Source organism: Methanocellales archaeon (assembly GCA_028715985.1).
Lineage (GTDB): Archaea > Halobacteriota > UBA148 > UBA148 > UBA148 > UBA148.
The window spans coordinates 1-113,140 of the sequence record JAQUQR010000002.1 but is presented as its reverse complement, the minus strand read 5'-3'; the positions used below and the strand labels follow the sequence as shown (position 1 = coordinate 113,140).

Sequence of the window (113,140 nt, the reverse complement as noted above, 5' to 3'; positions counted from 1 at the left end):
CTTCAGGTCCCACAGGCGGCCATCTCGACAGACCCTCTGATAAGAAGACTACGAATAGCATCGCCTTCATCCAGTGCGTCGGCTCGAGAGATGTGAAGAACAATCCCTATTGCTCCTCGGTATGTTGCATGCACGCCACAAAGGAGGCAATACTGGCGAAGGAACATTATCCGGACATGGAGACTTATATTTTTTATACAGATATGAGGGCTTTTGGAAAAGGGTTCCAAGAATACGTAGACAGAGCTAAAAATGAGTATGAAGTACGCTACATCAGGAGCAAGCCGGGAGAGATAACAGAGGATAAGGAGACGAAGAATCCTGTGATATGGTACGACGACACGGTAACAAGGCAGGTAAAAAGGCTTGAAGTAGGTTTGGTCGTGCTTTGTACAGCTTTGGTGCCAAGTAAAGGGGTAAAAGAGCTTGCATCCATCTTAGGAGTTGAGCTAGACAAAAACAGATTTTTCAAGATTGCAGATCCACTATATGCTCCACTGGATTCTAGCAGGGAGGGAATTCTAGTGTGTGGATACTGCCAGGGACCAAAGGATATTCCAGAAGCCGTTACACAGGCGAAAGGGGCAGCTGCTAGGGCTGCTGAGGTTTTGGCGTGCTTGGGGGCGTAGCGTAGTTATGAGAGAGAAAGAAATAAGAATAGGCGTTTTCGTCTGTCATTGTGGCACAAATATTGGCGGCTCAGTAGACGTTCCAGCAGTTGTTGAATATGCCAAACATCTTCCTAACGTCGTCCATGCGGAAAGAAACCTGTATACCTGTGCAGATGATGGGCTGACGGCCATAAAAAATGCCATAAAAGAGCATAAGCTCAACAGGGTTATCGTAGCATCCTGCACTCCTAGGACCCACGAGCCCCTGTTCAGGTCTACCTGCGAGGAAGCGGGGCTGAACAAATACCTGTTTGAGTTCGTTAACATAAGGGAGCACTGCTCTTGGGTTCACATGAAGGACCCAGAAGGAGCAACTGAAAAAACAAAAGAACTCGTAAGAATGGGGGTTGCAAGGGCCACTCTCTTGGAGCCCCAAGAAGAGATGAGGATAGATGTTGAACCGTCTGCCATGGTAATCGGAGGCGGCATAGCAGGGATGACCGCAGCCAAAACTCTTGCCAATCAGGGCTTCGATGTATATCTCGTTGAAAAAGAGGCAGTTCTGGGAGGTATGCTGAGAAATCTCTATAGGTTGTTCCCCACAGGAGAAGATTCTCTTGAAAGTCTCCAACCCAGCATAGCGGCTGTGGAGGAACACAAGAAAATTAAGATATTCTCCTCCTGCGAACTGAAAGAGGTGAAGGGCTACATAGGTAACTTTGATGTAACTCTGCTCAGAGAGGGTGAGGAGGTCAGTTTTAAGGTAGGTACCATAATAGTTGCCACAGGTGCCATGGAATTTGAGCCGAAGGGCTATTATGGCTATGGAACATATGATCACGTGATAACTCAGATGCAGTTGGAGAAATTATTGAAAGAGGGGCAACTCAAAAAATCTGATAGCGTAGTCATGATTCAGTGCGTGGGTGCAAAAGGTGAGGGAGTATCCTATTGCTCCAGAATCTGCTGTATGGTGGCCATTAAGAATGCGATGCTGATTAAAGAGATTAATCCAGATGTAAATATCCAGATCCTCCACAACGATATTCAGGCCTATGGGGCTGAATATGAGGAATTATACAGCAAGGCAAGAGAAATGGGCGTAAGATTCATAAAGTACACGCCTGAGAGCCCACCCAGTGTCACGATGGAAGGAGACAAACTAAAAGTTGAAGTCTATAATGAATTATTTGGAGAACAGCTCATGTTGGGTGCTGATCTGGTGGTCTTGTCTACTCCACTGGTGCAACATCAGGGCGGAGTAGGGGTCTCAAAGCTGCTACGCGTTCCGCTGGGTAAGGATAAGTTCTTCTTTGAGGCACACGTGAAACTTCGACCCGTAGATTTTGCGACTGATGGCATATTTCTCTGCGGAACAGCGCACGGACCTGCCGAAGTGGCTGAAAGCGTTTCACAAGCTTTGGCAGCTGCATCCGGAGCGGGCATCCCCTTGTCCAGAGGGTTTGTGCAAATTGAGGCAATATCAGTCAAGGTCGACCCAGAGGCGTGTGTTGGATGCGGCTTCTGCGTGGAGATGTGCCCCTATCAGGCGTTGAGTATGGTGAATGGCAAGTTAGAGGTAATAGAGGCGCTATGTAAGGGATGCGGTACCTGTGTAGCTACCTGCCCCACCGGGGCATTGGAGCAAAGACATTACCAGAGCAATCAGATCATCTCTCAAATAAAAAGCATATTTCATCCGGTGGTAGAATGAAAGAATTCGATCCAAAAATCGTGGCTTTTTGCTGCAACTGGTGCTCCTATGCAGGTGCAGATCTGGCTGGTGTTTCCCGCATGCAATATCCGCCCAATGTGCGTATCATCAAGGTCATGTGCTCTGGCCGCATAGACCCCCTGTTCGTGCTGATGAGTTTCCTGGAGGGTGCAGATGCAGTTCTGATAACAGGATGCCACATAGGCGATTGTCATTACATCGATGCAAACCATAAGACGAAAAACAGATTTGAGTTCCTGAAAGAGATGATGGCAGAGCTTGGCATAGAAAAAGAAAGGCTACGCTTGGAGTGGATTTCTGCTACAGAGGGTGAAAAATTTGCTGACATGGTCAAGGAGACGGTCGAGACGATCAAAAAGATGGGGCCATCCCCGTTACGCCCAAAGGTGATGCAATGAAAGGCTGCTTTATAGCATGGGCGACCGACGATGCTACGAGAAAGAGAGGTAGCTCAGGTGGATTTGTTTCCGCCGCACTAGCGGCCGCCCTTGACAGCAAACTGGTCGACAACGTCCTCGTCTTGAAAAAAACAAGTCCTTACAAGGCCACCCAAATTGTGACAAATGATCCAAAGGAGGTCTTAGAATGCGCTGGCACTCTCCATTTTGTCTCAGTTAATCTGGCCAAATACGTGCCTCCAGGAAGAGTTGCCCTTCCAGCGAAGCCATGTGATGCCATGGGGATCATAGAGCGGGCTAAGAGAGGTCAGCTCGATCTTGACGATGTTTATATGCTGGGTCTGAATTGTGGTGGAAGCCTGCATCCAAAAAAGGCGAAGAAAATGGTGGAGGAGATGTACGATCTCGATCCGGATGCTGTGATAGGTGAAGAAATTCTGAAAGGAGAGCTGATCCTAAAGACTGCGTCTGGTGAAAAAGCCCTCAAAATCGATGATTTAGAGGAAAAAGGATATGGCAGGAGGGAAAGCTGTAGGTATTGCGAGACTAACATTCCAAGGATGGCAGACCTTGCCTGCGGAAACTGGGGGCTCCCTGCCGATAAGTTAGGCAAGGCGACGTTTGTGGAAGTGATCACAGATAAGGGAGAGGAAATATTCCAAAACGCAGTCGACACAGGCTATGTCGCATTCGAGCCTGCATCTGATAAAGCAATCGAGCTTAGAGATAAGATAGACAAGGTGATGAAAGGTCTCGCTGAGAAATGGCATAAAAGGCTATTCGAGCCGATTGAGAAGCTTTCTGATTCAGAGAGGTTGGCTTTTTATGTAGACGCTCTCAGCCATTGCATCGGTTGTGGGGCATGCAGGAAGGCATGCCCGGTCTGTACCTGTGGAGATAGTGCAAAGTGTCTCACAGAAGGCGATTCAAACTACAAAATCCCACTTTTCCTTATGGTGAGGTTACTTCACCTCATGGACTCCTGCATTGGATGCGGCCGATGCGAGGACGTCTGTCCCGCTGGTATACCGCTAACTTTAATTCACAGGAAATTTGCAGAGAGAATGCAAAAGAAGTTGGGATATGTGCCTGGCATAAATTTAGATAAGCCGCCCTACTTTGAAGGTGGGAGGATTCATGAAAAAAATTGATGTGAAGCTAACCTCAGGAAGGAGTATTGAACAAGGAATCCATATAGACAACAAGATGTCTAGCGGATATTGCGACGTAGCAGCCGTCTGCGAGCTGAATGAAGTGGATATGTCTAAATTAGGCATAAGGGATGGTGCCAACGTCATGATAAAGTCAAAATTTGGGCAGGTCGTCGTCCGCGTCAGGACCAACAATAGGAATCCTCCCGGCATAGCTTTCGTTCCCATGGGACCCTGGGCGAATGCCATTATGGACCCCAGTACTGGCGGATGTGGGACTCCACAATTTAAAGGCATTGAAGTTGAAATAACGCTTACATTCGATTCAATATCGCCGATAAAGGAGTTGGTGGGGTTTAGATGATCATAACAGACGTTCTATGCCCATTCTGCGGCGATTTATGTGATGACATCATCGTCGAGGTAGAGGGCAATAAGATTATCGAGGTGAAAGAGGCATGCGAAACAGGCGTGAGCAAGATGATGGGGCACGAGAGAATCGCTTCGCCCATGATCCGAGAGGATGGCAAGCTGAGGAAAACTACTTATGAAGAGGCTATTGATAAGACGGCAGAGATTCTTACAAACTCGCTACGACCCTTAATGTATGGTTGGGGCTCCACGACCTGTGAAGCAGATGAAAAAGGAATTGAACTTGCCGAGGAACTTGGTGCAATCATCGATAACACTACCTCTGTGTGCCACGCTCCATCCATTTTAGCCCTCCAAAACGTCGGGCTACCCTCCTGTACACTTGGTCAGATAAAGAACAGAGCAGACCTGATCATCTACTGGGGCTCGAATCAGGCAGAAGCCCACCCCAGACATATGAGTAAGTACACAAGCTTTCCAAAGGGATTTTTTACCCAAGAAGGCAGAAAAGGAAAGCACGTGATGGTTTTTGATGTCCGCAAAACGACGACAGCAGAAGTAGCAGATGACTTTGTCCAGATACTCCCTGGGGAGGATTACCGCGTGCTATCTGCCCTTAGGGCGATCCTGGCTGGAGCAGTGGATGTCGTACCCTCTTCCGTCGGTGGCGTTCCAAAGGAGAAGCTGGTCGAAATCGTGAATAGGATGAAAAATAGTAAATTTGGCGTCCTCTTTTTTGGTATGGGATTGACGCAATCTAAGGGGAAACCCTACAATGTCGCCAATGCAATCTCCTTAGTAAGAGACCTTAATGCTCATACGAAATTTGCTGTGATGCCCATGAGGGGTCACTACAATGTCACAGGCATCACCCAAGTATGTACATGGTTGACTGGTTTTGCTTTTGCGGTCGACTTTGCTAGGGGGCGACCCTGGTATAATCCCGGTGAAACATCCACAGTTGACGTTCTGAACAGAGGAGAATGTGACTCAGCCCTAATAGTTGCCTCTGATCCGGCCGCTCACTTTCCGAGAAAATCTGTGGAGCATCTGGCAAAAATACCCCTCATTCAAATAGATCCCTACCCAAATCTTACTACTGAGCTAGCGGATGTAGTCCTACCGGCTGCCATAGCCGGAATAGAGGTGGAAGGAACGGCATATAGGATGGACGGAGTGCCGTTAAGGCTGAGAAAGCTCATAGAGCCGACTCACTTGTCAGATGAAGAAATTTTGAGCCGAATACTGGGCAAAGTCAGGGAGATAAGAGGCGATTAACATGGGGCTTTTGATCACGAATGGTATCGTATACGATCCTATCAACCAGATAAGTGGGGAAAAAGTGGATATCTCCGTCAAGGATGGTAAGATAGTATCGGGAGTGAAAAACCCGAAGACGATCGATGCAGGTGGCAGGATAGTCATGCCCGGCGGCGTTGACATGCATACGCATATTGCAGGCGGCAAGATGAATGTTGGGCGAATGCTGAGACCAGAAGACGGTAGGAGAGGTATCGAATCCAGGAAAAAACTCACTCGAGCGTGTACAGGCTATTCCGTGCCAAACACTTTTGCTACAGGCTATAGGTATGCAAAAATGGGATACACGACAACCTTTGAGCCTGCAATGCCACCCTTGCTAGCAAGACACACTCATGAAGAGTTCCGGGATATACCCATCGTTGATAAGGGTGCCATTCCTTTGCTTGATAACCACTGGTTAATCATGGAATACGTTAAATCCGGCGATATGGATAAGTTAGCGGCATATATTGCATGGATGATGAATGCCACTAAGGGCTACGGGATTAAAATTGTTAACGCAGGAGGTGGCGAGGCATGGGGATGGGGCAAAAATGTGAGGAATTTAGACGATATAGTGCCTAATTTTGACATAACACCGGCTGACATCATTCATGGGCTTGCAGAGGCAAACGAACGATTGAACTTACCCCATTCGATTCACATACATTGTAATAATCTCGGGCATCCTGGTAACTATGATACCACGTTAGCAACGTTCGATCTGGTCAAGGACATCCCCTCTAAAAAGAGGCAGGTCATGCATGCAACGCATGTACAGTTTCATTCATATGGCGGATCGACATGGGTAGATATGGGGTCAAAGGCAGATGCTATCGCCAGCTATGTCAACTCTCACGATCATGTGACGATCGATCCTGGACAGGTGATGTTCGGGGATACGACAACCATGACCGCAGACGGTCCAATGGAGTATGAGTTGCATAGGATGTCCAGGAGAAAATGGACCAATAAAGATGTAGAGCTTGAGACAGGCTCAGGAATCATACCAGTCTCTTACTCGCGAAAAGTCTCGGTCAACTCGATTCAATGGGCGATTGGGTTGGAGCTAGTTTTGCTCATAAAAAACCCGTGGAAGACTGCCATTACAACGGATCATCCTAACGGCGCTCCCTTCACGCGCTATCCAGAAATCATATCCCTGTTGATGAGTAAAAAGAGGCGAGAAGAAGCTTTAAAAGGGGTACACGATGCGATTAACAAGAGGGCGATCATATCGTCCATTGACAGGGAGCTAAATTGGGCAGATATAGCAATAATGACGAGAGCATCGCCAGCAAAGCTTTTAGGTCTTGACAAACACGGAAAAGGTCACCTTGGCATAGGTGCTGATGCTGACATTGCGATATATGATGTCTCGCCGGAAGAAGACGATCCCAGGAAAATCCAGTCGGCTCTTTCACATGCCAAGTACACGATAAAAGGGGGAGAGATCGTCGTAAAGGATGGAGAGATCGTTGCAGTTCCGGAAGGAAGGACTTATTGGGTCAACCCAGAATTTGATGGAGAGGCTACAAAGGCCATGCTCGAAGATCTGGCAGTGAAGTTTAAGGAGTACTACTCGGTAAATATGGCGAACTATCCCGTGCAGGATGCCTATGTTCCGCATCCGATAGAAATCAAAACCAAGGTGTAAAAATGCTGGTTAAACTAACCCCTAAAAAGGCTTTCAATATACCTGTAGAGGCTGATGCAATCCAGCCAGGCAACTTTGCTGGAAAAGGCAAAAGCGAAATAGAATCGATCGCCGTCTGGCATGGAAATAAAGAGGTAATGTTAGGCTCCCTTTTTGATGTCGAGGTTGAAGGTGTTGATGATAAAGATAAGGAAAAAATTAAGATACTAATCGAAGGTGACGCATCCAGAATAAAGAGAATAGGGGAGAGGATGACCTCGGGCGAGATAACCATAAACGGTAGCGTTGACATGCATTGTGGTGCCCTGATGTCAGGTGGAAAAATAATTGTTAATGGCGATGCGGACGCTTGGGCTGGTAGGGAGATGAGGGGCGGCGAACTGGTGGTGGAAGGTAATGCCAGCAACTACCTCGGAGCCGGATACTGGGGGGCAGAAAAAGGCATGAGAGGTGGACTAATTCGTGTGAAAGGAAGCGCTGGAAACTATGTTGGTGAGCATATGAGGGGCGGAGAGATAATAATAGGGGGCAGCGTGGGTTTATTGCCCGGTTTGAATATGTCGGGAGGCAAAATAACGATCGAGGGCGATGCCGTGCTACCCGGCGGTGAAATGAAGAGTGGAACGCTAGTGGTGAAAGGAAAAGCTCTGGAGATGTTACCCTCGTTCAGGTTTGAGGGAAAGGAAGTCCTCGATTCCATCGAGCTAAAAAAATTTACCGGCGATCTGGCCAGAGGTGGGTCAGGTGCACTTTACGTTAATTCAATAGCCGAGGAATCACGATGATGGCAAAGCCTGATGTCATAGATGAAAGTAACTTGGATCCAAATCTTAAATATGAAATATCCAATCAATTAGGTGGAGAGAACATCAAGCGTTGTTTCCAGTGTGGCACCTGTGTGGCAAGTTGTCCTATCTGGGAAATTGATGAGCGGTTCAATCCCAGGAAAATCATCAGAATGGCGCTGTTGGGCATGAGGGAAGAGGTATTGTCCAGCGAGTTCATCTGGCTTTGCTCCAAATGTTATGCATGTTATGAGCGATGCCCACAGGATGTGAGGATAACAGAGTTAATGGGCGCTATAGCGAGCATAGCTGAAAGAGAGGGAGGCAATATAGCGATAAAAAGCACTAAACCGATCTTCGATAAGGCATTCGTCAATTCCATAAGAAAATATGGTAGAAACTTTGAGATGGCGACGATCATCAACGGCGTGCTCGCCACCAAAGGCATAAAGGGCTTATTATCCTACGTGTCTGACGGATTCACCATGCTAAAAAAAGGAAAACTCGGTTTGAGGCCTGAGAAGGTGAAAGAAATGAGCCAGATAGAGGGGATATTCAAGGCTTTAGAGGAAAAATGAATTTTGCATATTATCCTGGTTGCTACCTTCATGCAAGTGCCAGAGAGTACGATATGTCCACGCTGGCAGTCTGCAAGGCATTGGGCATTGGGCTGAGCGAGCTGGAAGACTGGAACTGCTGTGGAGCAATGGAAGCGAGCAACCCTCTTACCCTTTCACTTTCAGCGAGAAATCTGATGATAGCTAAGAAAGAAGGTTTGGACGTCTTGGTGCCTTGCAGCATCTGTTTCAATAACCTCTCCCGTGCGAACAGTGCGATTAGAGAGGATGGAATAGCCAAGACTGTGATAAACGAAGCCCTAGGTGAATCTTACCAGGGAGAAGTGGAAGTACGGCATCTCTTGGACGTCATCGTAAATGACATTGGTTTGGATAAGCTATCAAAGGAGGTGAAAGTTCCATTGGACGGCTTAAGATCTGTGCCATACTATGGATGTTTGACCATTCGACCCTCAGCAATCAGCAAGTTTGACGATCCAGACATCCCTCGATCGTTGGACGACCTGATCAAAGCCTTGGGGGCCGATTGCCTACCCTTTAAACATAAGACAGATTGCTGTGGCGGCAATTTGTTGCTGAGTTCAGAGGAATTTTCACTAAAAATGACAGGGAATATTCTGAGAGAGGCGAAAGAGCTTGGCGCAGACTGTGTAACTGTGGCATGTCCTTTATGTCATGCGATGCTGGATTATCAGCAGTCAAAGATCGAATCCAAGTACGATATCGTCATCGATCTACCAATATTGTACTTCACCCAGTTGATTGGACTTGCGTTTGGACTGGGGGAAAAAGAATTGGGATTGGATAAGAACTTCGTATCTACGGTAAAATTGAGAAAAAAATAGGTGGATGAATCATGCAAATGGGAGAAGTGGAGATTGAGGATACGTTTGCCGAGGCTTTTGAAATGTACGCTGCAAGAGCTTTGATAACCGCTAAGGATGAGAGATATGCTCTAATATCCGCAGTGTCAATGACTGGCTTTGCAACCTCAGTGATCATGTGTGGATGTGAAGCTGGGATAGAAAATGAAGTCTCTACAGAAGAAACACCAGACGGCAGACCTGGTATCAACATCTTGATTTTTGCTATGTCAAAAAAGGATTTAGAGGCGCAATTGTTTAAAAGGGTATCCCAATGCGTACTGACCTCAGTCACAACAGCTTGCTTCAATAATTTGAATGGCGAGGAAAAGATAAGCATCGGAGGCAAACTAAAATACTTCGGCGATGGACACCAGGTGAGCAGGTTTATCGGAGATAGGAGAATGTGGGTCATCCCTGTGATGGAAGGAGAGTTTGCTGTTGAAGAAGAATTTGGCATCTTGAAGGGGGTAGGCGGAGGTAATTTTCTAATTCTGGGGAGGGACATCGACTGCGTTCTTGAAGCCTCTGAAAAGGCGGTTGAGGCGATAAAAAAGGTGAAGGGTGTCATTGCACCCTTCCCGGGCGGAATAGTGCGAAGTGGCAGCAAGATAGGTTCGCGGTATGAGTTCTTGAACGTGTCGACGAACACGGCTTATTGTCCCACGTTGAAGTCACTGGCTGAGAGCAAACTGCCAAAAGAAGTCAACTCAGTATTGGAGATCGTTTTGGATGGCCTGGATGCCGACGGAGTATACAAAGCCATGAGAGAGGGCATAAAGGCCGCATGCACCGTGGAAGGAATCCTGAAGATAACTGCCGGGAACTATGGTGGGAAGTTAGGCAAGCATTTGATACATTTGCGTGAAGTGATGGCGGAATGAAACCAAGCCAAGGTCTAAGCGTAAACGAGATCGCCGTGGGGATCGCAGAGGAAATGATCCGGAACAGGGAAGAGCTGGGAATTGGTGTCTCAGTTTTGGAGAACGGGGCCACGATAATAGATGCTGGGGCTAAATCGCCGGGCGGAATAAGGGCAGGAGTTTATTTTGCCAAGGTATGCTTGGGCGGTCTTTGCGATATTTCACTTGGAACGAACGGGCGATTCAACATATATGTATTCGTTGATAACCCAAAGGTTGCTTGCATGGCTTGCCAGTTTGCTGGTTGGAGCATTTCTGTAGACAAATACTTCGCAATGGCATCTGGACCAGCCAGAGCACTGTCACGGGTCGAAAAGAAATTGTACGATGCCATTTGCTGCCAAGACGCTTTCGATAAGGCAGTTATAGCCCTGGAAACCAGGAAGGCTCCCGATGAGAAAGTATCGACTTTTATAGCGGAAAAATGTTGCATAGAGCCAAAAAACCTGTATGTCCTGGTCGCTCCAACGGCGAGCATCGTCGGCAGCGTACAGATATCTGCAAGAGTAGTCGAGACGGGAGTCCACAAACTCCATGAGCTTGGCTTTGACCTGGACAAAATCGTCTCTGGGTTTGGAACAGCACCAATAGCACCAGTCGCGAAAAATGATCTGGAAGCCATGGGAAAAACGAACGACTGCGTTCTCTATGGAGGAGTAACAAGATACTTCGTGGATTGCGAGGATGCTGATGTCGATGCAATAATTGAAAAGGTCCCCTCCTGCTCCTCAAAGGACTATGGAATGCCGTTTCTGGAGACCTTTGAGAAATACGATAGGAACTTTTACGATATTGATCCTCACCTTTTTTCACCTGCAGAGATATACATGAACAACATAAGGACTGGTAATACATTCCATGCTGGAAAGGTGAATGACGAGATTCTGGATAGGTCTCTGGGGAAATGGTAGATATCTTTTATTCTTTTCTGTACCTAAAGAGCTATGTGCAGTTGACTTAGCCTTGTTGTTTCCTGTTGGTACCATTGCTTATTATTGATAATATTGCTAACAGTTAACTATATGTAAATAGGATTTCACATTTTTTTGTAACCAGCTCATGACTTCATCGTGCGGCGATGTGGGCGAGAGTGGATGACGATGTGGCGTATAGGAAAAAAATAAAGAAATGTTCTACTTTAAAAAGGAGACATGAAAAATGGTCGGAGATAAAAAAAGATGCAAAAAAATGGTCAATGTCGAACCACCAACCGAAAGCTTTGATGGAAAGGATCTTACACGAGAAATTACGTCACCAGCAGTTGGCGGAGAGGGTGGCGGGGGGTTTGATGTGTACGTTCTCGGGCAACGGGTATCGAAAATAATTGCATACGTCCAACCCGATGCGGATCCTAAATTTCAGCGGGGGGGAAACATAACAATAATCAGGGGACTTGAAATCCTACTAACTAATGGACAACTACACCGTTTCGGATTGCCTCACCCACCAGAGTACCCACAGACGGTGGTGGAAGACTTTGAGTTCAAAAGCGATGAGTGGTGTAAATATATTTATCTTTCAAAGGTCCGCCTACAAGGCTGGACAGAAGATCTGCTAGGGGGAATCCGCTTCAGGACAAACTTAGGAGGGGACTTCAACGTTGGGGAGCAAGAGAGGAGAACAGAAGTTTATGTTGGGCTTGGATATATAAATGGCATACATGGTCGTTGTGGAGCCGCCATTGATAAACTGGGCTTTCATTTAGCAGACATGCCAGTCCGCTCAAACGTGACCGACTTTAAATATTTCATTGATCAAGGGAGAAAGCTGGATAAAGGACAAACCGTTCTGACGAATTTGAACTATGAAAACAAACTAGATATCCCCCAGTCAATTACATTCAGTGGATCTAAAGAGTCCACAGAAACAAATACATGGAACAACACCGTCGGCATAACAGCAAAAGCTGAAACGACTTTTGTGACAGGCATTCCACGTATAGCTGAAGGGAAGATCACCGTGGGGTTAGAAGCGTCGTACCAGCATGAATGGGGCGGCTCAGTTGAAACTAAGTCGACATTTTCATGGGAGTGCCCTATTCAAGTGCCAGCAAAAACAAAGGTGCGAGCTGAGGCATTGGTTATTAATTCTGTAATCAATGTTCCGTACCGCGCTATATGCGAAGTGGAATACGAAAACGGTGATATAAAAAGAGGCTGGATGACTGGCACATTTATTGGAACAGCTGCCCATGACCTCGACATTGATGTCGAAGGCGGGGCAATAAAGACACTTCAAGTAAGGGTCACATACACGTAATCACTAAAAACTGGCAAAACTTTCACAAGAACCGATGCCTCGCCCAAGTGCAGGCAAACCCATTGATGATAACCCAACTGATGGCAACAGTCCCCTCAGCCGTAGGGACTGTTGCCGCGGTAATTCGCTCATAGCTTCCCCAGTAGTCTACCTCTTCATTCCCAGTGCGATTACGAGAAGAAGCCTCGCAAAAGCCACAGGAGGTTCAGGGGAGAACATATGCTTACGCGAAGTTTGCTCTGACAAGGCGAGGCGCCAAAGAGGGGCGCTTGAGAAATACCCAAAAAGGTAAGAGGTGATAAAAAATGACGAAAAAGAAACTGACGTTGGCGATAAGTATGGTAGTGATACTGGTGTTGGCTATGGGGGTAGGGAGTTCGAAGGTCAACTCTACCCCTATTGAGGATGCAGTTAGCATAGATGAAGTTATTGTCCAAGATTCTGCTATATTAACTGAAGAAGCGATGATAAATGAGGTACTACGAGATGAACAAATAACAGCTGAAGAACTGAAAAAACTTTATGACAGAGGGGTGAAAATAATTGCAGTAGAAACTACTGAAGATCCTGAAGTTATAAACCATGTCAAAACCCAGATGAAAGATTATAGCTTGATTATTCCGGGGTGCCTAGCTGCTGAATTGGATAGATTAATCGCTATGGACTATGAGAAGGCCCACGGATACCTTCCGGAAGAAACAGGAATTACGCCAGATAGCATTACGGAAGAGGAGCTGAAGAAGCTGATAGAAGAGGGGAAAGTAGAAATGGGAGACGCACCTGCTGTTCAAACCAAATCATTAAAATCTCCAGGGAATCCAGATGTTCCACCATATCAGTATAATGGGAATATATATGTGGACTTATATCCTGCAGAGGATGAGGATCATGCTCCAGCAGGAGGTGCCAATTGGAATGACGTAGCGGCAGCATTATCTCCTTTTGAGGATGAGTTCGGCGTAAACATGATCCAAAATGCCTATTATAATGAGTGGGATGCAAGTGATGTCGGCGACAGTGTTTACGATTTGCTCGATGATCTGGAGGATGATATTCCTAATTCAGCAGCGAATATGGTCACTATGGGCTGGGTGGATAACGCTGATCACAATGGCGTGGCACAATTAAGTGGATATTATTCTGTTTGTGCGGAAAGCCCTGTTTACTGGAGAGCAAATTGGCCCGATGACAGTGTTGCACAGCACGAACTCTCTCATAACTTTGATGCAGAAGACCAAGCTGATTCAGGAGGAGAGTGTACTGACTCGTGCATCATGGACCATGGACTACTGGGATGCGTACTGGGGAACAGACGAATGGTGTGATTACCATTGGGACATCGTAGATGCAGGTGTTTGGGGGCCCTAGCAGAGGAACACAAAACTGATGCAAAACTTTTTAACTCTTTTTATTTTTTGTACGTACTATGAAGACAAAAACTAAAGTGCTCATTGGCGTGGGTATCATAGCGGTAATTGCTCTGGTAGGTTTTCTCATCTTCCTCAGAAGTCTTTCACCTGGTGGCGTCTTTGGCCACATAGACCCACTCAGGTTCTCCCTATCCAATAAGGACGGAATAACACATGAAGTAACAGTTGAGATATTTGATTCGAGTAACAGAACTATTTTCAATAAAATGTATACAATAGAACCGAGAGAGAGGGTACAGTCTCCTGAAATTACCAAGGATAAAGGGGAGTACATGTATAAAGTCACGGTAGATAATACTGCGACAGAGTGGCAAACCGCATATGTGGGTGGAAGCAATTGTGGTGTTATGATAGATATATACTCTAGCAGGGAGGTTAACATAATTCTTTTGGTGGTGTGATTAAGCAAAGCGAGTAAAAATTGCAACATTGCCCTGAAAGCAGGCAAAGATGCAGGAATGAGGGGGAATAATAAGAGTAGCTAACTCATGGTGCAACCCCATGACGGGCGAAGGAGGCGAGGTGCCAAAGAGGGGCGCTTGAGATGTACTCAAAAAAGATAAGGGGCGATATGGGAAGATGAGGAAAATATTGGCGATGAGCATAGTGGTTATACTGCTATGTCTTGTCGGGCTGGCTATAGCCCAAGATCAGAGCAAAGACTTAGTGAACAGTGCTTTACTCAACCAAGAAGAATATCGCGAGATAGTGCATGATTTATTGACGGGAAAAATCGATAAACCTCCAGGGGCAAAAGACTATGTGCCACCAGCAAATGATGAACTCCTACCAAGACCTACTCCGCCTGTTGAACAGGACCGATTAATTATTGATCAAAAGACTCTTGCAAAAAATAATGAGTCAGAGGGCACCAGTGGAATACCTGAAGCAGGAATATCAGAAATGGAGCTTAATAATTTAATAGAGGCAGCAAAGGCGGATAATTTTATGGATCCAGTAACAAAAGAAATCGATGTTACCAAGCTCCAGGACTTTAAAACTCCGGTAGAGGAAATCGTAGAAAAACTGAAAGGCAATGGATTTACCGACAGTGAAATCATAGAAATTTTAAAAAAGTATGATATGGGCTATTATCCAGAGACTGGAGCGACATGGATGGGCGGGCAGCCAACCCTACCAGCTGATAACTCAACATTAAAGTTTGTAACGGTGGAGATGCCTGGTTATGGTCGTGTAACTGTGCGGGAGGACATGGTTGTGATGGACGGCGATGAGATAAAAATTGTGGCGAACAAGGACTTCCAAGAGAGAGGACTCATCACACCAATAATTGAAAGACTACCGGATATAACCTATGTGACAGTAGAGACGCCTTACGGACCACTACAGGTGCCAGAAGACACTCTTGAGAGAGAAGGAAAAGAAAAAATTACAGAGACACACGTAGAGTTTATGAAGCAGTTAGAGGAATTAAAGGAGATGGAAAAACAGAGGGGGGAGTCAGATACAAATAGAACTTCAAATGTACTAGCAATGCAGAGCACATCCACATCTGAATATCAGTCTATGTGCCCTCCAGAGTCTTACAAGAAGATCACGGAATTGTATGAGGAGGGATGGAGCGAGGAAGAGATAGCGGAAGAACTAGCATTTCCTTTAGACATTGTGACCAAATATCTCAAGGGCGAATATGTACCGTCTGTATATCAGGAACCTAGTCAGGAGCAGAGTGAAAACGTAGCTCCAAAAAAGCCCGATACAGAAGAACCTGTGGAACAGCTCACAGAAGAAGAAAAGGCTAAGGTGATCAGCATAGCACTCGATGATCCAAGAGTGAGGGAGGAAATCGGAGATAAAGAATACGAACTGGGTGATGTAGTTCTGTACTGGCACGAGCAGGTGTATAAAGAAGAGAAAACTTCATGGGTGTATCCGTGTCTTCACATCTATACCGGCGGGAAAGAGCAACCCGGGGTCACTTTAGTAGTATTGGTAGACTTGGAAGAGGAACGAGTGATTTCCATAGGCCATAACTATCGTAGAGTACCACTACCAACGCCGTAACTCATGGAACTTTTATTTTTGGGAGGCAAAATGAAAAGGATCATAAAAGCAGGGATTGCATCTGCGTTGTTATTAATTGTTATGGTCGTGTACTTCTTTTTAGCAATCTATACTCCCGGAGGTGGGCTTTATATACGGGCAGAAAAAGTAACTAATATACCGGAATATTATGTTGAAGTAGACAAGGCAGAGCTTGAAAGATACCCTTACATTGCACAGGCAGTGTTGAATCCCGGTAAAGAAATCAGAGTTCCCTTTGATGACGAGAGCACATTCGAATTTTTAAAAGTATTTCCGAATGCTCACCGAACACGTTATATTAAATTTGAAGGAGATTACTACAGGCTAAGTGCAATTTCTGCTGATTAGGGCTTAATCTTTCGTGAGCACCGAGGGAGGGGCGCTTGAGATGTACTCAAAAAAGTTAGGAGGTGTTATGGAAAATGATGCAAAAGACGCTTATCTCGACAATCGTTGTAGCAGTATTAGTCATTTCAATAGTCGCAACAACAGCTACGGTTCTTGCAGATGACAACAAAAAGATGGTGCCCTCAGAGTTTAGGGAAGAGATCGTGAAAATTAAGAAACCAAGCATGGACGAACTCTTAGAAGTCAACGAAGGGCATTTCAACTTCCTTCGAAAGAATTTGGGAGAAAAGGGCGAAGAATTGGTGAATCAAGCGATTACAAATTGAGCTGAGAATCTAGAAGAGGCTCCAGATGAAATTGAAGTCAAGTTGACACTAGTCAAAGTCGGCGAGAAATGCATAAATTTCTGGGCTTATCGAGATGTTCAATTCCTCAATGATAACCCACTTACGGTTGAGGAAGATGATCCAATAAATTTGATATTTTATAATACGGGCAGCGCTTGGGATATCCAATATGACATGCAGAATTGGATCGATAATACATGGGATGGTGCTACTGGTTGGTCAGCGCGGACGTACATCGACGACACGGCGAATGGTGGCACAGCCTATTGGAAATGGCAAGACTATCAACTTGAAAACGGTGATTACTTTGGGTACAGGTATCACATACGGATTTTCGGCAGTGAATATTCAGATCCTCACTGGGCTGATGAATGGAGTGACGCCAACGTGCACTATGAGCGTTGGACAGGAACGGGACACCAAGTAATCAGCTATGAAGACGCAGAAGATTTTGTAAAGGATGACTTTGCAGATGAAGGGTTCGTTGGAGATATTTGGTATACCGACTTAGGCAATGACAACTTGGGGGATAACGACGGGTTAGCACCAGTTATCGAGTTAACCGCATAAGGCATGAAAATATAGAAGGAGATTAACCGCATGAAGTATGAACATATAAAATGGGGGACCGGGGTACTAACTTTGTTCGTATTTTTTGTGGTCCTCCTCTGGCCTTTTTTCCCCGTAATATTGCAAATATCTTCAAGATATGGGCCGCTTTACGCGCTAATCGGACGAATCGCATTACCACTCTTAGTTGGAATGTATGGCTGGTGGTCTCGTAAAATACCATTGGTGCTAGTGGTTAGCTTTCTCCCATTTTTGCTTCTTTTTATGTATGATATTATTATATTTGGGATAATGTTAAGGTTTTGGATATACTCAGGTATTTGTCTCAGTCTTATAGGAATGGGGGCTATATTGATAAATAGTAATAAAAAACTTGGTTTTTTTCTTGTCATTGTAGGTGTTATTTTGTGGATAATGCTAGTTGGGCAGGCCGAACTTTAGAATATCAAACAAAGGGCGAACGGGCGCAGAAGAAGTGAGGCGCCGCATCGGACGACATGACGTTGAGGAAAAATGGATGATCATGCAGGACCCGCGCCACCTCCAAAAGTAGCTCGCATCCCCTGAGGTTCCTCGGCTTCATATCCCCCCCAAGAGCTTATTTGAGGCGGATGAGGTTCTCCCGCCCCTTTCTGATCTTCTGTATCCGACCGTTCTCTTTGAGCGATTTGATGATGGCGCTTACCTTGGACTTTGAGAACCCGGTTTGTTTCACGATCTCAGACTGATAAAGCTCCCGGCCCGCCTCCTCAAGGAGGTGCAGGACCGTATCTTCATCGGACTCTGTTCTGTCGGACTCCTTATCAGGCTCGCGATATGACTTATGCATATAGTAGCATGCGCCCGCCACCGCCAACCCACCTAGGATGAGGATTAGTACCTGGAATGACAGGCCACTGTTAGCCTTTAACTCGATGTGTGGCTCTTCCGGCGAGAACGCCCTCATACCATACCAGATTAATGAATAACTGTTGCGCTGGTCAGGCTCTGGCGAGACCTTGACGACCTTATATTCCGAGGGATAATTTATGATAAGCGTGTAGTCTTGTGATAGGAACAGCCCGTCAGGAAGCGCGTCTCCCACCATGATACTGTTTCCAGAGGTGTTAGCGAATCCCTCCCAATCGAACCGATAGACCACGACACCATAGACCCCGGTGGGGGTGTGCTCCGTCTTGATATAGACCGTATAGGCCGAGCCTCTCATCGGCCTACCCGAGGCAGAGGATGCTGCCTTCAGAGTGGCCTCCATCTCCCCCTTGAATTCCGTGATATAGTCGGAGCGGTTATCTTGGAACTCGAGCACATAGTCCTCGAAAATGCTGATTTCCTCTTGGCTCTCAAGCTGATATCTTTGCTCGATGGTCCAACTAGCAGAACCGCCCTCCTGCAAGTCCACGCTATACGTGGTCCCCACCTCTGGTAAGTCCTGCGCCGAGGCGGCTGTCACAAGCAAAATACCGATAAATAGTATGGCTGCACCACGATTCATCAATCAAAAATGCCCCTATGAAATATAAAAATTATCGGGTGGAGCAGGAGGACCGTTGTCTCCACCCGATACGTTCTTTTTGGCGTGTCAGAAGCCTCCATCGCAATAATTGTATTAGCGTGTTATTTTCGATGTCCCCGTATTCATCCGATTTCGGCCGCCTCTATGTGTGTTCTCGTCTTCATTGGGTAACTCGACCCAGACCGGAGTTCCGCTGGTCAGAATTGCCATCACCGCATCCTCATCATCCGGATCACACAGCTCCGCCCAAACACTCGTGCCATTGTATGTGACCTGGAGCATGTCTTCATCGGTTTCATTGTCTTCAGATAACTTGACCCATACAGGCGTATCATTTACCACAACGGCTTTCACCGCATCCTCATCATCCGGATCACACAGCTCCGCCCAAACACTCGTGCCGTTAATCGTGACAAGGATCATATTTTCGTTGTCCTCATCATTGTCATCAGCCCACTCCGGGCGGTTGTCATCAGCCCACTCTGGGCGGCCATAATCTGCTTCATGCCTATGTTCAAACTGCTCTCTATGCTGGATGCTATTGTTTAGTGCTCGCTCGATGCCCTTTCGGGCCTGTTCGGGCATTGTCCCATTGTCGATGCGTTCAAGGAGACCTTGTAAGACTTTCTCGTGTTTTTGGGTCATATTCATAACATGCTCCATATGCTCTTCACTAACATTCCCTTCACATACTGTCTCATTGATCTGGCCTAGCTTGACCTCGTAGCGCTCGATGGCACGCTCCATGGCCCTAGTTCTGTTCTGATCGCCCATAGCCTGAGCCTCGGCTAGGCGCGCCTCAGCGTGGGCGAGCTGCTTCTCAAGGCGCGCCTCCTTACCAAAGGAGAACGCCTCGTTGGCATTCTCAAGGGCAATCTTCAGTCCATATAACGGACTTTCTGGGTCAGCCCAATTAGGGCCGTCTGCGGCCGCAGCTGGCTGTGCGGTCAAGATCAGAAAGGCGATTAGGGCTATTGGTACAATTCTCATCACTATGCTTTTCATCTAAATATACCTCCAAATAACCCTTTATCTGATATTATTTAACTTATTTGAGCGTTTTATGAGTTTTTAACGTTCATAATCGTCCAATTTCAGTATTAAGTTAATTTTAAAGCTCAAATAGCTCCTTTAATCTATATTATAACTTAATAACCTAATTAAATAGATTTCCAGACTTTTTTTATAAATAATCGGTTGCAGTCGACGGTGACCATATAATAAATAATTATCTATTCACCCAGCTCGCCTATAATGCACAGTATTCTATCTCACCAGAATAAGGTACCAAGGAGATGGATGACGTTGGGAGATGGTTACTAAGCCTAGGTCTCATCATCGGCTGTGGATCAGCCTCCTCTTTCGGTCGTGGCTTCCTGCAGAACATCGATTAAATCTATCCCATTGCCTTCACTATCAACCCAAATGATTTTAGTAAACTTGGTTTCGTCAAAATCAATTTTTTCACCACCGCTGATGGGTAATCCATGTCCCCATACTTAGATATGATGTTCAGTATCTTTGGATCGTTGATCATTCCGATCAGCTCATTTATGTCCGAATCGCTTAATCTACCCAAGACTTCGTTAATCTTCATGCCTACGTTGAGCTCTCGTCCTATTGCAGCTCGCCATCGATTTTCATACTCCGTCAGGCGCTCAGCCGATGTATTCCCCTCTTTTATCACTTTTGCAGCTACTTCTCCGGCGATCTTTGCGCAGATTGCACCAGTGTAGATGCCTCCACCAGAGACGGGTTTGACTTGTCCTGCTGCATCGCCAACGATCATTATGCCCTTGCTTATGGTTCGTTCTAGGGGTCCAAGTGGAATGGCACCCATCATGAGATCAAGATAAGACCCTTTATATCTTTTTGAAACTACTTTGTGATATTTTAGCATGGATGTGAGGTGTTGAAATGGTCTCGAGGTGCACAATCCTATGCGAGCGGTATCTTCTATGGGGATCGCCCAGGCAAAGAATCCCGGTGCGACTGATCCGGTAAATATCTCTACAAAAGAAGGATCGTTTGCGTCATATAGTCCCAGGATTTGTATACCTGGTAATATTTTTTTCACTTTTCCAAGGTCTGACCACTTTGCAATATCGCTTTTAACGCCATCAGCACCTATTATGATCTTTGCACTTATCTCCAAAAGCTCTCCTTGGCTTGTGACCTCTAGGATATTTTCCCCTTTTCTTAGACCTGTTGCCTTTGCAGGGATCAAGACGTCTGCACCAGCTTTTGCCGCCCGCTTTGCAAGCTCTTGATCGAACATCTTTCGATCTATTGCATATGCTTTTACTTCTCCTCCTTCGATCTGGATTTCCTGGCCATCAGGCGAACATATGAAAGCCCCCCTTATCTCATTGTTTATCCACTTACCTAAACCAATTTCACATTCATCCAGGGCTTTCACACTGATCAACCCAGCACAACTCACCGGATGCCCTATGGCTGGATGCTCCTCAATGAGAAGGGTTTCAGCCCCACTCATAGCAGAATACTTGGCTGCCAATGATCCTGCCGGGCCAGCACCTACGACGACTACGTCATATTTCATTTTTTTCAACACCATATTTATTATTTGTGAGCTAGCATATTAGCTGTATCCTGGTGTGATAAAATGCCGGTCAAAAGCAAAATACTTAAGTTTTTTAGGAAATCAGAGGAACATGAAAACGGCTCATCTGACTATCTGTGCAAGTTCGTTCAGCTCGATGGCGAAAAGATAGGTGAAAGCATAGCTGTTTATGATAAGTACTTGTTAGTCAAGCATGGGTCAGACATCCTTGGTATCCCGCTGGACTGCGTAATTGCCGTATCAGAAGAGATAGTCGTCGGTAAGTTCAACAAAAAAGAAGCCAGAAAAATTGGCAAAGAGTGGAAAGATAAAAGTACAGTTGAGATTAAGGATGATAAAATGGTGACCCAGTGAAATTTGAATATAAGCAGTGCATAGTCGTAAGACTGGACCTGCATTTATCGAAGGGTAAACTGGCTGCACAAGCAGCGCATGCCGCGATATCCGCATGTGAAAAGGCGAAACCGTCGATAAGACGTGCATGGAAGGCAGAGGGGCAGAAAAAAGTCATCTTGGCCGTCGATGATCTAAATGAATTATTTGAATTAGAGGCAGAAGCCAAGAGATTCGGTCTTCCCAGTGCTATGATCGAGGATGCTGGTTTGACCGAAGTGCCACCCGGAACGATCACTGCGTTGGGCATCGGTCCAGCCAAAAATGAAGAATTGGATAAGCTTACGGGAAATCTGAAACTATTGTGATTGCGATGGTCAAGATAGGATTTGTGGGGGCGGGAAGGATTGGCTCGACATCAGCCTATGCAGTATTACATAGAGTTGACTGTGACGAAATAGTCTTAGTCGACATCATCGAAGATATAGCTATCGGTGAGTCATTGGACCTAAGCACAGCCGCAATTGCTATGGGCAAGGATACGATCGTCAAGGGAGGGAGGGATTATTCATCCTTGCGAAATTCGGATGTCATCGTGATCTCGGCAGGTCTTGCAAGAAAGCCCGGGATGACTCGATTGGATCTCACGAAGGCAAATGCAGCTATTCTCTCAAATGTCATGGAGCAGTTGAATCTTTTCGCAGGTGCAATTCTCGTTTTAGCCACAAACCCAGTCGATTTGATGACGTACATGGCATTTAAACTCTCTCAAAAACCACGCAGTGAGGTCATTGGCATGGGATCTTCCCATGACACCGCCCGCTTAAGGGAACAAATGCTGGGCTATGGCGTGAGATCGAATGCGATGATGATCGGTGAACATGGGGATAGCATGACTCTTCTGAAAAAAGGAGATACAGGCGGAATCGATTGGGATAACTTCATTAAATCAACGAAAGAAAGGGCCATGGAAGTCATAAAACGAAAGGGTGCCACTTATTATGCGCCTGCTTCCTGTGTGGCAGAGATCGTAAAGGCCATCATCAATGATGAACATGCCCTCATACCCATAAGCGTCTTTTTGGAAGGCGAGTATGGGCTGCACGACGTCGCAATAGGCGTTCCAGCGATTATCGGTAAGCATGGGGCAGAAGTCGTGGAATATGATTTGGACGAGGAAGAGTTGATAAAACTGAGAGATTCTGCCAGTATCCTCAAAAAAATGTTAAAGGACATAGGCGATTGAAGTATTTTAGCTAAGTTTTATGGATAACAATCTAGTACCTCAGCTTGAGCGAAATATCGGAATGGAACTCTATGTGACGAAATCCCCCGGCGTTGGTGGTAAAATCCGCCAGTTGATCGACGACTTTTATGTAGAGGAGATCTCAAGCAGAGTTGAGGGCAAAGAAGGGCCATATTTGATAGTGGAGCTGACCAAACTGGATTGGGATACGCATCATGTCATTAGGGATCTGTCTCGTTCGTTGGGCATCAGCCAAAAGAGGTTTGGTTGGGCAGGAACCAAGGACAAAAGAGCGATCACAAAGCAGAAAATAAGCATTTGGGACATATCGGAGGAGGAACTCGGGAATGTCAGTCTGCCAAGAGTTGAGCTTCATGCCATAGGGCGCTCAAATAAGAAAATTGAGCTAGGAGACCTTTTGGGTAACAGCTTTCGGATAACCATCAGGGGCGTGGACCTGTCTCCTGAGGAAACAGGGAAAAGAATCCAATCGATATCGGATGAAATTGCTCAGTTTGGTGGCTTACCGAATTTCTTTGGGGTTCAACGTTTTGGCACATTACGCTCTGTAACGCATTTGGTGGGAGATGCGATCATGAAGGGTGATTTTGAGAGAGCAGCAATGATCTACATAGCAAAACCATTTCCTAGCGAGCCTGAAGAGATTCGAAGTGCAAGAGAATATGTCTGGGGGACTCATGACTTCAAAGGCGGATTGAGGCTCTTTCCGAGGCATCTCCGCTATGAGCGTGCGATGATGAATCACTTGGTGTCCAATGAAAGCGATTATATGGGGGCATTCAAGATTTTATCGCCAGGTCTCAAAAAGATGTTCTTACATGCGCATCAATCCTATATATTCAACAAGATCCTCAGCAGAAGGTTGCAAAAGGGATTGCCGATAAATATTGCTATGGATGGGGACATCGTCTGCTTTGTGAACAAATCGGGCTTTCCGGATATCTCCAGAATACAGTTTGTAAACAATGGCAATGTGGATGGGATAAATAATTTGATCCGTAGAAAACGGGCATTTATAACAGCTCCTCTGGTTGGCTATGGATCCCAGCTTGCAAAAGGGGAACCCGGGGAGATCGAACGTTCAGTCATAGATGAAATGGGAATCGATCTAAATGATTTTGCCGTTCCACAAATGCCAGAGCTTGCCTCTTGCGGAATAAGGCGAGAGGTTCTGCTGTCAGTTCAGCCAATCCATGAGATTGATGCTGATCTCAACGGCACGAAAATCGTCTTGAGGTTTTCGTTACCCAAGGGATGCTATGCAACTGTTGTGCTACGGGAGTATATGAAGACCGTGTTAGGATAACAACTTTCCATATCGATTTTCTTCCAGGTATCTAAGATAATGTTGGGCATCATATTCGCCTCCAACACCAAACCATAGATTTGATAGCGACGGCTCATTCATGTATTTTACTTGGGGCGTTCCTTTTATTCCACCGAGTTTTGCGGCGGTATCTATTGCATCGTGCAGGTTGCCAAGTTCATCGATTAATCCAAGGTCCTTTGCACTGGCTCCCAGATAGATTCTACCGTCTGCTAATCCCCTAACCTCGTTGGTTGGCATATTTCGGCCTTGAGCAACCTCCTTTACAAATCGCTCGTATGAATCCGTTATTACCTGCTCTGCGTATTCTCTCTCCTCTTCGGTCAAGCCTCTCCAATCTGCGCCCATGTCCTTGAGCTCACCTGATTTTACAGCCTCAAAATCGATTCCCTCCTCCTCATAATACCCTGATCTGTTTGTGAAGACCCAGATCACGCCAATGCTTCCAGTCATCGTGTCTGGATTCGCAACAATTCTCTCTGCTGGCGCCGAGATATAGTATGCTCCAGAGGTTGCTATCTCCCCCATTGATATCACTACTGGTTTTCCTTTTTCTTGTGCATTCTTGATTTCAGTTATTATCTCTTGTGCTGCAGCAGGCGTCCCACCGGGAGAGTTGACTCGTAATACCATCGCTTTTACCGATAATTCATCAGTGGCATCTCGGATATTTTTGCAGATGTTCTCTGAGGTGGCATATCCTATCTCATTTGGTACATTCCCAGTAACCATCTCTCCTTGGACATAGATCACAGCTATCTCCTCTTTGACAATTCCCATCTCTCTTATCGTTTCTGTAGCAATCAATAGCACCAAAACGAGTGCAACTCCGAGCATGAAGGCTATCGCCAAGTGTTTTACCTTGATGTTTCCAGAATCCTTTTCCATTTTCTCACTCCCTTTTTATGGTGAAAAGTAAATGGGCCCGATGCGATTCGAACGCATGACCTTCGCCGTGTGAAGGCGACGTCATAACCAACTAGACCACGGGCCCTGAAAGGATACTGCATCTTATTTTGTATCAAACCTTTTTTAAAGGTTTGCTTCAGATTAATCGCTTCTTTTCACTTGAGGGAAAAAGATCAGTCAACGACTACCTACTCATGGGCTTTAGTGTGTGGATGTTGTAGCTTCGTTGTGTTTATTGATGGAAATCTCGATTATTTGGAGCAAAGAGGATATGTCATAAAATGAAGATGAAATTTCAGTTTTTGGGAAATTTTTATGGTAGAAGTAGCACATCGATCTAAATAAACAAAATCATGATCATTCTATCTGGTGGAACCGGAACTCCCAAATTGTTGTCAGGCTTAAAGAGCATAATACCAGAAGAGAGCCTAGCTGTGGTTGTGAACACCGCAGAAGACATGTGGGTTTCAGGCAACCTGGTTTGTCCAGACATCGATACGGTTTTATATACGTTCACAGACCTGATCGACGAGGACAAGTGGTGGGGAATAAAAGGTGATACCTTTTATACACACGAATCTCTGAAGAAGTTGGGCTTTCATGAGCTTATGAAGCTAGGAGACCAAGATAGGGCGGTGCACATCCTCCGTTCTGAGCTTCTTAGAGACGGTTTCACACTGACTCAGTCCATAGATGAACTCAGACGCTCATTTAGAATTGATGCAAGGATATTGCCGATGAGCGATGACCCTGTGGCTACTATGATTCTTACACCGGAAGGAGAGATGCATTTCCAAGATTTCTGGATAAAACGCCAAGGAAAACCAAAAGTGTTGGGTGTCAGATTTGACGGCCTTGATAAAGCAGAGCCGACACCAGAGGTGATGAACGCGCTAAGGTGTGAGGATTCTGTGATCATCGGTCCATCCAATCCAATCACAAGTATCGGACCAATCTTGGGATTGAAAGGCATAAAATCAATTCTGCAAAAAAAGAAGGTCATCGCCATATCCCCCATCATTGAGGGTAAACCAGTGAGCGGTCCTGCTGCAAAGCTAATGAATGCGATGGGCTATGAGATATCATCTGTTGGCATTGCACAATGCTATGCTGATTTCCTGGATGTGCTGGTGGTTGACAGGAAGGAGGATTGCATGCTGCCTGGTGTTAGTGTGTTGAAGACTGACATAATGATGGGATCTTTAGAGAGAAGCATAGAACTGGCAAGGTTTATCGTTGATTTAGTCTGATAAAGTAATGAGTAAGTATGTAAATGAAGCGTACTGGAATCGTTAATCTACCTTTGCATGGGGGAAAAGCCCCCCGATGGTTGTTCGACAGAATGGTGAAATTGGCTGGTAGTATTACCGAAATTCTCATCTACGAATATGGTCAGGAGGAATTTTTAAGAAGAGTTTCTGAGCCCTATTGGTTCCAAGCATTTTCTTGCGTTCTGGGATTTGACTGGCATTCCTCAGGTACTACGACCACAGTATGCGGTGCTCTGAAGGTTGCGATAGATCCTGAAGAATACGGTCTGAAGGTTGCTGGCGGAAAGGGCCGAACATCGAGGAAGACGCTTGCTGAGATCGAGGAGGCGGCAGATTTGTTTGCTTTATCTACAAGCGAGGTCGAAAAGCTAAAGTACTCTAGCAGGATGTCTGCCAAGGTCGACAATAACTGTATCCAGGATGGGTACCAACTCTATCACCATTGCTTTATTTTTACGGAGAGGGGAGAGTGGGTGGTAATACAACAGGGTATGAACGAGCGGTATGCAAGGCGATATCACTGGCTTTCCGACTCAGTTGAGAGCTTTGTGGAAGAGCCCCATGTTGGGATTTGTAGTGACAGGCGGGAGGAGTCTGTACTGGATCTGACATCCAGAGATAGTAAAAATACGAGGGAAGTAAGCCTTGATTTGATCAGAGATGATCCTGAGAACTTGATGAAATACCTACAGCCGGCAAAGCAGAAACAGCTAAAAGAATTTGCAGAGCTATCCATGCCAGCCCATCATCCCATACTTGCCATAGATCTTAGCAAAAGGGAAATGGAGGTGCTCAAGAAAGCATACGAGATACAGCCAGAAAACTATGAGGAACTAGTTTATCTGAAAGGAATGGGGCCAAAGAAAATAAGGGCTCTGGCTCTGATCTCTGATATTATCTATGGCACAAATCCGAGCTGGAAAGACCCGGTCAAATATAGCTTCGCACATGGAGGCAAAGATGGTTTTCCCTATCCAGTCAATAGAGAGGTCTACGATACTTCAATCAAGACGCTGGAAGATGCGATAGAAGGTGCTAAATTGGACAATAAAGATAGGTACCATGCCATTAAGAGGCTCAGAGATTTTTGCGTGGTCTGATAAAAAACCCTAAATTATGAAGATTAACCACAGAAATCATAAATATTAATTCCCATTTTTAACACCCTATATAACCAAACCTTTAATCTTTATTTAAACAATTATTAAAACATGAAAGACAGAAAAATCCTAAAAGTCGGATCAAGTTATATGGTTACTCTGCCCATGGACATTGTGAGAGGCTTCGGATGGGACGAGAACACAAGGATAAAGGTAAAGATAACGGGGAGAAAGACGTTGGAGATAGAGGAGGCGTGAAAATATTGGTGTGGTAACCTATGGGAATAAGACCTCTCATCCACCACCTTTTTAGCAGAACCAGAAGGGGGTAACATATATTTAGAGGGTTGAATTAATAGGCGTAACATGGACTATCAAAAATGAAAGGAGATGCTAAAGAAATGACAAAACACCTCGGACCTGTTATGATAGGTAGTTTAGTAACGATTGTTCTCAGCATCTTTATAACGCCTTTCCTCTCAATTATTATCGGCGGTTTGATTGCAGGTATCATGTGCAAGGGGGGTGCTAGTGGCGGTGCTAAAGTTGGCTTTCTATTGGGCATCATTTTAGCGATACCATCCTTTTTCATAATGGTGTGTGTACTCGCACTTATTATTCCCTTTGTAGGTACAATAGTAGGTGCAATAATAGGTGAACTTGGTGTAGTTTTAATGGTGATTATCGGAGTGCTTTTAATGGTGATTAGTGGAGTGCTCGGTCTCATTGGCGGCGTTATTGGTGGATCAATAGGCGGAGAGAATAGATATAATATAGAAAATCGGTTTGAGGCAGAGAAACCGTTCATCATCGAACCGTTCATCGTATTGGTGGCTGTTTTAGCCCCAATCCTATTCTTCCTGGGCGTCGCCTATTCTCACTTTATCATGCTCCCTATCCTTCTCAGCTTTCTGAACGCACTTGCAATGAGTGGTGGGGCAACAAGCACTTGGTCTTTAGAGTCATGGACCATTTTCGCCACAATGATGACCGTAGTCTTTGGCTTGACCTTTGAATTGCCCATAGTACTTCCTCTACTGGTGCGATTTGGTGTGGTCAGCTATCAAAACCTTCGAGAGCATCGAAAACACGGAATAGTAATCGTGTTCATAGTAGCGGCGATCATAACACCACCAGACGTGCTTTCTCAGATGATGATCGCACTTCCGATGCTTCTGTTCTATGAAGTTGGCTTACTTACCGCCAGAAGTGCAATCAAATAGTAGGTGTTAAGCACTTGATTAAGCTTATATTTAAGGGTTTGAGGGTGACAGACGAATATCGGTATGCAAGACTCTGAATTATCATCAAAGACCATCAAAAATCTCTTCTCGCCTATGCCCGCAAAAGATTGGTAAGTGAACTTTGGGGTTAGAGGAAATAGTAGAGTCAACCTTAAAGTAAAAGTTTTTACGATTGACTTACTTAGTATCTATGTGAACTCAGAAAAAAGAGATTAATTACGAAGGTTGAATGGGGAGACAAATATGGCAATTTACAACGTAACAGTGTATGAAACGATTGGTATTACAGCGAAAGCGAATGCAGAGGTAATATTATCTCCTTTTATTGTTTTCATGTTTTTCATTTTTACAACATCTTATGGAATTCTTCTTATGATTTCTTACGATTTGTTAAAACATGCATTGGAAATTGGTAAAGTCGTTTTTCCAAAAAGATTACTTATTATTTGGATTTTATCTTTGATCTTCACTATAGTTAGCGCTTTTATATGTTATCACAAGTTTGGAAGGGCTTTTTTTGTTGAAATTTAAACGATCTATGTTTATCAGGAGCTTTAATATTGGAATAACTCTTTTCAAATTTACGCTCTCTTGTATTTCTCTTGATAGGAAGGTATTTTGATATCTTGGCTTAGATTAGATTCATTTATGCAATATCCACTCCTCTAATACTTCTCTCTCACTTATAACTTAATCGGCTTTCTTTTTTTGAGCCAAAAACCGATTGCAATGATCTTATTCGCTGAAATTATGCATGCTAGACCTGCAAATAGCAGGATTTTTCTGCCAAGAGGCATCGGGTGCCACAAGCATTCGGCCCATCTCTCCAAAATTTCTTCATAGGGGTGCGGTCGACCCATCTCATACTTTTCTTCAAACGCCCCTATTTGCTTTCCCTCATAGTCGACCCAGAAGTGAATGGGTGAAAAATGAATTTCGTAATCAATACCTTTTTCTTCCAAAATGCTGGCGAAGAGAATCGATCTGCCCTTACAGTCCCCTTCGCCTTTTTCCCATACTTCTGCAGGAGTTGGAAAGTACCAAGGTACGCTGTAAACTTTCCAATCATAATCATATTTGAGTTCGCTGCTGATGAATTCATCCACCAAAATTGCATTGTTTGGTAGTTGTTTGCTAATATCTCTTACAGCTATTGGATCCAAAGGTGGATTCCACACTCTATAAACATTTAGTGGTACTAAAGCAGGATTTGGGTAGAGAACTACCAATATCCAAATGCAACAAAGCAGTGTTAGAACCCTTTTTCCAATCTTCATTGAAGTTCTATTTGGTTCCTAGCAATAAAAAATCATTCTCCGACTGGAACTTTCGCTAGGGCTGTGGTACCCTATCTTCTGCCAGACGCCATCAAAAGGTGGAGCTATGCGAAATCTTTTAGACTTGATGCCCACTTATATTCACATTCTTGGCATATGATTTCTATTTTTTTCCTGCCGATCAGGCCCCCCAATAACCCCACGGGCCCCAGCAGGATTCCTCCTGCAGCAGCCTTGCCAAGGCTAAATCCTTTTTGACCAATCGAGATGCTCATAGAGCCACAAATCGGACACTTTATATGTAGCCCTGGTAAGCTCTCTCCGCAGTGAGGGCACAAGGGAGCTGTTTTGGATACTTCCTTTCCACACGTTTTGCATTTTTTAAGCTCTGCCATTGTCCTTACCCTCCCTTTAATTATGAAGGGTTTATGACTATTCATATGCAAGTTACCCTATAAAAGATTCTTACTAGATTTTGTGGGATTTGATCTTTGGGATTACTGATTATTAGTGTCGCTATTTAGTTAAATTCAATGCAAGAAGATGGGTTATTCTTTTACTGTCATTACTTTGCTTTTGTAATAGTTTTGCACAAACGCATGGTAAAACCAATGAGGTATGTAATTGAGAGCAAAAATGTGAAAACACCCGGTATATAAAGGATTTGCATATCCACAGGGTCATCTACACAGAGATCCCAAAGAACAAGTGCATTTATACAAATTGTAATTAAAACTAAACACGATAAAAAATAAAAAAAGTTTAACTGAGGCTTTGGATATCCTCTTCCCCAACTCTTGTCCTCTTTGTATAAATAAAACATAGACGGCGACGAATATCGCATACATCGCACCTACAGTTTGCATTGCAGCCGAAGGAAACCATGCTGGATCTGCTACCATTGGAATTACCAATTATATATCTTCTTATTATTGAGTAATAAATCAATAGCTCATCAAATATAGTTCCTATATAATCAAATTTCTGGGCTTTCTTTAAAATAGGCTAATTATCACTTGCCAATAGGTCTCTTAATCCACATATCTCTTCCAACTCGGCATGAAGTCGCTTCACTCTTTCAATGGCTGGATGATCTTTTCCTAATTTGCGCTGCAAAACTGAGATAGCCTCATCGATCGTGATTTGTGTTGTATGTTGAATCAGATTGTCTGCATGTGCAACAATCTTTTCCTCAAGCCTTTTTGGCATATAATCTTTTTTGGGTAAGCCCAGTGCATCTGCTTCATCACTTGGTATTCCTGCCCCAATGTGGCGTTCAATTATGTCTACGATGCGGCCATCAAGACTCAACTCCCTTGCGATCTCAGCGCCAACCAATGCATGCTTGATGCCATTCGATCTGGCGTATCCAATGTCATGAAGTAAAGCACCAATGAGTACGATCTCTTTATCTGCATCGCAATGTTCCGCCATCTTGCTCGCAAGTTCCGCGACTGCGATACAGTGATCAATCACGCTTTGGGGGCAGTTTACCTCCCTCAACAGATCAATTGTGCTTTTTGTATTCATCCGTGTCATCCTAAAACAGCCTGTATTTTCCCAATCCTTTCCTCAAGAGCATTTATGAGTTCACCATTGTCTTGATATCTGAGAACTTTTCCACAATTTAGGCACCTAAAATTTTCCTCAGTTGCCGAATCAAACAAAGCCCTATGTCCCTCGTCACAAATATAAAAAACGTTATTTCTTTCAAACTCCAAGCGTTTTTGGAGATTGACGTATAATTTTCTCATTTCGACTTCTAGGACCACATCGATTTCATGTAAATCTACTTTCCATAAATAGGTTAGCCATCCGCTCTCCTTATTTCTCTCTCTTCTGTATATGGCCAAGCGAGATTCATACAAGATGTATAATGTTCGCCGAACGATCTGTATCTCCACTCCTGTAATCTCTGCGATCTTCTCGTCGGTTACCTCACCTTCGGGGAGATTTGTGATAACCCTAATGCCTTCTTCCCCTATCAGTTGGTTTAAAAATCCAATAATGACATTGTTTGGTGTTAGCAAATTTATCATAACATATTTGTTTTACAGAGTCTTTAAATTTTTGATTCCCTTGACCTCTTTGCCCACTCTTCTTGCTACGATTTGGAGCCTTCCGCCTTTAAACTCTTTTCTGAGCTCTTCCCCTTTCTGCAGGTGATCCATGAAAATCGCCAAGGCAGCCACCTCCGAGTGTGGTTGATTGGTTATTGCGATATTCCAGTCTGCCATGTTAAAAACCTCGGCTGGAACTTTCTCCGCCCCAACGATAACCATGAGATTTTCTGCATCGCGAATGGCATCGATCTCCTCCCCTAAGTTAATACCATACATGGTCAAGTGACAAACCTTCCCACCGCCTTCTTTCCATTTTTTGATTTCTGTTCTCCATTTTACGTCACTTTGAACATAGAACTCTCCTCCCCATCGCTTGGTTACATCGCTTATTTTTTGCTCTATTGATTTGTCGCTGGAAGCGAGCAGCATTCCATCAGCGCCAAGCGCTCTTGCAGTTAGGGCAACATGTGTGGTCATCCGTTGGTCTCGATTTATTCTGTGCCCTAGTCGGAGGATCACTATTTTTTTCATGGTGGCATGGTATGGGCACTGCCCTTAGTTAACTTTATGTGTATTCCCATGGATTATAGAAGCGATGTATCGAACATATGAGGATATGCCCAAGATAAAACTGCCATTGGGTCAAGAGATTAAGGTCTCTGACAGCACGCTAAGGGATGGGGCCCAGATGCCTGGTATCGTGCTTAAAAAGTCCCATAAATTGTGTATATACGATTACTTGCATGATATCGGGATAGAGAAGGTGGAGGTATTCCTGTACAATGAGCGTGACAGAAGTGCAGTAAGGGATATGCTGGACAGGGGGTATGATCTCCCGGAGGTTACCGGATGGGCAAGGGCGGTTCCAAAAGATATAGACCTGATTATAAGCATGGAGGGCATAGAAGAGACAGGTATATTGATGTCAGTCTCTGATGTACACATATTTGACAAGATGGGTCTTAACAGCAGAGAGGAAGCTGAGAAAAAGTATCTTAACGCTTTGCAATATGCGATTGATCATGGTTTGAGAGTGAGATGTCATCTTGAGGATATAACCAGAGCGGATTTCGATGGATTTGTCACTCCATTTGTTAAGAAGATATTGGAGATAGCACCAGATGCGCTTATAAGGGTTTGTGACACGTTGAATTATGGGCTGCCTTTTCCTGAAGTAGACCTCCCCTACGGCATCCCAAAAATGATCAAACTGCTTAAGGACCTAGGCGCCAAAGACATAGAGACCCATGTTCACGATGATTTCGGGCTTGGATTGACCAATACTTTGGCAGGGTATTGGTATGGCGCTAATTGGTCGAACTTGACTTTTCTGGGAATTGGCGAGAGGGCTGGCAACACTGAGATTGAGAAGCTGTTGATTTTTTTGATATGCAGGGTGGGGGGTTTTCAAAAATATAACCCTGCGAGCCTTGTCAAATTTGCAGAGTACATGGAAAATGAAATAGGGATAAGGGTGCCAAGGAACAAAGCCATCGTTGGAAAAAACGTATTCGCCCATGAGAGTGGGATTCACACCGCAGGGATCATCAAAAATCCATTTACATATGAGCCATTTCCTCCAGAACTCGTCGGCGGGAAACGGCAGCTGATGATAGGGGATTCCTCCGGGAATGAAGTAATACGCTACAAGGTAGAGGAGACGTTGAGGGAATTAATGCATCTGGATTTGTCCATAGATAAAAACGATCCTCGCATACAAAGCATCAAAAGCGACATTCAAAAATTATATGATGATGAAAGCAGGGTTTCATGCATCTCAGATGAGGAGTTGAGGGCTTATGCTGAGAAGTACTTCCTACTGGAGAGCATCGTCGAAAAAGACATCTCCAAAAAAGAAGAGTAGTGAGGGGTATGACACTTGAGGTAACGACAGAAACGCCCTTTAAGGGCTTGATAGAGTTTTATAACGCGATAGAGAGGTTTGAGAGATACTGTTCCATGTGCCAGAACTCTACGGATCGAGACAAAAAAGTCTTCTACAGCAGAGATGCTTTAGAGAGCTTAGACCTTGCGTATTCTGCGTATCTGGAGAACTTTCCTTTGATATTTCCTACGAGGGAGGGAATAAAACCGATATTTGTCTCTCTTGAAACCAAGACAGAAGAACTTAAAGAGTCATTTGAAGCACAGTTGAGGTCCTTGGATAGAGACGAAGTCAATAAATATCTAGCTTTGTTAAACAAAATCAAACATCATTGTAAGGTTGAAAGCGCTTGTAACTATAAGAAACTGGCAGAAGATATTGACGAAATAAGGGACTTGGCGAGGGATGTAAAGAAGGCCACAGAAAAGTTATACCTCGAAGATTTTCTAGACCTGACAAAAAAGCGACTAAAAGAGGCGGCAGAAGACCCAGAAAAGTTCAAGAGCCTGTTCCCCTTGCCACCGAAGCCACTGGAGATTGAATACAGGGGCTAGCATAACATAATTAAAACGCTTTTTTTTGGAAGCTTCTTCAATATGGGGGTGTTAGGAAGCAGGAGAGTTCTCTTTAAATTTTTAAAGTTTCAGGGAAAACAATTGTTTTAGGGAGCGGTTTTCCTGTCATTTCCTTGACTAGTAATTCCCTTACCAGAGATGAAAGCAGGACTTCTGCAGTTGCTACGTGCTTTTGAGCATCTTCTGAAACTGGGTCATAATTGCCGTGGAACAGATTATTTCTGATAGCGTAAATGACCAATGCCGTTTTCTTGACAACCTCTATGTAATTTGGCGAGTTAGCTTCAAGCAAAGCATCCAAGCATTTTGTAACTTCAATCTCCTGGCTTCTCCTTCGCAGTAGTATTGGTAATTTTTCTGTTGGCAACTGAGATAGAGTTTCAAGGTTATTTCTATTGGATTTGGCATAATGCTGTGCCATTTCTGAATCCATATTGGTGCATATATACTTCTCAATAGATCTCTGTTCACCACTCCTAATCTCACGGTTTGCATAAAGGGCATTGAATGATATCCAGAAAGCCACCAGTCGGTCAGAACTATTAAGCTCATCGCTTCCCTTCTTAAACCAGCGTAACGACAGAGCAAGGCGCCTGCCTACGTCGTTTGATTTTTGGCGGTAACTGGAGATGACATTCTCCAGAAGTCCCCAGAAATCTCTGGGTGGTGATATTGAAAGTCCACTTGGTGTAAATCTACCCCGATTGAACATATCAGCAAGGTTATACAAATTCGGTCTATATTGCTGTATTTCAGGCTCCACAGCAACGCCGTCCAACTTTGCTTTGTAGCTAATTAGATGTGATGGAAATCTTAACAGTAGCGACATAGATTGTGTAAATAAGTCTACAGCTCTTGGAATTTCCCTGTTGATATACTGTTGCTCATTGACAGAAGGGTCAGCTTTTATGCTGTCTTTGTAGTTAATTTGAACACAATTCGGCATTGACTTCCCCGAGGAGGTAACCTCACATTTCTTGACGGCAAATAGTTGACCTTTGTATACCTCTTCAAGTTTGATTCCATGAACAATCAACCGAATTTCAACTGAACGTCCCAATACCATCTACAAACACCAACTAATCCCCCTCTCCTCCACCGCCTCCTTGTATCAGTCCATTTATCTCTGCCACTAACTCAAGCTGGCCCGACCTATTATAAGCATTTCGCCACCTAGGTTAGTCACCAATGCATCTCTGGAAGCGGCAGGCTTGAGTAGGATACTTATTGTTCTCTCTCTTTTTACCTTTTCTGCCAAATTAACTACATCAAAACTTCGATTTTAGTCCTTCCTTTTATTTTATCTCAATCTACTTTTTTAAATTTTTGTTTATCACGTTCTATCTGGCATTATCTAAACCCTATTAATATCTAGTTTTTTCTTTCTAATTTACTCTTTGTTTTATTTCTCTCAACAAACGAAAACGAAGAAATAGTCGGGTATAAAACCAATTTGAAGAGATATGCAGCTTATATTCATGTATAAGGAGTTAAACTCAATTGCTAGTCCTCATCTGCTAATTAAATTTAATAATATAAAGTAACTTAAGCATTGCAAGTGTTATGACGATCCCAATAATAGTTTTAGCTGTTGTTTTTATGCTCATTGCCATTAGGCAAGTGGGCAATATTAAATTAAAGATATGGCAAATAATGCTTTTTGGGGCTATAGCTGTCTTAATAACGGGCCAAATTTCCCCGACTGATGCTTTAAAATCAATAAACGTAGATGTAATGCTTTTCTTGTTTAGTATGTTTGTCATAGGTGTTGCACTTGAAGAGAGCGGTTATCTTTCTCACTTATCCTATGAAATATTTAAAAGGGCCAAAAATATGAACCAGATGCTATTACTCATTTTATTTGGAATGGGATTTGTTTCAGCACTTCTAATGAACGATACTTTGGCCATTATAGGAACGCCAATGGTTTTACATCTCGCAAAAAAGCATGATATGAATCCAAAAGCTCTTTTGATCGTGTTAGCATTTGCGATAACAATTGGTAGTGTTATGAGCCCAATTGGGAACCCGCAGAATTTTCTCATAGCTACCCAAGGTAATATCAACAATCCTTTTCTGACATTCTTGCGACATCTATTGGTGCCAACAATCCTCAATCTTTTGGCCGCTTTCTTCCTAATAAAAATTGTTTACAAAGGGCAATTTAACAATGATTCTTTGAACCACTCCAAAGAGCCTATAAAGGACCCTAAACTCGCCATTTTATCCAAAATATCCCTTGTTTTGTTGCTGATCCTAATATTTATCAAAATTGCGATTGCATTTTTGAATATCCAGATGGACCTTAAATTAGTTTATATCACGCTGATATCAGCACTGCCCATTTTAGCATTTGGCAGAAAAAGAATTTCTATAATCAAAAAAGTTGATTGGCAAACATTGGTATTTTTTGCTGCGATGTTTGTATTAACGGAAAGTGTCTGGAACACAGGATTTTTCCAGTCAGCAATAACCACTTTGAATGTAAACATCCTTTCCATTCCGATGATATTTGCTGTAGGCGTTTTACTAAGCCAGTTAATATCAAACGTGCCTTTGGTGGCACTATATCTGCCAATGCTCTCTCATGCAGGCGCAACAACAAAAGAGATGATAGCATTAGCTGCAGGCAGCACAATAGCTGGCAATTTCCTCATACTTGGTGCTGCTAGTAATGTTATAATAATTCAAAATGCAGAAAAGAGATCCGGAGAAACGATAACTTTTCTAGAATTCGCAAAGATTGGTATCCCAATGACAGTGGTGAACACTCTGATTTACATGTTGTTTTTTGTTTTGTTTTAATCTAACATATGGGGCTGCCAAAAAAACTACGGCCTGTTGCAATTCGGCATTTTCCCTCGGCATAGTTGCACCACAGCTTACTCCTTCGGGAAATATGACAAAGATCATGAGGTTCAGATGGGTTGCACCCTCCTCATAAGCGCTAAGCACGACTTCTTTAAATCGCGATGTTATGCCCAAATCCAAAGAAGAGTTTGATAATAGCACTTACCTCTGGGTTATAACCTTTTTTTATTTTATACTCCCTCATAGACTGCAGTTTCGATTATTTAGCTGTGGAAATAAACTATCAACGGTAGAAACACCAATGATACAACTGACATGAGTTTTATTAGAATATTGAGAGCTGGGCCCGAGGTATCTTTACATGGGTCCCCTACTGTATCTCCTATAACTGCGGCCTTATGCGCTAGTGATCCCTTACCCCCAAGGTTTCCCGCCTCTATGTATTTCTTTGCATTGTCCCAAGCACCGCCGGCATTTGCTAAGAATATAGCGAGAAGGAACCCTGTGGCAATCGACCCGAGGAGTAACCCAGCAAGCCCTGCCGGCCCAAAGACCATCCCCACAATGATAGGAACGCTAACCGCCATTAATCCAGGGAGAATCATTGCTTGTAACGCTCGTTTTGTACTGATACTGACGCAGCGGGTATAATCGGGTTTTGCTTTTGGATCAGTTAATAGGTGAAATTCTTTGAACTGGTAGCGTACTTCTTCTACCATTTTATGGGCAGCTTTACCTACTGCACCCATCGTTAACGCGACAAATACGAAAGGTAGTAACGCCCCGATGAATACGCCTGATACAAGATATGGACTGTATTTGCCACCTAAGGAAAGCAATTCTTCGATTTCAGGTCCAGTGTAGTAAAGCTTTAAGGAGACGATGAAGGTAGCAATTAGTGCTAATGCCGTGATAGCTGCTGAACCTATTGCAAAACCTTTACCCATGGCAGCAGTCGTGTTACCTACGGCATCTAAGGTTTCAGCTCGCTCTCTCACATCCTGCCCCATTCCAGACATCTCGGCAATACCTGCTGCATTATCAGCAACTGGCCCATAACAATCTGTTGCAAGCGACATACCAAGGATGCTAAGCATACCAACTGCTGAAATAGCTACGCCATAAAACTCGGCGAAGTAGTATGCAATAACCATCGCAGCAACAACTGATACCACGGGAACAATTGTACTCGTCATACCAGTAACTAGGCCTTGAATAACGACGGTTGCTGGACCTGTTTTAGATGCTTCAGCAATTTGCCTGACAGGTTTCTGTTTCTCTGAAGCAAAATACTCAGTATTTAATCCTATGATAATTCCTGCTATCAATCCTGCTAGCATGGCGTAGTACGGTTTCAGCTCACCATCAAGCAAATACCATGTCGCCATTCCGCCTAAAACTGTAACTAAAATGGCACTGGCAAATAACCCATTTCTCATAGCAGAGTAAACATTTGATTCTTTACCCGTTCGAACAAAAAATATCCCAATAATCGATGCAAAAATACCTAAGGCAGCTATAATCAATGGTAATATTATCGCATTTGATCCATAAGTTGTAATGGCAAATCCTCCGGCTATTGCAGCTAAAGCCATTGGAGCAATTATCGATTCAACATAAGATTCGTACAGATCCGCACCCATACCGGCTACATCACCAACGTTGTCACCAACTAGATCAGCGATAACAGCTGGATTTCTTGGGTCATCCTCAGGTATGTTTTCTTCGACTTTTCCAACAAGATCTGCCCCCACATCAGCAGATTTTGTATATATCCCGCCGCCCACTCTGGCAAACAGTGCTACTGATGAAGCACCAAAACTGAAGCCAAACAGTATGGTGGTAGCCTGTCCCGGATTACATGTATATGGGGCTGGTATTAGGTTAGTAAACAGCATATACATCCCCCATACACCAAGCACGCCAAGTCCAACAACGGTAATGCCCATTACAGCTCCGCTGGAGAAAGCAACAGACAATCCTTTGTTTATACTTTCTTTTGATCCCTCAGCTGTTTTAGCATTGGCAAGCGTTGCTATACGCATCCCTATGTTTCCGGAAAGGATGGACAGGATGGCACCGATAATAAACGCAACTGTAGTACCCCAATGCATATTACTACCAGAAACAAGCGAAAGTGCATAGAGAAGCGTTGAGACTCCTGTAATAAATACAACAAGTATCTTGTTTTCACTATTCAGAAAAGCCATAGCTCCTTCTCTTATAGCGTTACTTATTTCCTGCATTTTTTTATTACCTGAGCTTTGACGACTTATTTTAAAAACTAGGTATGCTGCAAACACCAGCGATATCAATCCGCTTATTGGTACGATTATAGATAGATCCACCTTAACCTCACCTTTTAGGGTAATATCCACGTCTTTTATTTAACAGTTATGCTTTTGTAAAACACAGATATATATTATATTTAAACAAAGGTCTGTAAAGCATTTTTTGAAATTAGGTGTCTTGTATCAGCAATATACCCAATAACCCCCCATCACCAGTGGGCAAATAGAATATGTTGACGAATGGTCAGCAGATGGGCTCAAAAATATTTTTTGATTGAACATTAAAAGTCCAGAAACTGCAATCAGAAGTTGATACTGCTGGAGCAGCACACGGTGCTCTTAGCGCTGGTTCTTTTTGTTCAACTTATGCCGCATCACACAAGGATTACTACTTATAATGCCAAACATGTACAAAATCTCAATTTTTGGTGACCTGTTATGGCTGTGCGATCCGCAGGTTTTGCAATGCTAGTTAGTATCAGGCTTCCTAGAAGGAGAGGGGATAATGGGTCTAATACTAGTATCTAACCTAGCAACTATGCGCACTAGTATCTTATTCCTTCATTTTTTCGATGGACTCCGTAGTTCACATGAGATGCAAAAATCGAGCTGATCGACTATGAGGATATTAAAAAAATTGTTGATGGGATTACAGAAATAGGACAATCCATCCCACCTATTTTTTTGGATGGATATTGAATTAACAACATCCCCCCAATTTCGATTATCTAGATCAGATTTGTACGTTGCGCCCGCACCCAATATTACACCATCGCAGCATGCACTAATAACCAGCTCAGGCCATAATAGATCTTATCTGATCTCTTGCTGTGCTACTTATCGCATCTTTTAATTTTGTTGCTTTACACATATCTTTAAAATTGTATATATACCAAGTCTAATAAGTAAAATATAGACAAAATGGTAAAAGGGACAGAAGAATACTGGAAAAAGAAGCTTGACCCTGAGAGTTACCACATCCTCAGGGAAAAAGGAACAGAGCCGCCTTTTAGTGGAGAATATGTTAAATTTGACGAAAAGGGCAGATATGTTTGCGCTGCATGTGGGAATGAGCTGTTTTCGTCAGACACCAAATTTGAATCCAGCTGCGGATGGCCAAGCTTCTATGATTCCAAGGAAGGTGCAGTTGCGCTCAGGCGGGATGACAGTCATGGCATGCACAGAATTGAAGTTATTTGCAAAAAATGTGAAAGCCACCTTGGGCATATTTTTGATGACGGCCCTGAACCCACAGGAAAAAGATATTGTATAAACTCCTTGGCATTGGATTTTATCTTTTTGTGACCCGGGTCCCAACATTAACGTCACCTAAAAAGTTGGGCGATTAAATCCTCAAAAATTCAATTCTACACCACATTGACATCTACTATTCAGATCAATATATCAAAAAGGCCTAAAAGTTACCATCCCCAGATTTTTAGGGTAAATTCTCTGGGAGTTGGATTACTAGAACTTAAACTGTAAAAATATCAAATCTGTTGCAGAATTCTACGTGTGCTTTCCGGTCGATTCATAGTATAAAAATGTATTCCTGGTGCGCCCTCTTTTATCAGGGTTTTACAAAGGTCTACTGTATGTTCTGTACAGATTTTTTGCACGGCATGCTTATCGGATTTGTTCTTTTCGAGTTTTTCCATGAAAGCTCTGGGTATGCTTATTTTCATTTTTTGTAACATACATATAATCTGAGAATACTCTTCTAGGGGCATTACGCCTGGAATTATGGGCACATCTATGCCGATGCCTTCCGCACTTTTCACGAATTTCAGGTAATGGTTCACATCAAAAAACATTTGGGTTATTATGTAGTCTGCACCTTTGTCAACTTTTATTTTTAAATGCTCCAAATCCTTTTTCTTGTCCGAGCACTCCGGGTGACCTTCCGGATAACCAGCCACACTTATGCAAAAATTTGTGGGCAAGCCTTGCCTATATGCGCCTTCAACCTCCGTCAGATATTTTCCTTTGTTCATCAAACTGATCTGTTCTACAAATCCCGAGGCATATGTGTGCCCCTTTTCATGGGGCTTGAACGTCTCCTCTCCTTGATGGGGGTCACCCCTTAGGGCGAGTATATTTTCGATCCCTTCATATTTCACATCCATCAACAAATTCTCTATGTCTTGTTTTGATTTGTCTGAGCATGTAAGATGGACCACGCTTTCTATTCCATATTCTCTCTTGATTTTTGCTGCTATTGGTACCGTCCCACCACGCGGAGTCCCGCTCGCACCACAAGTTACGCTGATGTACGCTGGTTTAAATTCCTTTAAAGGCTCTATTGTGCCAAATACCCTATCGATAGGCTCCCCATTTCTCGGCGGGAAGACTTCAAGTGAGTAAATGGGTGAGTTTCCATAGAGGTCTATAACTTTCATATTGTAACCCTCTAATCCAATTTGAACACTTTTTTTATAATTTCATAGCCCGTCAACCTAGATTTAGCTGGCTCAAATAAGCCCCCAACTCTTTGAGGCTCATAAGCACTATTTATCTATCTACCTATCTTTCATCTCAACGTTTCGCGATATTTATCACATCGCTCAATATGGAGCTCGACGTTTCGATGGCGCCAGCACCCTTGCCAGTTATGGTGATCTCTCCTGCCAGGTCTGTATTTAGAGACATTACATTGAGGGTTCCTCTGACAGCCAGAGGATGATCTTTTGGGACTAAACGTGGTGCAACTCTTAATTTTTCCGCCTCTACTTCACCGATCAGCTTTATGGTATACCCTTTGTCAGATGCCAGTTTTAGCGACTCTATGGTGATCCCCGTTATACCCTCTATTTCGACGTCCTTGTAAGTGCTGTCCATGCCGAGGATCTCATTTGCGAGAATTACGAGCTTGCATGCAGTATCCATTCCTTCGACATCATAGCTTGGATTCGTCTCTGCAATCCCCAGTTCTTGAGCCTCAGATAGGGCGTGCTCGTATGACATTCCTTCAGTGGACATCCTTGTTAGTATATAATTGCACGTTCCGTTCAAGATGCCCTTGATGCTGAGTACCTTATTTGCTTGAAGGCATTCTCGTACAAGATTGAATACCGGCATAGCTCCGCCCACCGAAGCCTCAAATCTAAACTGAACATCATTTTCCTCAGCAGCTTTTATTAGTTCTTTGTATGCTACGGCTAATGGTCCTTTATTGGATGTGACTACATGCCTTTTATTTTTAAAAGCAGTCATCATATGGCTCAGACCGGGCTCCCCAGAATCGATGTTCGTTGGAGTTGTCTCTATTACGATGTCTGCATTCACTTCTTTAATGACGTTAATACCGATCATCCCCTCTTTCCAGCAGGGGTGCTTTTCCATTTCTTTTGTTTTCGCCAAATTATAGGCTTCCGTGGGATCGACACCCTCTTCACAAGCAATGCCTCCATTACGTTCGCCAATTCCCACTAGCTCAAGATCGATTCCATGTCTGTGCTTTATGTAATCTCTTTTTTTCGAAATGACCTTTGCAACACCACTTCCTATAACTCCAAATCCGATTATTGAGAGGCGTATTTTTTTCATCAGAGACCCCCTAAATGGGCTCGATTAATAGCAAATCTTTTTCGCGCGCGATGTTCCTGAGCAATTCCACCGCATATTCCATTTCCCTTTTCCCAGTGGCATTTATCACCAGTCTTGCAGATGATCTTTGATCTATTCCAGGCATGGACATTGCGAGATCCACTACCTCTGCATATCCTGTGGCATCGATCTGGTCTATGGTATCCCTAATATCCGAGTGAACGATGTGCCCGATTAATATTCCCACTCTACTCTCGCGCAGTCTTTCCTCATCAACCCGTGCGACTATGATACCGATGCTCTTTAATTTGTTGATAAGGCCACTCACTTTTTCCCCTTCGATATCAAAGGCTACTTGTACGGGAATCATGCCCCGCGGGGTTTTCTTGTCTCTATGGTGCACAACAGAGACGATGTTGCCCTCAAAGTCAGAGATGGGCTGGAGAGCTAACACTAGTTGGCCAGGCGTATCTTTTAACTCTAGGTCCATTGTAATTCTCATATCGATCTACGCCATATAAACCTGTTAACCCTTAAAGATTTATGGCCAAAGTATAAGAGATAGCTAAAAAAGGTGATGTTTATGGAGGACTGTATGGAAGCAATAGAAAATCGAAGATCGATACGCAAGTTCAAGGGGGAGAAAGTAAGCAAATCAGATATTAAAATGTTACTGCATTCTGCGCAAATGGCGCCCTCAGCAGGAAATCTACAGGCGAGAGAATTCATCGTCGTGTCCTCGGAGGAGGAGAGGGAAAAGTTGGCAAGGGCGGCGCTGAAACAAGAATTTCTAAGGGAGGCACCGATCACGATCGTCGTGTGTGCCAATCTGGAGCGTTCAGAAATGAGGTATAAGGCTAGAAGTGCTCTTTATGCCATCCAGGACGCAACTGCATCGGTGATGAACATCCTTCTTGCTGCGTACTCTCTTGGCCTGGGAACCTGTTGGGTGGGGGCTTTTGATGAGCGGGAAGTATCCTCTTTGTTAAGTTTGCCAGAGCATGTGCGACCTATTGCGCTAGTATTGGTAGGGTACCCTGATGAGGCGCCGATGGCACCCCCAAGATTGGGTGAGAAGATAGAACATTGGGAAAAATGGATGGGCCAGAGTATTGATGATTGAAGACGTTAAATCTGCATGCAGGGAATTAGTGGAGATGATATTGGCCGAGGATATCACTTCTTCTGATGAACTAAACAATGCCAAGAAGGCGGTTGTGCAAAGGTACAACTTGTCCAAGATACCGAAGAACTCAGACATACTGGCAGTTTCCACTGATGATGAGCAGGGCCTCGTCAGAAGATTGGCTCAAATTAAACCGATTCGGACGATATCAGGCGTTGCTGTCATAGCTGTGATGTCCTCGCCCCATAAATGCCCCCATGGATCATGTGTTCCATGTCCTGGGGGGCCTACGTCCTCATTTCGTTCCCCGCAAAGTTATACCGGCTATGAGCCCGCTGCTTTACGAGCAATCCAGCAAGACTACGATCCCTATCGCCAAGCGACGGCTCGTCTCACTCAACTGAAACAGATCGGCCACCCTCTCGATAAAGCAGAGTTGATCGTCATGGGCGGCACGTTCACCGCCAGATCACTCCGCTATCAGGAGTGGTTCGTCCGCCGTTGTTTAGAGGCGATGAACGACTTTGCAAATGAAAATAAAAATAAAAATAAACGAAAGGCTTCAATTCCGCTCAAAGAGGTGCAAAAGGCCAACGAGAATGCCGGTGTAAGGAACGTAGGGATCACCTTTGAGACGCGTCCAGATTGGTCGAAAAAGGAGCACATCGATCTAATGTTGAAGCTTGGTGGAACAAAGGTCGAATTAGGCATTCAAAGCACCCATGATTTTGTGCTGAGAAGAATACAAAGGGGTCATACAGTTGAGGATGCCATCCTGGCTAATGCCCTGCTAAGGGATAGTGGGCTCAAAGTGGGCTTTCACATGATGCCTGGTTTGCCCGGCTCTTCTCTTGATGACGATTTAAAGATGTTTCGCCGCGTATTCACTGACTCTGAATTTAAGCCAGACTACCTGAAGATATATCCCACGCTGATCGTGAATGGAACGCGATTGCACGATATGTGGAAAAATGGCGAATACGTGCCACTTACGAATGAAGATGCAGTGGAGCTGCTCGCCGAGGTGAAATCCTTTTTACCCAGATGGGTAAGGCTGCAGAGAATCCAGCGGGATATTCCAGTACAACATATACTGGCAGGAGTGACCAAGAGCAATATCAGGCAGTTAGCGGCAGACAGGCTGAGACAATCGGGCAAAAAGTGCCAGTGCATACGTTGCAGGGAAGTTGGACATGCACTGCTTAAGGGGACCGAGCCAGACGTGGAGAACATAACATCGTTGACAGAAAGATATGATGCATGCGGTGGTGTTGAGCATTTCATATCAATCGAGGATGTTAAAAAGGACATATTGATAGGTTTCCTGAGACTCAGGTTCCCTGATAATCCTCATAGACCCGAGTTAAGCCATGCAGCACTTGTAAGGGAATTACACGTCTATGGTCCCATGGTTCCCATTGGCTCAAGAAAGGATGGATGGCAGCACCGGGGGTATGGCAAGGAGCTGCTGAGTGAGGCAGAGAATATAACAAAGGATAATGGGTTTGATAAAATTGCCATCACCAGTGGCGTTGGGGTGCGCGATTACTATCGAAAGTTAGGATATGAGCTTGATGGGCCCTATATGGTCAAAGGTTTGAGATGAAAGGACGTGGGTTTCAGTTGGGAAGAGAACACAGGATAAAGGCAAGGATAACAGGAAGAAAAACGCTGGAGATACCAGATTCGTGAAAACTTTATATGATATGTTGGACAATATGTAATGGGAACTATGAAGATGGGAAGGCGCGAGTTCCTCAAGTCCCTCGCACTTGCAGGAGCTATGGCAACTATGGGCTTTTCAGGATGTGTATCACCTGGAGAGCCCGCTCCAGCTCCAACGCCTACAACTAGGCCTACACCTACTCCTACACCAACCCCAACACCTACACCAAGACCAGTAGCAGAGCCAACGCCGCCATCAAAAACTACAACTAAAAACTTTACAGAATCTAAAATATGTCCACCATGTGGTTACAACATGTATCTCCGAGATGTCAATGGTGTACTGTGGTGGGTCTGTGAAGATGAGGAACATTGTGGGTATAAGGAGAAAGTAACAGAGCCAGACATTTTGAAAAAGTATGGGTATACGGAACAACTCAAATCACTTTAATAATAAAAGGAAAGCAATATCCTACCCATTTAAAGGATAGAATTAATAGGCGATAACATAAACTATCCACAATTAAAGAGGTGATAAAATGCCCAAATACTTCGGACCTGCCATAATAGGCATTTTGCTAACGATTATTCTCGGCATCTTCTTAACGCCTTTCATCTCAGTGTTTATCGGTGGTATGATTGCAGGCATCATGTGCAAGGGTGGTGCTAGCGGCGGTGCTGGGGTTGGCTTTCTCTTGGGCGTCATTTCAGCCATGCCCTTTTTCATAATGGCAGCTGTACTTGCATCTATTATCCCCTTTGCAGGTGCGATAATGGGCGGACTTGGTGTAGCTTTAATGGTGATTATCGGAGCAATCGGTCTCGTTGGGGGCGTGATCGGTGGATTACTGGGCTGAGAGTCTTGAGTTTGTATCCCAAGTCCAAGAAGTAGGACGTGGTCTGGGAGTTCAATGAGAGGATTAGTAATTGGATAGTCAGTTTGGGAAAATAGTATGGCAAAGGACATCCTTTTTGAAGATGATATATCCTATGGTTAAAGCTTTTTATCTTCGTTAATTCTAAAATTAGTTAAGCTTAAGGTTCGGTATGAGTTAAAATTATTGAGTTACTTATATGTTAAAGGATAAAACACCAACAAAAAAGGTTGTATGGGCCAAAAGGTTTGTATGGGCTATCATTCTAATTGTGATAACAAATATTTTCACTGAAGTAACTGATATCGTAATTGTTCAGCCAATAACAGACCCTATTAAAAATTTTTTCAATCCACCTAAGGTGAGTTTGAAAATAGACCCACTACCATACCCTATGTCTGCACCAAATGGAAATTATATAATTAGAGTGAACGTGAAAAATAATGGTACAAAAACTCTAGAAAATATAATGATAGACTATAAGATGGAGGGTATAATCAATGAGACTAAGAGAACTCATTTACAACACAAAACATTCTTGGATCCGGGTGATGAAGATTATTTTGAGTTTGAAGTAACTGGTCTTAATCCAAATTGTTCTATAAGAGCAGATGCATTTACACTAGAATTTTATAAGGATAAAACGGGACAAAGGTATGTAAAAATAATTAATTTCTCGAGTGATATCTGCATGTATCGTAATTTGCAAATTAACATAACTGCCAAAGATTTCAGCTTGCCTTATACTTATCCGTATCCATATTCTGAAGGAAATATCAAAGCAATTATAAGCGGGATTGGGGGAGATATTCGACTATATGAAGAAGCCCAAGATAAAAGTGAACTAGTTTGTTTTTATCGTGGGACTGGGTTCTTACTTGATATCGAAACCGCTTGCCTAAGGGGGGATTTAGATCCAGAATTGTGCCAAGAATATCTGGAGAGGTAGTTCACTCAAAGTTCTAGTCATGGTATCTAAACAATAAAACCACCACTCACCCAAAATCGTTTAAAAAAGTTTTATCCCCTCAAATTTCTTAGAATAACTTCTTTCATATCAGCGCCTCTCTTTTTTATCGGTGGTTATGTACAGTTTGAATCCTCCCTAACTATCACTCCCCCATAATCTGTACGATGATCCTGCGCGATCTGGGCCTTACGTCCAGGTCTATGAAAACGATTTGCTGCCATGTGCCTATCAGCAATTTTTTGTTCGAGAAGGGAACGGTCAAACTTGGCCCCATCATGGACGCTCTCACGTGAGAGTGCCCGTTGCCATCTCCCCACCTGAGATTGTGCTTGTATTCTATGCCCTGGGGCATCATTCGTTCCAGTGCATTTTTCATATCTTCCAGAACTCCTGGTTCATACTCTACCGTTGTTATGGCGCCAGTAGAGCCAGGCACGAAGGCCGTTAAAATTCCGTCATTCAGCTGGGACTCCCTGAGGGATTCGGCAACTTTATCGGTGAGATCGATGATGTCGACGTTCCCCTTCGTCTGAAAGCTTATTTCCCTCGTTAATACGGTCATTTTCATCACCCAATACATAGTTTCGTCATGGAAATATCTTATTTTATCTTCTTAAGAAACCCCGAAGTACGACCAATCTTTCAAAGAAGTGCTTTTCGCTCATGATTTCATCGACCACTAAGCCAAGTGACTCCATTCTCGCTGTGATCTGCTCGATGCCTGTCAGTGAAGATGCCAGCAGCAATATTCGCCCGTCTTCTGCCAGATAATCCTTCACTCGGTCCAAAAAACGGTTGATGGTCGTCCGACCGCTGCCCCCTCCGTCCCATAAAACATCCATGTCGGTCTTTTGCTCTTCGGAAGGCAGGTAGGGTGGATTGAACACTATCAAGTCGAATTTTGCCCTGAAGTTGATCCCGTCAAACAAATCTGTCCTTATGACGTCTATGCCGTTCAATTTGGCGCATTTCACGGCTTGTGGACCGATATCAGTGGCAATCACCTGTGCAATGTCTTTAACGAACATCGAGATGATTCCAGAACCGGTTCCGATCTCTAAAACCCTGTCTGATTTTTGCACCTCTCTCAAGACCGCTTCTACCATCAGGAACGAGTCCTCAGCAGGTTCATAAACCTTTGGCAGTATTAGGATCTCTTTGTCCCTATACAGGATATTCATAGCGCGCACCATAGATCAAATTGGATAAAGCAGCCAGTTCTTCCGGATACAATTTTTCCGGTCGTTTAGACATCAGGTCCCGGGGCAGCATATCGATGAGTTTTCTCGCGTCCCCCAGGTTCAGCATGTGGGCCGCATTGAGGATTGCATTTTTCATCTGCTTTCTTCGCTGCGTAAACATCGCAGCCACAAAGTCAAGGAAAAAATCCCTATCTAGGTTTTGAGTTCGCGGCACCAGTCTTACTATGGCAGATTTCACCTCTGCCTGCGGATAGAACGCTGTCTTTGGCACGATTTCCAGAATTTGGGTCTCGGCCAAATACTGTGTTACGACGGATAAGCGGCCATAATTTTCCGTGTCGGTGGTTGCCATCATTCTTTTTGCGAATTCATGTTGATACATCAAGATGCCGAGCGTGAAGTCATGTTTGAGGAGCTTGAAGGTGATATCGGAGGAGATGGAATAAGGCAGATTTGACACGACTTTGTCAAACTTTGGAAATACCACTTGAAGGGCATCGCCGTGAATCATCTTGACGTTTGTGAGTGAAAGATCGTCCAGCACCTCTACCAGGCGATGGTCCGATTCGATTGCGATTACATTTGCAGCGTTTTTTGCTAAGTTTTTCGTCAGGTTACCTGTGCCAGCTCCGATCTCTAGAACGGTCTCCTTGCCATCTAACTCAGCATATCTGATGATTCGATCTATCACTTTCTCATCGATTAAAAAGTGTTGATCCCCCAATATTACCTCACGAAAATTCGATATTTTGTATGCTCATCCCTTAGCTCTTCCTCGATTCTGTTGACGATGAGCTTATCTGGACGGTGAAGGCCTTGGACCCTTTTTGTTAGATCCTCAAAGCTTTTAAAATCGCCTTTTTTCCGCTCGTTAATGATGCCCCACATCAATTTTTTCCCTATGCCGGGCAGCAACTCCAGTTGGTGCAATCTTGTTGTCAACGGCTCTGCATCATTGAAAAAGTCGATAAATCTGCCCTCGTCCAGCTTGACTATCTCCTCAAGGACATAGGGGAGCTCTATCTTAGCGCCATGGGTCAACTCGTCATATTTTAAGCGACGCTTCACATGGTCGATTTCATCTCTGTCGCCCTCTCCTATGTAGACTCTTTTATGGACCTCTGGCACTACTCCCTCTTTCGGGATCAATTCCAGCAGCACGAAACGAATCTCACCCACGCCATGGACTATGGGCTTTTTCTGATATACGGGCCGAGGATCATCTGGATGACCATATTGTAAATAGTCTAGAATCCATATGTAATCCTCCTTACCCTCCTTCTGCATCATCGCCCACCTCCTAGGCGTGATCGTTAACAAGACTCAATATCGTCTCTAGCTCTTTTTCTACAAGCGTATATCGTTCCTTTGCGTATATCGACCTAAGCTCATCTTTTGTCTTTGGCATTATATCGGTAATATGGATGGCGATTTCTGGTTTCATTTTCTCTAGTTTGAGGAGAGCCTTTGCCAAAGCACGGGATGACTCTGCGCTGGTCTTTGCAAACTTATTGGCGTGCTCAATTGCCCGCCTTTGCTCATATCTCAGCTCTTCCCCATTTTTTAGCCTTTCATCCCGAATTTTATTTAGGATGTCCTTTACCTCAGCAAGAGTTAATAGCTCCTCGCTTACAACTTCTTTTATGATCATGGGCTCACCTTTGGGGCTTGAGATGAGAAGGACGAATGATCAGCTCTTTGAGCCTATTTCCATCCATCACTTCCACTAGGTATGCTCTACCCCTTCGTCCTGTCACCTCAGCGGTTTTACCATGAAATGAAGGGTGAGGGGCACCCCTATGAATGCTAGGGTCTATGGTGATGTGAACTTTTTGCCCTATCTCAAATTTCTGAATAGCCCTAGTTATGGGCGACATCCCCCTCTCTTTTATATCTTTTTTAAGCTTATATCTCGTTTTTCTTCTTGAGCCTGGCATGTTTAACCCCAATGACGTCTAATTCCTTAACCCATACTTTAGTTCCGAGAAGTTCGGAAAGGTTCGGATTTGTCCTTTCATCATCACCAGAAATCAGTTCCTTGACGTACAACCCGGATTCACACCTGATGCAAATAGTCGCGCCCTCTGTATCCAAATCCATGAGTTTGGCGAAATGCACAGTTCTTGCTCTGACTTTGTCAGATCGCCGATGTGCTACCCTACTGGGCGTTCTTTGTTTGATTTTAGTACATAATCTATCCAGTGAAGCTTTTAGTTCCTCCTCCGAAACTGCTTCACTAAATGTGAGTCTGAGCCTATAAACTTTATCTGCATCGGCAGTTTTGACCTCCGCCACCATTTTCTTTTCAACGAATCCCAGCCCCTTTATCTCAATCCTATTCTCCGCCGATCTATTGATGCTGTTCTCTAGGTCTGTCAGATCGAAATGCCGATAGAGTGGCTCTTTTACCTCCAACACGAAAGGTCTTCCCGTTCCGAGCATGAGTGCATCTATATCTTCGCGTCCAGCGCCGTGAAGTATGACATCCGTTCCCCCACTGAATTCCATTACGGGATCTTTCATCAGTCCCTCCACGGATGTTGTGTAAAGTGTCCCTTTGTAATCACAGTCTTCGCATCCTTCACCTTGACACAGTGGGCAAGACCACCTCGTTTGTGGTATTCCCCTGGCAAGTTTCTTGTATCGACCATATATGAACAAGGAACTGCTTTGCAATTCGACTTTGTCCTCGGCTAGATTAAGCAGGACGAAGATGTCGGGTCGATCAAAATCAACCTCTTTATCGGTCTCTTCTTGAATCAACTTTCCGATCTCTCGATTCAATTCTGATTTGAGCGGTTCAGCCCATATTGTGCTGGATGTTGCCGCCCATAGTATCTCCTCGTTCTCGGCAAGCAGTCCTGATACCTTTGTGCAGACGAGAAAGGTATCATATTGGTATTTTTTAAGCAACGTCAGTGACCGCTGAACCCAAACATCCAAGCTCTGGAACAGATCGTTGCAAAGCCAGCACTTCTCGTCAGTCCCATCAATGTTCAAAATGGATCTAGCCTGCTTTGTGCACGGTGCAAGTCTTTTGAGGAGGGAGGAGTCGCCTTCCTTAAACTTTTGATGACCAAGCATAGCTAAGGCGGTCTTTAATGCACCGCCCCTTTCCTCATTTGTCAGCCCAGTAGATAGCTTTGCAAACTGTCTTCCTAAACAATGGTCGCATATTGGCCCCTCCTCCAAAATCCTAATTGCAATATCAAGTAGGTTCATGAGCGTAAGTCAATGGTCTGGGATATATTGGGGCCAGTTGAGAGTATCGTGATTGGTACTCCGACATCCTGTTCTGCATTACTCACGAACTCTTTTATGGTATCGCTAAGGCTATCATAGTCTGTAACGCCATGACAAGATGGATCGAGTTTGTCTAAACCCGTTAGAGCGACTTGTGTCGCCCCATTGACCCTAGCTGAATATTTTGCCATATGGCCGTCCCACATACCTATGCGTCTTTGTCTGCCAGTCACGGTGCCGTATTCCACAATGCCCATACGCTTAGCCTCCTCTGGACTCACCTCAGTTGGAAAAGGTCCTTCACCAACCCGCGTTGGAAATGCCTTAAAAACGATTATTACATCATCTACCCGGGTTGGGCCTATCCCGACATCAGCTGCGATCTGGGATGCCGTTGTATCCTTTGATGTTACGTAGGGATATGTACCATAGAATAGCGATATACCAAATCCTTGCGTTCCTTCTATAATTACCCTTTGGCCTGCATCAAGGGCATCGTTGATCTCCAGTGGAACATCCGTAATATAGGCCTTTAACTCCTCGACTTCTTTTGCTTGCCGTGCGCATCTCATAACCCTATCCTTATTGGCTGGCCCACATCCAGTGCCTGTGCTTCCTATCTCACTTGCCAACCGTTTATTTTGCCTATCTTCTAGGATGTGCTTTTCCTCGATGAGAGTGCACCTACTATCGATGCCAATTCTATCCTGAACTCTAAACTCTTTTATTTCGCGCTCTAAGACATGGGAGTCGATCAAAACACCAGCTCCAATTAGAAGCCTAGCATCTCCATAGATAAATCCCGAGGGCACCATTCTAATGCCATGCTTTTGCTTGCCTTCTTCGACGGTATGCCCAGCATTGGGGCCGACGCCACCTCTTGCTATTATGGATGGCTTATCTTTTAGGGCAAGATGTGCCACGATCTTACCTTTCCCCTCATCACCAAAAAATCCGCCGACTATTATAGTAGACCCCATTATAACATCTCCTTATCTAGCAACAGCATCTTTAAGATTCCCTACTACATCAAGTTTTTCTTATTTCGGAGGAAAACATTAATAATGAGGATACTAAAACTAATAACCAACATCAATAGTAACCTAGGAGGTCAAAGATGTCAGAAACAAAGAGGTCAGAAGATAACGTGATATATGTCGGAAACAAACCTATCATGAACTACGTATTGGCAGCGGTTACGCAGTTCAACGATGGTGCAAACGAAGTTGCCATCAAGGCCAGAGGTAGGGCCATCAGCAGAGCAGTGGATACCGCCGAGGTAGTAAAAAACCGATTTATGGCAGATGTCCAAGTAAAGGATATTAAAATCGGGACTGAGAAGTTAGAGGGGGAAAAAGGCGAGAATATCAACGTTTCCTCTATCGAAATCTTCCTAAATAGGCCTTCCTAACCGGCTTTTTTAAATGAGTTGATACGAACCCTGCGGTCCAGTCAGTTGGGGGTATGGTTGGGTGAAAACCGAAATGTAAGCAGCCAATGTATACGGTACGGGCCGAAAGGGATTTGAACCCTTGGCCGACGGGTCTCTCTCTAAGGAAAAACTGCTTCTACGAGGGAGCCTCCATGTCTCTCCTTTGGATCTCATGCCCTAAGGAGCATATTTTATTTTATATCTTGAGTTCGCTCCCTTTGGTTAAGAGCCCGTTGCTCTACCTGACTAAGCTACCGGCCCTGAAACATACTTAGGGTCATTGTATTTAAATATTGACCGAAAGACGGATAAGGGCATCTGATGTTAGCATTCATTATCATGCAAAAGACACAGAAAAAAGAGGGAATGTTAACTAAAAAAGCGCCTAAATATGCCATTCTAGGTTGTGGCAGTGTCGGCTTTGCAGTTGCCAACGAGCTTAGGGCACAAGGTAAAGAGTTCATCGTCATCGATAAAGATCCTCAACGAGTTGAATCTCTTAGAGATCAAAAACTTGAAGCAATACAAGGCAACATCAGTGATCCCAAGGCATTGAGGCGGGCTAATCTAGAAAGGTTCGGGGCTGTGCTAATACTCAGTTCAAACGTTCAGGCAAATCAAAGTGCGCTCAAGATCGTCCAAGAGATATCCCCTGTTATCAATACAGTGGTAAGGGCAATAGACCCGGTGACCAAGGAGAAATTAGAAGATGCTGGCGCAGATATGGTCCTTCTCCCGTCCTCGATCATAGCAACTACTGCCGTACAATATCTCGAGCGCGTCGAAGCCGTTCGACATGGGAGGGAGTTGCTCAAACTCTTGAAGGGAGTTGGGAGGGGCGGCAAGCTGGGGGTTGTCATCCATGATAATCCGGATCCAGACGCAATCGCAAGTGGTTTGGCATTGAAATATATGGCAGAGCATATTGGCATAGGTGCAGAGGTACTCTATCAAGGCGATATTGGTCACCAAGAGAATCGGGCATTCATAAACCTACTTAAGATCCAATTAAAACGAATCAACGAATCGAATTTGAGTGAATTCAACAAAATCGCGCTTGTAGATACGGCTCTTCCAGGCGCCAATAACTCACTGCCAGAAGGTGTGAAGGTCGACATAGTGGTAGACCACCACCCAGTCGAGATCGAAAAAGTCGGCGCAACTTATTATGATATCCGACCTAACATGGGTGCAACAGCTACTATAATGACTGAGTATCTCCAAGAGTTGGGCATCTCGATTACTAAAGAACTTGCAACTGCACTGCTTTATGGCATAAGAACCGATACGCATGAGTTCAAGATGGAGACAGACCCCGCAGATTTGACGGCAGCGGCGTTTTTGTATCCTCTAGCAGATCACGACCTGCTCGGAAAGGTTGAGATGCCGTCGATGTCCACTGAAACGCTGGATATCTTGGGCGAAGCTATCCAAAGCAGGCGCATTAAAGGAAGCTATTTGATTTCGAATGTAGGTCTGATAAGAGATAGGGATGCAATCCCTCAGGCTGCGGATTATCTCCTAAATCTTGAGGGAATAACGACTGTTATCGTGTTCGGACTTGGTGGTGAAAACATCTATATTTCCGGAAGGAGCAAAGACATCAGACTGAACATCGGAAATGCGATGAGGGCGGCTTTTGGGGATATTGGCTCTGCTGGTGGGCATTCTACAGCTGCTGCTGCACAGATTCCCTTGGGGGTTTTCAGTGGAGTGAAGGACAAACAAACGATCATGCGTTTGTCCGAAGAGGCGGTGATGAAAAGGTTCTTGGCAGCAGTTGGTGAGAAAGAGGGCGAATAAATAATTACCTCTCGGTCAGCAACTCATCAATGAGCTTCCTTCCCTCCTCCGTACTGAATAGCGGTATTTCCCAATCTTGAATGACTTTGCTTCTCCTGGAGAGCACTCTTAGATGCTTTTTAGGGTCATATCCGGGCTTTTGGTACATTTCTTTACATATTAGGATACCGCGCCTCTGCCATGTGGGGGTCTTAGCCAAGTTGATGCCTCTTTCAAACAACATGTCATGTATCTCCTTCGAATTCATACCTTTCATGTTAAGCGCTGCAGCCCGTTTGGATAAGCCATCCTCTAGTAGCGCATAGTACCCATATGAGTTGACATGATTTCTCCATGCTTCCGCTTGGCGTAGTTCCAGATATTTGTGAACGTCCCGCTTAGAAAGAGGTATAACCTTAGCATCAAAAGAAATCGTTGTTTTTAGTGTTAAAGATAATGCGCTTGCTAAGAAAGAAGGGATGATCGAATCCAATTTTTCAATTCTTCCCTGGAAAGGGATTTTTAGGAAGAATATATTAATCTCATCTGAAAATATATATGCAAACCTTGGATTCAACCCACTCTCTCTCATGAGAGTTTCAGTGGCATCTGCCATTGCAGCTATAAACTTTTTATCATAGGGTTTTTTGAAGTTTTTGAGCAACTTCTTGAAGTTTCTTCCATCTACACGGATGGCGATTGGAGGCACAGCTCTAATATTTGAATAAATCTCTCTATCTTCCATTTTTTAGGAGTTTACTCTTGTTTTGCTTCTTGCTTAATGCGGCCAGTTGTTTGCTTTATAACGACGACGTCTCCAACCGAGAGCACCCATCTGTACGGGATGATGATGCCCCTACTCTGAACATCAAATAAATCTGGGTTAACATCAGAAACCGCCAACCCAGTTACCCTCCTGTCATCTGCATCAAGCACCACGTCGTTGACTTTTCCAACGCGTTTCCCCTGATCCGTGTAAACGTCTAAGCCAAATAGAGACGTTATTTCTGCTCTCATATCTATCCTATCCTCTCCTCTCCTATCTCCACCTACCATGGGAACTATGAAGATATATAGTTTATTAGACTATTACCTATATAACTTATTAGACTATTACTGTGAAGAAATGAAAACATCAATACAATTGGGAAAGATAATCGGGATACCTATAAGGTTGCATATCAGCTTCCTTTTGATATTGCCTCTGTTCGCATATGCATTTGCGACGACAAATACGCCCTCTGGGGAATGGATGCAGTCGCATACATTGGGCCTATTAAATACCCCCATCGGCTTTGGTGGCATGGGGAATTCGCTGATAAGATATGTTTCCGGCACGATTGTAACCCTCACATTATTCTCTTGCGTCCTGCTGCATGAACTGGGACATTCCTATATGGCAAAGAGGCATGGAATAGGGATAAAAAGCATAACCTTGATAATATTCGGTGGAATCTCTTCCATGGAGGAGATCCCCCCTGATCCTAGGATAGAGTCAAAGGTCGCCGTAGCAGGTCCAAGCGTTAGCTTGGCGATGGGGCTTAGTTTTTATTTTATGTATAGCTTGCTAGAATTCGTTTCACTCGGTATTGTGAGGACCTCTGTTGGAATGCTTGCCTTCTACAACCTCATATTATGTGGATTTAATCTTCTGCCTGCGTTCCCGATGGATGGGGGGCGCCTGCTACGCTCTTGGTTAGCCAAGAGAATGTCCTACTTAGATGCAACGAATAAAGCGGTATCTGTCGGAAAAACCTTCGCACTTATCATGGGCACGTTCGGTCTTTTTTATGGTGGCTTTTGGTTTATTTTAATAGCCTTCTTCGTCTATATCGGTGCCTCAGAGGAGAAGAAAGCTACAGAGGTTACAGTGGCATTAAGAGGAGTCAAAGTTCGGGATATAATGACCTCAGACGTAAAAGCAGTCAAACCAGACATGTTGGTCAGCGAGCTTGTTGATTTGATGTTCAAGGAAAAACATATGGGATACCCTGTCGTAGATGATAACGTAATCGGGATCGTTACATTTAACGACATTCGGCAAATTCCGTCAGACAAACGAGACTCTATATATGTGGCCAATATAATGACTCGTGAAGTAATTTCTGTCCAACCAGACGATGATGCGATCACGGCTCTAAAACTGCTATCAAAACATGACATTGGTAGGTTGATAGTTATGGAAGAAGGTGCTATGGTCGGGATCGTGTCTAGGGCTGACTTGGTGAGGTCCTTGGAACTCTTGGGTCAAATGAGACTATGAATCCAGATATCATCATCATCGGAACTGCGCATGTCTCTGATAAAAGCATCGAGGAAGTGCGATCAACCATCGATCGAGAAAAACCAAATGTTGTTGCTGTGGAATTATGTCCTAGGAGATATAAAGCGCTTAAAGGCGAAATACAAACGGAGCCGTCGATAAAAGATATTTTGCATGGAGGATACCTCCTGCTAGTCCAATGGCTTCTTGCATGGATACAAAATAAGATCGCCTCTGAGAAAGGTGTGGAGCCAGGTGCAGAGATGATATCCGCGATAGAGGCCGCGGAGAAAACTGGCGCAAGCCTAGCTCTCATAGATCGGGATATAGGCATAACGCTACGACGATTTTGGAGCAGAATGACATTTTTTGAGAGAATACGGATGTTTTTTGCCCTGATAAGCGCATCTCTTGGGGAAAGAGAAGAGATCGATATGGAAACGATCACAGAGGAAGACGTAGTTGCTCAGCTAGTATCCGAGCTACGATCGTTCTCGCCTAGTGCGGCGAAGGTTCTCGTAGACGAGAGGGATGCATATATCGCTGGAAATCTTTTAAATGCGGCTAGGGGCGGTAAAGTAGTTGCAGTCATTGGTGCGGGTCATAGAAAAGGCGTAGAAAAATTTCTTACACATCCGGAGCTAATACCTCCGTCTGAAGAGCTGGTGCACATCCCCAAAAAACTAAACGTGATGAAATTCCTTGGTGTACTGGTGATGCTGACCATCCTAATGACGTTTGTGCTTTTGGTCATGTCAGTTCCATTAGAAAAATTGCTCGTCGTTCTGGGATATTGGTTTATAATAAACGGCACACTTAGCGGATTGGGAGCTCTTCTTGCGGGAGCTCATCCCCTATCCATAGCAACTGCATTTGGAATAGCGTGGCTGACATCACTACATCCTTTCTTGGCTGCCGGTTGGTTTGCTGGACTGGCTGAGGCATATGTGAGAAAGCCCACAGGTAATGATTTTAAGAGGATGATGGATGCTGAAACCCTTGATGATTTACGAAAAAATCGATTGTTTAGGGTTATACTGGTTGCAGCTTTCGCGAACATAGGGAGTACAATCGGAACTTTCGTGGGCATATACGTTGTTTTACATATGACAGGCATTGACCCAAGGCTTATCCTCGAACATGCACTTTCAATGATAATGGGATGATAAAAATAGAATACTAGCCATCGATATGGACATAAAATAAGATTCATCTCAATTATAATTTTCATTGGCTATTTTATTTGTGCGCAGAAGGATATGATGAGGAATTTCTATCCCAACTTTATAAAATTAGCTAGCTCTTCTCTACTTTTGTTGCGTATGAGACCAGCTTGCTGTATGGTGGGTATTAACTCACGAGTAGACAGAATATAAGGATTATGATTAAGGGATTGCTATCATGGGATTTATTGGGTGATTGGGGCTTATGGTATCGCCACGCCGTGTTTAACATTTTCTAAGCTGTAATCCTTTACATCCTTTGTAATATTGGGGATATTTGCAACCCTTAGTATACCTCTACCACCATCAGAACTATTTATATTGTCGTTTAACACGTATTACATACAAGTGATTGATCAATGAGAATTGTCATGAAATTTGGGGGGACATCCGTCGCTGATGGCTCCAAGATAAAAAATGTGGCATCGCTGATCAAGCGGTTTTACGATGAAAAAAATGAGATCATTATCGTAGTTTCAGCACTATCTGGCGTTACCGACCAATTGGAGAAAGCTGCCAGAAAAGCCGCGGAAGATGGCGGAATAGCTGACGTGAAAGCTTTCATCGAGCATCTTAGGGGGCGTCACTATGCGGTTGCGCAGGAAGCGGTTGCAGAAGGGGAAATAAAAGTTGTAATCGAGGAGTTGGATGCGAGATTGAAAGATCTGGAGAACGCCTTGATCAGCATCTGCCATCTGAGAGAGCTCACGGCTAGGTCACACGATTACCTGTCATCGTTCGGAGAGCGGCTGTCTGCCCCAATTCTCTCAGCTTCGCTGAAATCGATGAATTTGCGCTCAATAGCGCTCACGGGCGGAGATGCCGGTATTGTGACTGATAGCAATTTCAAATGTGCGAGACCTTTATTGGATATGACCTATGTCAAAGTCAAAGAGCGAATTTATCCACTGCTCGAGAAAAAGATCATTCCAGTTATAACTGGATTTGTGGCAGCTGACGCCAAAGGTATCATCACGACGTTAAGTCGGGGTGGCTCTGATTATACTGCATCCATCATAGGGGCTGCAATAGATGCCGATGAGATTTGGATATGGACCGATGTTGACGGAATCATGACTGCAGACCCGAGGATAATTTCTGAGGCAAGAACGCTGCCTATAATCTCTTACTTGGAAGCAATGGAGCTCTCCTACTTCGGAGCAAAGGTACTCCATCCGAAAACCATAGAGCCAGCCATTCAAAAAGGAATCACAGTACGCGTTAGGAACACATTCAATCCCGATCATCCCGGAACCCTCATCATAAAAGCACATGAACATATCAAAGATATTGTAAAGGCAGTGACATTGATACAAAACATCGCACTGATTAATATTAGTGGCTCTGGCATGGCTGGCACTCCTGGCGTAGCAGGTCGTGTCTTCTCTGCATTGGGCAGAATTGGAGCGAATATCATGATGATCTCTCAAGGCTCTTCAGAGGCCAACATATCTCTGGTGATAGACAAAACACAACTAGATATCTCTCTCCATGCGCTTCAGACGGAATTTACCGAAAATATAATAAAAGATATATCTTATGATGAAAACGTCTGTGTTATTGCGGTTGTAGGTGATGGTATGGCTGGCACTCCTGGCGTAGCAGGCCGTGTCTTCTCTGCATTGGGCAGAATTGGAGCGAATATCATGATGATCTCTCAAGGCTCTTCAGAGGCCAATATATCTTTTGTTGTAAACAGATCAGATGCACAGAAGGCTTTAAGGGCATTGCATGACGAGTTCAAGCTGGGTGTCGAAAGATGAGTATGACGTATTCCAGATCTGGCGTTGACATCTTCAAAGAAAACAAGGCTATCGAAGCGTTAGTAAAGCATCTAACGTTTAAACGAAGGGGTTTGGGCGCCCCTTTAATTGACATAGGGCATTATGCGGGTTTGATCGAGTTAGGGGACTTCGCTCTGGCGATCACCACGGATGGTATCGGCTCTAAGGCAATCATCGCAAGTGCTATAAAAAAATGGGATACGGTTGGCATCGACTGCATAGCGATGAACGTTAATGACATTCTTTCCATAGGGGCAGAGCCATTGGCATTCGTGGATTATCTTGCCATGAATACTCCGAACGAATACATCTCAGAACAGATCGGAGTTGGGCTGCAAAGGGGGGCAGAACTCTCAAATATATCCATTGTGGGAGGTGAGTTTGCTACGCTGCCAGAAATAATCAACGGATTTGATTTGGCTGGCACCTGTGTTGGTTTGGTTTCAAAAGAACGGATGATCACGGGGGAGCAAATCAAGATAGGCGATTTGCTTCTCGGCTTGCCAAGCTCGGGTATACATAGCAATGGGCTGACACTTGCAAGAAAAGTCATTAAGAGCTGTTCTTACTCCTATGAAGATATATTTCCGTTAAATCCCAGAAAAAGCATAGGTGAGGAGTTGTTAACTCCAACACGTATTTATATGGAAGTATTGGACCTGATAAAAGAGTGCGATGTACATGGATTAGCGCACATTACTGGTAGTGGGTTGCTAAAATTGAACCGCTTCACTAACGGATTTAAGTTTGACAACCCATTAGAGCCCAATGATATTTTTAAATTTCTGCAAAAAGAAGGCAATATAAGTGATATCGAGATGTATAGGACTTTTAATATGGGGATGGGGTTCTTGGTAATCCTTTCGGAAAAGGATGCAGAAAAGGCTTTAGAGATCACGGATGGCAAAATAGTTGGAGAGGTTGTCGAGAAAGGGATTGCAGTTAGGGATATTGTCGTCAAATAGGTTGTCATCAAATAGGGGAGAATGCATCATGTGTGTGAGTATTTTTGTCAGGGGGAGTCACAAGTAAATTTTTTCGAGGATTACGTGGGGGCCCAAAACGTTTGGTCAAAGGGCAAAGATAGCAGGAACGACTTGCTTGTGTGCCACTTGGCGGCCTGATTCAGCCAACTTTTTACGTCTCCTAAATCTCTTACCAGATGCCTCAATTTGCCTAGTTGACATCTCAACGGACTTCTTTGCTTAGGCTTAATTAATGATGAACAAAACTATGTCTTATCTAGCTAGCTAGGCAAAGCAAGAAAATATGCGTAAAGAAATATCGATGGGTATCTAAGTTCCAAGCGGTAATGTTCGTGTCCAATTTTTGAATTAATTTATTTTCTTTTCTTTTATTTTATTTAATACTTGCCAACGATCTTTGTTCTATCGATCCTGATACCTGTCGGGGTAACTATTATCTGGTTCTCTCCTATGCCAGCAATGTCCCCATGAACATCTGCAGCTACTTGTTTGAGATCTCTCACAGCTCTCTCAGATGTCGCCTTATCATTTTTGATGTGGGATATGTCTATTATCAAGATGTTTCCGTCATATACTTCCTTCTTTAATTCTGGGAGTTCATTTGGGGTTGCCATCTGCGCAATCCTGACATACATCTCAGCAGGCACGTCTTCTAAGATCTCTTCGTATTGCCCTATATCTAACTCATCGTACTCCGTTACTTCCGGTTTTTTTGCTCCAATCAATTTATCTATAAAACTTGGCAAAGTAATCACCTCTTATCGATATGAATGGGTTAGGTATTTAAATTTGTTTCCAAGGCCCCAAATTTCCATATTTTGTCGCCAACGTAGTGAACGGATTTAATTGCTTTTCCCTTGCTGCCCATCATCTCTTCTCCTGAGATCAATGCGATTCCTATCGCTATGGGCTTTCCATGAACTTCATCTGAAACAATGACTGTATCCCCTTTTTGTATCTCTGTGTCTGCATTTATAATACCCGGGCACATTATGTCAGCGCCATTAGACACGAATTTAACAGCACCCATATCAACGATGACTCGCTTTTTCTTCAGCTTAAATCTCATTGCACCTCTTAGGGTAGGATACAGTCTTTCACCGAGCATGAAAAACATAGGATCACCATCTACAAGTATGAAATCATATTCATCCGTCTCAGCGATCTCCAACTTTTTTTCAACAAAAAATTGCTCGACATCGGGCCCGAACATGGATTTTAATCTATCCAATACTTTTTCTTTAAAGTCACTTCTTAAGTGGTATCTAGCTTTTAATTTCATCCTGACACCTAAAAAGCATATTATGGTTTTACGTTTTCTGTACTGATAAAATAATTCTCATCATTCTTATACACTTATTCTTATATGCTATGTGCTCAATGTTTTTTTATTGTGTTGTATTATGTTGTATTGTAATATGATACAATGTTAGGGTATTAAAGTTTTGCTTTCCCTGCGGGAATAAAAATAATTTCATCTGATATATGGCCCTGTCTATTTGAAGTTCAACCGATGGGCTGAATTTAGGTGAAGAACTGGGATCGGAACCCTTTATACGTGAGTATGAGCACCGCAACAGGTTAATTTGTGTTATACGAATCGGCCCCTACCAAGTGGCTTAGGTATTATGTAAAGTAAATAAAGACAAAAGATTTTTATTTGTTATTACGTACATTTCTAACTTTGGGAATAGGCACCAGTTCTTAAAAAGATTAAATTCATCAGTAAACGAAGGATTATAATTGATGATGTACTAAAAGAACTGGGAGATGCTTAATGAGTGTGCTGCAAACAGGTCGGATATGTATTAAAGAGCGCAAAATCCCATGTGCGAGGTAAAACGATGGCAGAAGATATTCGCAAAAAGCTAAGGGAAAAGTACGAAGAAACAGCTGTGGAAGATATCTCTCCGATAAGAGATCCGTTGGATGATGTGATAAGAGGAAAAAAGAAACTAAAAGACGCCATATATGAAGGTAAGGGAGAAAGTTGATGGCGCTGTGTTGGGAGCGGCACTCATTAATTAATCCAGTTCCGGGATGCACCATTTATGAAAACTATGAACTTTATCCCCTATCAGACATTTAACCAACTTTTTCATTAGGCCCATTATATTTTTTGGCCTCGTTGAATTTCACATTGCTATTTTATCTAGTGTTCAGTAATACTCCCTAAGGTCTTGGATTTCTTTATTGATTCATATTTCCTAAATATCTGTCACTTTTGGCATCATCTCTGGAATGTCGAAATTTATCATTTCAACGCTTCTCAAAGCCACAAAAAACGAAAGTTTTATATAGTAAAGTATACTTTACGTATAGTAGACTTTACAAATGCCATTAACAAAGAACAAGTTGAGGGAATTCAGAAACAAGGCCAGATTAAGCCAAGAAAAACTGGCTGAAAAAGTTAGCGTGACAAGACAAACGATAATATCCATAGAAAATGGAAAATACACTCCCTCCCTGGAACTTGCATTGAAATTTGCTGAGCAATTCAAATGCACAGTTGAAGACTTGTTTGGCATTTAGGAGGTAATAACATGCAAATGAAAAATAAAACGAGAGTAACTATAATGTATTCAATTGCATTAGCTTGTATCGCGCTCGGACTATTGCTTAATCACTTTAATCTGGGAAGTTCTGATTTCCAGATATATGATTCTGTAGGTACATGGCTTATATATGTGGGTTTTATTGGCATCATCATTGCAACGGTAAGATTGTTGGTGCACAAAAAAGAAAGGGTAATTGACGAAAGAATGGAGTTTGTTGCCGCGAAATCATTACGGTTTGTATTCCTGTGCTTTTTTATTTTAGCATTTGCGATTATGATCGCTGACGGAATAAGGCCAATTACAACGCCCTATCACCTGTTTATGAGCTATCTGGTGTGTATAATGTTGGTGATCTATATGGCAACCTACAAAACATTATTAAGATTCTATTAATTTTTGTTTTTGCTGTTGTAGGAGTCGAAATTTAACTATACTTCCCTCTGCTAATTGCAATAATACAATCGCAGTGAGGACAAATATACATTGAATCTTGCCTTAAGAAACCCCTACCTTTTTGATTCATCTTCAAATTGTCAAAAGTGACTTCCAGTTTGCAATGGGGACATTTTGCCATATGGAGCTGTAGGACTCTCCAATATAAAAAATTTTGTGGATTATTGAACACGGCGAAAAAAAAATTCTAAGCTAAGTAAGTTTGGGTTCCGTCAATTCAAGGAAAGGCACAGGAGTTAAGTGGCTTCAGTGTCCTCAGTCTTTGCAGTTTCTTCCGTCTTTGCAGTCAATTTATGGGTAGCTATGCAAATACAGAGTGCGGTGAAAGGAACCGTAAGCAATACACCAATGCGCGTGAGACATCCAAAAGCGCTTATCACTGACAACAAAATCCAGATAACTAATGAAAAAGCGAAATTCTCTTTTCCTATTGCATAACTTCTCTTGAGCGAATTAATCGCACCCTGATCCTCAAGTATCGCTAAAGGAATGGCGTATTGGAAAAGCACCGCCAAAAGTATTCCAGGAATCACCAACAAGGCCAAGCCGGCAACTACTGCCAGAGAAGCGACAAGTATCAACCCCCAGCTTGTGAAAAAATAATTGAAGCCTTTGAAAACATCAGAAATCTCCACCTTCTCTCCTTTTATTATCTGTAGGCACATGTAATAAATCCCGAAAATTAGCGGAGGAATTGTGATGATTAAGACCATTCCAACAAGTGCAACCAAGGTGCCAATGATCAGAGCCACATAGTTATTCTTGAAGATATTGAAACTCTTTCTTACGGTATCATTAATTTGTTCTTCAATACTCATGGTGCCACCATTAATTAGTTACTATTACGAGGGGGTATTTATGTGTGCCTATCTATTTCTGTCTCTATCAAAAATGCCCGCATAAGTATTATATTGTTAAATGAATACATACGGAATGTGGATAATAAAAAACTAAAAATCTTGATAGAAGATTGTCTCGAAGAGATAGGTAAAATTAGTTATGTAGGTTTGATAGCTTCCAAAGAGAGTCTTGTATCTAAGTATCTTGATATATTGATTAATGCAAAAAAACTACTCCCAGATCATGCTGTTTACTTAGAGCGATTAATTTCAAATCACCAACATAACCTTAAAATAGGCCTTTTCTATCAAAATGAGGTAGAAAATTCTTTAAACCACATTTTAAAGTTGTTATCTATAAATTTTCCAGAAATAGTTGAGACCAAAAAAATACTGGAAAACGCTGAAGATAAATTAAAAGAAGCGGGAATCTCTTTCGAAAATGAAGATTTTTCATCTGTAATAAGTAAACTCAATACTGGTGTTGAATTAGCTTTGAAAGATGAGCTTGATATTCCAATGACTATCAGAAAGATTAATACGAGAAAAATTCTTGATATTTGTGTTGCACATGGTATCGGACCTAAAGAGTATCTCCAAGAACTAATTAAACATGTTGTAGAGGTTGATAATAAAATAAAGCACCAAGGATATAATCCAAACAAAACGGAAGCAATAAACGCAATTTCTGCATTTGAAGGATTTATAAAGAGTGCAAAGAAATATCCTTTTGAAGTAACGAATGAAATAAGGGATAAGATTTTCTCAGGCATATAGGATGACAAAATTAAGTTGAATTTAGTTTTTAATTTGGTTTTCCTTGAGGGGAATTGTAAAAAGTGCAATTTTCAAAGCCAAGCTGATTCAATCAGAATAGTTTTTTTTGAAAATACAAAAAAACTATTTTGCTTTTTCAGCAGCTTTTCCTATTTGGATTGTTGCGAATACTGCTAGGAGGGTTACAATAGTTGAATAGGCCAACATTGCACTAATGGTTTCTGCCGTTCCAAAGACATGTTGAAAAATTGCCTTAATCGTATCATTCCAAGCAAGGGCTGCCACCAATCCAAAGGCAGCAGTTATCAAAGCTGCTAATTTATCAATCACCTCTGCTTTCATACATGTCACTTCCTTGTGAACTATTAATATTAAACTTTTATTTAAAAATTTTTGTCATATATTAAATAAATGCATTTTCAAAAGTTGAAAAACGCTTTCACTCTTTTTATTTTAGCCATCTTTTTAAGACTTAAAATTTATTAATTACCCTAGAAACCACACTTCTATCTACGGAAGAAATATCAAGGATAGTTAATTAAAATCATTAAATAGGATAAAATATGGGCGAAAACATGCAGACAGAAATCATCAAAGAGGGCACGACTCAAATCATGGTTCCAGTATTGGATAGAGAGAAATATCACCCATCCAAGACGCCTGTGTTCTACAATCCCAAAATGGAGCTTTCAAGAGACATCAGCACAGCATGCATTGCCGCATTTGCAGGCGATCGGGACTCCTATGTAGATGCACTTGGTGCGACTGGCATTAGGGGGGTGCGAGTGGCAAACGAACTCCACTTGGACACCACCATCAATGACTGGAACTTCAAGGCTTATGAGCTGATAGTAAAAAACATTGGGTTGAATAAGCTGGATGCCAAGGCAGAGAGAAAAAATGCGAACGTACTGCTTTCTGAGTCACATTTCGATATTGTCGATATTGATCCGTTTGGTTCACCAGCGCCTTTCTTGGACTCTGCCTGTAGATCAGCGGACAAGATGCTTTGCGTAACGGCCACTGATACAGCGCCCCTCTGTGGCGCTCACAAAGCCTCTGGCATTAGAAAGTATGGCGCCTTCCCCTTGAAAACAGAATATCACGCAGAGATGGGCATACGTATTCTGCTTGGAGCCATAGCTAGGAACCTAGCTAAATATGACAAATCCATGAACTCTTTGCTGGCGCATGCCACCGATCACTATTACAGAGCGTATGTATCCCTAAAAAAAGGTGCTTCCAATGCAAATAATATGCTAAAACAAATGGGCTTCATATATCATTGTCTCTCTTGTGGTCAAAGAGGTTGGAATTCTGGCTTGGCAGTTCATATGGTCAAGGATTGCCCCCATTGTAGCTCGTCCACAAGTTTGGCAGGTCCTCTTTGGTTGGGTAGTTTGCATGACAAGAAATTCTGCAAAGTTGTTTTATCTGAACTCAGGAATAGGGAGTTTGGAACAAAGGAGCAGGCACTAAAGATCGTGCGCCTTTGCGGGGATGAACTGGATATCCCCACTCATTATGATCAACATAAGTTCTGTAAGGCTTTGAGAATTACGCCGCCTACCTTAGACAGAACTATCTTCCAACTACAAGAGGCAGGTTTTCAAGCATCTAGAACACACTTTTTTGGAACATCCTTTAAGACAGATGCTCCACTGGAGGAGATCAAAAGAATCCTTTGCCAATGACATAGATTTCAGCGCTCTCCTTCCTGGAAGCCTTGGGACCATATGCCTTAGCGAAGCTGAAATGTTTTTTGACCGCGGCAAGAAAATCAGAGAACATATCACCTTGAAACACTTTCACAACGAAATTTCCACCTGGTTTTAGTATCTTTATGGCAATGTTTAAAGCCGAATTACACAGGTCGACGGACCTCGCATGGTCTAAACTCCAGTTGCCAGATAGGTTAGGGGATGCATCGCATATGACGACATCAGCGCCACCCGTCTTCTTGATTATGCCCTGTATTTTCTGTAGAGTATTGGGAGAGGTTATATCTCCTATCAGGGTTTCCACGCCTTCTATGGGTTCAATTTCTTGTATGTCAACTCCAATGACAAAACCGCCTGAAATTTCTTTGGCTACTTGAAGCCATCCTCCAGGAGCTGCACCGAGGTCAACTACGATATTGCCGGGTCGTATCACGTTGTACTTGGCATTGATCTGCTGAAGCTTATATGATGCTCTGGACCTATACCCCTCCATCTTTGCCTTCCGATAAAAATAGTCTTCTCTTTTGCGTGGCATGATTGAAAGATGTTTGCCTATGTTTTTAAGCTTTCCAGCTTTTGACTCAACGCTCTTAATTCTGCCTTTATCGTGGTGAGATCAGTGGTCAGCCAGAACTCAAAGTCATAGCATAACCCCATAAGGCGCTGATATTCATTTTTCAATTCTATTATCTGCTTTTTGGAAGCCTCTCTTTCCATCTGGGCATCTATCCTTTTAGAAAAAGTCTCGACCTCGCTTTTCAGCTCTGCTATTTTTGCAGACGCATCCCATTCGATCTTCCTATTAACATCTATCTCAAGGATATCTATTACCTCGCTCAGATCATCAGGCACTTCTGGAAATGCACAGGGGCCAACTATCAGTTCTGATCCATGAACAGCTTCAATCCAGTGCTCTTTTATGGCGCGCCCAATTACTTCCTTTACCTTTTTGCGGGAAGGGATCCTACCTTCTCTGGAGAATATCAATTCTTTGAAAATGGCATACAATTCCTCCTCGTTTGTGATGCCCAGCACCTCAACGACTCCTGCCAGTTCCTCGAGGGATATCATATATCCTCTTATGGGGGTAATCTTAATATATAGTTATTATATGTGATAGGTGATTGACACTCAACCAGAGAGGTAGACAAAAAATGCGAATCATTTGGCTTAGGGTGAGGATGGCTCTATGTATAGTTTTTATGTGCGCTGCTCTCTTTGCTCTATTGAGTGCTATCGGTTATCTCGCAGGGGCAGGCACACCCATTTTCTATGCACTGTTTGCTTTTATCCTCGTTGGATTTCAATTCATTATTGGTCCGAAAATGGTCGAACGATTTATGGGAGTTAAATATGTTTCCCCTTCTGAAAATCCGCGCCTCCATGCCATAGTGGATGAGTTATCCTATGAATCAAGAATGAAAAAGCCAAAAGGGGTATCTTCGGTTCCAATTCCCAACGCATTCGCCTTTGGTAGGACGAAAAGAGATGTCAGGGTGTGCGTGACAAAGGACCTTTTGAACAGGTTGAATGATGGCTAACTCAAGGCAGTTTTAGGACACGAACTATCCCATATCCAGCATAGGGATGTCGTGGTTATCACAGCGTTGAGCGTGATACCTATGATCTGTTATTTCGTCTTCTATAGTTTCTTGTTCTCAGGCATGAAGAGGAGAAGGGATGCCTCAGCAGCCATGATAATTGCACTGGTGGCCTTTTTCGCGTATCTTCTAACTAATCTGATCGTCCTCTATGCCAGCAGGATAAGAGAGTATTATGCTGATCAAGGAAGCGCTGAGTTGACTGGAAAGCCATACACTTTGGCGTCAACCCTCTACAAGATAGTTTCCAGTACTAGAATTGACAAGGACAGTCTAAAAAGCATCGAAGGCATGAAAGCCTTCTTTGCCACAGACCCTTCCAGGGCATTGCATTAAAAGAAGTTTCTGACCTAAGAAAGGCAGATATGAATATGGATGGACATTTGGATGCTTATGAAGTACAATTATTTGCAAAAGAGGCAAAGATAAGCACTATCGATAGAATTCTGGAAATCTTCTCAACCCATCCAAACGTTGTGAAGTGAATTTCTCGATTATCCTCTTAGGATGCTCCGGCCGGGATTCGAACCCGGGTCTTCGGCTGTCTTTGCCCTTTTAGCTGCAAAAGGTTGCTCGAAAGGCCGGAATGATTGGCCGGACTACACTACCGGAGCTTGCGATGTTGCTTATGGGCCCGCTGAGATTCGAACTCAGGACCTCCGCCATGTCAAGGCGACGTCATAACCAACTAGACCACGAGCCCAAGCGTATCTTGAGTGGTACACGAGGAATCATAAAACTTTGGGTATTATATGTGCTTTGCTCTTCACATCTATTTCGATTTCACCTTCATATTCTGCGACTATGCCATATATGCGAACCAAATCTCCCTTTTCTATCATCTTGGCAACTTCTGCGGCACCGACATCATGGGAGATGAACACCTTAGTTCTCTCTGGGCCTATCCAAAGTATTAAGTGATCCCCATCTGTGACTCGCTTGTCAAATACAATTCCTTCTGTGTACACCTCCGTTCCCAGCGTGGACTCTCTTGAAAAGAGCGTGGCACGATCTGCGATATCTTCAGGTCCTGGTAAGATGAGATATAATATTCCAAGCGACAACAGCACCATCATTAGCAAAATTACAACTACTTTTTCCTCTCTCTGCATCTCATGGACCGGTCGGGATTTGAACCCGAGGCCTCTACCATGCCAAGGTAGCGATCTACCACTGATCTACCGGCCCCAGTGTATTTTGACCAGAGACATGAGATAAACCTATCGGTGCAAGGAAACCTTTAAGACGGAGATTATCACATTTTATTGGCATTAGGGTATTGGGGCCCGTAGCTTAGCCTGGTTGGATCTTCTCAAAGAAGCAATGTGCGCACGGCTGATAACCGTGAGGTCGGGCGTTCGAATCGCCCCGGGCCCATAAATTCTTGTGCTCAGAAATAAAATAAAAGAAAATAAAAAAAGAAAAAAAAGAGAGGTTATATAACCTAACTTAAAACCTGAAGATATCCGGTGAATTCCTTGATAGCTCGTTGTATTTCAGGTGTCTGACTCCGACCTTCTTGACATTGGGCTTCCATACCATGCCGGGCAACCAACTTGGTTTTCTGGCCGGGGCTGTAACCTTCTCTCTCGAGCCTGTGAACAGATGAAGCCTTTTAGTACCCTTCTCCCTGAGAACTATCTTTGTCTTCCCTCTTGATGCGCACTTCAAAGCAGCATCTCGTGGTTGATGTCCACTGAATGTGCCAACTTCTTCCCCATTCTCTATCAAACCAAAATTATTTCTTACTCTTTCTGCCATGTTTTGCCTCCTAAAATCCCCTTGAAGGTACGTAATGTCTCCTTCCTATTTATGGTTTTGCGCTGTTTACGATTAATCGGATTAATTTGGGGGCCATCTACCATGTAAACCAACCGAAAAAGTATAAGATCAATGGAAATAGTAGCACGCCCATTGCATGGGTTTTTTTGACCCTTAAATAAGAAGGAAGTAATCCGATCAGTGTGGCAACCGCGAAAATTATCATTCCAACTAATCCGGTAAATAAAATCGTCATAACACCCAGACCGATTAGCACCATCGCACAGAGCTTTGAGTAATTCAAGTGAGCTAAAGCCATAGAAGCATAATCCCCTATAAAAATAGTCACGAAATAAGAGGCGATTGAAACGCCCACAATCACAATTAAAAAGAGCACTACCAACGATAAATTCCATCCACTAGGGATGATGCTATTGACTGCAACCATGGCCCCACTCCGTGCACGTTGGATTACATATAGTGCTATGAGGCTGAAGATCGCATTGGATGTATTAACTCCACTGACTGCAACGATGAACTCTCGCGCAGAGTCTTCTTCATGATCTTCACGAATCATCAGGCGTGCCACCACCGTTGCAACTGCCGATGATACGCCTGGTAGCCATGACACGAGTGAGCCAGCCAAACTTCCGGTGAAAATACCTCTTGCAATCTTTTCTTTAGGCAGCTTGAACCCTGTCCTTATTTGAGCTGGAACTTCCGTTTTGGTGAGCAGGCTGATCAGAAGCATGCTCGCTCCAAACAGTCCTGAGAGCAATGGGAGCAATATGGATGGTTCGCCGAACTTTATAATCGGTGCCATCAAAAAACCTCTTGTGAACGAGAAGATGCCCAGCCATCCGGATATAAGGAAGACTACTATTGCAAATACCTTATACCTTAAATGCTCAAATGGGCCTTTAGTCCCATCTCCACATTCCGTCCCTATCATGATTATCACTATGAAAAGCAGGATCCAGCCCATATACTGGCTGATTGCATCATATGTATTTTTGAACAAGATGGCAAGAGGGAGTACTAGCAATAGTGATACTACAACAGAGCCAGCGCTACCTAATGCGGATAATCTGATCGCCTCCATGCCGTGCCCCTCTAGCAACAACCTATGTCCAGGAAGCACAGCAAGCGCGGTATCTGCCTCAGGTGCACCCAGAAATGTCGATGGAACAAAGTCCAAGAAGGTATGTGTCACTGCATTCGCGACGATGATGATCGCAATGTAAAGGGGCGTAAACCCAAATTTAAGCAAAAAAGATGAAAATGCTACAAGTAGCAATGCGATATTGTTGACATGAAGTCCTGGAGTTAAACCAGTGATAATGCCCAGCAAAAAGCCAAAAAGCACTGATGCCAACACAAGATGGATCGATATACCGGGCATGTTAGGTTAGTTTACATTTGGATACATGAAGATGGCGATATCGAACTTAATTTGATTTGAAATATCGAGTCCAAAATCCTCCTCTGCAAAAAATGAAGTTTAACTGCTATGGATTGCGCTCTCCTTGAGTAGATACTTGAAATTTCCAGTCTGTGCTCAAATTTGTATCCTTTCCGTTGGGAAATCTCCCCCAACTGTACTTATCATCTTTGTCATCGCTTCCCGTTAATGTTCTGTCCATCTCATTTCCATCTAGATCTATTAACACGATGGATTCATCTTTGTTGTCCAACCATTGTTTGCTATGAGTGTAGACCCAGTATCCATTTGCAGGTATTATAGTATCTGGGGGTATCGTGATATTTGATGTTGTTCCATGGGTTGTGGATAATGTCCATCCGCTTATATTTAAGTTGATTGTGGCAGGGTTGTAAAGCTCAACCCATTCATTTCCAGAGTCATTTCCATCAGGATTTTGCTCAAATTCGTTGATCACTATTTTAGGCATCTCTTTTGGTGTTGGACTTGCAGTTGGTGTGGGCTCTGGAGTTGGTTTTGGTGCGGGAGATAATGTAGGAGATAATGTAGGTGTAGGCGTAGAAGTTACGGGTGTAGGCGCTGGTGTGGGTGTTGGGGTTGATATAGGAGTCGATGTTGGCGTATTTGTTGTTGTAGGTATTGGTGTAGGTGTTGTTTTAGGAGTGGGTGCAGTTTTTGGTTTTAATGTTGGTGTAACTGTCGGTGTAGGTATGGGTGTGGGTTTTAATGTAGGTGTTGGAGTTTTTGGAATTGGCGTGGAAATATGTGTTGTAGCCCCCCATATTCCCACTTGACTTTCTATGGCTTCTTGTTCGGCTTCTGCGATCAAATTTGAGTATTTGGTGGTAGGCTCATACTGGATCGCGATAGCCCAACCAGCTCTGACTATTTCTGCATTGATCAAATCATCGTTAAGCCAAACATATCTTAAAGAGCGTCCATACATGTCTTTATCAGGGGTATCCCCCTCCAATCCAACCTCTTTATATAATACCCTACTCTCTAGAAACTCCTTTCCCTCTGTATAATACTCCTCATTTGATTCGGGTGCATCAATTCCTATCAAGCGCACTCTTGTTCCGCCCGTAACGATGATGGTATCTCCATCTACAACCTTAGTAACCAACGCTCTTTGTATGGGGGTTGGTGTTACTTCAGGTGGTATGACATCTCTTTCAGTGCACCCCGAAATCGACATGAGCAGCATGCTCAGCACCAAAATAAAGACAGCGATCTTCACATTTTTGTATCAAGTGTCTCTAAACATACAAAACCTTTTTCACTGAATAGGGTCAGAGTAGAGTTAAGCGTAGGAAGGGGAGACATGAAAGATATTCTGCGAAGTCGCCTAACGTCTAAAATGGATGAAAAGGTAGCTAAATTTACATCCTCTTTAGAAGTGGATCAATGGATTTTTAAAACAGACCTACTCGTGGATAAAGCCCATGTCATAATGCTGTATGAACAAGGCATAATCCAAAAGGATGATTGCTATGCCATATTAAAGGCGCTGGATACCATTGAGAAAAGTGGCGTTGCATACGTAAACATATCTGAGCACGAGGACGTCCATATTGCAATCGAGTCAAAGCTCATCGAGTTGGTTGGTGAGGTTGGTGGGAGAATGCACTCCGGAAGGTCGCGCAACGATGAGATTGCTACGTGTATCAGGATTGCCATAAGGGATGAGCTATTGGGGCTAATGGGCGATATCATTGGGTTGAGAAAAACTCTGCTCAACCTCGCAGGGAAACATACCAAGACGATAATGCCAGGATTTACTCACCTTCAGCATGCTCAACCCACCACGTTTGCGCATCACCTGATCGCCCATGCAGATGCTTTTGGAAGAGATTTTGATCGACTCATGGATGCATATGTGCGCGTGAACCTATGTCCACTTGGTGCAGCCGCACTGGCCTCAACCGGATTTCCGATTAACCGAGAAAGAACTGCGCAGTTACTGGGCTTTGATGACCTGATTGAGAATTCAATGGATGCAGTCAGTACAAGAGACTTTGCCATAGAGTGCATGTCTGCCTTTGCAAACACAATGGTTGATTTGAGCCGCCTTGCGGAAGAGCTCATTCTATGGAGTACCTCTGAGTTCGACTTTATCGAATTAGATGACAGGTATGCGTCTACGAGCAGCATAATGCCCCAGAAAAAGAACCCAGATGTGCTTGAGCTGATCCGGGCAAAAACGGGCTCTGTATACGGTGAGCTCATGTCAGCACTTGCGATATGTAAGGCATCGCCATACAGCTATAACATTGATTTGCAGGAAGTTTCCCCACACCTGCTAAAGGCAGTCAAAATCACCAAGAATTCAGTGTGCGTCATGGCGGGCGTGGTTGATACTATGCAAATCAAAAGTGATGTGATGACTGCCGCCGCTGCAGTCGGATTCATTACGGCAACTGAGCTATCTGACACAATGGTCCGAGTAACTGGCATCCCATTTAGGACGGCCCACCGAATTGTCGGAGCATTGGCCAGGGATGAAGAGAAGCCTGTTTTAGAGCAAATAGATGCTATAGCAAAGAAGATAATCGGAAAAAGATTAAGCGATATGGGGCTTACCCAAGAGATCATCGATAAGGCGCTTGACATAGAGCAGAACGTCAGAGTTCGAAGCATAAGAGGCGGGCCTTCCCCTGATGAATGCGAGCGTATGATCAAAGAGAGGAAAAAGAGCATTGCAAGTGATGCAGATCTCTTGCAGCAAAAAACCAATAAAATAAACGTTGCATTGGAGCAGTTAAACGCCCTCGTCAGATCAGGGGTATAAAAATGATGGCAGGGGATAAAATCACAGTTCAACGGGGTAATATCACTTATAAAGGAATCCTGATGCCCAGTAGGGATGATTCTATCGTTCTAAAACTGGACAATGGCTACAACATTGGTATAAAGAAAGATGCCAAAACTTTCGTCAAGTTAATTGAAAAGGGGAAGAAGAGTGCGCCCCAAAAAACGCCTGCACCTCCAATTAACCTATGCCTTCCGACAGTAAGTATTCTGACCACCGGGGGCACGATCGCCAGCAAGGTTGACTATAGGACCGGAGCGGTGACAAGTCAGTTCGATGTGGAGGATATCCTTCGTGCAATACCCGAATTGAGCGAGATTGCGAATTTTAAGGGAAAAGTCATCTACAGCATATTAAGCGAGAACATGAGGTCCGAATATTGGCAAACGCTGGCAAGAGCGATCGCTGCAGAGATCGAAGGCGGTGCTGAAGGTGTGATGATCACTCATGGAACTGACACCATGGGATATACAGCCGCTGCACTCTCGTTCATGTTGGTAACGCCTGTTCCGATAGTCCTCGTTGGCTCACAACGAAGTGCTGATAGGCCGAGCAGTGATAACGCCATGAATGCGGTATGCGCAGCAAAGGTGGCGACCAGCGATATAGCGGAGGTATCCGTTGTGATGCACGCAACTATGTCTGACGATTATTGCCTGATACATAGGGGCACTAGGGTGCGGAAGATGCACACCTCTAGAAGAGATGCATTTCATTCGATCAACGCTTCGCCTCTGGGGAAAGTGGACTATTCCACTCGAGAGATTGAGACGTTTGCGGCATACAAAAAAAGGGATGAACATGAGTTGATGGTGAGGGACCATATTGAGCCAAAATGCTCTTTGTTGAAGTTTTATCCTGGCGCTGATCCTGAAATAGTTGATCACTATGCCTCCTTATACCGGGGTCTGGTGATTGAAGGTACTGGATTGGGGCATGTTTCCACAGAGTGGATTCCGCATATCAAAAAAGCGGTGGAAAAGGGGATATCTATAGTCATGACTTCCCAATGCTTTAGTGGCAGAATTTGCGACCTAGTGTACGACACAGGCCGAGACCTGCTCAAGGCAGGCATCATTGAAGGGGGGGATATGTTACCTGAAACTGCGCTCGTCAAACTGATGTGGGTTTTGGGAGGTACTAACGACCCGGATGAAGTAAGGACTTTAATGAGAAAAAACATAGCTGGTGAAATCAGTGGATTATGAGGGTTTGGGTCTTAAGGCAGGATTGGAGATTCATCAACAGCTGGATACCAAGAGAAAGTTATTTTGTAATTGTCCCACCGAGTTGAGAAGAGCAAGCGATTCAACCTATGAGATATACCGCCATCTCCAAGTATCAGAGAGTGAACTCGGCGAGATCGATAGGGCTGCATTAGAAGAGGCGCAAGTTAACCGTCGCTTCATCTACAAGGGATACGATACGACATGTTTGGTCGAGAATGATGAAGAGCCACCGGGTCCTTTGAATCCAGATGCAATTGACATAGCGCTTGAGATTGCACTGCTATTGGGTATGACGCCGGTAGACGAAATCCATACGATGAGAAAAATTGTCATCGATGGATCTAATACGAGCGGATTTCAGCGGACAGCCTTTGTTGCCTCAGACGGTAAAATATCCCTGGGGGATAACATAATCCACATCGATACGGTTTGTCTGGAGGAGGAGGCTGCACAAAAAATATCTGAGGATGTCGATGGCGTGGTGTATTCTCTCGACAGACTCGGAATTCCACTAGTAGAGATCACAACCTCTCCCGAAGCCAAGACACCTGAGCAAGTATGCTCTCTTGCAAAGTGGATCGGAATGATATTGCGTTCAACAGGGAAAGTGAAAAGAGGCATAGGGACGATCCGACAGGACATCAACGTTTCTATTGCAAAAGGAGCACGCATAGAAATAAAGGGAGTGCAGACCCTCGACATGATTGAGACGATCGTTGATAGAGAGGTGATTCGCCAGGTAAATTTGCTTAAGGTCAAGGATGAACTAAGACAACGCGGCGCTAAAAAGGTAAGAGAAGTTTTGGTAGACGTTAGTGAGGTTTTTGACAACCCTCAAGGCATCGGAAAGTCACTTAAAAATAATGTCGTCCTGGCGGTTAAACTCCCCTCCTTTGGTGGACTGGCTGGGCGGGAGATACAACCCGATCGACGATTTTTCGATGAATTATCCGATAGGTTGAAGCGGTTTTCTAGGGGGGCTTTTTATACCGATGAGCTGCCAAATGAGATCGGCGCTGATCAAATCGCTGGGATTCGCAAAAAGATTGGTGCGGGCCCGGAGGATTGCGTAGTGCTGGTGGTAGACGAAGAGTCGCGGGCGCGCTCTGCACTGAATGCAGTGATTCAAAGGGCAAACGAGGCTTTGGAAGGCATACCGGAGGAGACCAGAAGGGCGTTACAAAACGGCAACTCGGCATACATGAGACCCCTTCCGGGAGCAGCACGCATGTATCCTGAGACTGATGTGTTGCCGGTGCCGATATCCAGGGAAATGCTGAAAAAGATCAACTCCCCTCTCCCCGAATTGATATGTGAAAGACAAGGGCGATACTTACGCGAGTACAATTTGAGCGACGAGCTTGCTGAACTTATCGCGTGTTCTGAACAATCGGCTCTCTTTGAGCGGATAATGAGTTTGGATGCCCCTCCGACATTGGTGGCAAGAACGCTTACTGCTACATTATCAGAACTTAGGAGGGAAGGCATTCCGGTTCAGCATCTCCTGGATGGTCACTTCATAGAAATATTTGAAATGATACGTGCCAATAGAATGGTTAAAGAAGGAATACCGGAAGTGCTAAGGGTACTGGCAAATACACCAAGTAAAACCGCTTCTATTGTATCATCTGAGCTGGGTCTTGAAATGCTGGACAAAGGGGACATAGAAAAGCTTATCATGCAAGTTATCGAATCCAAGAGGGATTTAATTAAGGAACGTGGCACAGATGCGGTTAAACCATTGATGGGATTGATCATGGAACGCGTTAGAGGTAAAGCAGATGGAAAGCTCGTTAGCAACCTTCTCAAAGAAAAGATCAAAGGATTTATGGAGGAATAATTGAATGGGGAAGACAGGAAGCGTGGAATGGGTCAAAGTGAAAGGCAGAAAAGGTCAAATCAGGCTTGTTCCCAGAAAAAATGCCAATACAAAGCGACCAGGTCCTGCGCAAAGATATGATTCTTCTGGTAAGGTTAGGAGAAAGCTTAAAAGGTCTGAAAATGCGATAGCTAAGAGCAGTTGAATAGGCTCTTGTTGCCTCTGACGTTGCGTTGATGTGATGCCATAGCATTGGTTTTAGCGCTTACTTATTTTTGTGTAATTGTGCCTCAGGGCTTTTAAGAGCTTGAGATTCCTAGACACACTGATTTTGTTGGAGGCTGACTAGGTAGATATTTTGATCTCCCTGTATGAATAGCTGAATATCAAAGATGAGCAAGCTTTCAGTTCAAAAATACGAAGTCTTAAATGAAGCAATGGACTTGGAGAAGCGATAGCGGGCCGCAGAGCCAGTGTTATACGCCAGCATCCGCAGAGGCGCATGTTTCTGCTGTGCTTTTAAAATGTAACAACTTTATCGCTACTCTTTATTACTTCATATAAATTCTTGATTGCTGACAATTGACACCTCTCTGAACCCACAGATCGGCGAATTTTGAGGCACATACCACAGGCAAATATTTCTCCATCATAATCAACTCTTCATAGCTCTCTTTCATAAAAATGATCGGTTTAAAAAGTAGCAGTTTTAAATCCGCTTGATTGACCTGTTAGGAGTTTTAATGTGTCCATTCAATTATTTCTATTTCTGGACCAATCTTTTTGATGATTGCATCTCTCATATTTGCATAATAAGGGCAGGGATAGCCAATGGGATTTCCTTTAGATATGCAAGAAACTAAAACAATTGCTTCAGCTCCGCGATCAACCATCATTTTTGCGCGAGTAACAGCTCTTTTCCCCGGACAGCCACCACATGAAACGAATCCGATAACTTCAACGGGACCCATTTCCTCGAAAGCAAGCTTCCCCTCTTTTGCGACTTTGAAATCAGTATTGCCAGGGCACATATCTTCTGTTTGTTGACAACGAATCATTCCAACTTTTTTCATCTCTTCATTCTCCTTTCATATTCCCCTTCTAACAATGCAAAATTTCCAAACCGAAAGGCATTCCATACAGTTTCCGAATCATTCAAATAGATTACGATTCCTATCTTCATAGTTTCCCCCTTAATTCCCTCCTATTCCTATCTAACTTTTTAGATGGCTAAAAAGCTGTGACTAAACTTTATGATGGCCCCTCATTGCGATCTACCTTTCAAGAGATGACATTTCCGCTGTTTGCTGCTTAACTCTCTTTGCTAGTGCTAGCAATAATCTGCCACAAAAAATATAAGTAAAAGCTGGGAAAATAACACTACACAATGTCCACTATTAGGGGAATGTTGGTAGAAAAGGTCATTGTTATTGTCTTAGTATTGGGCATGCTAACTGTAACGTTTTCAGGATGTGTTGCAGGCGAGGCGATGGTTGATGGGCACACGCTTACCGCTTCAGCAGAAAAGAAAGAGGGGCAAATAACAGTTTCTGGAAAAACAAATCTGCCGGATGGTTGCGTTTTGGGAGTGTTTATCGAAAGACCCCATTGGCAGAGGGGAGATGACACCACTTATACGGGACACATGGCTTTCGGAGAGGCAACGGTTGAAAAGGGAAGCTATGAGGTCAGCTTAACGCCCGATGACGTGGGATGGTACGACAATGCCATAATGCTCATCGAGCTGGGCCTGTGGACGGATTTTGAAAGAATATCTGATGATTTGGCAATATCGGTGATTTTTACGCCCAAAAGGGATCAGCCCGACTCAGTTTACGCCCTTCTGGGCAACAATGCTGAAAATATGGCGGGCGAACAGGTCGAATTCTCCGGTCATTCCAACGTTTTAAAAGCGGAAACGACGTTGAAGGTGCATTTCCTTCCTCCTAGCGCCCATAGGACTACTTCAGCGGAGAAACAAACCCCGACACCAGCACAAGAGACATCTCAGCCAGAACAAATAAAACTCTCAGGACATGGATCAACTGTCACATCAATATTTCCACTCGAAAGTGGCACATCAATATTTAGGATGATGAATGATGGTCAATCTAATTTTACAGTTTTGCTCATAAATTATATGGCGATCGGGTCACCTGGCATTTATCACTACATAGACGCTGTCCTTGTCGATACAATTGGTCCTTTTGAAGGAGTGAAAACTGTGGGAATAGTGGATTCTGGGCATTATATCTTATATATATCTGGAGAAGGTCAGTGGTCGATAATCATTGAAAAGTCCTGATTTACCGCTAACACCTACGGCGCAAGAGACATTTACATACAAAATAAGATATCAACAAGTATCAGAAATTTTTCTACTTAAATCAAGGTCCAGTTTGTACAATAGAATTTTCGGTTGTTAGTTTCAACAAGACCGCCAACCATATATGGCTAAAGCCTTTCATCCACATCATTTTTAACAGAAAAAAATCGAGGAGTTTGTGGTTAATGGATTGGGGTATGGACATCAAAAATGAAAAAGATGGTCTCTATCTTATTTTTGTTGATTATGTGTATTTTCAGGGTACTAAAAAGGATTCTCTATTGGCTACTGCCCTGACTTTAACATATCCACTGGTTAAAGCTGATATTCTAATCCAATCACCTCCCTAGTTAGAGGTGAAAAGATGGTTAAAGAAGGTTATTGGGCGGTCTAAAATTGGATCAACTCAGCAGTTTTTCTGTTGGTTGGTAATTGGATGTAGGTATCTTAGGCATAAAAATAGTTATATGCTATTGATAATATCTATGCTAGTGGTGGATAAAATATCCTGTTGTAGGTGATCAAAATGAATAAAAATATCAACGATGTAGAATGGGAAAAAATTATAAGGAATGCCCGAGTCCTTCTGTCAGGGATCACCATATTTTTATGGGTCCATATAGCCTTAGGGATAGGTGATATCTTATCTCAGCTTCCTCTATCTAATTGGTTTTTACCAATTTGGTTCACAGGAGCAGTGCAGATTCTGATAGTGATCGTTGGGGTTCTTTTCACTGTTGGGAAAGTTGAATTATGACTTGTGGATTTTGATGGGTTATAAGTACGGACTTTTCAATGAGAGACTCACAAAATAAGGATTGAAAAGATCGCTTTTTAGAGCCTTCAGGTCAAGTAAGGAAAGACCATTAAATGTTTTTTGAATAACGCCATTTAGAATCACCTTTTTGTAAATATACACACCTATTCGAGAGTTTTTTCAGAGCGACATTAACCTCAAACAGATTAAAGCTAGTTATATCCTGCTTAAGTAAACTATCCATATCTCACCGCCTCGACAGGACTCATTTTTGCCGCCCTTCTGGCCGGATACAAACCAGATATGATTCCCACCAGGATCGCAACGGACAAACTCCCGATCGCTACTTCTGGGGTAACGATTGCGGGCATTTCCATTCCGATATAAAAACTAACGCCAATGCTTACCAATTTGGAAGCGATCGTCCCTAACACACATCCCAATACGCCTCCGATAAGACTGATCGTTCCAGCTTCGGTCAAAAATAGCAAAATGATGTTCGAATTGGTGGCTCCGATTGCTTTCATAATCCCTATCTCATGGGTCCTTTCCATCACAGACATGAGCATGGAGTTCATGATGCCTATGGAGCCCACTATCAGTGCAATGGACGCAATTCCAACGAGGACCGCTTGGAGTAGCAAGAAGACCGATTCTATCTGCTCTATCATCGACTCCATCGTCATAACCCGGGCAAAATCTTCCATATTGTGGTTTTCGTCTATTCTTTCCCCAATCTGCTCGGCGATGTCATCAGCCCTATCGATATCACGAACTTGTAGCATTATCATTGATATGTCATTCTTTCCCAAAACATCTTGAGCAGAACTCTTCGTGAGAAATATATTGGGGTCTATATCTGCAGAAGCCATCATGCCGGCTTTTTCAAAGACTCCGACCACCACGAACTTTTTTCCGTTAATCGTTATGCGATCGTTAAGACCCAAGTCTTCATCGAAATATTCATAGGCAACACTATATCCTATCACACATCCCCTATAGTCATTCTCACGTAGCCATCGTCCTTCTTTGAATTCAACGTCATCTCCAAATATTTTTTCCATCACCCGTGGGTTACCCCCCATTATACCTATTGGCATAAGCTCACCTCTGTATTCGACTTGAGCGGTGTCCATCATCCAGGCCCCTACATTATCGACACCATCAATGCGTTCTATATCTTCAACATCCCTGTCCGTCAAAGCTCCCGTTTCGACGTAGCCTCTTCCAGGGACCATCTGTCCGGGCATTACCATTATGATATCTGCCATTCCCACAAGCTCCTCTGTTATCGAGTATTGCATGCCATAGCCTACCGCTATCAAAGCTATAATCGCAGCTATCCCCACTGCGATGCCCAAGAGGGTTAAAAATGAACGGAACTTGCGCTCCTTTATATTCCTATATGCCAAGAGAAAGCTATCGTAGAACACTTTAATCCTGCCCTATAAACGCTTAATTGATCTCCAGATTATGTAAACTCAAAACCTAAGTTCACTCTTACTATCTTCGTTTTCCCATGATGATCGTACTAGTACTTTTTGCAACTATTTATATTATTACATTTACATAAAGGACTCTTGATATACCTAAAGTTGAACTTGTCTTACTCCCAGGTCATCGATTTTTTGATTTGTCTTTTTAAACATTTATAAGACTTTCTGAAGTCGGTCCAAGCCCTCTGAAATGCGAGCTTGAGAAATGGCATATGAAATCCTTATATAATCCTCTCCAGATGGTCCAAATGCGATGCCTGGCGTTACTGCAACATATGCATCCCTCAGCAAACGCTCTGCCACATCCTCACCGCTTCCAAACTGACCGACGTTTGCAAAAACATAGAAGGTGCCATCAGGTTTTTTGCATTTCATGCCCAAGTCGGTAAGCCCCTCTACAACGAGGTCTCTACGTGCTTTGAACTCGTTTACCATCTCTGTAATGCACTCTTGTGGTCCTTCTAGTGCCGCTATGCCCCCATATTGAGCGAATGAAGTGGCACAGCTGGCGGAATGTTGTTGTAGTTTGAGCATGTCCCCTATAACTTCCTTTGGTGCGGTGGCATATCCCAAGCGCCAGCCGGTCATCGCATATGTTTTGGAAAATCCATTGATGGTGATCGTTCTGTCTTGCATGCCATCCAACCGGCCGATGCTGATGTGTTCGCCATTGTAGAGAATCTTTTCATAAATCTCATCAGATAGCACGAGTAAATCATGATCCATTGCGATATCAGCGATCATTTTGAGGTTACTAAGGTCAAAGACAGCTCCGGTCGGATTGCACGGAGAGTTCACGATTATCATTTTGGTCTTTTTGGTGACAAACTCTTCGAAGCCCTCTGGCTTAAAATTCTCCCCGCTCACAGGAACGCCTACGGGTTTCGCTCCTGCAAGTTTTATGCATGGGCCATATGAGACCCAAGCAGGCTCAAACAAGATTGCCTCGTCGCCTTCGTTGAGTACGGCTAGAATAGCCTCAAATATGGTTTGTTTTGCACCAGGTGTAACGATAATGTCATTTGGAGTTACCTCCAAGCCGTTTTCTTTGAACTTGTTGGCGATGCTCTCTCTTAGCTCCAATATTCCAGCAGAGGGCGTGTAGTGCGTTTTTCCTTCATCCAATGCCTTTTTGGCTGACTCTCTGATGTGTGAGGGTGTATCAAAATCCGGCTCGCCAAGGCTAAAGCTGATAACGTCTTTTCCGGCTCTATTCAGCCTGTTTGCAAGATCGGCAACTCTGAAGGTTGCGGATTCTTCGATCCCATCCAACCTTTTTGACATCATTCCCGCATTCTTTTAATCATTTTCACTGCTGACTCAACGGCTCTCTTTGCATAATCGATGCGTTCATGCGCCTCCAATCTGGTCATTCCCGGACCGGAAATGCCAAGTGCTACTGGCTTGTCAAAGTCCACGGATATGTCTAAGATTTTGCGGACGGCATGCTGCATGATAACTTCATCGTGCTCTGTGGCACCCTCTATCACACTTCCCAGGGTGACTATTGCCTCTATGTTTTCATTCTTAGCCAATTTCTTGATGGCCAAAGGCATGTCATAAACGCCCGGCACATATATCGTTTTTTCTACAGATGCCCCAAGAAACTCTGCATGCTCCTTTCCGAGCAATTCCATTTGATGGGTTATGTCCCTGTTAAATTCTGATACCACAAATCCAAGTTTAATTTTGTTCATTTCATCACCTTCATAACCTTAGTGGTCCTGCATCTGGGCCACCTTGCCTTTCTCCCATTCCTGCTCTCTTTACGAGCAGTTTTGGTTTGAGGAGTAATTTGATGACGTTCAAGGCATGCTCTCTGGTGCGCTTATCAACCAACTCTGCCAGCATCTTATCGTTCTCCGCTTCATCTTCATGGACGAAAACCTCGATGATGTGTTTGTTGGTCATCAGTTGAACGGATATCAATCCCAAAGAAGCCTCATGAGCGCAAGTCTTATCTACTGGCATTCCCCCAACCATGCCCAGTGCCATCACGATGTCACAGCCCTGCTCTTCTATCAGTTTCTTTGCTGCCACCGGCAAATCCTTGATTCCAGGCACTGTGTATCTCTCTGTGCGAAGGGATGCGTTTTTTTTGAGCTCCTCTATGGCGATGGCACCCATGTTAACTCTAGCAAATGTCGTGTCTGCAATACCCACCTTCATAGCTTCATCCAAGGGACTATGATTCTCGCTTATATCATTTAAGAGTTTCTTTCCAAAAATGAGATGGATTGCTGGTTCGTTCCAACCTTCCAATGATTTTTCTGATGAGACTGTGTCTTCACGGTTTATCTTTTAAGATTTTAAACCAAGAGGAGAGAAATGATTTAGGGTTTCATTGTTATGGCATTAGTGTTTTTAATACTAGGTAAAACAGGCTTTTTACTCCAACCTAATCGCAGGAATCCAGTCGTTATAGGTGACACCATTTGCATCGGTGAACGGTGTGCAGGTGATCGTTCCACCTGTCACTGCCTTACTGGTTGCATGTATTATCTGCGGATAAGAGCCTGTTATGATCGTGTAATTGTATGCCCCCCTGCTCTTAATATGAAAGATTCGTCAAAGGTTATGTTGTGATAGTCTCCGCTGTAATCATTCCAGGTTGCAGTTGCATTCCACGTCGAATTCCATATTTTAACGGATTCTGCATGTCCTCCAGTTCCTGCACACGGATAAGTGTGCATATGGGAGACATTGACATGGGACGACATTACGATCATGCCGCTGTGCGTTCCTGAGATGCTCGGTGATGTACCGGTACCTGTGTCAAAGACAGAAGGTGGTTCTACAACTGGCAAATAATCCTTGTTTGTGCCACCTGAAATGTCGTAATATATATCTCCAAGTCCATCCCCATCCATATCAACGCCTGTGTAATCGCTCCAGTAGTTTTCCTCCGAGATAATATCCATCGATTATGTTTGTTCCTAAAGTTTTACTGATATTCCAGATATTGTTTCCATTATCGAAGGGATTGTTCGTGTTGTCGAGATAGTTGTTGTAGATGGTGTTGCTGCTAGAAGACCAGAGGATGATCCCATGATAGTTGTTTGAGGCGTTGTTGTTTGATAGGGTGTTGCTGCTGGAATAATAGAGTTCGATTCCATTATCGTCGTTATCCGAGGCGTTGTTGTTTGATATGGTGTTGTTGCTGGAATAATAGAGTTCGATTCCATTATCGTCGTTATCCGAGGCGTTGTTGTTTGATATGGTGTTGTTGCTGGAATAATATAAGGAGATGCCATATCCTTGTACGTTATCCACCACTTTATTGTCTTTGATATTACAGTGGTCTGTGTCACTTCCGAGATATATCCCACTAGAATAACTTGCTCCACTAACCGTGAATCCGCTTATGTTTACGTAATCTGCGGTTACATTAAAGACATAACGATATGACATTTGAGCATAAACATATGTAAAATCCGCACCATTCTCAGATCGTATTGTTAAACTCTTGTTTACATCTATGTTTTCAACATAGATGCCGTCACTCACGATTATGGTGTCTCCGTCACTTGCATTATCGATAGCGGCTTGAATCGTTAGGTAGTTATCAGGGACGTAGAGTCTAGCTGATGAAGATATCGCGAAATTGGGTTTGGGATCCTTCAAAGAGTTCCTTCTGGTACATCAACCGTTTGTATTGCTGGGCTATTCGCTGCGATCGTCATACCGTTAAGTGAACTGAACCCAACTGCAAAAATTATAAACAAAACCAAAAGCTTTGAGATTTTGTTTTTCATCTGCCTCACCCTTTGAAGGGAATTATATTTTTTTGGTCTTGTAGATACCTTTATATAACAAAAAATAAACCTTCCCCTAATCTTTTCTTTTGAAAATACGGTAGTGGAAATACATTAATCCCATAGTATCAACAGTCTTATTGAAACTATCAACCGAAAATTTTACAGTACAAAAAAATCATTTTCTTCTTCTCTTTTACCCGAAATCTCACCAATTTTTCTAAAACTGAAGAACTTCTAAAAATGACTCAATAGAATCTTAAGTCTTCTAGGACCTTTTTCTCAGTTCTCTCTATATTGCTATAAATCTCCTATGTACATCATGCTCTTGTCCATTTGAGTTTGAAGGCTTTCACAGATTCTGACCTACAAATTAACATCGATCTTCTTGCCCGCAATATCCTCCAGAGCTTTTAATAATAACCTTACTTCACCATCGAGGCTCTTTTCCAACGAATCTATATGCTTTTTAGAGCGATCCGTCTCTTCTTGTAATCGAGCGAGTTGCCCCTTGGCTGAAATGATCGATCGTTCGATCTCCCTTCTATCTTTTAATATCGTTAGTCCTGAAAGTTGATCTTTGGTCTTTCCTATATTTGACTGCAGAATATTGCGCCTCTCCCTGAGAGATAATATCTCAGCATTTAACAGATGGTCTATCCATCGCAATGTCTTATCTCGCCTTCGCCCTTTTAGAGGGAGGACATCTCCTTCGATGATGTGCCGTAGAGTGTGAAGAAAATCGCCAACGTTCTCATCTAGCGCATGAATCGGCGATGATAATATCAAGGATAGCACCCTTCTATCTTCAAGAGCAAGTGTATGCCGACCAGTTTCATCCTGTTTCTTCAAGAGTTTGAGCGCCTTGTCAATCGGGGAGAGAAGCCTGGTCAAATCCGCTTCGAACCCGTTCAACTCTTTTTCTAACGAGGATAATTCGTTTCCAAGCTCTTGTAAACGCATCCACTCTTCCCCTTCTTCAAGTATCCTTATTCTTTCCTCCTCCGCTTCGATTCTCTTTTCGAGCGCGGTTATCTCCTCTTCTCGATCGCTGACCATTTCTTTTTGTTTCTCTATTGTGGATCTGATATCCTTTACACTTCGTACTATCTCTGGCACCTTATCCAGACTCACTATCTTACTTTCCTTTTTTAATAGAGGCACAATGAGTTTGTTAAAAATGGTTTTCAGTCGATCGAGATTTGAGACGATCTTCTCAACCTCATCAGGAAATAGTGACCTAATATAATAGATGTTCTTCTGTGGAATTGCCAGTGCAAATTCCATGTTTGAGGTCATCATCCTATGGAAAGATAAAATCGTTTTATAATCGGTTTGAGTCGGGATCGACATCTTTTCTACCAGGTAATTAAGACGTTTCACCATCTTATCGCGAGCGTTCAATCCCGATTTTGTGATAGGACTGGGTATATTCTCAGCTGGCTCGGCATCCTGAATCTTGGAGATATTTTGCCTAAGTCTATCTCGTACATCCTCTATCTCCCCATATACTCTGCTGGCAGTTGTGCTCAAGCTAGGAAACAGTGCTCCCGAAGCTGTTTCAAGCCAAGCATCTATATCATCGAAGGCGGTTGTAGTTGGTATCTTCTCTCTGCCAAAGATTTTGTTAAGCCACTTCACCTGTTTAAGTTGGATGTTAATGGGTTTAATATTTTTTTGCAAAAACCTCGTCATCAGAAAAACATTATAATGTGAAAAAACCATTTATAAGCGATGAAAGTCGTTAAGGACCCGGTCCATGGTTACATACTATTGGATGGGCTTGCACTGGAACTTATCGACACACCAGAGGTACAACGCCTAAGGCGCATTCGGCAACTCGGTCTATCAAATTTTGTATATCCTGGCGCTAATCACACCAGATTCGAGCACTCACTTGGAACACTGCATTTGGTGGATATGCTCTTAAAGACATTGAGCATCGATGACAAAGAGCGGGATGAAGTTCGGGCAGCTGCATTGTTGCATGATATTGGGCACGGGCCGTTTTCACATTCTACAGAAGGCATCTTGGAGAGATATACCGGCAAAAATCACGATGATGTGGGCGAGATTATTATGATGGGTGAAATTGCAGATATCTTGGAATCTCGGTCAATCGACCCCTCTCACGTCTCAAAACTCATTCTGGGTGAGACGCCGCTTGGACAGTTGATAAACAGCGAACTCGATGCGGACAGAATGGATTATCTGGTAAGGGATGCATATTATACAGGTGTCGCATACGGAGTCATCGACTATGTGCGCTTGATATATGAGATGGAGTTCAGGGACGAATTGTTGGTGGTAAGGGAAGGCGGGTTGCAGGCCGCAGAATCCCTGCTCATATCCCGCTTTCTGATGCACCCAACTGTCTATTTCCATCATGTGAGCAGGATCGGTGAGGCAATGCTTTCACATGCCACTGAGGCGTTGATAGAAGCCGGGCTGGAGCCAAGCATGTTAAAAAGGATGGACGACTCTGAGCTGATGGCGACGCTAAGAAGCGCAAAAGGGTATCCACATGATATCGCAGAGCGAATGGACCGCCGCAGGTTGTTCAAACGAGCGATTTACATGGGAAAGGACTCAGTGGACATCGAGAGAGTGTTGGAGTTCCAGAATCAATCTAAAAAAATTGAGAGCGAAATGGCCAGGGAAGCCGGGCTTCCGGAGGGCTATGTTTTGTTGGATATTCCCAAGCTACTGGAGATCGCCGAGGGCAGGTCGAAAATAGTGATCAAAGATGAAATGAAGCATTTGGATGAAGTTTCTCAGCTCGTGCGTACCTTGGTGAACGCGCAATGGGATAACTGGAAGCTGGGCGTGTACACGCCAGAGGAACATAGGGCTAAAGTAGAGAAAGTCGCGAGGGATTATCTTGTTGAATGAGATAGTTGTTGGGATAAGCGGTGCCTCCGGAGTGCAATATGGTGTCAGGTTGCTCGAGGTATTGCGAGATAGGGCTGAAACCCACCTCATCATATCGGAGAACGCTAAATTGATCTTGAAAATTGAAACTGAGTATGAACTGGAGGATGTCACACGGCTTGCATCGCATGCATATGCACCGGATGATTTGACCGCTGCGATCGCCAGCGGCTCCTATCGGTTTGATGCAGCGGTCATCGTGCCGTGCAGCATGAGAACCCTGGGGTCCATCGCCAATGGCATCTCTTCCACACTGATAACGCGAATAGGGGATATCTGTCTGAAAGAAGGCAGAAAATTGATTTTGGTGCCGAGGGAGACCCCCCTCAGTTTAGTCCATATGGAGAACATGGTAAAAATAAAACGAGCAGGAGCTATGGTCATGCCTGCCTGCCCGAGCTTTTACTCCAAGCCCAAGACCACTTCCGACATAATAGACATCCTAGTGGGGCGCATTCTGGACCTCTTGGGAATGGAGAATGACCTATCCGAGAGGTGGAGTCCTTGAGTTTTAGGGATTTCATAGACCGGATCGCTGGAGAGGGTGGGCTGGTTGAAGTTCATAAGCGGGTGTCATCCAACCTGGAGGCAGTTGCCATTGCCAAGAAAAGCGGCACCACCCTTTTCCATGATGTTGACGGGTCGAAAGTCGTGATGAACCTCCTGGGATCGCGTGATTTACTCTCTAAAGCGTTAAACATTCCCAAAGAAGAGATTGCGATGCGCCTCTCAAAGATTAAATGCGGCAAGGCGATCGTTACGGAAGACGATCTGCTTTTGGATGAAATAAGTAAGCCAGATCTTTCCAAGCTCCCGATACTGACCCATTTTAAAGGAGAGCGTCCGTATATAACCGCTGGCGTTGTGGTCTCGAGATTGGATGATGTTCAGAATGCATCCATCCACAGACTGATGGTTCTGAACAAGACCGAATTGGCGGCGAGATTGGTACCACCGCGCCACACGTACACCCTGCATCAAAAGGCAGCCCAGAGGGGTGAACCACTGCCGGTGGCGATAGTTATCGGCATGGACCCCATCACGTTATTCGCTTCTTGCACGAGGGTTCCTGTGGGAGAGGAATTTAATTATGCTTCTGCATTAAGAGGTGAGCCCGTTAAGCTCATGAGATGCGAAAATGGAGTCGCAGTGCCAGATGCCGAAATAGTGCTTGAGGGATATATGCATCCAACGAAGAGGGCAAAGGAAGGTCCATTTGTGGACATAACAGGCACCTATGACATCGTTCGCGAGGAGCCTGTGATCGAGCTGACTCGGATGATACGTCGCTCTGATCCGATCTATCACGGCATAATACCTTCTGGAGGTGAGCATCGCCTGCTTATGGGAGTACCATATGAGCCCAGTATTTACAGGGCGGTAGGAAGCGTAACTAAGGTGAAAAATGTCGTGCTGACGGAGGGCGGATGTTGCTATCTCCATGCCGTCGTTCAGATAGAGAAGCAGACCGAGAGCGATGGGAAAAAGGCTATCATGATGGCTTTTGCCGCTCACACCAGCCTGAAGCACGTGTTAATCGTGGATGAGGACATAGATATATCCGATCCAAGGGAATTGGAATATGCGGTGGCAACCCGGGTGAGAGGGGATCGAGACATCCTGATACTTCCTCACGTTCGGGGATCCTCTCTGGATCCGTGTTGTACGTCAGATGGGGTTTCCACCAAGGTGGGGGTCGATGCCACCAAGACACTTGAAAACCCCGAGAGATTCAAGAGGGTGTTCTGAGGCCAAGGCGAGGTTAGGTTAGCATGCATCTAACAAAAGAGGAGGAAGCGATCTACAAAGGCGAATTGGGTGCCACCAAGCAAAAAGCCATGGAGATTCTGGTCTCTCTAGGTGATATTTACGGTGCCAACTCTTTGATTCCGATTGACAGTGCCCAGATATCCGGGGTTTCCTATAAGACCCTTGGTGATGCCGGTCTGGAGTGGATTTCCGACCTAGATGCTAGGGTCGAAGTTCCATCGACGCTGAACCCGGCGGGCATGGATCGAGAGAACTGGAAGGCTATGGGCATACCCGCGAAATTTGCCGAGAAGCAAGAAGAAATATTGCGGGCATATGAACGATTGGGCATAAATCTGGGGTGCACATGTACGCCCTACTATATCGATCCCCCAAAATTTGGAGGGCATCTCGCATGGGCAGAATCCTCAGCGGTAGCCTACGCCAATTCCGTCCTAGGTGTCAGAACCAACAGGGAGGGGGGTCCGAGTGCCTTGGCAGCTGCAATCATCGGAAAAACGCCTTGCTACGGGCTTCACTTGGATGAGAATAGAGCTCCAGATGTTTTGATAAGAGTGATTGGCAAGCTGCATGATTCAGATTACGGTGCACTTGGATACGAGGTGGGCGAGATACTGAGAGATAATATCCCATTGTTCCAGTTGGATTCGCTGCCAACCCCTGACGAATTGAAGTCACTTGGAGCTGCAATGGCAGCATCGGGAGCTGTGGCATTATATCACGTGGAGGGAATTACACCGGAGTCTAAGAGTTTTGATCGCCCAAGAGAGCGGCTATCGCTGGACTTAAAAGATATCAAGGCAATATATGAAAAAAGGTCCAGACCAGACATCATCGCCCTGGGATGCCCGCACTGTTCGACAGACGAATTGAGGCGCATATCAAGACTGCTCTCCGGGAAGAAGGTTACTACTGATCTTTGGATTTGCACATCTCGTTGGGTGAAGGAGCAGAATCCCGATCTGGTGAGGGAGATCGAAATGAGTGGCGCCAAAATAATATGCGATACATGTATGGTTGTTTCGCCGGCAAGTGAGCGTTTTGAGAGGATGATGGTGAACTCGGGCAAAGCGCTGAAATATGTGCCGAGTTTGTGTGGTGTTGATGCCGTACTTGCTACCACAGAGGATTGCATAAGAACCGCTTGTGATTAAATGAAAATTAAAGGACGAGCCATCTCCAGAGGCGTTGCAAGTGGAAGGGCCTTGGTAACGTCTGAGTCCATATCCTTTTTGGGCGGCGTAGACCCCCTTAGTGGAAGAATCATCGAAGAAGGCAGTGAGCTTTTTTCAGAGATAATTGCCAATCGCGTTTTGGTCTTTCCGCAAGGAAAAGGATCGACGGTGGGCTCATACGTTTTGTATCAGCTCATGAAGAACGGAGTTGCACCCTGTGCGATGATTAATGTCGTATCCGAAGCGATAGTTGCAGTCGGTGCCATAATATCCGGCATTCCCTTGGTGGATTGCCTGCAGATCAATCCTCTGGACATAATCCATGATGGTGACATGGTACTGGTAAATGGAACAGAGGGCTATGTTGAGGTTATTCGAGACGATGGATAAATAAGAATGGATAGAATGTGGGCAAATACTGCATAACTCTCGAGAAATTTTTCAGGGGGTTATGTGCCGGCAATTAATGCTTCCCGCCTTTTCCACTCTCTATAATCCTTGGCTCATAGTCCTTCAGAAGTTCGACCAGTTCGCTCCGGGAATATGTCCACGAAATCCTCAAAATGACCGTCACCCCTGTTATATCGAATCTTGTAGTTATCATAGTTATTCATCGAAATAGTCCCTCTTGCCATTTTTCACCTCCCCACTCATTTACTCTCGAAATCACCAAAATTTTCTGATAAGATTATACATGCCTCCAACGAACCCCAGAAGAATACCCATGCTCAATCCGATAGCAGCCCACTTTTCCCCGAATATTTTTCCGATTAAGTAACCTAAGAACCCTCCTCCAAGCACAGAGAATGCCACTTCGGTCCCTACCGAGATCGCCTTAAAAGCCTGAGGTATCCTGGTATCGGGCATGACTTTTACCTTATTTATAATAATAAATCAAACTCTAAGAGCTAAATACCTATATGCCTTTATTTATGTGTGATCTGATAAGCTAACTATCATTAATTACGGTACCACAATAATTATCTATTGTATATTACTAATTATTCTTTCAGTAATATCCATTTTAAATTTTGAAAAAATAAAATTGTAACAAGGATGGCAATATGATGGGAAATTTGATTAGCTTGATGATTCTATTCTTTGTCATTTATGATCCTTTGCTTAGCATTCCCTTTTTTTTAAATGCCACGAAAAATATGGATGAAGAAGAGCGTTTTAAAACCGCAACATTGGCCATTTTAGTGGCAAGCGTAATATCGATAGCAGTTCTATTTTCAGGCATAAGGTTACTGCATTTGTTTAACACGAATATTAATGATTTTAAGGTGGCTGGGGGGATTATCCTTGGATTACTCGGAGTCAAAATGGTACTTGGCATACCGATTACAGAGATAGAAGAAAATGGTAACACCTCCATCAGTGGGGTCGCTGTGATTATCGGCACTCCATTGTTGTCAGGACCTGCTGCGATAACAACGATAATCATATCGGTTAGCGATTATGGCCTTCTTACCACAGGCATTGCCGTTACACTGGTGCTTGCCTTAACTGGGATTCTGCTATATAGTGCGGCAAAACTACTCCGTTTTCTCGGAGAGACCACAATACAGGTCAGCACGACAATGATGGGCTTGATCACTCTTGCATGGGGAGTTATGTTTGTGAGGGGCGGGCTGGGGATATGATTTGAGTGGGAATTATGGTACAAAAATATTAATATCGCTGAGATTTATAATCATTTAATTAAAAAACTTAGCAAGATAAAATAATTCTCTGTGCTTAAAGGCTGTAAAATATGACGAACTCTTGCTTGGTGGGTAGGGGGTCTAAGAAACGTCTCCGAAAGACATGTCTCCAAAAGATGTAACAAGTCTTCAGAAAGGCATATCTGGGGGCAAAGAGACCGAAACAAGCTCCATCTCTACTTTGGTTGAGGAGGGAGAAATACCTTGTATTATCATATATTCTGACCAGAAACATGTCAAATACATTAATAATATTGTGAACCCTCTACGAGAGCTTTTAGTTCAAAAAGGATTTAAACCAAAATTATTATCTGATGAAGCTCTACCCGATGAGCATCTAGGGGAAAGATTTGAAAAACTGGTGGATGAATGTGTATTAGGTATTGTAATCTTAGATGGTCATAGACCCAATGTTATATTTGAATACGGCTTTCTGAGAGGTAAAAACAGGCATATTATACCGATTCAAGGTAGGAATGCTTGTGTGGCTATAAAGAGTTTCTATAGTATAGGGAACGGTACTGATCAAGAGGTTAAATCTGCCACAGGTATGACCCAAGATCGATTTAACCAACTTAAAAATCCGCCTATTTGTTATTTCGATCATCTTTCAAATCGCAAGGGTATAAAGGCAATAGAGGTTGATCAAAACGCTCCGCTGGATTCTCCTGATCATCCTAAAAATAAGGTAGGAAAGGAATTAGATAAAATAATGCCTGAATTAACCAAGGAGTATCATGACTCAAGTTTGAACTCTATTCGTAAGGCTGTGCCCCTTTACTCAGATAGATTTGACGAATTATCCCTAAAAGTATCAGGATATTACAGCGATAGGGAGAAGCTTGGTGTCGGGAAATTAGAGAAGGCTATCGAAGAAACTATTGAAAAAATAAAAAATTTAGAGAGGGATTCAGGCACCCATATTTCTTCTCAAATATATGGCACTATCTCATCTCTTTATAGTTTTTTGGCTGAGAAAGCAGAATGGAAAGATACCCCTAAAATCATTGACAATTACAATAGGGCCCTTGGAATATGTGAGAGAATATTAGAATTTGAGCCTGATCCCGTTCAGATAAGTGAAATACAGATAAAAAGGGGGAGCATCTATTGGGCGCTTTCCAAATACCAAGACAGAAAGGAGAACTGCAAGAAGGCAATCAAAGCCTACGATGAAGCCCTTAAAGTCTACACCCTTGAACGCTTCCCGATTCAATACGCAACGACCCAGAACAATCTCGGGGCTGCGTACGACACGCTTGCCGAGGTAGAGTCAAAGGCAGAGAACTGCAAGAAGGCAATCAAAGCCTACGATGAAGCCCTTAAAGTTTGCACTCTTGAACGCTTCCCGATGGATTATGCAATGACCCAAAACAATCTGGGGGTTGCATATCACACGCTTGCCGAGGTAGAGTCAAAGGCAGAGAACTGCAAGAAGGCAATCAAAGCCTGCGAGGAAGCCCTTAAAGTCTACACTCTTGAACGCTTTCCGATTCAATACGCAATGACCCAAAACAATCTGGGGGTTGCATATCACACGCTTGCCGAGGTAGAGTCAAAGGCAGAGAACTGCAAAAAGGCAATCAAAGCCTGCGAGGAAGCCCTTAAAGTCAGAACTCTTGAACGCTTCCCGATGGATTATGCGATGACCCAGAACAACCTCGGGATTGCATACAGAACGCTTGCCGAGGTGGAGTCAAAGGCAGAGAACTGCAAGAAGGCAATCAAAGCCTACGGGGAAGCCCTTAAAGTGTTTACCGAGGAAGATTTTCCAGAAATTTATCCAGTGGTCGAACGCAATCTTAGAAACTTAATTAATTTCTGTGAAGGTAAATAAATATTGAAATCACCGAACTGGACTACCATCGTGGCTTAACCTTTGGGCAGCCTGATATAGTTTATACTGCTCAATCTTTCACCCATGGATGGATTTTCTATCCACTCAAACCTTTTACACCCTAAACTTCTTCGCCGCTGATTTTGATAACCCTCTTAGCTATCGGAATGCTTTTGTCTGCGTCCTTCACTGCTTTTTCAACAGCAGCGTATAATCCGTTACAGCACGGGACCTCCATCACGGCAACCGTTGCACTTTTTATCTTGTTGTTCCTGAATATCTCGGTCAATTTTTCTTGGTAGGCTTCAATATCATCGAGTTTGGGGCATCCAACCACCAACGATTTTCCGTTCAATAGCTTTGAATGAAAGTTTGCATTGGCAAAAGGGACGCAGTCCGCGGCAACTAATAAATGGGAGTTTTCAAAGAACGGGGCTTGGGTTGGTACTAAGCGTAGCTGAACAGGCCATTGCCTCAGAGCAGAGGTTTGTTCTGCCTTTTTTGATACATCTGCCTTTATCTCTCTCGGTGCCGCTCCTGGACATATATGCGGCGTATCTTTAACTTTGTTTATCTCTCTGATGGGTACTTCAATTCCCTTTTCCTTTAAAACCTCGAGAGCTTCATTAAGATATTTAGTTTCACCGTGATCTTTTAGGTGCTTTAGGTGTGCAATAATCGTGTTCTTACCAGCCTTTACGATATTTTCCATAACTCTCTTTTCATCATAGGGCTTTGCTTCTCTTTCTTCTGTGGTGATGGCACCCTGTGGACAAGTCCCGATGCATGCACCGAGACCGTCGCAGAATAGATCACTAACTAAACGAGCTTTACCATCTATTATCTGTAATGCACCCTCCGGGCAATTAGGAATACACAGGCCGCATCCATTGCACTTTTTTTCGTCAATCTTGATTATTTTTCTTTTCATTCTTGTGTCCTTAGCCTGCTGTAACTATATAAAGGAAATACCTATATAATTCGATTATGGTCTCTCAAACTGTACTGTGATGGATACTGTAAAATATACAAAATTATATGGTTCATCAGGAAGACATATAGTGTAGACATCATTGCTACTTTGAGGATCGTATAAATAAAATAACGATGAACATAAATAGAAGAGCCACTTAAAATAAAAAAGAATAAAACCATAGCGCAGGTGTAGATATGGTCAAAATTAGAAAAGAAGAAATAAAGAAAGTCGTAAGAGACGGCTATGCCAATATTGCGAAGCAGAATAGTTCATGTTGTACTCCTGCGAATTCGTGCTGTTGTAACGCTGATTTAGCCCACGATATGAGCAATAGGATAGGATATACCGATGAAGAACTTAAAGCGGTTCCCGAAAATTCAAATTTGGGCCTTGGTTGCGGGAATCCCGTTGCTATTGCTTCTTTACAAGAAGGCGAAACCGTTCTTGATCTTGGCTCAGGTGCAGGGTTCGACTGTTTTCTTGCTGCCAACAAAGTTGGTACAAACGGAAGAGTTATTGGCGTGGACATGACTCCAGAGATGGTCGAAAAGGCAAGAGAGAACGCTAGGAAAGATAACTATGAAAATGTGGAGTTCAGGCTTGGGGAGATTGAAAATCTGCCTGTTGCTGATAACTCTGTCGATGTGGTCATCTCCAACTGCGTGATCAACCTCTCGCCTGATAAAGAACGGGTCTTCAGGGAAGCTTTCAGGGTGCTAAAGCCAGATGGAAGGCTGATGATATCGGACATGGTTTTGTTAAAGGAGCTTCCAGATTTTATAAAGAACTCAGTCGAGGCGTATATCGGCTGTCTTTCTGGAGCAGTGATGAGGGATGACTATATAGAAGACATAAAAAGGGCAGGATTTCAAGACATCAGGATAATTGATGAAAAATCGTCCCCTCTCGATTACATATTTAATGACGCGAATTCAATCATCGAGATGGGAATACCGCCTGAAAAAATGAAGGAAGTTTCAAGTTCGGTTATAAGCATAAAGGTTTCTGGGATCAAGCCGAATGCAAAATATTGAAAAATGGATTCCTACATCACTTTCATTAAAATTCATTTCAGCTAAGCTTGGAAAGTTACAGCGATACTTTTGATAAAAACATCAGAATGCAAAGTAGAAAATCCTCCTCTATGTAACGTTTAACCTTCAAAAGATATATCTTAGCCAAGGAGAAATGGGATGACATGAGACTACTGGCCGTAGCAGACATACATGGAAACCTCTCGAGGATCGAGTCAATTTTGAGTAGGGCAGGAGAAGTGGATGCAATCCTCGTAGCAGGAGACATAACCAATTTCGGTCCTGACGAAAAAGCCAAGGAGATTTTAGATACTTTAGTTGCAGGCTGTAAAAATGTGATGGCAGTTCCAGGAAATTGTGATCCCCTAAGTGTGCAGAATGTCATACAAAATTCCAGCGTGAAGAACCTCCACGATTCCACCCTCACACTAAACGATATAACGTTTATCGGACTGGGGGGATCGAATCCAACCCCTTTTGGAACGCCTTTCGAACTCTCTGAAAAGGAGATGAAGGAAATACTATCAAGGCTTATGGCAAAAACGAGTGGTCGAACCGTTTTATTGTCTCATGCACCTCCAAGAAATACTCTGGATGTCACAGCGCACGGAAATGTCGGCAGCAAGGCAATAAGGGATATACTGAATCGTTTGGATTTAGTCATATGTGGGCATATACATGAGAAGCGTGGTACTCAAAAGGTCGGAAACACATTGGTCGTGAATCCCGGGCCTGCTGCGAAAGGATTTGCAGCCCTTATCACCATCAACAAAGAGATTAAGGCAGAACTCATCGATCTAGGATGAGTTCTAAATATGACTCGCGTATTGTATCCTCTTTTTTCAGTCCCAATCGATCCAATAGCCCAAAAATGCGATCCTGTGCAGACCGATAGTCACCCTCTTTTGGCACCGAAGCCTCTATTTCCATGAAGGTTCCCAGGCCGAATACATTATCGATCATGATCATAAAGTCATTCAATCTATATGTCTCTCTGTGCTTGGTGATCCTTGCAACTTCATCGAAGCCAAGGGCCTTGAGGATCGCACTGGTTTGGTCTGCGTCTGCAATCGACACCACTATCTCTTCGCGGGTCTTGCTCATTTTGTCCAACTTCGGACCTTTGTATGTCAGGGATGCATCTTTACTAAAACGTATGCGTAGTGCCTCGTCAGTCTCGGCTAAATTGCGATGGGGCGCATTGTAATATATATCCATCTGTTTTTCCGCTCCGATTGGATGTGCCCCTAACTCCTTTAGTTTGCGCCTCGCAACTTCCTTATCTTTCAATGGCAACTTGATTTCGACTTCTATCATGTATGTATGTAAGTGAAGATGAGATTTTAAGTATTTCAATCAAGCTGTTATCTGACGTTAACTTTTTAGTTTCTTTCAAAATCCCTGCACCATTGTCAGGAAATGAACATTATTTTAACCAAAATGCCTCCCTATGTGCTACCTCTACCCAAGCAAATCTCTAAAAATAGCCCCTTTTGTTGGAAGGTTAAAGTGCATATATGGCATAGTATTGAGACGAACGACGTGATAATCGAGTTGAAAGGGTTTGAGGCAGGGTTAAATACAAGGGCATTGCGCTCTATCGATAAAGGAAATTAAAACAAATCTTTCCGTGGTTTGATATTAATTGCTTCAAAGTTTCAATGAATGCGCTGTTATGTCTGGCTATGTTATGTGCAATGTGCCGAATGTCTCAAAGTGGTCTAACCTTCGCTGACAGATATCTTAAAATATTAAGCCGTTTCTTTATGCGAATATTATGCCGATCAAGAATGGAAACTTCATCAAAATAACGTATACGGGGCGATTGGAGAACGGAGAGATCTTTGATACTACTGATGAAAAGGTTGCAAAAGAATTTGGCATCTTCAATGAAAATGCTAAATATGGGGCTAATATGATCGTGGTTGGTTCAGGGCATGTCCTAAAGGGGCTGGATGAAGATGTAGTTGGGAAGGAGGTCGGATACAAGGGCAGTGTTCAAATCTCCCCGGAGAAGGGATTTGGTGAGAGGGACCCTGCTTTGGTTGAAACTGCCATGGTATCTAAGTTTGAGGAGAGGCCCTATCCGGGAATGCGGGTTAGCATCAATGGTAGAGTGGGTACTGTGGAGACTGTGATCGGTCGTAGAGCTAGAGTTGACTTCAATCATCCCTTGGCTGGGGAGACTTTGACATACGAATATAGCATAGATGAGAAATTGAAGGGTACAAAGGCCAAGATGGAAGGATTGATACATTTGTATGCAAATGCCGATCTCGATGTTGAAATTGAGGGTGATGTAGCAACGGTGATAGTGCCATATGCTTTATCATTTGATCAACGTTGGTTAGTGTCAAAACAAAGAATCGCTAATGAGATGTTCTCTAATACCAGTTTACAAGAAGTCAGATATCTGGAAAAGCACGTTGCTCCAAAAGTTGAGAAGAAGGCTAAAAAGAATATTGAGGGTGGAAAGGACAGCACAGAAGAAGGACAATAAATTATTTAGCATCATCCGTTAAAGTCCAACCATGCTGCTTTCAACATCTTGTATTTTCCTTGCGAGTTCTCTTTCCAACTCATTGGCATCTTTGTAGTTGACACGTGTGAACGCTGATAGGTCTGACTTTTTTGTTTATCCCTGCTTAAGATCACGGGTTTGCCATAACGCCAAGCAAGACCTAGCCCCGCATTCGTATTTTCCTCAGAGATATCTGTTATACAAGATGATCTAATTGGCTCGCAAATGGTTGTGCAGTACATCCCAGTTGATTCACCCATTTTAATATGTTTTGATATTACTGGCTCTAATCCCGCACTTTTAACTGATTTACCAATCACATCTTCAATTTCTCTTGATTCGTAGTCATAGATGATGAAGCACTGATCTTTTGGCTCGAAAATACGGTCACATTTACCACCAATCAATGCACAATAGACCCAAACACCTCTTTTAAGAGGGTTTTTAGGAGTTCATTTTCTTTTTTGTAATCAACTATGCTCTGCTCTTCAACCAAGGCCCGAAGATGGGCATGAATATCTTCTAAGAGGTCTAAGGTCGCACTATAATGATAATATAGACCGCTGATACTCAACATTTGTGCGGGTAATGCTGGTGAATATCCAGTTTCTTCAATGACATCATTCACGATATTTTCCAGTATACGAGTTTGTGTTGATCCGATGGGGTACTTTATTTCGCCTCCCTCTAAATGGCTCTCCACACGCTCAATGAATCTTTCAACCCGTTGGAGAAGGGATAGTAAACTCATTTTTGCTCCTATTATTTTATATCATCCATTTGATTAACTATTCCCTTTTCAGCTCTACCAATCTAAGTGCGAGTCCATTAGCGCAATTCTCCGGTGGCTCACCCAGTACGCTATGGATCGTGCATTTATCTCCAGGGCGAAGCCAGAGTGGGTGGCAAAGATCATAGATACTGCAGGTATTCTTGTCACATCTTGGTGGATTAAAAGATATTTTTGAGCCTTCAAGCGCTTTCCTTGACTCTATGGTTACTATCGTAGGGGTCTCCGTCACCTCTACGACATAAACGCCCCCATCATGTAGTGGACATTCATGGTGTGTGTCTCTCGTACTTACTACTTGGTATCGCCTTCCGATATCCAAATTCATACAAGTGTTTTTGAGCCTGCACCCCTCACATTCACTGGTCGGGCCATTGAAGACGAATTCAATCCCAACTTTTGCCAATCGCGTTCCAATAAGTGTTACTTTTATAATATTCATGTTATAACTCCTGTAGTTCTTGCAAGTTTCTCGGCCATCTCCCTAGTCAAGCCAGTCCCGAGGATCGTGTATCTAGCTGGTCGAATCTCATGGGCATGAACCAGTGCTTCGATGATGTATGCGTCATCGATGCCCAATTCTTCTGAATTAGTCGGCGCACCTATGTTCTTCAGTGAATCTCGCATGGATTGCCAATCACCCTTGTGAAGGTACATCATCATGATCGTGCCCACACCACATTGTTCACCATGCAGAGCAGGTTTAGGTGCGATTCTGTCCAATGTATGACTGAACTTATGCTCTGAGCCTGACGCGGGTCTGCTGCTTCCTGCAATACTCATCGCCACACCTGAGGATATTAGAGCCTTGACCACAATTCGGACCGAAGCCTCCAGTCCGGGTTTGATGGAGTTAGATGCATCCACTATGATCTTTGCAGTCATCTGAGACAGAGCAGCTGCGTATTCACTGTATTTAGTGTCATGTAGCTTATTTGCCAATTGCCAGTCCTTGACTGCAGTATAATTTGAGATGATATCTCCGCAGCCTGATGCTAATAACCTATATGGGGCAGATGCGATTATCTTCGTGTCAGCGATAATGCCTAGTGGTGTTTGTGCTTGTACTGAAACAGTCTGAGCATTGTGGGTTAAAGACGCTCTGGATGATGCTATGCCATCATGAGAAGCTGCGGTTGGCACACTTAGAAAAGGGATGCCTAATTGTGTGGATGCAAGCTTAGCGACATCTATGGATTTGCCTCCACCAACGCCAACCAGAAAAGTCGCCCTGATCTCGCCTGCACGCTGCTTAACATGCTCCAACTCAGACGTGGATGCAGATGAAACGATGATTGCATCCGCTTCATAATTCTCCTCAGATAGTGTTTTCACCACTCTTTCACCAGCTATCTGTTTGGTGATTTTGCCTGTCACCACAAGGGCACAACCATCAAGTTTGAGCTCCTTACAGACCTTGCCAACATCCTTTATCGCATCAGGCCCTACCAATATATCTCTTGGCAATTGCATCCGTTTGGAAGCATTTAAGTCCTTTTCGTTCAAAGAAATACCTCATGGCTGTTTCATCTTTCCAGAATTTCATCACCGAATATTACATTGACCCAATCACACATGGTGCCAGCTATAATCCCGTGAACACATTGACTTGGGGGATTCTATTAGGCATTGCAATCTTTGGGGTATTAAAGTTACTGGAAAAATTGCGAATAGAGATCGATGAGCGGTTTATAATGATGACTTTGCCCTATATGCTGGTTGGCAGCACTCTCAGGGTGATGGAGGATGCAGACATGTTTGCACCTCCGATGAAATATCTGTTCATCACCCCCCTGATCTTTTTTTTAATTGCAGCCGTTTGCCTTGCCATATTGCTAACACTGACCGAATTGCACAAAAAGGGAAAAATTGGTGACAGGGGCATGTCTTTTCTATATGTTGGAGCCGGGTGGGAGATTTTGAGTCTATTCATCCTCTTATCAACTCAGGAGATCACCAGATTATGGGTTCTGCTTGCTGTCTTGGGCATTGCAACGCCTATGGCAATGGCTGTATACTTGATAGCAAGACGATTTGATATGGCGTGGATGAAAGAAATAAATGCTGTCATCCTTTGGGCACATCTGTTCGAAGCCACATCCACGTTTATTGGAGTAGATTTCCTTGGATATGGGGAAAAGCATGTGCTGAGTACTTTTATGATAGACTGGAGTGGAACAGGGGCGGTGATGTATCCCCTGAAGCTCATAACCATCCTCTCAATTCTATACATAATCGATCATCATCTCTCAGAAGAGCCTAAGACCGGCAATCTGGCAAAGCTGGCTATCTTGATGCTTGGACTTGCTCCAGGATTGAGAAATACGCTAAGGATGATGTTGGGCATATGAATTGGATGAGTAAGTAAATAGACATGGACAAATGTGTGGTAAACTATATGAATAGAATTAACACAAAAGAGGCAATCGCATACCTCAGTTACCTAAAAGGCTATATTCTCTTCGTGTCATTGATTTTCGTCCTATCGATTCTTATGGGATACTGGTACTTTAGCTTGGATATGGCGTTTGCAACTCAGACTTCTGCAGACATCAGTGAAATGTTCGCCATCCTCGAAAGCCTACATCCATTGATTATAATGGTCATCATTTTTTTAAACAACTCGATCAAATGTCTTATCGTCCTGCTACTTGGCATTGGGTTTGGATTAGTTCCCTTGGTATTTTTGACCTATAACGGGTTCTTGATCGGCGTGGTTGTCCTCATGACTGAGAGGATAGAAGGCACTCTCTATGTATTGGCTGCCATTGTTCCCCACGGCATCATTGAGTTGCCCATGGTCCTCCTCAGCGCAGCAATAGGTATCAGGCTCGGCCATGATTTGTGGAGCGCCCTAATGGGCAAGAAGGCGGACATTAAGAAAGATTTTAAGAAAGGCATGCTATTCTATATGCATTGGATTCTGCCTTTGTTATTCCTTGCGGCAGCAGTCGAAACGTTCTTAACTCCCTTGATCGTGATTATGGTGATAGGATGACGGGTGAAAAGCTTCCGAGAAAAGAGAAATTTAGCGAGTGGTATAATGAAATCCTTCAAAGGGCAGAGATTGTAGATGTCAGGTATCCCACAAAAGGGCTCTGCGTGTGGTACCCATTTGGATTTGCGCTTCGGCAAAGAACATACTCAATTCTGAGATCGCTGTTAGATGTGGATCATAAGGAGGTGATGTTCCCCCTCCTCATACCCGAGAATGAGTTTATGAAGGAGGCTGAGCACATCAAGGGATTTGAGGATGAGGTGTACTGGGTCACAAAAGGCGGCTCTAAATCTCTTGAGATGCCACTGGCGCTGCGCCCTACTTCTGAGACCGCAATCTATCCCATTCTACGGCTGTGGATACGCTCCCATGTGGATCTGCCGCTCAAGATATACCAGATAGTGAACACATTCCGCTGTGAGACTAAACACACCAGACCGTTAATACGCGTCAGGGAGATCACGTCTTTCAAGGAAGCTCACACCGCCCATTCAACCTGGGAGGAGGCAGAGGCACAGGTCAAGGATGCGTTGAAACTATATGGTGATTTTTTCCGCAGATTGGCCGTTCCCCATGCGATCACAAAACGCCCGGATTGGGACAAGTTTCCCGGGTCGGATTATTCGATGGCAGTGGACACTTTGATGCCAGACGGAAAAGCGCTCCAGATTGGTACCGTCCACCATCTGGGCACAAATTTTTCTAAAACGTTTGACGTCAGATATGAGGACCCGGTGGGTGAGCAGCGATACGTGAACCAAACATGCTACGGCATCTCTGAGAGGTGTATTGCAGCCATGATAGCTGTCCACGGCGATGATAGGGGGCTGGTGTTACCGCCAGAGATAGCACCCACCCAGATCGTCATAATACCGATCATTGCTGGGGGAAAGGATGTATTGGGTGCCTGTAAGCACGTTCTAGACATGTTGAAAGTCAGGGCAGTCTTGGATGATTCTCAGGAGAGGCCCGGTGCCAAATACTATAAGTGGGAGATGAAGGGCGTGCCCCTGCGCGCAGAAATAGGTCCCCGCGAAATGGAGAGGGGCGAGGTAATGCTTGTGCGTCGAGACACGTTTGAGAGGGAGGCAGTACCTCTATCAAAACTTAGCAAGGCCGTAGAGGATAAATTGGGCGCCATACATGCCAACCTGTATGAAAAAGCCAGACAGGCACTTGACTCAAGGATCGCTGACTGCAAGACGCTGGATGAGGCAAAAGTTGCAATCCGCAAAGGTATGGCCAAGGTCAGCTGGTGCGGCGAAGAGGGATGTGGCTTGAGGATGGGAGAGATCACCGATGGAGAAGTACTTGGTGAATTGGCAGAGCTCGAAAGAGGCAAATGTCTAATTTGCGGCAAAAAAACGGACAAAGTAGTGTTGGTGGCAAGGTCGTATTAGGTTATAACTTTTTACAATTTCCCTTAACTCTCGGAAAATAGCCCTTTTTGGTGAAAGGTCGGAAAGCGCATATATAATTGGGGTGATCGAAGTGGTAATAGAATTGAAAGGACATGGGGAATATCTGGGGGTTAAACACAAGGGCTTTGCGTTGTATCGAGAAAGGAAATTAAAACAAGTGATTCCTTTTCACAGTTTAGAGGGCGTTTTAATTGCACCCAACAACACGGTTTCAACGAATGCTTTGGTGTATCTGGCTATGTATAACGTGCCAACAATCCTAATATCCTAAAGCGGAAGAATAGTAACCACAAAACAAGCCCGGCTATGGCAGCAAGGATAATTAATATCAGCCACCAGTTGATCCACCATGAATTAAGTATCTTACCGCAGACAGGCAATCCTACCTATCACACCGAATGAGATTTCATGGGAGTGAGGCAGTACATCGCCCAACCCATATATTGGTGCTGGAACTGTAAATAATCATCCTGGTCAATACGAAAATGATTGAATACTTGTTCATAGTCAGGGTGGTTAGGATTTTCCTCAAGCCAATGTATCAGTCCATACCAGCCATCCGAAATGTATCTGTCCCAGTCGTCGTAGCTTGCACGGATGATGTATTCGAGTTCAAAGCCTTCGTCCCGGGTAAATTGAGCAAGTTCCGCTTCTGTGTGGGTATTTACCTGTTTTTGGGCATATTCCGGATGTACCTGATTGCTAAGCCAATGAGTTTCGCCGATACCGAGGCGTCCACTCTGATGGACAGCCCTCTTCATTGCTTGGATCGTCTGCTGATAACCGCCAAAAACAAACGTTGATCCAATACATGTTGCTGCATCGAAAGCCCCCTCTTTAAATACATAGTCAAGCGCAGGGGAGCAAACGATTTCGATTCGGTCCGACAACCCTCTCACGGCTAGCTTTTTCCTGGCCCGGTCGCAGAAATCTTCGGATATATCTATGCCAATACCATTGATACCAAATTCCTCAGCCCATAGAGTGAGTGGCTCGGCACAACCACAACCGAAGTCGATAACCCGGCTTCCTTTTTTCAATCTGAGTAGGTTGCCAAGTTTAATGATCTTTTCAGACGTGGAAGGGTTTAGTATCTCCATATAGCGGTGTGAAATACTCATAAGGTCAAAAAATTCCATAATTCAAGCCTCCTTCAGGAAATATTAACTTCATTAATAAAGATGTTGTGATCTACTTTGGAAACCAATTTCGGATGTATTTTATAATATTCGGCATATTTTTAATGTAAGTTTCTTACTTTACATTCAAAGATGTAACACAGCGAAACTCAAAGTGAATTAATCGATTTTGGAATTAAAAATCTAAAAGCAATGCATCAGCACTAATTTAAAAATTAAACTTTAAAAAAGAATTCTTTAAAAAAAGTTAAATATCTTTTCAAAGATGATCATATTGGATATAAAATTGAAGGGATAACTGAAAGTATGTCAGAGAATAACAGAAAAAAAGCGGAAATCAAGATTTCTGGAATGACCTGCGCAACCTGCGCTACAACTATCGAAAAATCCCTGCTGGATCAGGAAGGAGTTGCAGGTGCAAAGGTGAATCTCGGGACTGAGACCGCCACCGTGGAGTATGCGCCAACAAAAGTAAATCTCGCAGGTCTTGAAAGGGCGATAACAGATGCAGGCTACGGCGTGATCCATGAAAAAGCCACGCTGAAGATCGGGGGAATGACCTGTGCGGTGTGCGTAAAAACCATTGAAACCGCCCTCAAAAAACTGGATGGTATCTTTGATGCTACGGTTAATCTCGGCGCTGAGAGAGCGTACGTTACCTACAACCCACGAATAACCACGATCGCAGATATGAAGAAAGCCATTGAAGATGTAGGTTATCAGTATCTCGGACTTGAGGGAGAAGGGGCAGAAGATTTGGAAAAACTCTCAAGGGAGCGAGATTTGCGAGAGAAGCGCAATAGACTCCTCATTGGTTTTGCCGTTGCTATTCCGCTCATGATTCTTATGTATGCTCCCATCAGCCTTCCTTTTTCAATGGCGTATTTCATGTTGGTAGTTTCAACTCCTGCTTTCATCTATGTAAGCTCTCCCATATTCCGAGCTGCATACAGATCACTTAAAAATAGAAATCTCAACATGGACGTCATGTATTCGATGGGGATAGGCGTAGCCTTTGTCGCAAGCCTTCTAGGTACTTTTGAGCTGGTATTGACCATGGATTTTCTGTTTTATGAAACTGCGCTTATGCTGGCCTCTTTTCTCACCATGGGGCGATATTTGGAGGCGAGAGCAAAAGGAAAAACCTCGGAATCGATAAAAAAATTGATGGGCTTGCAGCCAAAAACCGCCACCGTCCTTCGTGATAATCGTGAGATTGAAATACAGATCGCTGACGTTCAGATAGGCGATAAAATCATTGTGAAGCCAGGAGAGAGAATCCCGGTAGATGGGGAAGTCGTTGAGGGCGAGAGCTACGTGGATGAATCAATGATTACAGGAGAGCCTCTTCCTACTTTGAAGCAAAAAGGGGATAAGGTCGTTGGAGGCACGATTAACAAAAATAGCGTGATAACATTCAGCGCGACGAAAATAGGGCGTGACACCGTGCTCTCTCAAATTATAAAGCTTGTGGAAGAGGCGCAGGGCTCACGACCGCCCGTTCAGCGAATTGCAGACAAAGTGGTTAGCTATTTCATCCCAACGGTGCTGGCCATCGCAATTCTTGCCTTTACGGTCTGGTATGTTGTTCTCGGCAATACTCTGCTTTTTGCCCTTACCTCCCTGATCTCTGTGCTTGTCATCGCATGTCCCTGCGCTCTTGGGCTTGCGACGCCTACAGCGGTAACGGTGGGCGTAGGTCGTGGTGCAGAGCTCGGTGTGCTCATTAAGAGCGGTGAAGCGCTTGAAATGTCTGAGAAGTTGACTTCTATCGTTTTTGACAAAACGGGAACGCTTACAAAAGGCGAGCCGGAGGTTACCGACATAATCGGTTTCGAAATTGACGAAATGGCGTTGCTCAGGTTGGCAGCGAGCGTGGAGAAGAATTCGCAGCACCCCCTCGCAGAGGCGATAGTGAGACGGGCTGAGGAAGAAGGAATCGTGACCGAGGAGATCAAGGGCTTTGACACCTTTGGGGGAAAAGGTGTAACGGCAAATGCCGGGGGGAAAGAGCTGCTTATAGGTAACAGGGCACTTTTTGAAGAGAAAAATATCTCATATTCTGAGCATATTGAAGAAACGATATTTCGGCTCGAAAAAGAGGGGAAGACTGCCATGCTCATCGCCAGTGATGACGAAATGATTGGCATTATCGCTGTTGCCGATACCCTGAAAGAAACTACCAAGGAATCAATAAAAGCGTTGAAAGACATGGGGCTGAACGTCATCATGATCACTGGTGACAATGCACGAACTGCCCATACTATCGCAGATCAAATCGGTATAGATAAGGTATTGGCAGAGGTTTTGCCGCAGGATAAAGCGGAAGAAGTTAAGAGGCTGCAAAACGAGGGTGAAATAGTCGCGTTTGTAGGCGATGGAATTAATGATGCACCTGCATTGGCACAGGCTGATGTAGGCATCGCAATAGGCAGTGGTACGGATGTGGCAATCGAGAGTGGGGAGATCGTGCTTATAAAGGACGACCTTATGGATTCAGTTGCGGCGGTGCAATTGAGTAAAAAGGTGATGTCGAGGATTAAGCAAAATCTGTTCTGGGCTTTTGCTTATAACACTGCTCTCCTTCCCATGGCTGCGGGAATACTATATCCTTTTTTTGGGATCACTTTTAAACCCGAACTTGCAGGGCTGGCAATGGCGATGAGCTCTGTGACGGTAGTGACGCTTTCGTTGATGTTGAAAAAGTACACGCCGCCTGCAAAGAGAATAAGAAAAGAAAGCGAAGGTGATGCGAAAAAATGAGAAGCAAAATGGGAGAAGTGCTGAAAATGAGAAAAGCATTTGGTTCCAAGTTAACATCATCACCTGATGTGGTAACTTCTTTATTTGAAGAGACTTCACCTGAAGTTGAAATGCGACTGCAATAAGGGGAATTACATGAGAGAAGGTATTGACAATGGCAAAGGGCAAGGAGTTGTTTTACGCCATAGGGCGGGGTTTAACTGAGATGGCGTGATATGACCAAAAATAGAGGATTAATAGTGGTATTGTCTGGGTTGTTGATCGCTGTGGTATTAGTAGCAGGATGCGTTGAGGAGTTACCGAATAATGAAACGGTAATGCCAAGTCCGACATCATCCCCAACGCTGAGTCCAACGCCCTCCTCTACACCAAGCATAACACCAAGCCCAACTACATCACCATCGGAAGGGGTACCATCTCCTCCCCGGTGGATAAATTTATCCATCTCCAACGCACCCGCTTTGAATCAGACAGCAGAATTGACGTGTGAGATGCTTATCGAGTCCACAAACACCACGACTGAAATCGAATTACCAGAAGGATTCGAGTTGGTCAGCGGAAATCTCACATGGAAAGATGGAGGAGGCAGCGTTACGGTGAAAGCTGTTAAAACTGGTAATTGGACCGTCACAGCAGCCGCTGAGCATTATGTGGTTACCGAAAATGGCACACTTTGTCATGATTGGGGCAGCGTAGATCGTGTTTACATAGCTGTGCGTGAAGATACTGCTTGGATAAGCGAAACTCCGTTTATAGAGATACCTCCACTGCCACCTGGACCAGTTATTGTAGAGCCTCGGGTGAATATCACTCCAGAACTAACACCAGTGAAAACTCCTTCTGGAACTATCATTACACCTAAACCAGTGACACCACCACCTGTGCCATCTACTGGAATGGAAGTAAATTTGTCTATTTCAAATGCACCAGCATTAAATGAGACAGCTGAATTAATCTGCACAATAACATCGATTTCTGATGCATATAATACTACAGCTCGAATCGAATTGCCAAAAGGGCTGGTTTTAGCGAGTGGCAACCTTTCTTGGAACGGAGACATTATTGTGCCAGAAGAGGAGAAACTTAAACATCCACGCCCGAATAGATCTGATCCAGAATATGATCGTTTGTGTGAAGAATATGAATATCCAAAAGGTAGAGTAGAATTCAGTGCTGTAGTAAAATCTGTTGAAATTGGAAATTGGACAATTGCCGCAACCGCTGGGTATGATGTATTCACTGAAGAATGTATACGATACGGACGACTAGGGGATTCGGATTATGTTTATGTCGCTGTACGGGAAAATACCGCTTGGATAAGTGAAACATTATTCACAACCGAAGGCCCAGCTCCAGCACGTCAATTGAATGTTACTCCACCATTACCACCTGTAGAACCCCCCTCAGAGAATATCACTACGCCTGAACCAGCGAAACCGCCAACACCACCCACATCATCGATGCCTTATAGTCCACAACCCAAACCTGAAACGATAATAGTATATCCCGGCGGTCCGGACTTCACCGTTCCTCTTAACCTCACGTATCCCCATAACCAGTCTCTTAAACCGATCATCTATTACTATCGGTACGGCAGTGGCACTCTTCTTCCTTATCCGGCTCTCGTTGGGGATTTATCCCCCACCGGGAGCGATATACCGGTTGATACGTCCATTTCAGTACAATTTGAACGATGGATACGACCTGAAGTGGTGAAACTGGAAATCGAGCCTTATACGGAAATGAGCCATGCCGAGAGAGAACCGGCGGGTATCGGCGGCGAAAAGTTCACCTTTTATCCAGCCGAACCATTGCAATCCGAAACGACCTATACTGTCAACGTCACGTTTGGTTTCAATAGGACTGAGCCTCTTCAGTGTGGTGAGGAGTATTGTGCACCGTATGAAACCATCACATGGATTTTCACTGTCGAGTCAACAATAAAAAGAGGGGAGATTTAAATGATATGTAAGCGTACAACAATATTTACGATTTCGGTACTTCTTCTTATTTGCCTGAGCATGATAGGGTTAGTTAAAGCTCAGAGTAATCCGTCGTTCGAGAGAGCAAAAATCAAGAAAGGAGCCCAATTAAGCTAGCAGTCGAATCTCCAAAATTCTTGCTTCAAAAAAAGAAAGAAAGGAGGTGAACGAAAATGGCAATAGACCCTGTATGTAAAATGACCGTAGACGAGAAGACGGCGAAGTTTAAGAGCGAATATAAAGGCAAAACCTATTATTTCTGTGCGCCGGGATGCAAAAAGGCGTTTGAGGAGAACCCCGAAGATTACATGGGATAGAAGAAGTTACTTTAGAACTTTCGTTTGGTAACTTCAATCAGACAGTCTCTTCTATGGGAATAATGTCTCTCAACTAATGCATTTTCAACAGGACTTTTAGATATTACAGGCATGAAGTTCAGAACCAAACTCCGGAAGCCTGGAAAAATGGGCTTTTCGACGACAATTTCCCACATAGTCCACTTGAATTTAGATTCAGAGTACGGAAGTATAATGTGATCTGGGGGTTCAATGAGACGATTGGTAAGTGGACGGTGGGTTGGTTGAGGTGAGGGCATTCGCCCGAAGACCAAGGTCTTATAAAAAAAGTCTTATAAGAGATAGCACATACTACTTCAATAAAAAGGAAAAATGAGGCTAAAAAGGTAATGAAGAATAAGATTACAGCCACGCTTTTAGTGGCGCTAATGGTCCTATCGATGTTCGCCGCGTTTGTGACGCCGGCTGGGGCAGCAGTGACTACCAATCCGGCTAATATAGCCTACGTTGGAGAGGATGTAACCATTTCTGTAA

126 protein-coding genes, 6 tRNA genes and 1 pseudogene (1 of these 133 cut by a window edge) are annotated in these 113,140 nt (G+C 43.8%); 75 read left to right on the top strand and 58 right to left on the bottom strand.

All coding sequences use genetic code 11. The annotated features are described in order from the left end of the window. The 19 genes from PHI74_03120 to PHI74_03030 form a co-directional block, all read left to right on the top strand. Positions 1 to 629: the 3' portion of a CoB--CoM heterodisulfide reductase iron-sulfur subunit A family protein gene (locus tag PHI74_03120; GenBank protein MDD5485003.1), read on the top strand. The gene continues 661 nt to the left of window position 1, outside the view; only the last 629 of its 1,290 coding nucleotides appear in the window; the start codon falls outside the window, past its left edge; the stop codon is at positions 627 to 629. A gap of 7 nt (positions 630 to 636) precedes the next feature. Then, positions 637 to 2,325: a CoB--CoM heterodisulfide reductase iron-sulfur subunit A family protein gene (locus tag PHI74_03115; GenBank protein ID MDD5485002.1), complete on the top strand. Its 1,689-nt coding sequence runs from the start codon at positions 637 to 639 to the stop codon at positions 2,323 to 2,325. Then, positions 2,322 to 2,744, top strand: coding sequence for a hydrogenase iron-sulfur subunit (locus PHI74_03110; protein ID MDD5485001.1), 423 nt, complete (start codon positions 2,322 to 2,324; stop codon positions 2,742 to 2,744). Before PHI74_03115 ends, PHI74_03110 begins: the two co-directional genes overlap by 4 nt. Next, positions 2,741 to 3,895, top strand: a complete 1,155-nt coding sequence (locus tag PHI74_03105; protein MDD5485000.1) for a Coenzyme F420 hydrogenase/dehydrogenase, beta subunit C-terminal domain — start codon at positions 2,741 to 2,743, stop codon at positions 3,893 to 3,895. Before PHI74_03110 ends, PHI74_03105 begins: the two co-directional genes overlap by 4 nt. Further along, on the top strand, positions 3,882 to 4,259 hold the full coding sequence (locus PHI74_03100) for a molybdopterin dinucleotide binding domain-containing protein (protein ID MDD5484999.1): 378 nt from the start codon (positions 3,882 to 3,884) through the stop codon (positions 4,257 to 4,259). The genes PHI74_03105 and PHI74_03100 overlap by 14 nt, the downstream gene beginning before the upstream one ends. Next, positions 4,256 to 5,545: a formylmethanofuran dehydrogenase subunit B gene (locus PHI74_03095; protein MDD5484998.1), complete on the top strand. Its 1,290-nt coding sequence runs from the start codon at positions 4,256 to 4,258 to the stop codon at positions 5,543 to 5,545. The genes PHI74_03100 and PHI74_03095 overlap by 4 nt, the downstream gene beginning before the upstream one ends. A gap of 1 nt (position 5,546) precedes the next feature. After that, positions 5,547 to 7,226 carry a formylmethanofuran dehydrogenase subunit A gene (locus PHI74_03090; GenBank protein MDD5484997.1) on the top strand — a complete coding sequence of 560 codons (1,680 nt, stop codon included), beginning with the start codon at positions 5,547 to 5,549 and terminating at the stop codon, positions 7,224 to 7,226. A 2-nt stretch (positions 7,227 to 7,228) separates the two neighbouring features. After that, positions 7,229 to 8,011: a formylmethanofuran dehydrogenase subunit C gene (locus tag PHI74_03085; protein MDD5484996.1), complete on the top strand. Its 783-nt coding sequence runs from the start codon at positions 7,229 to 7,231 to the stop codon at positions 8,009 to 8,011. Further along, the gene (locus tag PHI74_03080; protein ID MDD5484995.1) at positions 8,008 to 8,589 is read left to right on the top strand and encodes a 4Fe-4S dicluster domain-containing protein; all 582 of its coding nucleotides are present in this window, start codon (positions 8,008 to 8,010) and stop codon (positions 8,587 to 8,589) included. Before PHI74_03085 ends, PHI74_03080 begins: the two co-directional genes overlap by 4 nt. After that, positions 8,586 to 9,434 (top strand): CoB--CoM heterodisulfide reductase iron-sulfur subunit B family protein, encoded by an 849-nt coding sequence (locus PHI74_03075; protein ID MDD5484994.1) that lies wholly within the window; start codon positions 8,586 to 8,588, stop codon positions 9,432 to 9,434. The genes PHI74_03080 and PHI74_03075 overlap by 4 nt, the downstream gene beginning before the upstream one ends. An 11-nt stretch (positions 9,435 to 9,445) precedes the next feature. Further along, the gene (gene fhcD, locus PHI74_03070; protein ID MDD5484993.1) at positions 9,446 to 10,336 is read left to right on the top strand and encodes a formylmethanofuran--tetrahydromethanopterin N-formyltransferase; all 891 of its coding nucleotides are present in this window, start codon (positions 9,446 to 9,448) and stop codon (positions 10,334 to 10,336) included. After that, on the top strand, positions 10,333 to 11,286 hold the full coding sequence (mch, locus tag PHI74_03065) for a methenyltetrahydromethanopterin cyclohydrolase (protein ID MDD5484992.1): 954 nt from the start codon (positions 10,333 to 10,335) through the stop codon (positions 11,284 to 11,286). The genes fhcD and mch overlap by 4 nt, the downstream gene beginning before the upstream one ends. 247 nt (positions 11,287 to 11,533) lie before the next feature. Next, positions 11,534 to 12,634 carry an ETX/MTX2 family pore-forming toxin gene (locus tag PHI74_03060; GenBank protein ID MDD5484991.1) on the top strand — a complete coding sequence of 367 codons (1,101 nt, stop codon included), beginning with the start codon at positions 11,534 to 11,536 and terminating at the stop codon, positions 12,632 to 12,634. Positions 12,635 to 12,939: 305 nt separating this feature from the next. Then, a complete protein-coding gene (locus PHI74_03055) occupies positions 12,940 to 13,959 on the top strand; it encodes a hypothetical protein (protein MDD5484990.1) in 1,020 nt (339 codons plus the stop codon). Between the two features lie 101 nt (positions 13,960 to 14,060). Beyond that, positions 14,061 to 14,465, top strand: coding sequence for a hypothetical protein (locus tag PHI74_03050; protein ID MDD5484989.1), 405 nt, complete (start codon positions 14,061 to 14,063; stop codon positions 14,463 to 14,465). Positions 14,466 to 14,643: 178 nt separating this feature from the next. Continuing rightward, positions 14,644 to 16,089, top strand: coding sequence for a hypothetical protein (locus PHI74_03045; protein MDD5484988.1), 1,446 nt, complete (start codon positions 14,644 to 14,646; stop codon positions 16,087 to 16,089). Positions 16,090 to 16,119: 30 nt separating this feature from the next. Then, a complete protein-coding gene (locus PHI74_03040; GenBank protein MDD5484987.1) occupies positions 16,120 to 16,458 on the top strand; it encodes a hypothetical protein in 339 nt (112 codons plus the stop codon). Between the two features lie 74 nt (positions 16,459 to 16,532). Next, positions 16,533 to 16,784: a hypothetical protein gene (locus tag PHI74_03035; protein ID MDD5484986.1), complete on the top strand. Its 252-nt coding sequence runs from the start codon at positions 16,533 to 16,535 to the stop codon at positions 16,782 to 16,784. A gap of 42 nt (positions 16,785 to 16,826) precedes the next feature. Further along, positions 16,827 to 17,375 carry a hypothetical protein gene (locus PHI74_03030; GenBank protein MDD5484985.1) on the top strand — a complete coding sequence of 183 codons (549 nt, stop codon included), beginning with the start codon at positions 16,827 to 16,829 and terminating at the stop codon, positions 17,373 to 17,375. A gap of 598 nt (positions 17,376 to 17,973) precedes the next feature. Here PHI74_03030 and PHI74_03025 read toward each other — a convergent pair. The 3 genes from PHI74_03025 to PHI74_03015 form a co-directional block, all read right to left on the bottom strand. Further along, positions 17,974 to 18,867, bottom strand: a complete 894-nt coding sequence (locus PHI74_03025) for a helix-turn-helix domain-containing protein (protein MDD5484984.1) — start codon at positions 18,865 to 18,867, stop codon at positions 17,974 to 17,976. A gap of 114 nt (positions 18,868 to 18,981) precedes the next feature. Beyond that, on the bottom strand, positions 18,982 to 19,893 hold the full coding sequence (locus PHI74_03020; GenBank protein ID MDD5484983.1) for a DUF5667 domain-containing protein: 912 nt from the start codon (positions 19,891 to 19,893) through the stop codon (positions 18,982 to 18,984). Between the two features lie 391 nt (positions 19,894 to 20,284). Further along, positions 20,285 to 21,451 (bottom strand): NAD(P)/FAD-dependent oxidoreductase, encoded by a 1,167-nt coding sequence (locus PHI74_03015; GenBank protein MDD5484982.1) that lies wholly within the window; start codon positions 21,449 to 21,451, stop codon positions 20,285 to 20,287. A gap of 63 nt (positions 21,452 to 21,514) precedes the next feature. On the opposite strand from PHI74_03015, the gene PHI74_03010 reads away from it, so the two are divergent. From PHI74_03010 to truD, 4 genes are read left to right on the top strand one after another with little or no spacing between them, the layout of a single operon-like run. Beyond that, positions 21,515 to 21,826, top strand: coding sequence for a hypothetical protein (locus PHI74_03010; protein MDD5484981.1), 312 nt, complete (start codon positions 21,515 to 21,517; stop codon positions 21,824 to 21,826). Further along, entirely contained in the window at positions 21,823 to 22,173 is a 351-nt protein-coding gene (gene pth2, locus PHI74_03005; protein MDD5484980.1) for a peptidyl-tRNA hydrolase Pth2, read from the top strand. Before PHI74_03010 ends, pth2 begins: the two co-directional genes overlap by 4 nt. A 5-nt stretch (positions 22,174 to 22,178) precedes the next feature. Continuing rightward, positions 22,179 to 23,051 (top strand): malate dehydrogenase, encoded by an 873-nt coding sequence (locus tag PHI74_03000; GenBank protein ID MDD5484979.1) that lies wholly within the window; start codon positions 22,179 to 22,181, stop codon positions 23,049 to 23,051. Between the two features lie 19 nt (positions 23,052 to 23,070). Continuing rightward, positions 23,071 to 24,378: a tRNA pseudouridine(13) synthase TruD gene (gene truD / locus PHI74_02995; protein ID MDD5484978.1), complete on the top strand. Its 1,308-nt coding sequence runs from the start codon at positions 23,071 to 23,073 to the stop codon at positions 24,376 to 24,378. Here the strand turns inward: truD and sppA are convergent. Together sppA and PHI74_02985 are read right to left on the bottom strand one after the other, a co-directional pair. Next, positions 24,370 to 25,287 (bottom strand): signal peptide peptidase SppA, encoded by a 918-nt coding sequence (gene sppA / locus PHI74_02990; GenBank protein ID MDD5484977.1) that lies wholly within the window; start codon positions 25,285 to 25,287, stop codon positions 24,370 to 24,372. The two genes, truD and sppA, sit on opposite strands and share 9 nt — an antisense overlap. A gap of 32 nt (positions 25,288 to 25,319) precedes the next feature. Then, positions 25,320 to 25,393: transfer RNA gene (locus tag PHI74_02985), tRNA-Val, on the bottom strand. Positions 25,394 to 25,661: 268 nt separating this feature from the next. On the opposite strand from PHI74_02985, the gene cofD reads away from it, so the two are divergent. From cofD to PHI74_02960, 5 genes are all read left to right on the top strand, one after another. Continuing rightward, positions 25,662 to 26,558: a 2-phospho-L-lactate transferase gene (gene cofD / locus PHI74_02980; protein MDD5484976.1), complete on the top strand. Its 897-nt coding sequence runs from the start codon at positions 25,662 to 25,664 to the stop codon at positions 26,556 to 26,558. Positions 26,559 to 26,581: 23 nt separating this feature from the next. Beyond that, complete coding sequence (locus tag PHI74_02975; GenBank protein MDD5484975.1) at positions 26,582 to 27,679, top strand: DUF763 domain-containing protein; 1,098 nt, start codon at positions 26,582 to 26,584, stop codon at positions 27,677 to 27,679. Positions 27,680 to 27,790: 111 nt separating this feature from the next. Further along, positions 27,791 to 27,937, top strand: coding sequence for an AbrB/MazE/SpoVT family DNA-binding domain-containing protein (locus PHI74_02970; GenBank protein MDD5484974.1), 147 nt, complete (start codon positions 27,791 to 27,793; stop codon positions 27,935 to 27,937). Between the two features lie 122 nt (positions 27,938 to 28,059). Further along, on the top strand, positions 28,060 to 28,902 hold the full coding sequence (locus PHI74_02965; GenBank protein ID MDD5484973.1) for a twin-arginine translocase subunit TatC: 843 nt from the start codon (positions 28,060 to 28,062) through the stop codon (positions 28,900 to 28,902). Positions 28,903 to 29,166: 264 nt separating this feature from the next. Continuing rightward, complete coding sequence (locus PHI74_02960) at positions 29,167 to 29,454, top strand: hypothetical protein (protein MDD5484972.1); 288 nt, start codon at positions 29,167 to 29,169, stop codon at positions 29,452 to 29,454. Positions 29,455 to 29,606: 152 nt separating this feature from the next. On the opposite strand, the gene PHI74_02955 is transcribed toward PHI74_02960, so the two are convergent. From PHI74_02955 to PHI74_02935, 5 genes are all read right to left on the bottom strand, one after another. Then, entirely contained in the window at positions 29,607 to 30,200 is a 594-nt protein-coding gene (locus PHI74_02955; GenBank protein ID MDD5484971.1) for a hypothetical protein, read from the bottom strand. Between the two features lie 104 nt (positions 30,201 to 30,304). Further along, complete coding sequence (locus tag PHI74_02950; protein ID MDD5484970.1) at positions 30,305 to 30,640, bottom strand: zinc-ribbon domain-containing protein; 336 nt, start codon at positions 30,638 to 30,640, stop codon at positions 30,305 to 30,307. 565 nt (positions 30,641 to 31,205) lie between these two features. Continuing rightward, complete coding sequence (locus PHI74_02945) at positions 31,206 to 31,730, bottom strand: TIGR00295 family protein (GenBank protein MDD5484969.1); 525 nt, start codon at positions 31,728 to 31,730, stop codon at positions 31,206 to 31,208. 5 nt (positions 31,731 to 31,735) lie between these two features. Then, entirely contained in the window at positions 31,736 to 32,239 is a 504-nt protein-coding gene (locus PHI74_02940) for a transcription factor (GenBank protein ID MDD5484968.1), read from the bottom strand. A gap of 12 nt (positions 32,240 to 32,251) precedes the next feature. Then, the gene (locus PHI74_02935; protein MDD5484967.1) at positions 32,252 to 32,794 is read right to left on the bottom strand and encodes a tRNA (cytidine(56)-2'-O)-methyltransferase; all 543 of its coding nucleotides are present in this window, start codon (positions 32,792 to 32,794) and stop codon (positions 32,252 to 32,254) included. 85 nt (positions 32,795 to 32,879) lie between these two features. On the opposite strand from PHI74_02935, the gene PHI74_02930 reads away from it, so the two are divergent. After that, positions 32,880 to 34,127 carry an isopropylmalate synthase gene (locus PHI74_02930; GenBank protein MDD5484966.1) on the top strand — a complete coding sequence of 416 codons (1,248 nt, stop codon included), beginning with the start codon at positions 32,880 to 32,882 and terminating at the stop codon, positions 34,125 to 34,127. An 8-nt stretch (positions 34,128 to 34,135) separates the two neighbouring features. Then, positions 34,136 to 34,702: a hypothetical protein gene (locus PHI74_02925; GenBank protein ID MDD5484965.1), complete on the top strand. Its 567-nt coding sequence runs from the start codon at positions 34,136 to 34,138 to the stop codon at positions 34,700 to 34,702. A gap of 73 nt (positions 34,703 to 34,775) precedes the next feature. Here the strand turns inward: PHI74_02925 and PHI74_02920 are convergent, their stop codons facing one another. Continuing rightward, positions 34,776 to 35,789, bottom strand: a complete 1,014-nt coding sequence (locus PHI74_02920) for a HEPN domain-containing protein (protein ID MDD5484964.1) — start codon at positions 35,787 to 35,789, stop codon at positions 34,776 to 34,778. 497 nt (positions 35,790 to 36,286) lie between these two features. Here PHI74_02920 and PHI74_02915 point away from each other — a divergent pair, with 497 nt between their 5' ends. Further along, positions 36,287 to 37,528 carry an anion transporter gene (locus tag PHI74_02915; GenBank protein MDD5484963.1) on the top strand — a complete coding sequence of 414 codons (1,242 nt, stop codon included), beginning with the start codon at positions 36,287 to 36,289 and terminating at the stop codon, positions 37,526 to 37,528. A 269-nt stretch (positions 37,529 to 37,797) separates the two neighbouring features. Here the strand turns inward: PHI74_02915 and PHI74_02910 are convergent, their stop codons facing one another. Further along, entirely contained in the window at positions 37,798 to 39,882 is a 2,085-nt protein-coding gene (locus tag PHI74_02910; GenBank protein ID MDD5484962.1) for a sodium-translocating pyrophosphatase, read from the bottom strand. 864 nt (positions 39,883 to 40,746) lie between these two features. Between PHI74_02910 and msrB the strand changes: the two genes are divergently transcribed. After that, positions 40,747 to 41,130, top strand: a complete 384-nt coding sequence (gene msrB, locus PHI74_02905; GenBank protein ID MDD5484961.1) for a peptide-methionine (R)-S-oxide reductase MsrB — start codon at positions 40,747 to 40,749, stop codon at positions 41,128 to 41,130. A gap of 185 nt (positions 41,131 to 41,315) precedes the next feature. Here the strand turns inward: msrB and metF are convergent, their stop codons facing one another. The 3 genes from metF to PHI74_02890 all read right to left on the bottom strand — a co-directional run bounded on the left by metF (position 41,316) and on the right by PHI74_02890 (position 43,873). Beyond that, on the bottom strand, positions 41,316 to 42,224 hold the full coding sequence (gene metF, locus PHI74_02900; protein ID MDD5484960.1) for a methylenetetrahydrofolate reductase [NAD(P)H]: 909 nt from the start codon (positions 42,222 to 42,224) through the stop codon (positions 41,316 to 41,318). A gap of 136 nt (positions 42,225 to 42,360) precedes the next feature. Further along, positions 42,361 to 43,371, bottom strand: a complete 1,011-nt coding sequence (locus tag PHI74_02895; GenBank protein MDD5484959.1) for a homoserine dehydrogenase — start codon at positions 43,369 to 43,371, stop codon at positions 42,361 to 42,363. 10 nt (positions 43,372 to 43,381) lie between these two features. Beyond that, on the bottom strand, positions 43,382 to 43,873 hold the full coding sequence (locus PHI74_02890) for an amino acid-binding protein (protein MDD5484958.1): 492 nt from the start codon (positions 43,871 to 43,873) through the stop codon (positions 43,382 to 43,384). An 81-nt stretch (positions 43,874 to 43,954) separates the two neighbouring features. Here PHI74_02890 and PHI74_02885 point away from each other — a divergent pair, with 81 nt between their 5' ends. The 5 genes from PHI74_02885 to PHI74_02865 all read left to right on the top strand — a co-directional run bounded on the left by PHI74_02885 (position 43,955) and on the right by PHI74_02865 (position 47,986). Further along, the gene (locus PHI74_02885; protein ID MDD5484957.1) at positions 43,955 to 44,494 is read left to right on the top strand and encodes a nitroreductase family protein; all 540 of its coding nucleotides are present in this window, start codon (positions 43,955 to 43,957) and stop codon (positions 44,492 to 44,494) included. After that, a complete protein-coding gene (locus PHI74_02880) occupies positions 44,487 to 46,103 on the top strand; it encodes a tRNA uridine(34) 5-carboxymethylaminomethyl modification radical SAM/GNAT enzyme Elp3 (GenBank protein ID MDD5484956.1) in 1,617 nt (538 codons plus the stop codon). The genes PHI74_02885 and PHI74_02880 overlap by 8 nt, the downstream gene beginning before the upstream one ends. 126 nt (positions 46,104 to 46,229) lie before the next feature. Then, positions 46,230 to 46,613: a twin-arginine translocation signal domain-containing protein gene (locus tag PHI74_02875; protein ID MDD5484955.1), complete on the top strand. Its 384-nt coding sequence runs from the start codon at positions 46,230 to 46,232 to the stop codon at positions 46,611 to 46,613. An 88-nt stretch (positions 46,614 to 46,701) separates the two neighbouring features. Beyond that, positions 46,702 to 47,019 carry a DUF5518 domain-containing protein gene (locus PHI74_02870; GenBank protein ID MDD5484954.1) on the top strand — a complete coding sequence of 106 codons (318 nt, stop codon included), beginning with the start codon at positions 46,702 to 46,704 and terminating at the stop codon, positions 47,017 to 47,019. Positions 47,020 to 47,236: 217 nt separating this feature from the next. Beyond that, complete coding sequence (locus PHI74_02865; protein MDD5484953.1) at positions 47,237 to 47,986, top strand: hypothetical protein; 750 nt, start codon at positions 47,237 to 47,239, stop codon at positions 47,984 to 47,986. A gap of 163 nt (positions 47,987 to 48,149) precedes the next feature. Here the strand turns inward: PHI74_02865 and PHI74_02860 are convergent, their stop codons facing one another. Genes PHI74_02860 through PHI74_02825 form a run of 8 tightly spaced genes read right to left on the bottom strand, consistent with a single transcriptional unit; the run spans position 48,150 to position 53,432 of the window. After that, positions 48,150 to 48,569, bottom strand: coding sequence for a secondary thiamine-phosphate synthase enzyme YjbQ (locus PHI74_02860; GenBank protein MDD5484952.1), 420 nt, complete (start codon positions 48,567 to 48,569; stop codon positions 48,150 to 48,152). A 43-nt stretch (positions 48,570 to 48,612) separates the two neighbouring features. After that, positions 48,613 to 49,188, bottom strand: a complete 576-nt coding sequence (locus tag PHI74_02855; GenBank protein ID MDD5484951.1) for a methyltransferase — start codon at positions 49,186 to 49,188, stop codon at positions 48,613 to 48,615. Continuing rightward, complete coding sequence (gene rsmA / locus PHI74_02850) at positions 49,172 to 49,933, bottom strand: 16S rRNA (adenine(1518)-N(6)/adenine(1519)-N(6))-dimethyltransferase RsmA (protein ID MDD5484950.1); 762 nt, start codon at positions 49,931 to 49,933, stop codon at positions 49,172 to 49,174. The genes PHI74_02855 and rsmA overlap by 17 nt, the downstream gene beginning before the upstream one ends. Positions 49,934 to 49,935: 2 nt before the next feature. Further along, positions 49,936 to 50,499, bottom strand: a complete 564-nt coding sequence (locus PHI74_02845; GenBank protein ID MDD5484949.1) for a DUF655 domain-containing protein — start codon at positions 50,497 to 50,499, stop codon at positions 49,936 to 49,938. A 10-nt stretch (positions 50,500 to 50,509) separates the two neighbouring features. Continuing rightward, the gene (locus tag PHI74_02840; GenBank protein ID MDD5484948.1) at positions 50,510 to 50,860 is read right to left on the bottom strand and encodes an RNA polymerase Rpb4 family protein; all 351 of its coding nucleotides are present in this window, start codon (positions 50,858 to 50,860) and stop codon (positions 50,510 to 50,512) included. A 4-nt stretch (positions 50,861 to 50,864) separates the two neighbouring features. Then, a complete protein-coding gene (locus PHI74_02835) occupies positions 50,865 to 51,146 on the bottom strand; it encodes a 50S ribosomal protein L21e (protein MDD5484947.1) in 282 nt (93 codons plus the stop codon). Further along, a complete protein-coding gene (locus PHI74_02830) occupies positions 51,115 to 52,431 on the bottom strand; it encodes a tRNA pseudouridine(54/55) synthase Pus10 (protein ID MDD5484946.1) in 1,317 nt (438 codons plus the stop codon). The genes PHI74_02835 and PHI74_02830 overlap by 32 nt, the downstream gene beginning before the upstream one ends. After that, positions 52,428 to 53,432, bottom strand: a complete 1,005-nt coding sequence (locus PHI74_02825; GenBank protein MDD5484945.1) for an adenylosuccinate synthetase — start codon at positions 53,430 to 53,432, stop codon at positions 52,428 to 52,430. The genes PHI74_02830 and PHI74_02825 overlap by 4 nt, the downstream gene beginning before the upstream one ends. A 137-nt stretch (positions 53,433 to 53,569) precedes the next feature. Here PHI74_02825 and albA point away from each other — a divergent pair, with 137 nt between their 5' ends. Next, positions 53,570 to 53,863: a DNA-binding protein Alba gene (gene albA, locus PHI74_02820; protein MDD5484944.1), complete on the top strand. Its 294-nt coding sequence runs from the start codon at positions 53,570 to 53,572 to the stop codon at positions 53,861 to 53,863. A 98-nt stretch (positions 53,864 to 53,961) separates the two neighbouring features. Here albA and PHI74_02815 read toward each other — a convergent pair. After that, positions 53,962 to 54,145: transfer RNA gene (locus tag PHI74_02815), tRNA-Lys, on the bottom strand. A 60-nt stretch (positions 54,146 to 54,205) separates the two neighbouring features. On the opposite strand from PHI74_02815, the gene PHI74_02810 reads away from it, so the two are divergent. Then, positions 54,206 to 55,687: a DHH family phosphoesterase gene (locus tag PHI74_02810; GenBank protein MDD5484943.1), complete on the top strand. Its 1,482-nt coding sequence runs from the start codon at positions 54,206 to 54,208 to the stop codon at positions 55,685 to 55,687. Positions 55,688 to 55,691: 4 nt separating this feature from the next. Here PHI74_02810 and PHI74_02805 read toward each other — a convergent pair whose 3' ends face one another. Both PHI74_02805 and PHI74_02800 read right to left on the bottom strand, forming a co-directional pair. After that, positions 55,692 to 56,411 (bottom strand): tRNA(His) guanylyltransferase Thg1 family protein, encoded by a 720-nt coding sequence (locus PHI74_02805; protein MDD5484942.1) that lies wholly within the window; start codon positions 56,409 to 56,411, stop codon positions 55,692 to 55,694. An 11-nt stretch (positions 56,412 to 56,422) separates the two neighbouring features. After that, complete coding sequence (locus PHI74_02800; protein ID MDD5484941.1) at positions 56,423 to 56,722, bottom strand: PRC-barrel domain-containing protein; 300 nt, start codon at positions 56,720 to 56,722, stop codon at positions 56,423 to 56,425. A gap of 70 nt (positions 56,723 to 56,792) precedes the next feature. Between PHI74_02800 and PHI74_02795 the strand changes: the two genes are divergently transcribed. The 4 genes from PHI74_02795 (at position 56,793) to purM (ending at position 61,901) form a co-directional block, all read left to right on the top strand. Further along, on the top strand, positions 56,793 to 57,929 hold the full coding sequence (locus PHI74_02795; GenBank protein ID MDD5484940.1) for a CBS domain-containing protein: 1,137 nt from the start codon (positions 56,793 to 56,795) through the stop codon (positions 57,927 to 57,929). Then, positions 57,926 to 59,095 carry a TraB/GumN family protein gene (locus PHI74_02790; protein MDD5484939.1) on the top strand — a complete coding sequence of 390 codons (1,170 nt, stop codon included), beginning with the start codon at positions 57,926 to 57,928 and terminating at the stop codon, positions 59,093 to 59,095. Before PHI74_02795 ends, PHI74_02790 begins: the two co-directional genes overlap by 4 nt. 428 nt (positions 59,096 to 59,523) lie before the next feature. After that, the gene (locus PHI74_02785; protein MDD5484938.1) at positions 59,524 to 60,915 is read left to right on the top strand and encodes an aspartate kinase; all 1,392 of its coding nucleotides are present in this window, start codon (positions 59,524 to 59,526) and stop codon (positions 60,913 to 60,915) included. Continuing rightward, a complete protein-coding gene (purM, locus tag PHI74_02780; GenBank protein MDD5484937.1) occupies positions 60,912 to 61,901 on the top strand; it encodes a phosphoribosylformylglycinamidine cyclo-ligase in 990 nt (329 codons plus the stop codon). Before PHI74_02785 ends, purM begins: the two co-directional genes overlap by 4 nt. Positions 61,902 to 62,299: 398 nt before the next feature. Here purM and sepF read toward each other — a convergent pair whose 3' ends face one another. Then, positions 62,300 to 62,668, bottom strand: a complete 369-nt coding sequence (gene sepF / locus PHI74_02775) for a cell division protein SepF (GenBank protein MDD5484936.1) — start codon at positions 62,666 to 62,668, stop codon at positions 62,300 to 62,302. Between the two features lie 29 nt (positions 62,669 to 62,697). Beyond that, entirely contained in the window at positions 62,698 to 63,204 is a 507-nt protein-coding gene (locus PHI74_02770) for an RNA-binding protein (GenBank protein ID MDD5484935.1), read from the bottom strand. 562 nt (positions 63,205 to 63,766) lie between these two features. Between PHI74_02770 and PHI74_02765 the strand changes: the two genes are divergently transcribed. From PHI74_02765 to PHI74_02755, 3 genes are all read left to right on the top strand, one after another. Beyond that, the gene (locus PHI74_02765; protein MDD5484934.1) at positions 63,767 to 63,916 is read left to right on the top strand and encodes a hypothetical protein; all 150 of its coding nucleotides are present in this window, start codon (positions 63,767 to 63,769) and stop codon (positions 63,914 to 63,916) included. A gap of 340 nt (positions 63,917 to 64,256) precedes the next feature. Beyond that, positions 64,257 to 64,454 carry a helix-turn-helix transcriptional regulator gene (locus PHI74_02760; GenBank protein MDD5484933.1) on the top strand — a complete coding sequence of 66 codons (198 nt, stop codon included), beginning with the start codon at positions 64,257 to 64,259 and terminating at the stop codon, positions 64,452 to 64,454. Between the two features lie 17 nt (positions 64,455 to 64,471). Continuing rightward, the gene (locus PHI74_02755; protein ID MDD5484932.1) at positions 64,472 to 64,873 is read left to right on the top strand and encodes a hypothetical protein; all 402 of its coding nucleotides are present in this window, start codon (positions 64,472 to 64,474) and stop codon (positions 64,871 to 64,873) included. A 296-nt stretch (positions 64,874 to 65,169) separates the two neighbouring features. On the opposite strand, the gene PHI74_02750 is transcribed toward PHI74_02755, so the two are convergent. Further along, complete coding sequence (locus PHI74_02750; GenBank protein MDD5484931.1) at positions 65,170 to 65,751, bottom strand: hypothetical protein; 582 nt, start codon at positions 65,749 to 65,751, stop codon at positions 65,170 to 65,172. Positions 65,752 to 65,868: 117 nt separating this feature from the next. Here PHI74_02750 and PHI74_02745 point away from each other — a divergent pair, with 117 nt between their 5' ends. After that, entirely contained in the window at positions 65,869 to 66,549 is a 681-nt protein-coding gene (locus PHI74_02745) for a hypothetical protein (GenBank protein MDD5484930.1), read from the top strand. Positions 66,550 to 66,672: 123 nt separating this feature from the next. On the opposite strand, the gene PHI74_02740 is transcribed toward PHI74_02745, so the two are convergent. After that, entirely contained in the window at positions 66,673 to 66,891 is a 219-nt protein-coding gene (locus tag PHI74_02740; GenBank protein MDD5484929.1) for a DUF5654 family protein, read from the bottom strand. A 233-nt stretch (positions 66,892 to 67,124) separates the two neighbouring features. Here PHI74_02740 and PHI74_02735 point away from each other — a divergent pair, with 233 nt between their 5' ends. Beyond that, positions 67,125 to 68,243: a tRNA (guanine(10)-N(2))-dimethyltransferase gene (locus tag PHI74_02735; GenBank protein MDD5484928.1), complete on the top strand. Its 1,119-nt coding sequence runs from the start codon at positions 67,125 to 67,127 to the stop codon at positions 68,241 to 68,243. Here PHI74_02735 and PHI74_02730 read toward each other — a convergent pair. Continuing rightward, on the bottom strand, positions 68,221 to 68,805 hold the full coding sequence (locus tag PHI74_02730; GenBank protein MDD5484927.1) for an RlmE family RNA methyltransferase: 585 nt from the start codon (positions 68,803 to 68,805) through the stop codon (positions 68,221 to 68,223). The two genes, PHI74_02735 and PHI74_02730, sit on opposite strands and share 23 nt — an antisense overlap. 17 nt (positions 68,806 to 68,822) lie before the next feature. Next, entirely contained in the window at positions 68,823 to 69,341 is a 519-nt protein-coding gene (locus PHI74_02725; GenBank protein ID MDD5484926.1) for a hypothetical protein, read from the bottom strand. 269 nt (positions 69,342 to 69,610) lie between these two features. On the opposite strand from PHI74_02725, the pseudogene PHI74_02720 reads away from it, so the two are divergent. Next, positions 69,611 to 70,207 (top strand): annotated as a pseudogene (locus tag PHI74_02720) (zinc metalloprotease HtpX). Between the two features lie 172 nt (positions 70,208 to 70,379). Here the strand turns inward: PHI74_02720 and PHI74_02715 are convergent. The 4 genes from PHI74_02715 to PHI74_02700 all read right to left on the bottom strand — a co-directional run bounded on the left by PHI74_02715 (position 70,380) and on the right by PHI74_02700 (position 71,059). Beyond that, a tRNA-Glu gene (locus tag PHI74_02715) sits at positions 70,380 to 70,485 on the bottom strand. Between the two features lie 15 nt (positions 70,486 to 70,500). Continuing rightward, positions 70,501 to 70,574 (bottom strand) — tRNA-Val (locus PHI74_02710). Between the two features lie 28 nt (positions 70,575 to 70,602). Further along, positions 70,603 to 70,947, bottom strand: a complete 345-nt coding sequence (locus PHI74_02705) for a hypothetical protein (GenBank protein ID MDD5484925.1) — start codon at positions 70,945 to 70,947, stop codon at positions 70,603 to 70,605. A gap of 40 nt (positions 70,948 to 70,987) precedes the next feature. After that, a tRNA-Ala gene (locus tag PHI74_02700) sits at positions 70,988 to 71,059 on the bottom strand. A 94-nt stretch (positions 71,060 to 71,153) separates the two neighbouring features. Here PHI74_02700 and PHI74_02695 point away from each other — a divergent pair. Beyond that, positions 71,154 to 71,248: transfer RNA gene (locus PHI74_02695), tRNA-Ile, on the top strand. A gap of 72 nt (positions 71,249 to 71,320) precedes the next feature. Here PHI74_02695 and PHI74_02690 read toward each other — a convergent pair. From PHI74_02690 to PHI74_02680, 3 genes are all read right to left on the bottom strand, one after another. Next, positions 71,321 to 71,632 carry a non-histone chromosomal MC1 family protein gene (locus tag PHI74_02690; protein MDD5484924.1) on the bottom strand — a complete coding sequence of 104 codons (312 nt, stop codon included), beginning with the start codon at positions 71,630 to 71,632 and terminating at the stop codon, positions 71,321 to 71,323. Between the two features lie 97 nt (positions 71,633 to 71,729). Beyond that, a complete protein-coding gene (locus PHI74_02685) occupies positions 71,730 to 73,034 on the bottom strand; it encodes a tripartite tricarboxylate transporter permease (GenBank protein ID MDD5484923.1) in 1,305 nt (434 codons plus the stop codon). A 106-nt stretch (positions 73,035 to 73,140) separates the two neighbouring features. Next, positions 73,141 to 74,313 (bottom strand): thermonuclease family protein, encoded by a 1,173-nt coding sequence (locus tag PHI74_02680; GenBank protein ID MDD5484922.1) that lies wholly within the window; start codon positions 74,311 to 74,313, stop codon positions 73,141 to 73,143. 84 nt (positions 74,314 to 74,397) lie between these two features. On the opposite strand from PHI74_02680, the gene argH reads away from it, so the two are divergent. From argH to PHI74_02660, 4 genes are read left to right on the top strand one after another with little or no spacing between them, the layout of a single operon-like run. Then, positions 74,398 to 75,864: an argininosuccinate lyase gene (argH, locus tag PHI74_02675; GenBank protein MDD5484921.1), complete on the top strand. Its 1,467-nt coding sequence runs from the start codon at positions 74,398 to 74,400 to the stop codon at positions 75,862 to 75,864. Between the two features lie 2 nt (positions 75,865 to 75,866). Then, positions 75,867 to 77,093, top strand: a complete 1,227-nt coding sequence (gene gatD / locus PHI74_02670) for a Glu-tRNA(Gln) amidotransferase subunit GatD (GenBank protein ID MDD5484920.1) — start codon at positions 75,867 to 75,869, stop codon at positions 77,091 to 77,093. Next, positions 77,074 to 78,954 carry a Glu-tRNA(Gln) amidotransferase subunit GatE gene (gatE, locus tag PHI74_02665; protein ID MDD5484919.1) on the top strand — a complete coding sequence of 627 codons (1,881 nt, stop codon included), beginning with the start codon at positions 77,074 to 77,076 and terminating at the stop codon, positions 78,952 to 78,954. The genes gatD and gatE overlap by 20 nt, the downstream gene beginning before the upstream one ends. Before the next feature lie 4 nt (positions 78,955 to 78,958). Beyond that, the gene (locus PHI74_02660) at positions 78,959 to 79,138 is read left to right on the top strand and encodes a DUF5350 domain-containing protein (GenBank protein MDD5484918.1); all 180 of its coding nucleotides are present in this window, start codon (positions 78,959 to 78,961) and stop codon (positions 79,136 to 79,138) included. A gap of 535 nt (positions 79,139 to 79,673) precedes the next feature. Here PHI74_02660 and PHI74_02655 read toward each other — a convergent pair. After that, positions 79,674 to 80,006: a CGGC domain-containing protein gene (locus tag PHI74_02655; protein MDD5484917.1), complete on the bottom strand. Its 333-nt coding sequence runs from the start codon at positions 80,004 to 80,006 to the stop codon at positions 79,674 to 79,676. Positions 80,007 to 80,320: 314 nt separating this feature from the next. Between PHI74_02655 and PHI74_02650 the strand changes: the two genes are divergently transcribed. The 3 genes from PHI74_02650 (at position 80,321) to PHI74_02640 (ending at position 82,016) form a co-directional block, all read left to right on the top strand. Further along, a complete protein-coding gene (locus tag PHI74_02650; protein ID MDD5484916.1) occupies positions 80,321 to 81,238 on the top strand; it encodes a hypothetical protein in 918 nt (305 codons plus the stop codon). A 206-nt stretch (positions 81,239 to 81,444) separates the two neighbouring features. After that, positions 81,445 to 81,609, top strand: a complete 165-nt coding sequence (locus tag PHI74_02645; protein ID MDD5484915.1) for a hypothetical protein — start codon at positions 81,445 to 81,447, stop codon at positions 81,607 to 81,609. A 176-nt stretch (positions 81,610 to 81,785) separates the two neighbouring features. Continuing rightward, a complete protein-coding gene (locus PHI74_02640; protein MDD5484914.1) occupies positions 81,786 to 82,016 on the top strand; it encodes a hypothetical protein in 231 nt (76 codons plus the stop codon). A 236-nt stretch (positions 82,017 to 82,252) separates the two neighbouring features. Here PHI74_02640 and PHI74_02635 read toward each other — a convergent pair whose 3' ends face one another. The 8 genes from PHI74_02635 to PHI74_02600 all read right to left on the bottom strand — a co-directional run bounded on the left by PHI74_02635 (position 82,253) and on the right by PHI74_02600 (position 88,908). Beyond that, positions 82,253 to 83,449: an ABC transporter permease gene (locus PHI74_02635; GenBank protein MDD5484913.1), complete on the bottom strand. Its 1,197-nt coding sequence runs from the start codon at positions 83,447 to 83,449 to the stop codon at positions 82,253 to 82,255. A 216-nt stretch (positions 83,450 to 83,665) separates the two neighbouring features. After that, positions 83,666 to 84,799, bottom strand: a complete 1,134-nt coding sequence (locus PHI74_02630) for a pyridoxal phosphate-dependent aminotransferase (protein MDD5484912.1) — start codon at positions 84,797 to 84,799, stop codon at positions 83,666 to 83,668. Next, complete coding sequence (ribH, locus tag PHI74_02625; protein MDD5484911.1) at positions 84,796 to 85,209, bottom strand: 6,7-dimethyl-8-ribityllumazine synthase; 414 nt, start codon at positions 85,207 to 85,209, stop codon at positions 84,796 to 84,798. Before ribH ends, PHI74_02630 begins: the two co-directional genes overlap by 4 nt. 10 nt (positions 85,210 to 85,219) lie before the next feature. Then, positions 85,220 to 85,693, bottom strand: a complete 474-nt coding sequence (gene ribC, locus PHI74_02620; GenBank protein MDD5484910.1) for a riboflavin synthase — start codon at positions 85,691 to 85,693, stop codon at positions 85,220 to 85,222. Positions 85,694 to 86,031: 338 nt separating this feature from the next. Continuing rightward, the gene (locus tag PHI74_02615) at positions 86,032 to 86,433 is read right to left on the bottom strand and encodes a hypothetical protein (GenBank protein MDD5484909.1); all 402 of its coding nucleotides are present in this window, start codon (positions 86,431 to 86,433) and stop codon (positions 86,032 to 86,034) included. After that, complete coding sequence (locus PHI74_02610; protein ID MDD5484908.1) at positions 86,384 to 87,136, bottom strand: NosD domain-containing protein; 753 nt, start codon at positions 87,134 to 87,136, stop codon at positions 86,384 to 86,386. The genes PHI74_02615 and PHI74_02610 overlap by 50 nt, the downstream gene beginning before the upstream one ends. Further along, positions 87,133 to 87,267 carry a hypothetical protein gene (locus PHI74_02605; GenBank protein ID MDD5484907.1) on the bottom strand — a complete coding sequence of 45 codons (135 nt, stop codon included), beginning with the start codon at positions 87,265 to 87,267 and terminating at the stop codon, positions 87,133 to 87,135. Before PHI74_02605 ends, PHI74_02610 begins: the two co-directional genes overlap by 4 nt. A gap of 366 nt (positions 87,268 to 87,633) precedes the next feature. Then, positions 87,634 to 88,908 (bottom strand): hypothetical protein, encoded by a 1,275-nt coding sequence (locus PHI74_02600; GenBank protein ID MDD5484906.1) that lies wholly within the window; start codon positions 88,906 to 88,908, stop codon positions 87,634 to 87,636. Positions 88,909 to 89,001: 93 nt separating this feature from the next. Between PHI74_02600 and PHI74_02595 the strand changes: the two genes are divergently transcribed. From PHI74_02595 to PHI74_02575, 5 genes are read left to right on the top strand one after another with little or no spacing between them, the layout of a single operon-like run. Beyond that, positions 89,002 to 90,159, top strand: a complete 1,158-nt coding sequence (locus PHI74_02595; protein MDD5484905.1) for an HD domain-containing protein — start codon at positions 89,002 to 89,004, stop codon at positions 90,157 to 90,159. Beyond that, positions 90,152 to 90,706, top strand: a complete 555-nt coding sequence (locus PHI74_02590; protein ID MDD5484904.1) for a UbiX family flavin prenyltransferase — start codon at positions 90,152 to 90,154, stop codon at positions 90,704 to 90,706. Before PHI74_02595 ends, PHI74_02590 begins: the two co-directional genes overlap by 8 nt. Then, positions 90,703 to 91,947 (top strand): UbiD family decarboxylase, encoded by a 1,245-nt coding sequence (locus PHI74_02585; GenBank protein MDD5484903.1) that lies wholly within the window; start codon positions 90,703 to 90,705, stop codon positions 91,945 to 91,947. The genes PHI74_02590 and PHI74_02585 overlap by 4 nt, the downstream gene beginning before the upstream one ends. 23 nt (positions 91,948 to 91,970) lie before the next feature. Then, positions 91,971 to 93,122, top strand: a complete 1,152-nt coding sequence (locus PHI74_02580; GenBank protein MDD5484902.1) for an aconitase X catalytic domain-containing protein — start codon at positions 91,971 to 91,973, stop codon at positions 93,120 to 93,122. Continuing rightward, positions 93,123 to 93,533, top strand: a complete 411-nt coding sequence (locus PHI74_02575; protein MDD5484901.1) for a DUF126 domain-containing protein — start codon at positions 93,123 to 93,125, stop codon at positions 93,531 to 93,533. Positions 93,534 to 93,646: 113 nt separating this feature from the next. Here the strand turns inward: PHI74_02575 and PHI74_02570 are convergent, their stop codons facing one another. Then, the gene (locus PHI74_02570) at positions 93,647 to 93,778 is read right to left on the bottom strand and encodes a hypothetical protein (protein ID MDD5484900.1); all 132 of its coding nucleotides are present in this window, start codon (positions 93,776 to 93,778) and stop codon (positions 93,647 to 93,649) included. Between the two features lie 31 nt (positions 93,779 to 93,809). Then, positions 93,810 to 94,010: an AtpZ/AtpI family protein gene (locus PHI74_02565; protein MDD5484899.1), complete on the bottom strand. Its 201-nt coding sequence runs from the start codon at positions 94,008 to 94,010 to the stop codon at positions 93,810 to 93,812. A gap of 197 nt (positions 94,011 to 94,207) precedes the next feature. Between PHI74_02565 and PHI74_02560 the strand changes: the two genes are divergently transcribed. Continuing rightward, the gene (locus PHI74_02560) at positions 94,208 to 94,789 is read left to right on the top strand and encodes a MarC family protein (protein MDD5484898.1); all 582 of its coding nucleotides are present in this window, start codon (positions 94,208 to 94,210) and stop codon (positions 94,787 to 94,789) included. Positions 94,790 to 95,105: 316 nt separating this feature from the next. Then, the gene (locus PHI74_02555; GenBank protein MDD5484897.1) at positions 95,106 to 96,686 is read left to right on the top strand and encodes a tetratricopeptide repeat protein; all 1,581 of its coding nucleotides are present in this window, start codon (positions 95,106 to 95,108) and stop codon (positions 96,684 to 96,686) included. Positions 96,687 to 96,807: 121 nt separating this feature from the next. Here PHI74_02555 and PHI74_02550 read toward each other — a convergent pair whose 3' ends face one another. Continuing rightward, positions 96,808 to 97,617 (bottom strand): 4Fe-4S binding protein, encoded by an 810-nt coding sequence (locus PHI74_02550; GenBank protein MDD5484896.1) that lies wholly within the window; start codon positions 97,615 to 97,617, stop codon positions 96,808 to 96,810. 239 nt (positions 97,618 to 97,856) lie between these two features. Here PHI74_02550 and PHI74_02545 point away from each other — a divergent pair, with 239 nt between their 5' ends. Beyond that, entirely contained in the window at positions 97,857 to 98,696 is an 840-nt protein-coding gene (locus PHI74_02545; GenBank protein MDD5484895.1) for an arsenite methyltransferase, read from the top strand. 164 nt (positions 98,697 to 98,860) lie between these two features. Next, positions 98,861 to 99,502, top strand: coding sequence for a metallophosphoesterase family protein (locus PHI74_02540; GenBank protein MDD5484894.1), 642 nt, complete (start codon positions 98,861 to 98,863; stop codon positions 99,500 to 99,502). Here the strand turns inward: PHI74_02540 and cyaB are convergent. Beyond that, positions 99,486 to 100,013 carry a class IV adenylate cyclase gene (cyaB, locus tag PHI74_02535; protein ID MDD5484893.1) on the bottom strand — a complete coding sequence of 176 codons (528 nt, stop codon included), beginning with the start codon at positions 100,011 to 100,013 and terminating at the stop codon, positions 99,486 to 99,488. The two genes, PHI74_02540 and cyaB, sit on opposite strands and share 17 nt — an antisense overlap. 460 nt (positions 100,014 to 100,473) lie before the next feature. Between cyaB and PHI74_02530 the strand changes: the two genes are divergently transcribed. After that, positions 100,474 to 101,196, top strand: a complete 723-nt coding sequence (locus PHI74_02530; GenBank protein ID MDD5484892.1) for a peptidylprolyl isomerase — start codon at positions 100,474 to 100,476, stop codon at positions 101,194 to 101,196. A gap of 11 nt (positions 101,197 to 101,207) precedes the next feature. Here PHI74_02530 and PHI74_02525 read toward each other — a convergent pair whose 3' ends face one another. The 4 genes from PHI74_02525 to PHI74_02510 are packed head-to-tail and all read right to left on the bottom strand — an operon-like array spanning position 101,208 to position 103,513. Then, positions 101,208 to 101,624 carry a hypothetical protein gene (locus PHI74_02525; GenBank protein ID MDD5484891.1) on the bottom strand — a complete coding sequence of 139 codons (417 nt, stop codon included), beginning with the start codon at positions 101,622 to 101,624 and terminating at the stop codon, positions 101,208 to 101,210. Then, entirely contained in the window at positions 101,621 to 101,968 is a 348-nt protein-coding gene (locus tag PHI74_02520) for a hypothetical protein (GenBank protein MDD5484890.1), read from the bottom strand. The genes PHI74_02525 and PHI74_02520 overlap by 4 nt, the downstream gene beginning before the upstream one ends. Positions 101,969 to 102,005: 37 nt before the next feature. Continuing rightward, entirely contained in the window at positions 102,006 to 102,449 is a 444-nt protein-coding gene (locus PHI74_02515) for a UPF0179 family protein (GenBank protein MDD5484889.1), read from the bottom strand. Beyond that, positions 102,446 to 103,513 (bottom strand): NAD(P)-dependent glycerol-1-phosphate dehydrogenase, encoded by a 1,068-nt coding sequence (locus PHI74_02510; protein ID MDD5484888.1) that lies wholly within the window; start codon positions 103,511 to 103,513, stop codon positions 102,446 to 102,448. Before PHI74_02510 ends, PHI74_02515 begins: the two co-directional genes overlap by 4 nt. Positions 103,514 to 103,524: 11 nt before the next feature. Between PHI74_02510 and PHI74_02505 the strand changes: the two genes are divergently transcribed. The 4 genes from PHI74_02505 to PHI74_02490 all read left to right on the top strand — a co-directional run bounded on the left by PHI74_02505 (position 103,525) and on the right by PHI74_02490 (position 106,697). Further along, positions 103,525 to 104,358, top strand: coding sequence for a DUF63 family protein (locus PHI74_02505; GenBank protein ID MDD5484887.1), 834 nt, complete (start codon positions 103,525 to 103,527; stop codon positions 104,356 to 104,358). Positions 104,359 to 104,405: 47 nt separating this feature from the next. Further along, positions 104,406 to 105,005, top strand: a complete 600-nt coding sequence (locus PHI74_02500; protein MDD5484886.1) for a stage II sporulation protein M — start codon at positions 104,406 to 104,408, stop codon at positions 105,003 to 105,005. Beyond that, positions 105,002 to 106,405 carry a proline--tRNA ligase gene (proS, locus tag PHI74_02495; GenBank protein MDD5484885.1) on the top strand — a complete coding sequence of 468 codons (1,404 nt, stop codon included), beginning with the start codon at positions 105,002 to 105,004 and terminating at the stop codon, positions 106,403 to 106,405. Before PHI74_02500 ends, proS begins: the two co-directional genes overlap by 4 nt. Positions 106,406 to 106,496: 91 nt before the next feature. Further along, entirely contained in the window at positions 106,497 to 106,697 is a 201-nt protein-coding gene (locus PHI74_02490) for a CRISPR-associated endonuclease Cas1 (GenBank protein MDD5484884.1), read from the top strand. Between the two features lie 118 nt (positions 106,698 to 106,815). Here the strand turns inward: PHI74_02490 and PHI74_02485 are convergent, their stop codons facing one another. Next, complete coding sequence (locus tag PHI74_02485; protein ID MDD5484883.1) at positions 106,816 to 107,565, bottom strand: methyltransferase domain-containing protein; 750 nt, start codon at positions 107,563 to 107,565, stop codon at positions 106,816 to 106,818. A gap of 306 nt (positions 107,566 to 107,871) precedes the next feature. Here PHI74_02485 and PHI74_02480 point away from each other — a divergent pair, with 306 nt between their 5' ends. Together PHI74_02480 and PHI74_02475 are read left to right on the top strand one after the other, a co-directional pair. Continuing rightward, complete coding sequence (locus PHI74_02480) at positions 107,872 to 110,328, top strand: heavy metal translocating P-type ATPase (GenBank protein ID MDD5484882.1); 2,457 nt, start codon at positions 107,872 to 107,874, stop codon at positions 110,326 to 110,328. After that, positions 110,325 to 110,453, top strand: coding sequence for a hypothetical protein (locus PHI74_02475; GenBank protein MDD5484881.1), 129 nt, complete (start codon positions 110,325 to 110,327; stop codon positions 110,451 to 110,453). Before PHI74_02480 ends, PHI74_02475 begins: the two co-directional genes overlap by 4 nt. Before the next feature lie 71 nt (positions 110,454 to 110,524). Here the strand turns inward: PHI74_02475 and PHI74_02470 are convergent, their stop codons facing one another. Next, on the bottom strand, positions 110,525 to 110,773 hold the full coding sequence (locus tag PHI74_02470) for a hypothetical protein (GenBank protein ID MDD5484880.1): 249 nt from the start codon (positions 110,771 to 110,773) through the stop codon (positions 110,525 to 110,527). 16 nt (positions 110,774 to 110,789) lie between these two features. Here PHI74_02470 and PHI74_02465 point away from each other — a divergent pair, with 16 nt between their 5' ends. Both PHI74_02465 and PHI74_02460 read left to right on the top strand, forming a co-directional pair. Next, positions 110,790 to 112,289 carry an Ig-like domain-containing protein gene (locus PHI74_02465; GenBank protein MDD5484879.1) on the top strand — a complete coding sequence of 500 codons (1,500 nt, stop codon included), beginning with the start codon at positions 110,790 to 110,792 and terminating at the stop codon, positions 112,287 to 112,289. Between the two features lie 194 nt (positions 112,290 to 112,483). Then, a complete protein-coding gene (locus PHI74_02460) occupies positions 112,484 to 112,627 on the top strand; it encodes a YHS domain-containing protein (GenBank protein ID MDD5484878.1) in 144 nt (47 codons plus the stop codon). Positions 112,628 to 113,140: the final 513 nt, after the last annotated feature.

Bases quoted from the DNA above. Each gene is read 5' to 3' on its own strand.
- PHI74_02920 (MDD5484964.1), bottom strand. From the start codon at position 35,789: ATGGTATTGGGACGTTCAGTTGAAATTCGGTTGATTGTTCATGGAATC.
- PHI74_02890 (MDD5484958.1), bottom strand. From the start codon at position 43,873: ATGAGAATTACAATGGACCTAGAGTTAAAAGATACGCCTGGCCAACTA.
- PHI74_02630 (MDD5484912.1), bottom strand. From the start codon at position 84,799: ATGATGTCAAAAAGGTTGGATGGGATCGAAGAATCCGCAACCTTCAGA.
- PHI74_02800 (MDD5484941.1), bottom strand. From the start codon at position 56,722: ATGGTAGGTGGAGATAGGAGAGGAGAGGATAGGATAGATATGAGAGCA.
- PHI74_03085 (MDD5484996.1), top strand. From the start codon at position 7,229: ATGCTGGTTAAACTAACCCCTAAAAAGGCTTTCAATATACCTGTAGAG.
- PHI74_02685 (MDD5484923.1), bottom strand. From the start codon at position 73,034: ATGCCCGGTATATCGATCCATCTTGTGTTGGCATCAGTGCTTTTTGGC.
- PHI74_03090 (MDD5484997.1), top strand. From the start codon at position 5,547: ATGGGGCTTTTGATCACGAATGGTATCGTATACGATCCTATCAACCAG.
- ribH (MDD5484911.1), bottom strand. From the start codon at position 85,209: ATGAACAAAATTAAACTTGGATTTGTGGTATCAGAATTTAACAGGGAC.
- PHI74_03075 (MDD5484994.1), top strand. From the start codon at position 8,586: ATGAATTTTGCATATTATCCTGGTTGCTACCTTCATGCAAGTGCCAGA.
- PHI74_02945 (MDD5484969.1), bottom strand. From the start codon at position 31,730: ATGAATACAAAAAGCACAATTGATCTGTTGAGGGAGGTAAACTGCCCC.
- PHI74_03015 (MDD5484982.1), bottom strand. From the start codon at position 21,451: ATGAAATATGACGTAGTCGTCGTAGGTGCTGGCCCGGCAGGATCATTG.
- PHI74_02760 (MDD5484933.1), top strand. From the start codon at position 64,257: ATGCCATTAACAAAGAACAAGTTGAGGGAATTCAGAAACAAGGCCAGA.
- PHI74_02565 (MDD5484899.1), bottom strand. From the start codon at position 94,010: ATGCCCGATACCAGGATACCTCAGGCTTTTAAGGCGATCTCGGTAGGG.
- PHI74_02485 (MDD5484883.1), bottom strand. From the start codon at position 107,565: ATGGAATTTTTTGACCTTATGAGTATTTCACACCGCTATATGGAGATA.
- PHI74_03115 (MDD5485002.1), top strand. From the start codon at position 637: ATGAGAGAGAAAGAAATAAGAATAGGCGTTTTCGTCTGTCATTGTGGC.
- PHI74_02930 (MDD5484966.1), top strand. From the start codon at position 32,880: ATGCCCAAGATAAAACTGCCATTGGGTCAAGAGATTAAGGTCTCTGAC.
- PHI74_02655 (MDD5484917.1), bottom strand. From the start codon at position 80,006: ATGAAAAAAGTTGGAATGATTCGTTGTCAACAAACAGAAGATATGTGC.
- PHI74_03060 (MDD5484991.1), top strand. From the start codon at position 11,534: ATGGTCGGAGATAAAAAAAGATGCAAAAAAATGGTCAATGTCGAACCA.
- gatD (MDD5484920.1), top strand. From the start codon at position 75,867: ATGATGGCAGGGGATAAAATCACAGTTCAACGGGGTAATATCACTTAT.
- PHI74_03110 (MDD5485001.1), top strand. From the start codon at position 2,322: ATGAAAGAATTCGATCCAAAAATCGTGGCTTTTTGCTGCAACTGGTGC.
- argH (MDD5484921.1), top strand. From the start codon at position 74,398: ATGAAAGATATTCTGCGAAGTCGCCTAACGTCTAAAATGGATGAAAAG.
- fhcD (MDD5484993.1), top strand. From the start codon at position 9,446: ATGCAAATGGGAGAAGTGGAGATTGAGGATACGTTTGCCGAGGCTTTT.
- PHI74_03080 (MDD5484995.1), top strand. From the start codon at position 8,008: ATGATGGCAAAGCCTGATGTCATAGATGAAAGTAACTTGGATCCAAAT.
- PHI74_02840 (MDD5484948.1), bottom strand. From the start codon at position 50,860: ATGATCATAAAAGAAGTTGTAAGCGAGGAGCTATTAACTCTTGCTGAG.
- PHI74_02880 (MDD5484956.1), top strand. From the start codon at position 44,487: ATGATTGAAGACGTTAAATCTGCATGCAGGGAATTAGTGGAGATGATA.
- PHI74_02955 (MDD5484971.1), bottom strand. From the start codon at position 30,200: ATGAAGATTGGAAAAAGGGTTCTAACACTGCTTTGTTGCATTTGGATA.
- PHI74_02960 (MDD5484972.1), top strand. From the start codon at position 29,167: ATGGCAATTTACAACGTAACAGTGTATGAAACGATTGGTATTACAGCG.
- PHI74_02915 (MDD5484963.1), top strand. From the start codon at position 36,287: ATGACGATCCCAATAATAGTTTTAGCTGTTGTTTTTATGCTCATTGCC.
- PHI74_03025 (MDD5484984.1), bottom strand. From the start codon at position 18,867: ATGAATCGTGGTGCAGCCATACTATTTATCGGTATTTTGCTTGTGACA.
- PHI74_02750 (MDD5484931.1), bottom strand. From the start codon at position 65,751: ATGAGTATTGAAGAACAAATTAATGATACCGTAAGAAAGAGTTTCAAT.
- PHI74_02740 (MDD5484929.1), bottom strand. From the start codon at position 66,891: ATGAAAGCAGAGGTGATTGATAAATTAGCAGCTTTGATAACTGCTGCC.
- PHI74_03045 (MDD5484988.1), top strand. From the start codon at position 14,644: ATGAGGAAAATATTGGCGATGAGCATAGTGGTTATACTGCTATGTCTT.
- PHI74_02560 (MDD5484898.1), top strand. From the start codon at position 94,208: ATGATGGGAAATTTGATTAGCTTGATGATTCTATTCTTTGTCATTTAT.
- PHI74_02865 (MDD5484953.1), top strand. From the start codon at position 47,237: ATGTTAAAGGATAAAACACCAACAAAAAAGGTTGTATGGGCCAAAAGG.
- PHI74_02580 (MDD5484902.1), top strand. From the start codon at position 91,971: ATGCATCTAACAAAAGAGGAGGAAGCGATCTACAAAGGCGAATTGGGT.
- msrB (MDD5484961.1), top strand. From the start codon at position 40,747: ATGGTAAAAGGGACAGAAGAATACTGGAAAAAGAAGCTTGACCCTGAG.
- PHI74_02605 (MDD5484907.1), bottom strand. From the start codon at position 87,267: ATGAAAAACAAAATCTCAAAGCTTTTGGTTTTGTTTATAATTTTTGCA.
- PHI74_02515 (MDD5484889.1), bottom strand. From the start codon at position 102,449: ATGAATATTATAAAAGTAACACTTATTGGAACGCGATTGGCAAAAGTT.
- PHI74_02870 (MDD5484954.1), top strand. From the start codon at position 46,702: ATGCCCAAATACTTCGGACCTGCCATAATAGGCATTTTGCTAACGATT.
- PHI74_02975 (MDD5484975.1), top strand. From the start codon at position 26,582: ATGAAGCGTACTGGAATCGTTAATCTACCTTTGCATGGGGGAAAAGCC.
- PHI74_02500 (MDD5484886.1), top strand. From the start codon at position 104,406: ATGAATAGAATTAACACAAAAGAGGCAATCGCATACCTCAGTTACCTA.
- PHI74_02970 (MDD5484974.1), top strand. From the start codon at position 27,791: ATGAAAGACAGAAAAATCCTAAAAGTCGGATCAAGTTATATGGTTACT.
- PHI74_02725 (MDD5484926.1), bottom strand. From the start codon at position 69,341: ATGATATCCCTCGAGGAACTGGCAGGAGTCGTTGAGGTGCTGGGCATC.
- PHI74_02550 (MDD5484896.1), bottom strand. From the start codon at position 97,617: ATGAAAAGAAAAATAATCAAGATTGACGAAAAAAAGTGCAATGGATGC.
- PHI74_02595 (MDD5484905.1), top strand. From the start codon at position 89,002: ATGAAAGTCGTTAAGGACCCGGTCCATGGTTACATACTATTGGATGGG.
- truD (MDD5484978.1), top strand. From the start codon at position 23,071: ATGGATAACAATCTAGTACCTCAGCTTGAGCGAAATATCGGAATGGAA.
- PHI74_02475 (MDD5484881.1), top strand. From the start codon at position 110,325: ATGAGAAGCAAAATGGGAGAAGTGCTGAAAATGAGAAAAGCATTTGGT.
- PHI74_02660 (MDD5484918.1), top strand. From the start codon at position 78,959: ATGGGGAAGACAGGAAGCGTGGAATGGGTCAAAGTGAAAGGCAGAAAA.
- PHI74_03050 (MDD5484989.1), top strand. From the start codon at position 14,061: ATGAAGACAAAAACTAAAGTGCTCATTGGCGTGGGTATCATAGCGGTA.
- PHI74_03035 (MDD5484986.1), top strand. From the start codon at position 16,533: ATGATGCAAAAGACGCTTATCTCGACAATCGTTGTAGCAGTATTAGTC.
- PHI74_02855 (MDD5484951.1), bottom strand. From the start codon at position 49,188: ATGAATATCCTGTATAGGGACAAAGAGATCCTAATACTGCCAAAGGTT.
- proS (MDD5484885.1), top strand. From the start codon at position 105,002: ATGACGGGTGAAAAGCTTCCGAGAAAAGAGAAATTTAGCGAGTGGTAT.
- PHI74_02540 (MDD5484894.1), top strand. From the start codon at position 98,861: ATGAGACTACTGGCCGTAGCAGACATACATGGAAACCTCTCGAGGATC.
- PHI74_02640 (MDD5484914.1), top strand. From the start codon at position 81,786: ATGAATAAAAATATCAACGATGTAGAATGGGAAAAAATTATAAGGAAT.
- PHI74_02790 (MDD5484939.1), top strand. From the start codon at position 57,926: ATGAATCCAGATATCATCATCATCGGAACTGCGCATGTCTCTGATAAA.
- PHI74_02925 (MDD5484965.1), top strand. From the start codon at position 34,136: ATGACACTTGAGGTAACGACAGAAACGCCCTTTAAGGGCTTGATAGAG.
- PHI74_03105 (MDD5485000.1), top strand. From the start codon at position 2,741: ATGAAAGGCTGCTTTATAGCATGGGCGACCGACGATGCTACGAGAAAG.
- PHI74_02730 (MDD5484927.1), bottom strand. From the start codon at position 68,805: ATGCCACGCAAAAGAGAAGACTATTTTTATCGGAAGGCAAAGATGGAG.
- PHI74_02570 (MDD5484900.1), bottom strand. From the start codon at position 93,778: ATGGCAAGAGGGACTATTTCGATGAATAACTATGATAACTACAAGATT.
- PHI74_02810 (MDD5484943.1), top strand. From the start codon at position 54,206: ATGTTAGCATTCATTATCATGCAAAAGACACAGAAAAAAGAGGGAATG.
- PHI74_03020 (MDD5484983.1), bottom strand. From the start codon at position 19,893: ATGAAAAGCATAGTGATGAGAATTGTACCAATAGCCCTAATCGCCTTT.
- PHI74_03000 (MDD5484979.1), top strand. From the start codon at position 22,179: ATGGTCAAGATAGGATTTGTGGGGGCGGGAAGGATTGGCTCGACATCA.
- PHI74_02785 (MDD5484938.1), top strand. From the start codon at position 59,524: ATGAAATTTGGGGGGACATCCGTCGCTGATGGCTCCAAGATAAAAAAT.
- PHI74_02520 (MDD5484890.1), bottom strand. From the start codon at position 101,968: ATGAGTTTACTATCCCTTCTCCAACGGGTTGAAAGATTCATTGAGCGT.
- PHI74_02950 (MDD5484970.1), bottom strand. From the start codon at position 30,640: ATGAATAGTCATAAACCCTTCATAATTAAAGGGAGGGTAAGGACAATG.
- PHI74_02795 (MDD5484940.1), top strand. From the start codon at position 56,793: ATGAAAACATCAATACAATTGGGAAAGATAATCGGGATACCTATAAGG.
- metF (MDD5484960.1), bottom strand. From the start codon at position 42,224: ATGAAAGTTATAGACCTCTATGGAAACTCACCCATTTACTCACTTGAA.
- PHI74_02650 (MDD5484916.1), top strand. From the start codon at position 80,321: ATGTCCACTATTAGGGGAATGTTGGTAGAAAAGGTCATTGTTATTGTC.
- PHI74_02690 (MDD5484924.1), bottom strand. From the start codon at position 71,632: ATGGCAGAAAGAGTAAGAAATAATTTTGGTTTGATAGAGAATGGGGAA.
- albA (MDD5484944.1), top strand. From the start codon at position 53,570: ATGTCAGAAACAAAGAGGTCAGAAGATAACGTGATATATGTCGGAAAC.
- PHI74_02830 (MDD5484946.1), bottom strand. From the start codon at position 52,431: ATGAACCTACTTGATATTGCAATTAGGATTTTGGAGGAGGGGCCAATA.
- PHI74_03095 (MDD5484998.1), top strand. From the start codon at position 4,256: ATGATCATAACAGACGTTCTATGCCCATTCTGCGGCGATTTATGTGAT.
- PHI74_02765 (MDD5484934.1), top strand. From the start codon at position 63,767: ATGGCAGAAGATATTCGCAAAAAGCTAAGGGAAAAGTACGAAGAAACA.
- PHI74_02770 (MDD5484935.1), bottom strand. From the start codon at position 63,204: ATGAAATTAAAAGCTAGATACCACTTAAGAAGTGACTTTAAAGAAAAA.
- PHI74_02615 (MDD5484909.1), bottom strand. From the start codon at position 86,433: ATGGATATTATCTCGGAGGAAAACTACTGGAGCGATTACACAGGCGTT.
- PHI74_02705 (MDD5484925.1), bottom strand. From the start codon at position 70,947: ATGATGGTGCTGTTGTCGCTTGGAATATTATATCTCATCTTACCAGGA.
- PHI74_02530 (MDD5484892.1), top strand. From the start codon at position 100,474: ATGCCGATCAAGAATGGAAACTTCATCAAAATAACGTATACGGGGCGA.
- PHI74_02940 (MDD5484968.1), bottom strand. From the start codon at position 32,239: ATGATAAATTTGCTAACACCAAACAATGTCATTATTGGATTTTTAAAC.
- PHI74_02735 (MDD5484928.1), top strand. From the start codon at position 67,125: ATGCAGACAGAAATCATCAAAGAGGGCACGACTCAAATCATGGTTCCA.
- PHI74_02505 (MDD5484887.1), top strand. From the start codon at position 103,525: ATGGCTGTTTCATCTTTCCAGAATTTCATCACCGAATATTACATTGAC.
- PHI74_03010 (MDD5484981.1), top strand. From the start codon at position 21,515: ATGCCGGTCAAAAGCAAAATACTTAAGTTTTTTAGGAAATCAGAGGAA.
- PHI74_02545 (MDD5484895.1), top strand. From the start codon at position 97,857: ATGGTCAAAATTAGAAAAGAAGAAATAAAGAAAGTCGTAAGAGACGGC.
- cyaB (MDD5484893.1), bottom strand. From the start codon at position 100,013: ATGATAGAAGTCGAAATCAAGTTGCCATTGAAAGATAAGGAAGTTGCG.
- PHI74_02645 (MDD5484915.1), top strand. From the start codon at position 81,445: ATGGATTGGGGTATGGACATCAAAAATGAAAAAGATGGTCTCTATCTT.
- PHI74_02470 (MDD5484880.1), bottom strand. From the start codon at position 110,773: ATGGATAAATTTATCCACCGGGGAGGAGATGGTACCCCTTCCGATGGT.
- PHI74_03055 (MDD5484990.1), top strand. From the start codon at position 12,940: ATGACGAAAAAGAAACTGACGTTGGCGATAAGTATGGTAGTGATACTG.
- cofD (MDD5484976.1), top strand. From the start codon at position 25,662: ATGATCATTCTATCTGGTGGAACCGGAACTCCCAAATTGTTGTCAGGC.
- PHI74_03040 (MDD5484987.1), top strand. From the start codon at position 16,120: ATGAAAAGGATCATAAAAGCAGGGATTGCATCTGCGTTGTTATTAATT.
- PHI74_02935 (MDD5484967.1), bottom strand. From the start codon at position 32,794: ATGAAAAAAATAGTGATCCTCCGACTAGGGCACAGAATAAATCGAGAC.
- PHI74_02845 (MDD5484949.1), bottom strand. From the start codon at position 50,499: ATGATGCAGAAGGAGGGTAAGGAGGATTACATATGGATTCTAGACTAT.
- mch (MDD5484992.1), top strand. From the start codon at position 10,333: ATGAAACCAAGCCAAGGTCTAAGCGTAAACGAGATCGCCGTGGGGATC.
- PHI74_02875 (MDD5484955.1), top strand. From the start codon at position 46,230: ATGAAGATGGGAAGGCGCGAGTTCCTCAAGTCCCTCGCACTTGCAGGA.
- PHI74_02575 (MDD5484901.1), top strand. From the start codon at position 93,123: ATGAAAATTAAAGGACGAGCCATCTCCAGAGGCGTTGCAAGTGGAAGG.
- PHI74_02835 (MDD5484947.1), bottom strand. From the start codon at position 51,146: ATGCCAGGCTCAAGAAGAAAAACGAGATATAAGCTTAAAAAAGATATA.
- PHI74_02460 (MDD5484878.1), top strand. From the start codon at position 112,484: ATGGCAATAGACCCTGTATGTAAAATGACCGTAGACGAGAAGACGGCG.
- PHI74_02805 (MDD5484942.1), bottom strand. From the start codon at position 56,411: ATGGAAGATAGAGAGATTTATTCAAATATTAGAGCTGTGCCTCCAATC.
- PHI74_02860 (MDD5484952.1), bottom strand. From the start codon at position 48,569: ATGACCGTATTAACGAGGGAAATAAGCTTTCAGACGAAGGGGAACGTC.
- PHI74_02755 (MDD5484932.1), top strand. From the start codon at position 64,472: ATGAAAAATAAAACGAGAGTAACTATAATGTATTCAATTGCATTAGCT.
- PHI74_02480 (MDD5484882.1), top strand. From the start codon at position 107,872: ATGTCAGAGAATAACAGAAAAAAAGCGGAAATCAAGATTTCTGGAATG.
- PHI74_02885 (MDD5484957.1), top strand. From the start codon at position 43,955: ATGGAGGACTGTATGGAAGCAATAGAAAATCGAAGATCGATACGCAAG.
- PHI74_02825 (MDD5484945.1), bottom strand. From the start codon at position 53,432: ATGGGGTCTACTATAATAGTCGGCGGATTTTTTGGTGATGAGGGGAAA.
- PHI74_02895 (MDD5484959.1), bottom strand. From the start codon at position 43,371: ATGAAAAAAATACGCCTCTCAATAATCGGATTTGGAGTTATAGGAAGT.
- PHI74_03100 (MDD5484999.1), top strand. From the start codon at position 3,882: ATGAAAAAAATTGATGTGAAGCTAACCTCAGGAAGGAGTATTGAACAA.
- sppA (MDD5484977.1), bottom strand. From the start codon at position 25,287: ATGGAAAAGGATTCTGGAAACATCAAGGTAAAACACTTGGCGATAGCC.
- purM (MDD5484937.1), top strand. From the start codon at position 60,912: ATGAGTATGACGTATTCCAGATCTGGCGTTGACATCTTCAAAGAAAAC.
- PHI74_02965 (MDD5484973.1), top strand. From the start codon at position 28,060: ATGAAAGGAGATGCTAAAGAAATGACAAAACACCTCGGACCTGTTATG.